The organism is Clostridium sardiniense (assembly GCF_016907995.1).
GTDB lineage: Bacteria > Bacillota > Clostridia > Clostridiales > Clostridiaceae > Clostridium > Clostridium sardiniense.
Genome location: NZ_JAFBDA010000011.1, coordinates 1 through 115,343 on the forward strand (window position 1 = coordinate 1; position 115,343 = coordinate 115,343).

Below are 115,343 nucleotides of genomic sequence, written 5' to 3' on the forward strand. Positions count from 1 at the left end.
AATAGATGTAGTAAATGTTAAAATAATATTAAAAGATATGGAGGTACTATTATGAATAGAATGCATAAAGAGAATTTTAGAATAAAAAAAGATTTTTTATTATTAGAAAATAATAAATCAAGTGTTATATTTTCAACAGCTGAAGATGAGAGAAGTTTTAATAGAAATACAGATGAGGGAATAGATGCAATAAATAGTATAAAAGAAGATTTTAATGTAGATAAGGTGATTTATCTAAATCAAATACATTCAGACATAGTATTAAACTATAACGATGAAATAGATTTTATCGAGAATGAAGGGGACGGAATAATAACAAATAAGAGAAATATTGCAATTGGAGTCTTTACTGCTGACTGCGTACCAGTAATTATTGTAAATGAAGTAGATGGAGTAATAGGCGCTGTTCATAGTGGTTGGAAAGGAACTTTTAATTCAATTACAAAAAAAGCTCTACAAAGAATGGTTGATCTATATTCTGTTAATCACAAAAATACAAAAATTTACATAGGGGCTCATATAAGAAAATGTTGTTATGAAGTATCAGAAGAGCTTAAAGAAAAATTTATAAAAGAAAAAAATATCAAAGAAGATATTTTATTTGATGGTAGAAATTTAAGTTTAAAAGAGTGTATTATAAAAGATTTAATAGATAGTGGTATATTAGAAGAAAATATATATGACTTTGATGCATGCACTTATTGTGAAGATAAAGTAAAATTACATTCATATAGAAAATCAAATGGATCATATGGAAGATTATTTTCATTTGTTCTATTGAAATAGAGGGGGATTAATGTTTTGGCACAAGAAAAAATATTAATAGTTGATGATGAAGAACACATATTAGAATTATTAAAGTTTAATATTAAAAATGCTGGATATGAAGTTATTACTGCAAACAATGGATTAGACGGAGTTAAACTTGCAAAAGAGGAAAAGCCAGATTTAGTATTATTAGATCTTATGTTACCAGGGATGGATGGTTATGATGTATGTAAAGAAATAAAGAAAAATAAAGAAACAAATAATACAGCTATAATAATGCTAACTGCAAAAGGTGAGGAGTTAGATAAGATATTAGGGCTTGAACTTGGAGCAGATGATTATATGACAAAGCCGTTTTCTATAAGAGAATTGCTTGCAAGAGTCAAAGCAGTTTTAAGAAGGAGTATACATACTAATTCAAATCAAGAAGAAGATTATTATGAAAATGGAAGACTTAAAATTGATTTTGAAAGACATGAAGTATTAATAAATAAAGAAAGAATAGACATGACTCTTAAGGAATTTGAACTTCTTGAAATACTTATCAAAAATAGAGGGAAAATTTTAAAAAGAGAGGTACTTTTAGATAAGATATGGGGATATGAATATATTGGAGAAACAAGAACTGTTGATGTTCATATACGATATTTGAGAAAGAAAGTAGAAGAAGATGATAAAAATCCTAAACTTATTGAAACAATAAGAGGGGTAGGATATAGGTTTAACGGTCAAGGGTTATGAAGAAAAAAATAGTAACATCAGTAATAATAACGGTTATATTCGCTTTAGTAATATTAACATCATCTTTTATGGCATTATCTAGTATACAAGAAATTCAAAATACTAGAGATATACTTAAAAATTACAACAATATTGCTGCTAAATGGATAGATAATGGAAGATTAGAGAAGGCTGAATTAAATAATTTTAAAATAAATGGAACCGATATAAGATTTACTATAATAAATAAAGATGGAAAAGTAACATTTGACTCAATAAGCGATATTAGTAATAATTATTTAGGTAGAGAAGAAATAGAAAAAGCAAAAATGAGCTCAAGTGGAGTAGGGTATTCAGAGAGGTATAGTGAAACATTAGGATTAAACATGATATATTGTGCGACAAAACTTAGTGATGGAACTATAATAAGAAGTAGTGTACCTGAATCTACAGTGAAAATATTTTACGCAGAAAATATGAAATATTATATTATAGTAGTATTTATAGTGCTAATTCTTTCAGTTGCATTAGCACTTAAGCTTGTAAGAATAATTGTTGATCCTGTTAAACATCTAGAAAGTGTTACTTCAAAAATTGCAAATGGAAATCTTCAAACTAGAGTTAATATGGGTTCAAATGATGAACTAGGGCATTTAGGGAAAACATTTAATAATATGGCAGATCAACTCCAAAGTAAAATGAATGAAATAGTAGATAAACAAAATAGATTAGAGTCTATTTTAAATTGTATGCAAAGTGGGGTTATAGCTGTAGATAATAATAATGATATAATTACAATTAATCCTTATGCACAAAGAATATTTGGTATAAATATAAATGCCACAGGAAAATCTTTAAATGATTGTATAGAAGATAAGAGAATTGAAGATATATTAAAAGGTGAAGATGGCACTGAAGTTCAAGTTAAAATAAAAAAACCAGCTAGAAGATTCTTAAAAATAAAGACAGCAACTGTTATTAATGGATATAAGAGAATTGGCAGAGTTATTGCAATACAAGATATAACAGAAATGAAGAGACTTGAAAATATAAGAACGCAATTTGTTGCAAATGTATCTCATGAACTTAAAACACCTCTTACATCTATTAAAGGTTTTGCAGAGACGTTAAGATATGTAGATGATGAGGAAACAAAGAATAAATTTTTAGATATAATAGATAAGGAAGCTGTAAGGCTTACAAGGCTTATTAATGATATTCTGGTACTTTCAAATTTAGAAAGTAATACAATAGAAGAGATGGAAGAATTCTTACCAGATGATATTATTGATGATGTTATTAATATTTTAAGTGAGCAAGCAAGTAGAAAAGATATTAAAGTAACATTTTATAGAGATAATATAAATTATATTTTAGGACAGAGAGATAAATTTTTACAAATGGCCCTTAATATTATTGAAAATGCAATAAAGTATTCAGAAGAAGGAGCGAAAGTTGATATAAAGAGTTTCTCTAGAAATGGATACTATAACTTTATTGTAAGAGATACAGGGATTGGTATACCAGAAGATGATCTTCCAAGGATATTTGAAAGGTTTTATAGAGTAGATAAGGCAAGAAAAAGTGGTGGAACAGGGCTTGGACTTGCGATAGTAAAACATATAGTCAAAAGTTTTGGAGGTACCATAGAAGTTAAATCAGTGCTTAATGAAGGTACAGAATTTATATTTAAAATAAAACATATTTAGTTAAAAAGGTAAAATCTATAATTATAGATTTTTACCTTTTTTCTCGTTATTAATACATTTGTTAAATTCATTTAACAAAATTCTAATGTAGTTTAACTTTTGTATAATAACAGCTTAACTTTCAAAAGATATTATAAAGACATAGTAATTAAGCATAATAAGTCAGAAAAGGAATTATCAAATATTTTGTGGAGGTTATAGATATGAGAAAGAAAAATTTGAAAATGGTAGTAACAGCATTAGCGATAACTATGGTAGGAGGAATATTTGTAGGATGTGGTTCAGGTACAAATAATGCAGTAAATGATGGGCAAACAATAACAATAAGTGGATCATCAGCACTTCTTCCACTTATGGAACAGTCAATAGAAAAATTCAATGAAATTAAACCAGGGAATACAATAAATGCACAAGCAGGAGGATCTGGAACGGGACTTACTCAAGTTTTAGAAGGATCAGTAAATATAGGTAATTCAGATGTACTTGCAGAAAGTAAATTAACAAAAGAACAAGCAAGTGAATTAGTAGATCATAAAGTAGTAGCTCAAGGATTTGGTGTAGTAGTCAATAAAGCTACTGGAATTACTAATTTAACAAAGAAGCAAATACAAGATATATTCTCAGGTAAGGTTAAAAATTGGAAAGAGGTTGGTGGAAAGGATATGGAGATATTAGTAATTCATAGACCAGCATCTTCAGGAACAAGAGCAACATTTACAGAGAAGGTTTTAGACGGCAAAAAGGAATTAGAAAATGATTCAATCGGAGCAGTTCAAGATAGTAATGGAGCTGTATTAAATGCTATGAAACAAAATGATGGTGCAATAAGCTATGTAGCTCTTTCATATATGAATAATGAAGAGGCTAAAAAATCATTAGATTTAGTCAAAATAGATGGTGCAGAACCTACAGTTGATAACATAAAATCAGGAAATTATAAATTCTGGTCATGGGGACATATGTACACTAAAGGAGAGGCTAATGGACTTTCAAAAGAATTTATTGATTTTGTGGGTAGCAAAGAAAATTCAGAAAGCATAAATAATCTTGGATTAATTCCTGGTAATGAAATTAAAGAATAGATATAAAAAGCAATAGATAGGAATGAGAAATATGAAGAAAAGAAGTTTTAAAGAAAGGTTATTAAATGAATATTTAGGAAAAGGATTTTCAAGTTTTTGTGGGATTTTAATAATTTTAATAACAATATCAATAATTATATTTATAGGATCAAAAGGAATACAAACTTTCACTAAAGGTGAATATAGCGTATTAGAGTTTTTATTCACAAATAACTGGAACCCAACAGGTAGCCCTAAAACCTTTGGAGCTTTTGCCTTCATATTAGGATCAACATTAGTATCATTAGGGGCAGTAATTTTAAGTGCCCCTATTGCTATTGCATTAGGGATATTTGTTAATGTAATTTCCAAAGGATTTGGAGAAAAAGTAATTAAACCAGCACTTGAAATTTTAGTTGGTATACCATCAGTAGTATATGGGTGGGTTGGTGTATCTGTACTAGTACCTATTATAAAGGATAACTTTGGAGGTATGGGATTCTCACTTCTAGCTGGAGTACTAGTATTATCACTTATGATTCTTCCAACTATAGCAACACTTTCAATAGATGCGATTAAAGGAATCCCAAGGGAACATATTGAAGCATCATATGGACTTGGAGCAACAAGATGGCAAACAATTAAAAATGTAATAGTACCTGGTTCAAAATCTGGAATACTTACAGGCGTTGTACTTGGAATAGCGAGAGCTTTTGGAGAAGCCCTTGCAGTACAAATGGTAATTGGAAATGCGGTTAAAATACCAGATAGTTTAACATCATCAGCAGCAACATTAACAAGTATATTAACAATGGATATGGCAAACACAGTAAGTGGATCAGCATGGAATGATGCTTTATGGACGCTTGCACTAATACTACTAATAATATCATTTATATTCATACTAATAGTTAGAAATATAGAAAAAAGAGGAGTGAGATAAGAATGGACGCAAAAAAAATAGATAAACTTGCAACGGGAGTATTCTACTTAGTAGCATTTATGGTAGTAGCTATACTTGGGGCATTCATTGCGTATATTTTATATAAAGGTATTGGCATGATAACTCCTTCATTTATATTTGGAAAACCTAGTATGACAAGTGCAGGTGGTGGAATTGGACCACAAATATTTAATTCACTTTACATGTTAGTTATTTCATTAATAATAACAGTACCTATAGGAATAGGAGCAGGGATATATTTAGCAGAGTATGCTAAAGAAGGTCTAGTTTTAAATATTATAAGATTATCACTTGAAACTATGTCATCATTACCTTCAATAGTAATAGGTATGTTTGGTCTTTTAGTATTTGTAAATTTAGCAGGATGGGGATATTCAATAATAGCAGGTGCATTATCAGTTAGTATATTAAATATTCCATCAATGACAAGAATATCAGAAAATGCTATAAGACATGCATCTAAGAAAGTTAAAGAAGCTTCATTAGGTCTTGGAGCTAGTAAATGGCAAACTATAAGAAAATTAACACTTCCAATAGCAATGAAAGATATTCTAACAGGAATAATATTAGCTTCAGGAAGAATTTTTGGAGAAGCAGCAGCATTCTTATATACAGCAGGACTAAGTTCAGGAATGCTCAACTTTAATCAAATTAGTCTTACTGGAAACACATCTGCATTTTCACTTTTTAGACCAGCAGAAACTTTAGCAGTTCATATATGGAAATTAAATTCAGAAGGTGTAGTACCAGATGCTTCAGCAATAGCAAATGGAACAGCAGCAGTGCTTATAATAATGGTTTTACTATTTAATTTATTAGCAAAGGTTATTGGAAATAGAATGTTAAAGGCATATAGTGGCAAGTAGGAGGAACGTATGAGTATAATAGAAACTAAAAATTTAAATCTTTATTATGGAACAAATAGAGCTCTTAAAGATATAAATATGAAATTTGAAAAAAATGAGGTTACAGCTCTTATAGGACCATCAGGTTGTGGTAAGTCAACCTTCTTAAGAACAATAAATAGAATGAATGATCTTATAGATTCAGTAAAAATAGAAGGAGAAGTTCTATTTGAAGGAAACAATATATTTGATGATTATGATGAGATTGCATTAAGAAAAAGGATTGGTATGGTATTCCAAAAACCAAATCCTTTTCCAATGTCTATATATGATAATGTAGCTTATGGACCAAGAATACATGGGATTAAAGATAAGAAGGTATTAGATGAGATAGTAGAAAAAAGCTTAAAAGGTGCAGCACTATGGGAAGAAACAAAAGACAGGCTTAAAAAGAGTGCTATGGGACTGTCAGGAGGTCAACAACAAAGACTATGTATAGCTAGAACTCTTGCTATATCACCTGAAATAATTCTTATGGATGAACCAACATCAGCACTTGATCCTATTTCTACTAATAAAGTAGAGGACTTAATTGAAGAACTTAAAAAAGAATATACTGTTATTATAGTTACTCATAATATGCAACAAGCTGGAAGAATAGCAGATAAAACAGCATTCTTCTTAAATGGTGAGGTTATAGAGTATGGTAAAACAGAAGATATATTCTATAGACCAGAGGATAAGAGAACAGAGGATTATATTACAGGAAGATTTGGTTAATAATAATTAAGAGGTGGTTATATGATAAGGGAGTCACAAAAATTAAGAATAAATACTATAAACAACAACTTAAGCAAAATGACTGATTTAGTAAAAGATCAATTAAATCAAAGTATGTTGGCGTTAAAAGAAAGAGATAGCAAATTAGCAGATGAAATAATAAAAGATGATGATAAAGTAGATAATCTCCAAAGAATAATTGAAGAAGAATGTATTAAGTTCATAGCAACAGAGCAACCTTTAGCAAAAGATTTAAGAAGAGTATTTACAGCGTCAAAAATAGTAACTGACTTAGAAAGAATGGCAGACCATGCAGTTGATATATGTAAAATTGCAAGAAAAGCAGATTCTAAAACTTATATAAGTGAAGCAAAAAAACTATGGGTTATGGAAGAGAAAATTCAAAGTATGATTAATCTAGCATTAAAGGCTTATCTAGATAGAGATGCTGATAAAGCTTATGATATATGTAAATTAGATGACGAGATAGATGATTTGTATAAAGAGGTCTTTAAAGAGACATTAGTTTATATAAAAGATGATGAGAGCCAAGTTGAAGTTGGGACTAATTTATTGTTTGTAAGTAAGTATTTAGAGAGAATTGGAGACCATGTAACTAATATTTGCGAATGGATCATATTTAGCAAAAAAGGTGAATATGTTGATTTAAATGAATAGTTTAAAACCACGCTAATAACTTTAGTGTGGTTTTTATTATGTATTTATTTTATATAATTTAAATTATGTATGTAAATGTAGTGTTTTTCATGACTTTTATTGACTAACTACATATATTAATGTAATATAACAAAAGATACACTAGTTTATAAAAAGGGAGTGGAAATATGAAGAACTTAATAAAAAGTGTGCTTCCAGATAGTATTGCAGAAGAAGTAGGTATAGAGCCTGGAGATTTTCTTCTTACAATTAATGATAAGGAAATAGAAGATATTATTGATTATAGATTTTTAGCTGTAGATGAAGAGATAACAATTCAGGTAGAAAAAGCTAGTGGTGAGATATGGGATATTGAAATAGAAAAAGATTACGGTGAAGAGCTTGGACTAGATTTCGAAGGTGGAATAATGGATAAAGCAAAGAGCTGTAGTAACAAATGCGTATTTTGTTTTATAGATCAGTTACCAAAGGGGATGAGAGATACTCTTTATTTTAAAGATGATGATTCAAGACTATCATTTTTACAAGGTAATTTTGTTACATTAACAAATATGAAAGAAAAAGATATAGATAGAATAATAAATTACAAAATAAGTCCTATTAATATATCAGTACATACCACAAATCCAGAACTTAGGGTTAGGATGCTTAATAATAGATTTGCAGGTGAAATCTATAAAAGAATGAAAAGACTTAAAGATGCAGGAATTCAAATGCATGCTCAAATAGTCTGTGTACCTGGAATTAATGATGGGGAAGAGCTTAAGAGAACAATAAATGATTTATACACTCTTTATCCAGAGGTTAATAATGTAGCTGTAGTACCAATTGGTATCACTAAGTTTAGAAAAGGATTAACACATGTAAATACATTTACAAAGGAAAGTTCAAAAGAAGCAATAGAAATGGTAGGGAAACTGCAAAATAAATTTATGAAAGAAGTTAATGAACCATTTGTAAGATTGTCAGATGAATTTTATGTTGTAGCAGAAGAAGATGTTCCAGGTGAAGACTTCTATAATGGCTTTGAACAATTAGAGGATGGTGTAGGAACTATTCGTTATTATAGAGAAGCTATAAAGAGAGATTTAGAATTTTTAAATCTAAATAAAAAAGGAAGTTATACTGTAGTAACTGGTACATTAGCTTATAATGAAATAAAAGATGCTATGGATAGTATAGTTTCAAAAAATCCAAAAGTTAAAATAGATGTAAAAAAGATTGTAAACAATTATTTTGGAGAAACTATTACAGTAGCAGGACTTTTAACAGGAACAGATATTATAGAGCAAATAAAAGATAGTATAGATACACCATATCTTATAATGCCAGATAATATGTTCAGAAGAGGATATGAATTAGCTCCAGAGGAACTTGTTATGCTAGATGACGTAACAATTGATATGTTAGAGGATGCACTAGGTGTCAAGGTTATCGTGTGTGATTACTCAGGAGATGGGTTTATAGATATAATAAATAATTACAATGAGGAGGAATAGTAATGGGAAAACCGATTGTTGCAATGGTAGGAAGACCAAACGTTGGTAAATCTACATTATTTAATAGATTAGCGGGAAAGAGAATTTCTATAGTTGAAGATACACCGGGGGTTACAAGGGACAGAGTGTATGCTGAAGCTGAATGGCTTAATCATAATTTTACTATGATAGATACAGGAGGTATAGAACCTGAAAGAGACGATATTATAGTAAAACAAATGAGAAGACAAGCGAATATAGCAATAGAAACAGCAGATGTAATAATCTTTATTGTTGATGGTAAAGAAGGATTAACACCAGCTGACCAAGAAGTTGCGTCAATGCTTAGAAAGAGCAAAAAACCGGTTGTTTTAGTAGTTAATAAGGTAGACACACTAAAAGAAGAAGATAATGCATGGGAGTTCTATAATTTAGGTATAGGAGATCCTATAACAATATCAGGAGCTCAAGGCTTAGGTCTTGGAGATATGCTAGATAGGGTAGTTGAACATTTTGATACTTCATATTTAGATGAAGAAGAAGATGAGTTTATAAGAATAGCTATGATTGGTAAGCCTAATGTAGGTAAATCATCACTTATTAACAAACTTTTAGGGGAAGATAGAGTTATAGTTTCAAATGTTCCAGGAACAACAAGAGATGCAATTGATTCATACTTAGAAACTGATGAAGGTAAGTTTATACTTATAGATACTGCTGGAATTAGAAGAAAAAGTAAAGTAAAAGAAGAAATAGAAAGATACAGTGTTATAAGAACTTATACAGCTATTGAAAGAGCAGATGTTTGCATATTAATGGTAGATGCACAAGAAGGTATAACAGAACAAGATGAAAAGATAATAGGCTATGCTCACGAAATGAGAAAAGCTATTATGGTAGTAGTTAATAAGTGGGATCTTATAGAAAAAGATGATAAAACACTTGATAAATATAAAAAGGAACTTCAAGGAAAACTTAAATTCTTAAGTTATGCTCCATATGTATTTATATCAGCACTTACAGGACAAAGAACACATAGAATTCTTAGTACTGCAAGAATGTGCTACGATAACTACTCAAAGAGAATTTCAACAGGTGTTTTAAATGATGTAATAAATAGAGCAGTTCTTATGAAAGAACCACCAATTGTTGGATTAAAGAGAATGAAAATTTATTATGCAACACAAGTTGCAGCAAGACCACCTAAATTTATTTTCTTTGTTAATGACTCAAATGCAACACATTTCTCATATCAAAGATACCTAGAGAACCAATTAAGACAAAGTTTTGATTTTGAAGGAACAGGTATACAAATAGAGTATAGAGAAAGGAAAATGTAATTATGAGTAAGGTAGCATTTATTGGAGGAGGAAGCTTTGGTACAGCATTAGCTGTTCAGCTTGGTCAAAAAGGAAACGAAATAAGTATATTTGACAGAGATATTAATGTATGTAATGACATTAATAATAACAGAAGAAATGATAAATATATTAAAGACCTAATCATTCCAGAAAATATTACAGCCTATAATAATTTAGATGAGGCAATAGAAGGAGTTGACTATTTAGTTTTAGCTATTCCTTCTCATGTAATAAGAGATGTTACTAGATCTTTAAAAGGGAAAATTACAAAAGATGTAGTTATAATATCTATAGCAAAAGGTATTGAACCTACAAGCAACAAAAGACTATCAGAGGTTATAGAAGAAGAACTTCCTAATCCTGTGGTTATATTATCAGGACCAAGTCATGCTGAAGAGGTGGCAATAGAGATTCCGACTACTTTAGTTGCAACATCAAACGAAATGAAGTATGCAGAACAAGTTCAAGAATTATTTATGACACCAACACTTAGAATATACACTAACGAGGATATAGTTGGGGTAGAGATAGGTGGAGCTGTTAAAAATATTATTGCACTAGCGGCAGGTATTGGTGATGGTGTTGGATATGGTGACAATTCAAAGGCAGCATTAATGACAAGAGGAATGAAAGAAATTTCAAGAGTAGGGATGGCCTTAGGTGGAAAAGCTGAAACATTCTTTGGACTTACAGGAATGGGAGATTTAATCGTTACTTGTACATCAATGCATTCAAGAAATAGAAGAGCTGGTATTCTTATAGGAAAAGGTGCTTCTTTGGATGAAGCTTTAGATGAAGTTGGAATGATAGTTGAAGGTGTTAAAGCTTGCAGGGCTTTCCATGAACTAAATAGAGAAATTGGTGTTAGCATGCCAATTACCGATGCACTATATAGTATACTTTTTGAAGGTAAAGACCCGAGAGAAGCTGTTCAAGAACTAATGCTTAGAGAAAAGAAAAATGAAACACATTAAAAAAGCAACCAAATTTGGTTGCTTTTTTTTATATTTATTTCATATCTTCTAACCTTAATGTCATATAACTATAATATAGAGGTAAATGAGGAGGTTTTTAGTTTAGAAATATAGATTTAAGTTCTATATTATATTAGATTAATGTACATTGCGTAAAAGGTTTTATAAGGAACTTTATTATATTGATTTTGTATTTTAGGGCAATAAGAAATATGCAGGATTATTATTCATAAATGAAATAGCAGTCCTTACGAAAAATTTTTAATCTTATTATAGTCTTTCTGTTTACTTATTTTAATTTATATAAATGTTTTACTATATTACTTTGGAAGCTGGAAATATATTTAAAAATTCAATTATAAATTAGTATATAATTTCAATATTTAGAATATATATATATTGTTATAAATAGTTAGGAGGTATTTTCTTGGACAACTTTAAAATCTATAAAGATATATCAGAAAGAACCCAAGGAGACATATATGTAGGAGTTGTTGGTCCTGTAAGAACTGGTAAGTCAACTTTTATAAAGAAATTTATGGATCTTATGGTAATACCAAAGATAGATAATGAATTTAAGAAAGAAAGGGCAAAGGATGAATTACCACAAAGTGGATCAGGAAAAATGATACACACAACAGAACCAAAATTTGTTCCAAATGAAGCAATTGAAATAAACATTGAAGATGAAATAAAATTTAAAGTTAGAATGGTTGATTGTGTAGGTTATATAGTAAAAGAAGCATTAGGATATATAGAGGGTGATACACCTAAAATGGTAAATACTCCGTGGTATGATTATGAAATTCCATTTGAAGATGCAGCTGAAATAGGAACTAGAAAGGTTATAACAGACCATTCAACAATTGGTTTAGTTATAACTACAGATGGAAGCATAACTGGACTTGAAAGACAAGATTATGTTGAAGCAGAAGAAAGAGTAATATCTGAACTGCAATCAATAAATAAGCCATTTGTAGTAGTACTTAATAGCTCAAGAGTAAACTCTAAGGAAACAAAAGAAATTAAAAAGGAAATGGAAGAAAAATATAACGTTGAAGTTCAACCTATGGACATAGCAAATATGAGAGAAGAAGACATTGAAAATTTATTTAAGCATGTACTTAAAGAATTCCCAGTAAAAGAAGTTAACATTGATATGCCAGAGTGGCTTGAGAGACTAGAAGCAGAGCATTGGCTTAAAAAGGATTTCTTTAACATAATAAGAGGGATGAGCAAAAACATATCAAAAATAAGAGATATAAAAATTTCTCTAGATAAATTAGATGGAGAGGAGTTTTTAGGAGAGGCTTTTATAAAAGAAATAGATCTTGGGATAGGGACAGCTAGGGTTATAATGAAACCTAAAGATGGAATATTCTATAAAGTTTTAAGTGAAATTTGTGAATTAGATGTTACTTCAGAAAATGATCTTATGTCAATAATAAAGGAATTAAATTTTGCGAAAAAAGAATATGATAAAGTTAAAGATGCTTTAAATGATGTAAATGAAACAGGGTATGGGCTAGTGGCACCACAGCTTAAAGAAATGAAATTTGAAGAACCTGAAATTGTTAAACATGGATCTCAATATGGAGTTAAGCTAAAGGCAAGTGCACCATCACTTCATTTTATAAAAGCTAATATACAAACTGAAATAAGCCCTATCATGGGGTCTGAAAAAGAATCAGAGGAGTTAGTTAAGTCATTACTTGAACAATTTGAAAATGACCCAGCAACTTTATGGCAAAGTAATATGTTAGGTAAATCACTTGAAGTTCTTGTTAAGGAAGGTCTTCAAAATAAATTATATAAAATGCCAGAAGATGTTCAGATAAAAATTCAAAAAACATTACAAAAAATAATAAATGAAGGTAATGGAGGATTAATCTGTATAATCCTATAGAAATAAAAAAGGTTAGTATCTTGTTTAACATTATACTAGCCTTTTTAAGATTATGTTATCATATCCATCAAATTGTGAATAATATATAATAGATAATATAAAATATATATTTTTAAAGTATTACGCGAAAAGGCATGGTGAGGTATTATGATTAATAAATACAAGGCTTATAAAAAAGTTGGGGCAATAGATAAGGCAATCGCAGAGAAAGTAGGGTTTGATTTTTATGGAAATGTCTATGCTTCACCAGGGGTATTAAAGCATATAAGAAAAAAGCACAGCAAGCAGCTTACTAGAAATATAAAAGATAATTTAACAATAATTATTGAAAGAATTATTGAGAATCCAGATTTTGTAGGAATGAATAAAAGGAATGCAGAATTAGGTGCATTAGAATTAGTAAAAAAAGTTGATGCATATATAATGCTAGTACTTGAAGTTGATTTAAAAGAAAAATATATTTATGTTTCAAGTATGTATCCAGTAACAAAAAGTAAGATGAGAAATAAGATATATAGTGGCACTTTGAAAGAGGCTGTATAATAAAAAAGTATTATTTGCTTGAAAAATGTTTCATTAAGTATGTATAATAAAAATATATAAAAGTTTTTGAGGTGAGAAAAGGCTCCTCACGCGCTAATATAATTTAGTAAACAGAGATGTAGGATACGCCGCCCTACCAAAAATTATTTAAAGACTTAGAGACTTTTGGTAAACACCAAGAGTTCTTTTTATTACAAAGGAAAACAGGAGGATGACTATGAAAAAAATTGCGGTTGTTTTTAATGGTGGAACAATATCAATGAAAGTTGATGATAGAATAAAGGCTGCTGTGCCAAGCTTAAGTGGAGAAGAGATAATGGCAATGGTGACAGGGATAGAAGATTATGCTGAAGTTGTAAATTATAATTTCTCATCTCTTCCATCACCACACGTTACACCTGAACTTATGCTTAAATTATCAAAATTTGTTCAAGAGCTAGCAGATAGAGAGGATATTGCAGGAATTGTTATAACACATGGTACAGATACTTTAGAAGAGACAGCATACTTTTTAGATTTAACAGTTAAGACTAAAAAACCAATAGTTGTAACTGGTGCTATGAGAAGTTCTTCAGAACTTGGATATGATGGGCCTTTTAATTTAGCTGCATCAATTTGTACAGCTATAGCTGAAGAGTCAAGAGGGAGAGGTGTGATAGTTTGTTTTAATGGAGAATTGAATGATGCAAGAGAAGTTACTAAAGCAAATTCAATGGCATTAAATGCTTTTAGAACTCCAAACTTTGGACCTGTTGGAATAGTTGACAATAATAAAGTTATATTCTATAGAAAAGGTAAAAAAGGAGAAAAGTTATCACCAAATAATATGGACAAAGATGTTGCACTTATAAAGTGTGTTGCTGGAATGGACTCATCTTACATAGAATTTGCTTTAGAAAAAGGATTTAAGGGTATTGTAATTGAAGGAATGGGAAGAGGAAATGTTCCTCCAACAATGGTTGATGGAATAAAAAAAGCAATATCAATGAATATTCCAGTAATTCTTGTATCTAGATGCTTTGAAGGAAGAGTCTTTGAAAGCTATGGATATGAAGGAGGCGGAAAACATTTAATGGACCTTGGAGTTATATTTGGTGATACAATGCCAGGTCAAAAAGCGAGAATACAGCTTTTGGCAGCTATAAATTCAGGTAAGAAATTAGATGAAATTAAAAAATTATTTGAAGAAGGATTGTATGAACATAATTAGATAAATGAATGAATTTTATTCATAAATTTAAAAATATTCGCATATAACAATATATTTTAATGAAATGTATTGACAATATTCGTAATAATTAATAGAATAGTATTGTAAAAAAACTCATATAATAGTGGAATATGGGCCGCTAGTTTCTACGAGATACCGTAATATCTTACTATGGGAAGACTATTCTTAAGAAAAAATTAAAGAAGGTCATTATGAGTTATTTTATAGAAAATAGGTCATAATGACCTTCTTGGTTTTGTGGGGGGAAAAAATGAATAAAGAAAAAAGGGTTTTCGAAATATTAGAAAACAAGAATGTTGATTTTAAGAAAGAGATTGTAGCTGGGATAACAACATTCTTAACAATGGCGTACATAATAGCTGTTAATCCAAGCATACTAAGTGCAACAGGAATGGATCAAGGTGCATTAGTTACTGCAACTTGTCTAGCAGCAGCTATAGCAACAATACTTATGGGAGTATTTGCAAATCTACCATTTGCATTAGCATCAGGTATGGGACTTAATGCTTATTTTGCTTTTTCCGTTGTAATTGGAAAAGGTATATCATGGGAGATAGCACTTACGGCAGTTTTTGTTGAAGGTATCATATTTATTCTTATGTCACTATTTAAAGTTCGTCAAGCAGTTGTAAAAGCAATACCTATGAATATGAAATATGCAGTTACAGCTGGGATTGGATTGTTTATTGCTTTTATAGGTCTTACTGGAAGTAAGATAGTTGTTGATAATCCAGATACATTTTTAGCACTAGGACATTTTACTACACCAACAGTTATAATAGCATTGATTGGAGTAGTGGTTATTGCTGTATTAGATAAAAAAGGAGTTAAAGCATCTATACTTTTTGGAATATTAGTATCAACATTACTTGCATGGGGATATGCAATGTTTAATCCAGAATATGCAGCAAGTCTTGGTATATATTTACCTAATGGAATTATTAAATTTGAAAGTATAGTTCCTATAGCAGGAAAACTTGATTTTGGTTATATGTTAAATCCAAATACTATATGGACTTTTATAACAGTAGTTTGTACATTCTTATTTGTTGATTTCTTTGATACTATTGGAACATTAGTTGGAGTTACATCAAGGGCTGGAATGCTTGATAAAGATGGTAATATTCCAAATGTAGGTAAAGCTTTAATGGTGGATGCGATAGGAACAACAGCAGGAGCGTGTCTTGGTGTTTCTACAGTAACAACTTTTGTAGAGAGTTCAACAGGAGTAGCAGCAGGAGGAAGAACAGGGTGGACATCAGTAACAACTGGGTTATTATTCTTAGTTGCGATGTTTTTCTCACCAATTTTTGTAGCAATCCCTGCATGTGCAACAGCACCAGCTTTAATATATGTTGGTTATTTAATGCTTGGAGCTGTTAAAAATATTGATTTTAATGAAATAACAGAAGGATTCCCTGCATTTATAACAATTGCAGCTATGCCACTTACTTATAGTATAGGAGATGGACTAACGCTAGGAGTTCTAGCTTATGTTTTCATTAATGTTTTATATAATACATTCTTTATAAAGAAGAGAGAAGAAAAGAAAAAAATATCTATAGTTATGATTGTACTTGCAATAGTATTCTTATTTAAATTATTTTTATTATAAAATAAATGAAGGACTAGCTTTTTGAGCTAGTCTTTTTTTATGGGAAAGATAAATAAAACTTAAATGTAAACATTTTGTTAACAAACTATTGACTTTAATGTTGTACTAAAATAATATGTATTTATGAATTTAAGTTTTATGTAGAGGAGGGGAAATAATGGTAAAAAGTATGACTAGCTTTGGAAGAGCTAGTAGTGAAGAAGGTAAAGAAAGACTTTTTTCTATTGAAATGAAAAGTGTAAATCATAGATATTTAGATATGAATATAAGAATGCCAAAGTCAATTTTTCCTTTAGAAGAAAGACTTCGTAAATTAATAAGCTCAAAATTAAATAGAGGAAAAGTTGATGTTTATATAAATCTCAAGAACTTTTCTAAAGGCGAAAGTATTGCAGAAGTTAATGAAACGTTAGCTAGAAGTTATTTTGAATGCTTAGCTAGAATTTCAGAAGAATTAAATATTCCAAATGATGCAACAGCAACTAAGATAGCAAGATTTCCAGATGTAATTTCAGTTACAGAAAAAGAAGAAAATATTGAAGAAATATTTGAAGAAATAAAAGTTTTAATGGAAGCTTCTCTTGAAAATATGGTTGAAATGAGGGAGAGAGAAGGAGAAAAACTTAAAGAAGATATATTAGAAAAGCTTAATGTAATAGAGAACCTTGTACTTGATATAGAGAAAATTGCAGATTTAATTCCAATGCAGTATAAAGCAAAGTTAGAAGATAGAATAAAAGATCTAACTACAGGGATTGAAATAGATGAAAATAGAGTTGCAGTTGAAATTGCTATTTTCGCAGATAAGGCTACTGTAGATGAAGAAATTATAAGACTTAGAAGTCATATATCTCAAATGAGAAGTACTCTTGATATATGTGAGCCGATAGGTAGAAAGCTTGATTTTATTGTTCAAGAAATGAATAGAGAAGCAAACACTATAGCTTCTAAATCAAATGACATGAAAATGACAAATATAGTCATTGACATAAAAAATCTAATTGAAAAGATTAGAGAACAAGTTCAAAACATAGAATAATAAGGAGGATACACATGGGTATTAAATTAATCAATATTGGCTTTGGAAATATTGTGTCAGCTAATAGACTAGTTGCTATTGTAAGTCCTGAGTCTGCACCAATTAAGAGAATAATCCAGGAAGCTAGAGATAGAGGAATGCTTATCGATGCAACTTATGGAAGAAGAACAAGAGCAGTTATTATAACTGATAGTGACCATGTAATTTTATCAGCAGTTCAACCAGAAACAGTAGCTCATAGATTATCAAATAAAGATGATCATGAAGATGAGGTAGATGAATAATGAGTAAAAAAGGCGTTTTATTAGTAATATCAGGTCCATCAGGAGCTGGTAAAGGAACAATTTGTAAGGCATTATTAGATAAGCATAAGGATATTTATTTATCAGTTTCAGCCACAACTAGAGAGCCAAGAGTTGGCGAAGTGCATGGAGTAAATTATTTCTTCAAAACTAAAGAAGAATTTTTACAAAAGGTTGAAGAAGGAGACTTCTTAGAACATGCAGAAGTGTATGGCAATTACTATGGAACACCAAAGTCTAGTGTACAAAAGATGTTAGACGAAGGCAGAGATGTAATATTAGAAATAGATATACAAGGAGCTTTAAAAGTTAAAGAAAATTGTGAAGAGGGAATATTTATATTTATACTTCCTCCATCAATGGAAGAATTAAAACAAAGGATCATTAAAAGAGGAAGTGAAACACCTGAATCATTAATGACAAGATTTAAATCAGCATATAAAGAAATAAATTATATATCAAAATATAATTACGCTGTTGTAAATGATGAAGTAGATACAGCTGTAGCAAAGCTTGAATCTATAATTACAGCAGAAAGATGTAGAGTAGATAGAATGAAAAATAAGATATTAGATTCTAAGGAGGGCTTTATACATGAACAACTCTATGATTAATCCATCAATAGTAGATTTATTAAAAAAGGTAGAAGACAGATATTCACTAGTTATAGTGACTTCAAAGAGAGCTAGACAAATAATTGCAGGTAGTGAACCATTAGTAAACATAAATTCACAAAAACCTTTAACAATCGCAATAAATGAAGTAAATGAAAGTAAAGTAGGATACGAAACTATAGAAGTAGTAGAGGAAAACTAGTATATTATGTATAAGGATAAATGCGTTGTATTAGGAGTTTGTGGAGGAATTGCAGTTTATAAAGCATTAGATGTTGTAAGTGCTCTTCGTAAAAAAGGAGTAGAGGTTAGGGTCATAATGACTGAATCAGCTACTCAATTTGTTACACCGTTAACTTTTCAGTCAATTAGTCAAAATATGGTTATAACTGATATGTTTTCAGAGCCAAAGGCATGGGAGATTCAACACATTAGTCTTGCTCAAAAAGCAGATATAATGCTTGTTGCACCAGCTACAGCAAATATAATAGGTAAGGTTGCAAATGGTATAGCAGATGATATGTTATCAACTACTATAATGGCTACTAAAGCTAAGGTTATATTTGCACCAGCAATGAATACAAATATGTATGAAAATCCAATTGTTCAAGCTAACATTAAAAAGCTTAAAGAATATGGATATGAGTTTATAGAACCAGACTCAGGAAGACTTGCATGTGGAGATATTGGCAAAGGAAAACTTCCAAAGCCAGAAGTTATATTTGAACATGTTTTAACAGCACTTCATCCAACTAAAGATTTAGAAGGCAAGAAAGTTCTTGTAACAGCAGGGCCTACTAGAGCAAATATAGATCCAGTTAGATTTATAACAAATAATTCAACTGGGAAAATGGGATATGCTATTGCAGAAGAAGCAAGAGATAGAGGAGCTAGAGTTGTACTTGTAACTGGAGCTAAAAATATAAAGAAACCACAGGGAATAGAGATTATTGAAGTAGATACAAATTCTGAAATGAGAAAGGCTGTCCTTGATCATTATAATTCATCTGACATTGTTATAAAGTCAGCAGCTGTTGCTGATTATAAGCCTAAGGAATATAGCGATGAGAAAATAAAAAAAGGTGATGGGAATTTAAATATAGAATTTACTAGAGATAATGATATTTTAATGGAACTTGGACAAAAGAAAAAGAACCAAGTATTAATTGGGTTTGCTGCTGAAAGTAGTAATTTGATAGAAAACGCAAAAGGCAAATTAAAGAGAAAAAATCTTGATTATATTATAGCAAATGATATTACATCAAAAGAAACTGGTTTTGGTAGTGATCAAAATAAGGTTTTTGTAATTTCAAAAGATGGTTCTATAAAAGAACTTGATATAATGAGTAAAAGAGAAGTAGCTAGTAATTTGTTTGATGTTATTGAAAGAAAGCGCTAAGTATGCGCTTTCTTCTCTTATTAAGAAGAATTTTGAAAGGGTGAACTTATAAAATGGAACTATATGCTGAAGTAATTGTAAATAGTGATGCTGTAGAGATAGATAGAACATTCACTTATAAAGTTAAAGATGATCTAGTTCCTTTAATTAGTGTAGGTCACAGAGTTAAGATTCCATTTGGAGTGAGAAATAAACCTACAGAAGGGTTTGTTATGGCTCTTTCAACTGAGTTTAATGATACATATAAGGTTAAAGAAATAATTAAATTATGTGATGAAGAACCTATTCTTACAAAAGAAGATTTGCTTATGATAGAATTTTTAATACGGAAAACTCTTTGCAAACATATAGATGCAATAAGAGTTTTAATACCAACTGGACTTATTAAAGGACTAAAAAGCAAAAAGAAAAAAGTTATTAAGTTTGTTAATGATTTTTATGAAGATATAAAAAACAAAGAAAAATATAAAAATCTTATTAGATTTATAAAAGATAATGATTGTTTATTTTCTAAATCAGAATTATCTAAAGAATATAACTTTTCTACATATGTAATAAATAAATCAATAGAAAAAGGCTATTTATCTGTTGAAGAGACAGTAATAGAGAGATTTAATCGTAGGATTTATAAAGAAGATAATTCTAAAGATTTAACAGAAGAACAAAAACAAGCAATATTAAGGATTGAAAACACAGATAAAAATGGAGTGCTTTTAAAGGGTGTAACAGGTTCGGGGAAAACTGAAATTTATATGAATTTAGTAGAAAAGGTACTAAATAGAGGAGAGGGAGCTATTGTTTTAGTTCCAGAAATAGCATTAACTCCACAGATGATTGAAAGATTTAAAGGGAGATTTGGAGAAGATGTTGCACTATTTCATAGTAGGCTTTCAGATGGTGAAAGATTCGATGAATGGTATAGAGTAAAATCAGGAAGGTGTAGACTTGTAGTTGGAGCTAGAAGTGCAATATTCCTTCCGGTAGATAAATTAGGATTAATAATTATCGATGAAGAACATGAAGGAACTTATAAATCTGAACATAACCCTAAGTATAATACTAAAGAAGTAGCAGAATTTTTAAGTGTTATAAAGGGATGTAAATATATTTTAGGATCTGCAACGCCATCTGTTGAAAGTTTTGCAGATGCTATGGTCTCAAAAGTAGAATTAATTGAACTTAATAATAGAGTTGATAATAAACCTCTTCCTACTATGCAAATAGTAGATATGAGGGAAGAGCTTAAAGTTAAGAATCTTTCAATGTTTTCAAGAAAACTTTATAAAGAAATGAAAGAAGCTTTAGAGAGAAAAGAGCAAATTATATTATTCTTAAATAGAAGAGGCTTTTCTACATTTATTTCTTGTAGAAGCTGTGGATATGTATTTAAATGTCACAAATGTGACATATCTATGACTTATCATAAAAATGGATACTTAGTTTGCCATTATTGTGGCAGAACAGAAAAGCAAGTTAAAATCTGTCCAAAATGTAAGAGTAAATATGTTAAGTTTTTTGGAGCTGGTACTGAAAAAGTAGAGAATGAAGTTAGAAAATATTTTAAAGATGCTAGAATTCTTAGGATGGATGCTGACACAACAAGAAATAAAGATTCTCATGAAAAAATATACAATTCTTTTAAAAGAGGAGAAGCTGATATATTAATTGGAACACAAATGATAACAAAAGGCTTAGATTTTAAAGGAGTTACCTTAGTTGGAGTATTGGCTGCTGATATGTCACTTAATATACCTGATTATAGATCTAGTGAGAGGACGTTTCAGGTAATAACTCAGGTTGCAGGAAGAGCAGGCAGAGGAGATAAAGAAGGGAAAGTTATAATACAATCTTATACTCCAAATCATCCAAGTTTAAAGTATGCTATAGATAATGACTATGTAGGCATGTTTAAAGAAGAAATTGCTATAAGAAAAGGAATGGGATATCCACCTTTTGGGAAAATATTGCTTATAAGAGGAATTTCAAAAAATGAAGAAAAATTAAAAAAAATTATGAAATCTATAGCTAAGGAAGTTGATAAATTACTAGATGATGAAATAACACTGCTAGGGCCAACTCAATGTATAGTTGGAAAGATTAAGGATAAGCATAGATGGCAAATCTTAATTAAGGGCAAAATTATAGATGAACTAGCTAAAAAAATAAAAGATAGACTTTATGAAATGAATAAGAGTGTATATAATGAAATAAGAGTAAATATTGATATAAACCCAAATAATTTATTATAGGAGGAATTTTTAATGGCAATTAGAAAGATAAGACTTAAAGGTGATGAAGTATTAAGAAAGAATAGTAAGGTTGTTGATAAAATAGATAATAGAACTTTAACATTAATAGGAGATATGATAGATACTATGTATGAAGAGGATGGAGTTGGTCTTGCAGCACCACAAGTTGGAATACTTAAAAGGATATTTGTTATAGATGTTTATGATGGAGAAGGTGCTAGAGTATTTATAAATCCTGAAATTCTTGAAACTTCAGGAAGTCAATATGGAGAAGAAGGATGTCTTAGTGTACCAGGTGAATTTGAAGATGTAGAAAGAGCGAACTATGTAAAGGTAAAAGCTTTAAATGAAAAAGGGGAAGAATTTATTTTAGAGGGAGAAGAGTTACTTGCAAGAGCAATTCTACACGAAAATGATCATTTAAATGGTATTTTATTTATAGATAAAGTAAAATAAATTTTACTAACCAAAAAAGGAGGGATACTTTTGAAGATAGTATTTATGGGAACACCAGATTTTGCAGTTCCATCTTTAAAAGAATTAATAGATAAATATGGAGTTGAGGCAGTATTTACTCAACCAGATAGACCAAAAGGTAGAGGTAAGAAATTAGCTTTTTCACCAGTTAAAGAAGAAGCCTTAAAACATGATATTAAGGTATATCAACCAGAAAAATTAAAAGATGAAAAAGAAATGATTGAAATGCTAAAAGAAATGAAGCCAGATTTTATTATAGTTGTAGCATTTGGTCAAATACTTACTAAAGAAGTTCTTGATATACCAAAGTATGGTTGCATAAATTTACATGGATCAATACTTCCTATGTATAGAGGTGCAGCACCTATAAATTGGGCAATTATAAATGGAGAAAAGGTATCAGGAAACACTACTATGCTTATGGATGTTGGACTTGATACTGGAGATATGCTTTTAAAGGATGAAGTTGAAATAACTGAAAATATGAATGCGGGAGAACTTTATGATATCCTTAAAGAAAGAGGCGGAAAGCTTTTAGTTGATACAATAGAAGGTGTAGTTAATGGAACTATAACTCCAGAAAAACAAAGTGATGAAACTTTTTATGCTAAAATGTTAAATAAAAAGATGGCTGAAATTGATTGGAAAAAGAGTGCTAGAGAAATTCATAATATGATTAGAGGATTAAATCCTTGGCCTGTTGCACATACTTTATATGATGGAAGCACTATGAAAATATTTGAAAGTGAAGCCTTAAATAAAGAAAGCAAAGCAGAGTGTGGAAAAATAATAGATGTTTCAAAAAAAGGAATAGAAGTCTCTACAGGAGAAGGGATTCTTTTAATTAAAAAAATGCAATTTCCAAATTCAAAGCCTTTAATGGTAGAGCAATATATAAATGGTCATGAGGTTAATAAAGAATTTATATTAGGTAGATAGGAGAGATAGTTATGTATTATCCATTTTATTTTGACAGAACAATGCTTATATTAATACCTGCTCTTTTAGTTAGCTTTTGGGCTCAAGCGAAAATTAGCTCAACTTATAATAAGTATAAAACTATAAGAACTATGAATGGTTACACAGGTGAACAAGTTGCAAGAATGATGCTAAATGAAGCAGGACTTTCTTTTGTAAATATTGAAATGGTAAATACAAGGCTTGGAGATCATTATGATCCAGGGAATAAAGTGCTTAGATTATCTCCAGAGGTGTATAGTGGAATCTCAATTGCAGCTGCTGGAATTGCAGCTCATGAGGTTGGCCATGCAATTCAACATAAAGAAGCTTATAAGCCACTTATAATTAGAAATTCAATTGTTCCAGTTGTAAATTTTGGTTCGAGTATTTCATGGATTTTATTTGTTATTGGGCTGTTTATGGGAAATAGTTTGCTTGTTAATTTAGGAATTGTATTATTTTCAGGAGTAGTAGTATTTCAATTAGTAACACTTCCAGTTGAGTTTAATGCATCAAGCAGAGCTATTAATATACTAGATAAAAGAGGTATATTATATGGTGATGAAGTGAGTGGTGCTAAAAAAGTATTAGGAGCAGCTGCTATGACATATATTGCATCTGCATTAATGGCAATTGCACAGTTATTAAGATTAATTGCAATTAGTAAAAGAGATAATTAAAAAGTATTATAGATTAATAGATTAAGAAAAACTGAAAGAAGAGGTATTTTATGAATAGTAGAAGCATAGCTTTAAAAGTACTAAATAGAGTATTTAATGAAGGGGCTTATTCAAACTTAGCATTATCAAATGAATTAAACAATTCAGACCTTAATGATAAAGATAAAGCATTAGTAACAGAAATAGTTTATGGAACTATAAGAAGAAAAAGTAGTTTAGATACTCTTATAGCTTCATTTGTTAAAGATATAAAGATAATGGATAAAAGAGTATTAAATATCCTAAGAATGGCAATGTATCAATTGAAATTTTTAGATAAGGTTCCAAGTTATGCTGCGTGCAATGAAGCTGTAGAACAAGCTAAAAAAATATCTTTAGGATCAAGCAAATTAGTTAATGGTATTTTAAGAACTTATGGTAAAAAAGGTGAGTCAGGGTTAAACTTTAAAAATAAAATATATGAACTAGCCTATACATATTCTTTTGAACCATGGCTTATAAGATTATTTATAAAACAATATGGAGAGGAAGATACTATAAAAATTCTAAATGGATTAAACTTTACTCCAAAGGTAACAGTTAGAGTAAATTCATTAAAATCTAACTTTGATGAAGTGTTTGAAGAGTTAGAAGAAAATGGTTATAATGTAGAAGAAGGATATATATGTCCTGAGGCTATTTCAATTAAAGGTGGAAAAAGCGTAGAAAATAATAAATTGTTTAATGAAGGTAAGATAACTGTTCAAGATGAAAGTGCTATGTTAGTTGCACCACTTTTAGATGTAAAGCATGGTGAAATTGTATTAGATTTATGTAGTGCACCTGGAGGTAAGACAACTCATATATCAGAGCTTCTTGAGAATACAGGAAAAGTTTTAGCTTTTGATTTACATGAAAATAAATTAGGCTTAATTAAAGAAAATTGTGATAGACTAGGAATAGATAATGTAGAATTAAAAGAAATGGATGCTACAAAGATAGACGTAGAGCTTGTAGGTCTTGCTGATAAAATACTTTTAGATGTTCCATGTTCAGGTCTAGGAATAATAAAGAGAAAACCAGAAATTAAATGGAATAAAAATCGTGAAGAACTTAAAGAAATAGTTAAAGTACAAAGAGATATTATGGAAAATTCATGGCAATATTTAAAAATTGGTGGAGCTATGGTTTACTCAACTTGTACTTTAAATAAAGAAGAAAACGAGCAAAACATTGAATGGTTCTTAAATAAACATAAAGACTGTAAGTTAGAGAAAGTATTCATAGGCAAGGGAGATAACTTAAAATATCAAAATGATATGTTAACAGTTTTTCCAAATGAGTATATGGATGGTTTCTTTATGGCTAAACTTAAGAAAATTTAGTAGGAGAAATTTTATGAAAAATTTATTAGATTATACTTTAGATGAATTTGCATCATGGTTAAAAGAAAATGGTGAAAGTGCTTTTAGATCAAAACAAGTATTTTCATGGATGTATAAAGATATATGGAATTTTGATGATATGAAAAATATACCAAAGTCATTAAAAGAAAAGTTAAATGAAAACTTTGAAATTTTAATTCCTGAGGTTGTTGAATGTTTTCAGTCATCAGATGATAATACGAGGAAATTACTTTTAGCGCTTAATGATGGAAATTTAATAGAATGTGTAATCATGCAATACAAACATGGAAATACAATATGTATTTCTACTCAAGTTGGATGTAGAATGGGATGTAAATTCTGTGCATCAACAATAGATGGTAGAGTGAGAAACTTGACTTCTGGTGAAATTCTTTCACAAATAATGATAGCTCAAAAGGTATTAGGAGAAAGAATATCAAATATTGTTTTAATGGGAAGTGGGGAACCACTTGATAATTATGACAATGTTTTAAAATTCCTAAAAGAAGTGACTTCTGAATATGGATTTAACATAGGTCAAAGGCATATTACACTATCAACATGTGGATTAGTACCTAAAATTTATGAATTAGCAGATGAAGGTATGACAATAACACTTGCGATTTCATTACATGCATTTAGTGATGAAAAGAGAAGAGAGATAATGCCAATTGCTAACAAATATTCAATAAAAGAAATTTTAGATGCATGCCATTACTATATTGATAAAACTAATAGAAGAGTAACATTTGAATATGCACTAGTAAAAGATGTTAATGATAGTAAAGAAGATGCTAAATCTTTAGGGCAATTATTAAAAGGAATGCTTTGTCATGTCAATTTAATACCTGTAAATGAAGTAAAAGAAAATTCATTTAAAAGATCTTCTAATAAAACTGTAGAAACTTTTGCAGAAATTCTTAAAGATAGAGGAATTGAAGCTACAGTTAGAAGAGAAATGGGCGGAGATATTAATGCAGCATGCGGGCAATTGAGAAGAAGTTACATTAAGTCCCAAAGTTAGGGGGAGAGTATATGGTAGGATATAAAAGTGATGTTGGAATAAAACGAAAATTTAATGAAGATAGTTTTGGTTACTTTGAAGATGATTCTTATAGTATTTATGTAGTTGCAGATGGAATGGGTGGCCATAATGCAGGGGAAGTAGCTAGTGAAATGGCAGTTAGTGAAGTTGTAAAATTTGTAAATGATAATATTAATGAATTTTGTGATAATGTTCTTGAAGAAGCAATAAAAAAAGTAAACTCTAATATATATAATTATTCAGCAAGTGATAAAAAGTTAAAGGGAATGGGAACTACAATAACAGCATGTTTGTGTTATAATAATAAAGTAATTGTTGCAAATGTAGGTGATAGTTCTTGCTTTGGAGTTAAGGATGATATTGTATATAAGCTTACAAAGGATCACTCTTTAGTTCAGCAACTTTTAGATGCTGGAAGTATATCAGAAACTGAGGCAATGAATCACCCAAATAAAAACATTATTACAAGAGCTGTTGGAACTAGTGAAAATGTTGAAGTAGATATATTTAAATTTGAGCTAGATGAATATGATAAATATCTAATATGTTCAGATGGATTAACTAATGAAGTCACAATTGATGAAATGAACAATATATTAAAAAGAGAAAAAAACAATAAACTTGCCTGTGAATACTTAGTAGATGAAGCTAATAAAAATGGAGGCAGAGATAATATTACAGTGATGTTGTTTGGAGGAGAGATAATATGAATGGGGAAATATTAGGCGATAGATATGAACTGCTTGAGCAAGTTGGCGAAGGTGGCATGGCTATTGTTTATAAGGCTAGATGTAATAAGCTAAATAGATATGTAGCGGTTAAAATTCTAAAAGCTGAGTACTCAGATAATGAAGAAATAGTTAGTAAGTTTAAAAAAGAAGCAACTGCCATAGCGAAGCTATCTGACAACAATATAGTGAATGTTCTAGATGTAGGTACTCAAGGAGATACTAATTATATTGTAATGGAACTAGTGAATGGTAAAACACTTAAAGAAGTTATAGAACAGTTTGGTAAAGTAAGTTATGAGACTGCTATAACTATTGCAATTCAAGTTGCAAAGGCTTTAGATTGTGCGCATAAGAATAATATAATTCATAGAGATATAAAACCTCAAAACATATTGGTTACTGAAGATGGATTAGTTAAAGTAACTGATTTTGGTATTGCTAAGTCTTCAGATTCTGCAACCTTAACAAATACAAGTACTATTTTAGGTTCAGCACATTACTTCTCACCAGAGCAAGCAAAAGGAAGTTTTATTGACGATAGAACAGACATTTATTCATTAGGTGTTGTAATGTATGAAATGTTAACAGGAAAGGTGCCATTTGAAGCAGATTCTCCTGTTACAATAGCTTTAAAGCATCTTCAGGAACAAGTAGTTCCACCAAAGGAGTTAAATAGTAAAATTCCTGAAAGCTTAAATAAAGTTGTATTAAAGTGTATGGAAAAGGATGCAAATAAAAGATATCAAGATGTTAAAGAGCTAATATCTGATCTTGAAAAAATAAAAGAAAATCCAGATGCTGAAATTGGAGCTGCTAGTAAAATTGGAAATGATACTCAAGCAACTACTCAGCATACTATTGTAATGGATGCTATAAAAGAGCCAATAATAACAAAAGATGATCATAATGACTTAGAAGACGAATATTATGATGATGAAGATGATGAATATTATGATGAAGATGATGGCTATTATGATGAATCAGAAGATGATAATTATGATGAAGAAAAGAAACCTAAAAAGAAAGATCAACATAAAAAAAGCAGTAAAGGAATTATAATTGGTATAGCAGCTGTAGTTATTATTGCACTTTTAGGTGTTGGGGGATACTTTATGCTTGGTGGAGGAGGTTCTCCTAAGAAAGTAAATGTTCCAAATCTTGTTGGTATGACTTTTGAAGATGCTCAGAAAGAAGCAAGTGGTCTTGGACTTAGAGTTGTTAAAATTAAAGAAGTTAAAAGTGACAAAAAAGCTGGAACAGTATTAGAAACTGACCCTAAGGCTGGAGAATCAGTTAATGAAGGAACAACCATAAACCTTACAGTTAGTGGTGAAGAAAAAACATATATGCCAAATATAGTTGAAGATACTTTAAATGATGCTAAAGCTAAGCTAAATAGTATTGGAATAACTAATATAAATGTTACGGAAGAATATAGCGATAGTATATCTGATGGAAAAGTAATTTCACAAGATCCATCAAAAGATAGTGAAGTCACTAAAGATACTACTGTTAATTTAGTTGTAAGTAAAGGTAAAAAGACAACAAATGTTACTATACCTTCATTGAAGGGATTAACTGAAAGAGAAGCTAGAGAGAAATTATCTTCTCTTGGATTAAACGTAAATGTTCAAACAAGCAAAACAACAGATCCATCATTAAAGGATAAAGTAATAGATTCATCACCAAAATCAGGTGCTACTGTAGAAAAAGGTTCAGATGTTACATTAACTATTGGAACTTACACAGAAGAAAATATAGATATAATGAGTAAAATTAGTGGAATGAGCTTTAAAAATGCTGTTAAGGAGTTAGCTAAATATAATATTACAGCAACTATTCAAGATGGATATGATAAAGATGGGAATATTGTGAGTTCTTCTCCATCTTCTGTAAAACCAGGAGGTTCAGTAACGCTAACAACTGATAAAGAAAAAACACAACAAATTGATAGTAGTAGAGTAATCGGAAAATCTTTTAGTGATGCATCATCATATTTAGAAGGATTAGGATATAAAGTACATTCAAATCCTGGTAATGCAGGTCCTAATGACATAGTAACTGGTATGGATGTAAATGGAAAAAGTGTTGCTCTTACTATAAAAAAAGATGATAGTACAGAAACTGGTACAGAAGCGGGTCATAAAGAGAACAAAAATAAAAAAAATTAATAATATTTAATTTAATAAATAAAAAAAGGGGCAATAATGCCTCTTTTTTATATATTAAAATTTATATAAATTCTTAAAGCATAATTTAAAAAGGTTGCAAAAAATAATGAAAAGTGTTTATATTAATAAGTAAGAAAGAAATTTTTGGAGGAACTATGAAGGGAAAAATAATTAAAGGAATAGGTGGGTTCTATTATATAAAAACTGACGAAGGAATAATAGAATGTAAGGCTAGAGGGAAGTTTAGACATAAATCACTTAAACCTATGGTTGGAGATAATGTAGAGATTTTAATAGAAAATGGAAAAGGAACTATTGAAAAGATAGATGATAGAACTTCAGAGCTTATAAGACCAACAGTTGCAAACGTAACACAAGCATTTGTAGTCTTTGCTATAAAAAATCCTGATTTAAACTTTGATTTATTAAATAGATTTTTAGTGCTTTGTGAAAGTAATAATATAAAGGCAATAGTAGCTTTAAATAAAATCGATTTAGTAAATGAAGAAGAAAGAAAAGAATTAAAAGAAAAGATTAATGCTATAGGATATGAAGTGTTATTTATAAATGCGAAAAAGGGAATAGGCATAGATAATTTAAAAGAAAGATTAGAGGGTAACGTAACCGTTTTATGTGGCCCATCAGGAGCAGGAAAATCAACTCTTATAAATACACTTACAGATAGATTGCATATGGAAACAGGAGAAGTTAGTGAAAAAATTGGTAGAGGAAAGCATACTACAAGACATAGTGAGCTTATAGATGTATCTAATGGATATATTGTTGATACACCAGGATTTTCAACTTTAGATGTAACATTTATTGATAAAGATGATTTAAGATATTGTTTCCCAGATTTTGAGGAATATAATAATGAATGTAAATATAGAGGATGTCTGCATCATAAAGAACCAGGATGTGCAGTTAAAGAAGCTGTAGAAGAGGGAAAAATTAATAAATATAGATATGAATTTTATATAAGAACATTAGAAGAAATATTAAAAGGGAGGAAGTATTAATGATAAAAATAGCACCGTCAATTTTATCAGCAGATTTTTCAAGATTAGGGGAGGAAATAGAACTTTTAGATAAAAGTGGAGCAGATTACATACATATAGATGTTATGGATGGAGCCTTTGTACCCAATATAACTCTTGGAGCACCAATAGTTAAGGCTATTAGAAACAGAACAGATAAAATATTTGATGTTCACCTAATGGTTGAATCACCATCAAGATACATAGATGATTTTGTAGATGCAGGAGCAGATATCATAACTATACATTATGAAGCTGAAAAACATATAGATAGAGCAATTCAATATATAAAATCAAAAGGTGTAAAAGCTGGAGTTGTATTAAATCCAGGAACTCCAACTATACTTATTAAAGATTTAATTTCTAAATTAGATATGGTTTTAATAATGAGTGTTAATCCGGGTTTTGGAGGACAAAGCTTCATTGACTATTCCATAGAAAAGATTAAAGAAGTAGATGAAATGAGAAAAAAATATAATAAAGATTTAATAATAGAGATAGATGGTGGGATTGGTATAGATAACATTAAGACAGTTAGAGAGGCTGGAGTAGATGTTGCTGTTGCAGGTTCTTCTGTATACAAGAATGGTGAAGTTATTAAAAATATAGAGAATCTTAAAAGGAATTCATAAAATGAGAGCAATAATAGTAACTGGTGGTAATCCACCTTCAGAAAAACTATTAAAATCATATATAAAAGAAAATGATATTATAATCGGAGTAGATAGTGGATGTAATATTTTATATAAGCTAAATATAATTCCAAATTTAATATTAGGAGATTTTGATTCAATTAGAAAAGAGGTCTTAGAATATTTCTTAGAAAACGGAGTAAATATTGAAAAGTATAACTCGGAAAAAGATTATACAGATACTGATTTAGGTTATAGAAAAGCTAAAGAGGTATTTAATGTTAATGATATTCTTATGTTTGGAGCTACAGGCTCAAGGCTTGATCATACTTTAGGTAATATAGGAATACTATTTAGAGCTCTTAAAGATAAAATTAAAATGGAAATTATAGATGAGCACAATAGAATGTATATAGTAGATAAAAGTTCGATTATAAAAAAAGAAGAAGGTATGGTTATATCATTTCATGCTTTAAGTGAAGTTGTAAAGAATTTTACTATAAGAGGTGGTAAGTATGATTTGACAAGCTATGATATGACACTTCTAGAGCCAAGAGCTATTTGTAATGAATTTTTAGCGAGTGATATTAATATCACTTTTGATTCAGGTATAATTTTAGTTATGTATACTAGAGACTAAAAATAGTTTATAGTAAAAATAGGAACTAATATTTCTTTTTTGCATACAATGTAAAAAGGGGATATTGGTTCTTTTTTATTAATTTGTATTTATGGGAGGAAGAAATGAAAATAGTAGCTATAAAATTACCTAAATGTATATCAAGTATAATAAAATTTTTTAGAAGAAAAAAATAAAATACATAAGAATTTAAAATATAAAAAAAATGCAGTGCGTATGCAATGCATTTTTTTTATTTGAACTATATTGCTCTTTCAACCTTACCAGATCTAAGACATCTTGTACAAACGTGAACTTTCTTTGGAGTTCCATTAACTAAAGCTTTTACTTTCTTTATGTTAGGAGCCCAAGTTCTCTTTGATTGACGATGTGAATGGCTGTATTGAACACCTGCAACAACACCTTTGTTACAAATTTCGCATCTTCTTGCCATTTGAAAACACCTCCTTGTTAAGTGAAGATATATTTCTCTTCAATAGGACAGAATTCATTGTAACATAATATTATATGATTTTGCAAGTGCTTATTTTAAAAAAATATAGATTATTTTTCTATATTCTCATATAAATCTTGAATAATAGAGTTTTCTAATATAAAATATAGATATGATATGTATGAGGAGGAATAGTAATGGTAGGATTTTCAAAAGAAAATGGAAAAGTTCATTACTCAGAAGAAGTCTTAGCTAAGATTGTTGGATTATCAACAATGGAATGCTATGGTGTAGTAGGTATGGTTTCAAAGAATGCTACAGAAGGTCTTTGGGAGTTAATTAGAATAGAACATTTTAACAAGGGAGTTAAGATAGCTATTAACGATGATGATAAATTAGATATTGAATTATTTGTTATGGTAGAGTATGGAACAAAAATATCTGTTATAGCAAACAATATAATTCAAAAAGTACGTTATAATGTAGAAAACTTTACTGGACTAAAGGTAGCATCAATTTCAGTAAATGTTCAAGCGGTAAGAGTCTAGGAGGTAAACGACTAATGGAATTTAATAAGATAAACGGCCGTGATTTTTATAACATGGTAGTAAACGCAAGCAATAGGCTAGCGGAAAAGAGTGATTATGTTAATGCATTAAATGTATTCCCAGTACCAGACGGAGATACAGGAACTAACATGTCAATGACTTTTAAAGCTGCTGTTAAGGAAATAGAAAATATAGATTCAGATTCTATAGGAGAAGTTTCTAAAAAGCTTGCGAAAGGTGCATTAATGGGTGCAAGAGGTAACTCAGGGGTTATTCTTTCTCAAATTTTAAGAGGAATTTCAAAGGGATTAACTAATCTTGAGGAAGTTTCAGCTAGCGAGTTTGCAAACGCATTACAAGAAGGATCAAATTCTGCATATAAGGCAGTTATGAGACCAACTGAAGGAACTATACTTTCAGTTATAAGAGCTGCAGCTGAAGCAGGTATGCATTCAAAAAAACACAACGTAAAAGAACTTTTAGAAGAAGTTACAGTTGCTGCAAAGGTGATGCTTGATAAAACACCAGAATTATTACCAGCACTTAAAAAGGCGAAAGTTGTAGATTCAGGTGGTATGGGACTTTATATAATACTTCAAGGTATGCTTGAAGCATTAAAAGATGGAATAGTTGCAGAAGTTAAAGATATTAAAATTGGTGAAGGTGGCGGAGAAGTTACTGGAGCTAAGACAACTGGAGATGCAGATATTAAATTTGGATATTGCACTGAGTTTATAATATTAGGCGATGCGACACATGCAACAGAATTACAAAATGAAATTGAACCTTTTGGGGATTCAATGATAGTTGTTGGATATGATGATGTAATAAAAGTTCATATTCATACAAATGATCCAGGACTTGTCTTATCAAAAGCTGTAAAGATTGGTGAACTTTCAAAGATCAAGATTGATAATATGAGGGAAGAACATAGAGAACTTTTAGCTGGAGAAATGAGAGAAGAACAAGCAAAGCAAGCAGAAGAAGCAGCAGAACAAGAAGAAATTAAGAAGTATGGTTTTGTTACAGTTGCTATGGGCGATGGAATTACAAGCATATTTAAAGACTTAGGTGTTGATTATGTAATTGAAGGTGGTCAAACTATGAACCCTTCAACACAAGATATATTAGATTGTATAGATAAAATTAATGCAGAAAATATATTCATATTACCAAATAATAAAAATATAATAATGGCTGCATCACAAGCACAGGAAATATCAGATAAAAACGTAATTGTAATACCAACAACAACTATTCCACAAGGAATAACTTGTGTATCAATGTTCAATAGAGATGCTGAACCAAAGGAAAATGAAGAAGAGCTGAAAGAATTAATGGAAGCTGTTAAAACTGGTTCAGTAACATATGCTGTTAGAGATACAGAAATGGATGGAATAAACATTAAAGAAGGAAATATGCTTGGCTTAGTAGAAGGCAAGATTAAAGAAGTTGGGGAAGACAAATTTGAAGTTGCTGAAAAAGTACTTGAAAATATGGTCGATGATGATAGTGAACTTATAACTATATTCTATGGTGAAGATGTTACGGACAATGAAGCAAATGAATTTGTATCTAAGTTAGAAGAAAAGTATGAAGATTGTGATATACAATTATATAAAGGTGACCAACCTTTATACTACTTCTTAATGTCAGTTGAATAATATATATTAAATTACACAAAATAAAAAGCACCGTAAGGTGCTTTTTATATTTATATTGGACGAGGTGAGGAAAGGGATGAATATTTACACTGAAGTTAGCAATATAAAGGGGGTAGGACCTAAGGCTACTGAGAGACTTAATAAAGCAGGTATATTTAGTGTCCTTGATCTTCTTTTATATTTTCCAAGAGATTATGAGTTTATAAATGGTAACAGTAGTATAAAAGAGATAGATGAAAATGAAAAACAGATATTAAGCTGTACTATGGTAAGAGCAAAGGGGGACTTTAGGACAAAGACTGGTAAAATAATAACTAATATAGAATTTAACTATAATGGTATAAGTATTATAGGAAAGTGGTTTAATCAACCTTATATAAAAACTAAATTTAGAAAAGGTGAAACTTATAATCTATTAGGCAAATACAAAAAGGTAGGACACACACTTGAGATTACAAATCCTCAAATTGGTTCAAATGAGTCGTTAAAAAGTGAGATAATACCTAAATACTCATTGAAAGGTGAGCTTACGAATAATTTTCTAGCAAAGGTAGTTGGGCAAGTTTTAGATACTATAACTGTAACTGAAAATTTGCCTTTGGATATATTAAAAAAATATAATTTAATTTCTTTAGATGAATCTATTAGAGAAATTCACTTTCCAAAAGGAAAAGATAAATTAGAGAGAGCTATTGAAAGATTAAAGTTTCAGGAGTTATTCACATATTCGATGAAATTACTTATGCTTAAACAAAAGATTAGAATAAAAAATGGTATAGGATATAATTGGACTGATGAACTTAACGATTTAAGAGAATCTCTTCCATATAGTTTGACAAATGCTCAAGCTAAAGTTGTAAGATCTATATTAAAAGATCAAAAGTCCTTGTATCCAATGAATAGGTTGGTTCAGGGAGATGTAGGTTCTGGTAAAACTATAGTTGCTTTAATTGCTATTTTTAATGCTTATAAAAATGGTTATAAATCTGCATTTATGGCACCGACTGAAATTCTTGCAAATCAACATTATAAAGAAGCTAAGAATATTTTTGAAGGGTTCAATATAGAAATTGAACTTTTAACTGGAAGCACATCTATGAAAGAGAAAAAAAGAATAAAGGAAAGAATAAAAGAAGAGGGACCTTTACTTGTAATAGGAACTCATGCACTTATCCAAGAGGATGTTGAATTTAATAATTTAGGTCTTGCGGTAACTGATGAACAGCATAGATTTGGGGTAGAACAAAGAAGTAGACTTATTAATAAAGGTAAGAGGGCTGATGTGTTAGTTATGACAGCAACTCCAATTCCTAGAACTTTAGCACTTTATGTTTACTCGGATTTAGATGTATCAGCTATAGATGAATTACCACCTGGTAGAAAGAAGATAGATACAAGATTTTTTAAAGATGATGAAAGAGATAGTGCTTATAAATTAGCACTTAGTGAAATCAATAAAGGAAGACAGGTATATATTGTATGCCCACTTATTGAAGAAGATGAAAAAGAACAACTAAATTCAGTTGAAAGTGTATATGAAAAATTAAATTATGGAATCTTTAAAGATATTAAGGTTGAGTATCTTCATGGAAAGATGAAAGGTGTAGAAAAAGATGAGATTATAAATAGATTTAAAAGTGGAGACACTAAAGTTTTAATATCAACTACTGTTATAGAAGTAGGAGTAAATGTTCCAAATGCATCGGTTATGATTGTTGAAAATGCTGAAAGGTTTGGATTGGCACAACTTCATCAATTGAGAGGTAGAGTTGGTAGAGGAGAATATGAATCATATTGTATATTAATTGCAAAGGCAAAAAGTGAAACCACAAAAAGAAGAATGGAAATACTTACAGAATCAACAGATGGCTTTTATATATCGGAGCAAGATTTAAAACTTAGAGGCTCAGGTGAAATGTTTGGAATGAGACAAAGTGGTGATGAAGGGCTTTTACTTGCAGATTTATATAATGATATGAAAATATTAATAAAAGCTAGAGAAGAAGCTAATAATATTTTATTAAATGAGACAGAAAAAAATAAAATATTAATAAGGGAAATAAAGAGCAATTTAGAAAAAAGTAGTAAATATATATGTTTTAACTAATTATAAATTGTATAAAAAAGTTGATTATGATAGAATAAAAGATATATGGCACTAAGGAGGATATAAATAGTGAGAATAATAGCAGGAAAAGCAAGAGGACGTAAAATATTATCACCAGCAACATACGAGACAAGACCAACTTTAGACAGAGTAAAGGAAGCTATGTTTAGTATGATTCAAGGATACATACCAGAAGCAATAGTTGTGGATGTTTTTGCAGGAACAGGAAGCTTAGGACTGGAAGCGGCAAGCAGAGGTGCTAAGGAGTGCTACTTATTTGATAAGAGTGAAGTAACCTTCCCACTATTAAAAGAAAATGTTGAAAATCTTAAGTTTACAGATTTTTGTCATCCATTAAAGATAGATGCGTATGCAGGTCTTAAGATGCTTGCAAAGAAGGGGAAAAGATTTGATTTAGTTTTCATAGATCCACCTTACTGCAAAGAAATGATTCCAGAGGCAATAAAAACAATTAAAGAAAATGATATGTTAAATGAAGATGGAATAATAGTTACCAAAATAGATTCTATAGAAGAAATATATGAAGGATATGAGGATATTAAACTTACAAGAAGTAAGAAATATGGAAATACAACAGTTTGCTTCTATAAAATCCAAGGAGAAGAATAATGAAGTCTGCAATATATCCTGGAAGCTTTGATCCAATAACTAATGGACATTTAGATGTTATAGAAAGAGGGGCAAGAATATTTGATAAGATTATAGTTGCCGTTCTTATAAATGTTGAGAAAAAAGGATTGTTTGATATAGAAGAACGTGTTGAACTTATAAAAAAGGCTACTCAAGGAATTGGAAATGTTGAAATTATAAGTTTTGAAGGATTACTTATAGATTTACTTAAGCAAAAAGAAACTAATATAATATTAAAAGGGCTTAGAACAGTAATGGACTTTGAATATGAATTGCAAATGGCTTTAATGAATAACAAATTAGATAAAGAAGTAGAAACTTTATTCATGGCAACTGCTACTGAAACTTCATTTGTAAGTTCATCAGCAGTTAAGCAAGTAGCTAAATTTGGCGGAAGTATTGAGGGCTTAGTTCCAAGTAATATTATTGATGATATTGAAAGAAAGATTAACAGGGATGATAGAGGTGTTGTAAATGGACAAACAAGAAATTAATATTGTTGAGCTTTTAGAATATCTACAAGACCTTGTAGATAATTCACCAAAGGTACCTATGAGTGGAAAAGCTATGGTAGATAAAAAAGAATTTATAAACGTTATAGACCAAATAATAAATTATCTGCCAGATCAATTTAAAAAAGCTCAATGGGTAATGAATGAAAGAGATAGAATACTTACAGAAGCTAAAAGAGAATATGATTCAGTAAAAGAAGAAACAATGCATCTTATGAGACAAAATGTTGAGAATCATGATATAGTCAAAGAAGCGAAAATCAGAGGTCAAGAAATTTTAGCATCAGCAAAAAGAGATGCTAAAAAGATAAGAGTTGGAGCTAGAGATTATGCTGATGAAATATTATCAGAGCTTGATAAAGAAATGGAAAAAAAGAAGATGGAGCTTATTAAGTCACTTCAAATAAGTTTTGAAGATACAGCAAAAGAAATTGATCAAAACCTTACAGAAGCATGCTCCATTGTAAAAGAAAATATTAAAGAATTAAGAGATATGAACTAATATTTTTCTTAAAGACTTTAAAATTAAAGGAATTGATAAAAATATTAGTATTGGTACTGCATACATAAATAAATTTTTATATGAATTAGTTGATGTTATAAGTGATGAGGTTTCTGTAGTTTTAAAAATAATATTTGATAAGCAAAAACTTACTGTAAAGCTAAATAAACCTTGTACAAGCTTTAAAAACATATATTTAATCATAGAAACATTATTTTTACTCATAAATGATGATGTTTGTGCAATAGCGGATAAACCGGAAAATGATGCAAAAAAGCTTATTATGGATAATTTAAGGTGTATTGAAAGGTTACTTGAAGCTATTATATTACAACCATTTGTCATTTCAATGCTTCCTAAAAATGTTCCGTATAAGGCGTTTTTTGGTATGTTTAAAAAAGTTTCTATATTATAGAATGTACTACTTATTAATGAATTATTTTTAAGTATAGATATAATTACAGAGAATGCTACCACATAGCCAGAGACTGCTAATGTGGTATTAATTGCGTTTTTAATTGCCTCATCAATTGCAAGTCCAAAATTTACATTAGAACTTTTTGAAATCTTCTTCTTATAATTATTATTAGAGGAAGATTTTTTTATTGTTAAAAGTGCAATAAAGAAAAGTGATAAGTAATTGCTTATAAGAAGGAAGTAACCATATTTAGGATTACCCAGTAAAGTTGCACCAACAGAACCTAGAAGAAATATTGGTCCTGTATTTGAAGCTATATTAACTAATCTAAAATATTCTTTTTTTTCTATATATCCTAATTCGTAAATATCTGAGCTATATTTTGCACCTAATGGGTATCCACATAACATACTTGCTACTATAGGAAAAGAACAGCTAGGAGAAAGTTTAAGAGGTCTACACATAAGGGGACCTAGTATATTAGAGTATAGTGATATTCCATCATAGGAAATAAGTAAATTACAAATTAGCGAAAAAGAAAATACAGTGGGAACAATAGCTTTAAAAGAAAGCTTACAACCATCTATAGCAGCTTGGATAGAAGCTTCGATATTAACTACAAACAGAACAATTAATACGGTAATAACAAAACAAAAGATATAATTTTTTTTAATATTAGTTAGCTTAAGAAGTATAAATGTAAAAATAAATATAAATATCCATAAAATAAAAATACTATTCATGAAATCACTCCCATCAATAGTATTTATATGCACAAAATTAAGTTAAATTCTTCTATAAATATAAGGAGTTTTAAAATAATCCTCCATAGGTGAAATTGAGTTATTTAATAATGAGTATGCTTTTGTACCTTGAAGGTCCAGTTGAAGCATATTATTAGAAATATGTCTAGGAATTTTGGTTAGTATATTTATTTCACTATTTTCTTTAATTGATTTTAGTATTTTTGCTCCCTTTTTATTAAAAGCTAAAGGTCTTATATACGTTATATCGGAAGTTTGAATTGCTTCTATAGGGAAGTTTTCAAAGCCTATAAAAACTTTAGAAAGTATTCTAGATATTCTAGTATAAGTATATCTTTTACTTTTTGATTTTAATATAAGTTCTTTTAATGAATTGCAATTGATTATTTCTTTTAAAATTTTATTATCAAGGCCTTCAGATACGTCGGATATAGATTTAATACTTTCTGCATTTGTTAAAAGTTTATATTTTAAAAATGGAAATAAAGATTCTTCAAAAACAAAATTATAATTTTTTTCATTAAGTTCAGTTATTACTTTTAAGCTTTCGGTTGGAATAGAGTTTTTAATAATATTTACATCAAAATTATCTTTTAAAGTCTCTCTAATTGAAGTTGCAGAAGAAAATGTCTTACTTAGGGAAATATCATTATAATTACTACCTTCTCTTTTTAATGTAAAAGGCTTAATATCACTATCTAATTTAAGTAATGCTTTTATATACTCGATAGCTAGAATATTGTTAGAACTTGATAATATTTCGCTAATATTTGAAGACAATAATAAAGAATTTAAAGCATTAAGTCTAGCTGTATGGAAGGGCAATCCTTTATCTAATTCGATCTTTAGTCTGTCTTTATAATTTTTTGGCTCATCTTTTAATATTTGTGCAATACTAATTAAATCTTCTATTTCGCCACTTTCACTTCCAAAATATATATTATCAATGCAATTTAGAGAATTTAATAGCTTAACACCTCCGTAAGCAAAATTTTCAGCTGAAGATAATGAATATACTAATGGAAGTTCTAGTACAAGATCAACACCGTTTAAAACAGCCATTTTTGCTCTATTATATTTATCTATAATTGCAGGGTTACCTCTTTGCATGAAATTTCCACTCATTACAGAAACTATTCCATCGGCATTTGTATCCTCAATTGCTTTCTCTAAGTGATATTTATGACCTAAATGGAATGGATTATACTCTGTGATAATTCCTGTTAAATTCATATGAATAATCCTCCTAAAAATAAAGAATATTCATAAGTATAGCATAAAAAAAGTGAAATGGCACGTTTAAAGGTGGAGAGGTTATTATTCAGAAAATTTGCAGTATTTCAAATCTATTGAATTCAAGCATTAGGAAAAAAAATAGAGCTTAGAGGTTGAAAATAGCCATCATTTAGGAGTATAGTAGTATATGGAGATATACACGGATCTTTGAAAGGAGAAATGAACATGGAACTTATGAACAAGATATGGGAGGCTGCTAAAGCTGACAAAAAGAAGATAGTTCTTCCTGAAGGAAATGAGGCTAGAACAGTAGTTGCTGCTCAAAAAATAGCTGAAGAAGGAATAGCTACACCAATGCTAGTTGGTAATAAAGAAGAAATATTAAAGGCTGGTAAGGAGCAAGGTGTTGAACTTAAAGGAGTAGAGATAATAGATCCAGAAGTTTCACCTAAGCTTAACGAATACATAGAAGCTTTTTACGAATTAAGAAAAAATAAAGGTATGACAATGGAAAAGGCTGAAAGAATAGTTAGAGATCCTCTTTATTTTGCTACAATGATGGTAAAATTAGATGATGCTGATGGAATGGTTTCAGGAGCTGTTCATACTACAGGAGATCTTTTAAGACCAGGTCTTCAAATAATAAAAACTGCACCAGGAGTTTCAGTAGTATCAAGTTTCTTTATAATGCTTGTACCTGGATCAAAATATGGAGAAGAAGGTATGCTTTTATTCTCAGACTGCGCAGTTAACCCGAATCCAAACTCAGAACAATTAGCTGCAATTGCAATAGCTACAGCTGAAACTGCAAAGAACCTTTGCAAAATGGATCCAAAAGTAGCAATGCTTTCATTCTCAACAATGGGAAGTGCAGATCATGAAGTTGTCGATAAAGTTAGAATTGCAACTGAAAGAGCAAAAGAATTAAGACCTGATTTACAAATAGATGGAGAAATGCAATTAGATGCTGCTATAGTACAAAAAGTAGCTGACCAAAAGGCTCCAAACAGTAATGTTGCAGGTAATGCTAATGTATTAATATTCCCAGATTTACAAGCTGGTAATATAGGATATAAATTAGTTCAAAGATTTGCAAATGCAGAAGCTATAGGACCAGTATGTCAAGGATTTGCAAAACCAATAAACGACTTATCAAGAGGTTGTAGTTCAGAAGATATAGTTAATGTTGTTGCTTTAACAGCAGTTCAAGCGCAAGCTTCAAAATAATATTAAATTAATATTAACAAAAAGTTTACAGTGAGTTTAGAAGGGAGTTTTCAAGATGAAAATTTTAGTAATAAATTGTGGAAGTTCTTCATTGAAATACCAATTAATAAACATGGCTAACGAAGGAGTTTTAGCGCAAGGTTTAGTAGAAAGAATAGGAATAGACGGATCAATTCTTACTCAAAAAGTTGAGGGAAGAGATAAATATATAATAGAGCAACCAATGCAAGATCATAAAGATGCTATAAAATTAGTTTTAGGTGCATTAGTTGATGAAAAAAATGGCGTTATTAAGTCAATGGATGAAATCTCAGCTGTGGGACATAGAGTTGTTCATGGTGGAGAAAAATACTCAAAATCAGTATTAGTTGATGATGAAGTAATGAAATATTTAGAAGAGTGTGTGAAACTTGCACCACTTCATAATCCACCAAATATAATAGGTATTGAAGCTTGTAAAGCGTTAATGCCAAATACACCAATGTCAGTTGTATTTGATACAGCTTTCCATCAAACAATGCCAGCTAAAGCATTTACTTATGCTATTCCATATGAATTATACGAAAAACATGGAATAAGAAGATACGGGTTCCACGGAACTTCTCATAAGTATGTTTCAAGAAAAGTTGCAGAAGTTATGAATAAGAACATAGAGGACTTAAAGATAATAACTTGTCATTTAGGTAATGGTGGTTCATTAACAGCTGTAGATGGCGGTAAATCAATAGATACTTCAATGGGATTCACACCACTTGAAGGAATAGTTATGGGTACAAGATCAGGAAATATAGACCCTGCAATCTTAACATACTTAATGAGTGAATTAAATTACACTGCTGATGAAGTTAATACGATGCTTAATAAAAAATCAGGATTACTTGGAATATCAGAATTAAGCTCAGATTTTAGAGATATTCGTGATGCTGCTTTTGATAGAAAAGAAGAGAGAGCAATACTTACTAAAGATGTATTCTTCTATAGTATAAAGAAACAAATAGGAGCATATGCTGCTGCTATGGGTGGAGTTGATGTTATAGTATTTACAGCAGGTATAGGAGAAAATTCTAAGGAAACTAGAGAAGGCGTTTTAGAAGGTTTAGAATTCCTTGGAGTTGAAATAGATAAAGAAAAGAATGCTATTAGAGCAGATATAAATGAAATATCAAAAGATGATTCTAAAGTTAAGGCTTATGTTATTGCAACAAATGAAGAATTAATGATAGCAAAAGAGACTTTAGACCTAATAAAATAGTAAATATTAATAAATTTTCTTGACTTTTCATTCACCCCTTTATATAATAAATTGTGTTTGTTCAGTAAATATTTTAAGCTAAGGGGTGAAAAAAGCGCTTTCGCTCGAGCTATGTTGATATAAATTGACATAATGTACCTTATGGTACGAGGAATTTTTCCAGAGCATGAAGATTATGAAATTACAATTTTCTAGCCTTTACTCAAAAAGAGAAAGAGAAAAAAGTATTAACTACGAATTTAAGATGGACAATTTTCACTTTGAAGGTGAATTAATTGAACCAGTATTAAATGTTTCTGTTGAAGGAGTAGTATCTTCAAAAGAAAGAGAGCTTGTAGTTAGCCTACATGTTAGAACAAAGCTTAAGATTGCTTGTTCAAGATGTTTAGATACCTTTATCTATCCAATAGATTTTGAAATAGAAGAAAGGTTTACAAATGTTGACGAATCAGCTAGTGATGATGTAACATTTGTAAAGAGTGATGAATTAGATCTCACAGATTTTATTGAAAGAGAAATAATTTCAACCTTACCGATTAAAAGACTTTGTAGTGAAAAATGCAAAGGCCTTTGCCACAACTGTGGTAAAAATCTTAACATCGAAAGTTGCACTTGTAATAGTGATGATATTGATGTAAGATTAGCAGGTCTTAAGGCACTGCTTGATAATAAGGAGGTGTAAGCATGGGAAATCCAGCAAGAAAAACTTATAGAGCAAAGAGAGATTCAAGAAGAGCTCAAACTTTTAAAGCGAGCTTACCAGGAATAGTTGAATGTCCACAATGCCACGAAATGAAGCTTGCTCATAGAGTATGCAAGAACTGTGGATATTATAAGAGTAAAGAAGTAATATCTTCAGCAGAATAAAAGAAAGTCTTATGACTTTCTTTTCTTTATATACAAAGAAAAAAGGGGTGAAATTAGATGAAGATAGCAATAGATGGAATGGGTGGAGATAATGCACCTATGGCTGTTGTAGAAGGCGTTGTAGAGGCTTTAAAAGAGCATAATGACATGGAAATCTATATAACAGGACCAAAAGATAAAATAGAAGCAGAATTTAATAAGCATACTTATCCAAAGGATAAGGTAACTATAGTAGATGCTAGTGAAGTTATAAGCACTAATGAACATCCAGTTATGGCACTTAGAAGAAAAAAGGATTCAAGTATAGTAAAGGCTTTAAATTTAGTTAAATCTGGAGAATGTGAAGGTATTATATCAGCAGGAAGTACCGGAGCATTTTTAGCTGGTTGTACTCTTATTGTTGGAAGAATAAAAGGAGTAGAGCGACCATCTCTTGCACCTATTATGCCAGGTAGAAGAGGAAGCTTTATGATAATAGATGCTGGAGCTAATGTTGATTGTAAACCAGGTTATCTTGTTCAATTTGCTAAAATGGGAAAGATATATTATGAAAGTGTCTTTAAGAAAAATAATCCATCAGTTGGATTAATAAATATTGGAGCTGAGGAAGAAAAGGGAAATGAACTTACAAAAGCCACATATAAACTTCTTAAAGAAGAACATATGAATTTTGTTGGAAACGTTGAACCTAGAGATATACCTAGAGGAGATGTAGATGTATTAGTATGTGATGGGTTTGTAGGTAATACTGCACTTAAACTTTATGAAGGTGCTGCTATGAATTTACTTGGAATTATTAAAGATCATATTATGGAAGCTTCAGCATTATCAAAATTAGGTGCAGCTTTACTTAAACCTGTCTTTAAAAAGCTTATGGTTAAGTTTGACTATAAAGAAGTTGGTGGAGCACCATTTTTAGGAGTAGATGGAATATGTATTAAAGCGCATGGAAGCTCAGATGGGAAGGCTTTTAAAAATGCTATAAGACAAACAAAAATATTCCATGAAGGAAAAGTAATAGATAAAATAAAAGCAGAATTAGGACAAAATAATTAAAATTTATTTTGGTAGAATATTGACTGTATATTTAATATATAATATTATCTAAGGGAAGGATTTCAGGAGGTGATAATATGTTTGAAAAGATTCAAGAAATTATAGCAGAGAAATTAAGCGTAGATGCTGATGAAATTACATTAGATTCATCATTCGTTGATGACCTTAATGCAGATTCACTAGACATTGTAGAATTAATAATGGCACTAGAAGATGAATTAGATATGGAAATTCCAGATGAAGACGTTGAGGGATTCAAAACAGTTGGAGATGTTGTAGAATACGTAAAAAACCATGTTGAAGAATAAATAAATCCCGCCTAAAATGCGGGATTTTTATATTTTAAAAGTATATTTTAAAAGAAATAGTTTATTCTTGAATTTGTTTAACTGGAGCAAACTGAAGAATAAACTTAGAGGAGTGTAGAAAAATGAATAAATTAAAATTGAAAGAGTTTCAAAGTGCACTTGGTGTTAAGTTCACTAATCTAAGTTATTTAAAGAAGGCACTTACACATAGTTCCTTTGCAAATCAATATAAAGACACAGAATATAATGAAAGATTAGAATTTTTAGGAGATTCTGTATTACAATTATGTATAACAGAGTACTTATTTAAAAATTATTTAGATAAGGCTGAAGGAGAACTTACAAAGATTAGAAGTCTTATAGTATGTGAGAATTCCTTATTTGAAATAGCTAAGAAGCTTGATCTAGGTAGTTATATTAGAATGAGTAAGGGTGAAGAACTTACTGGAGGAAGAAATAGAACATCAATACAAGCAGATGCTGTGGAGGCGGTTCTAGCTGCTATATATTTAGATAAAGGACTAGAATTTACTAGAGAATTTATATTAAATCAATTTAAAGATATAATAGATAAGGCAATAGAAAATAAAATTATATTAGATTTTAAAACTAAGCTTCAAGAACATCTTCAAAAGAATGGTGAAGTAAACATAGTATATGATCTAGTAAAGTTCGAGGGACCACCTCACAGAAGAAAATTCTTCACTAAAGTACTTATAAATAATGAGTGTATGGGAGAAGGTGAAGGATTCTCTAAAAAAGAAGCAGAACAGGCTTCAGCAAAACAAGCATTAGAGAAGATGGGGGTAATAAATGAGTAAAAACCACTATATTATACCAATATTTGTACCACACGAAGGGTGTCCTCATAACTGTGTATTCTGTAATCAAGACAGAATAACAGGGGTAAAGGATAGAGTAGATGGAGAAAAGGTTAAAAATATTATTGAAGAATATTATGAAACTATACAAAATAAGGAAGCAACTATAGAAGTTTCTTTCTTTGGAGGTACATTTACAGCAATAAGAGAAGAAAAACAAAGAGAGTTACTTGAAGTTGCTAAAAGGTATAAGGAACTTGGAATAGTAAGCAAAATTAGAATGTCTACAAGACCTGATTATATAAATGACTATATATTAAGCTATTTAAAAGATTATAATGTTGATATAATTGAACTTGGAATTCAGTCATTAGATGAAGAAGTATTAATAGCATCTGGAAGAGGACATAGCGTATTAGATGTAATTAATGCATCTAAGCTTATTAAGAAATATGGAATAACATTAGGGCATCAATTAATGCCTGGTCTTCCTAAGTCAAATCCAGAAAAAGATATAAAGAGTGCTATTGACTCAATAAAAATGGAGCCAGATATAGTAAGAATATACCCTTCACTTGTTATTAAAGATACGCCTATGGAAGTTATGTATAAAAGAGGAGAATACTCTCCATATACATTAGATATGGCAGTTGAAGTTAGTAAGAAGATATACAGTATGTTTAATGAAAAAGGTATAAATGTTATTAGGATAGGGCTTCAGCCTACAGAAACAATAAATGAAGGTGGAGATATAATAGATGGACCATTCCATCCTGCCTTTAGAGAACTTGTTGAAAGTAGCTTGATTTTGGATAAGATTAAAGATAAAGTAAGTAGTAAGTCTTTTGAAATCTTAATAAATAATAAGGATGTAAGTAAACTTTATGCCAATAAGAAATCTTATTTTAATAAGTTAAAAGAAGATGGATATAATGTAACTGTAAAAATAACTGATGAAGTTACACGAGGTATAATAATACTTAAAGATGATACAGAAAAGCAAATAAGTATTTAATAAAGCGAGAGGAAACTCTCGTTTTGTTAAATAATTTAAAGAGTTCAATATATACTAAAGTCAGAGGTGATTTATATGAGAAAAAAAACAAGAGAGAAGATGCAAATTGCACTTGCAGTATTTTTAGTTTTAGTATTTTTAATATCCTTAGTACCGATATTTATATAGTGTAGGGAGTGGAATGGTTGTTTTTAAAATCTTTAGAAGTAAGAGGGTTTAAATCCTTCGCTGATAAAACAGAGCTTAAATTTAGGAAAGGGGTTACAGCAGTTGTAGGACCTAATGGCAGTGGGAAAAGTAATATTTCAGATGCAGTAAGATGGGTTCTTGGAGAACAAAGTGTCAAGACACTTAGAGGTGGCAAGATGGAAGATGTAATCTTTGCTGGAACTCAGTACAGAAAACCAGTTGGACTTGCACAGGTTTCTCTTACTTTAGATAATTCGGATGAAGTCCTTTCAACTGATTATAATGAAGTAACTGTAACTAGAAGGATATTTAGATCAGGCGAAACTGAATATCTTATAAATAATAACAAATGTAGACTTAAGGATATAACAAGTCTTTTTATGGATACAGGGATTGGTAAAGAAGGCTATTCACTTATTGGACAAGGTAAAATTGAAGCAATCTTAAGTGGAAGGCCGGAGGATAGAAGAGCACTTCTTGAAGAGGCCGCTGGAATTGTTAAATATAAGTGGAGAAAAAATGAGGCTGAGAAGAAGCTGTCTAATACTGACGAAAATTTGGTTAGAATAAGAGATATCATATCTACTTATGAAGAAAGATTAGAACCTTTAAGAGTAGAAAGAGAAAAAGCTTTAAAATTTAATGATTTATCTGAAGAGCTTAAAGAAAAAGAAGTTTCTTTAATTGTAAGTAATATAAAATTTGTTGAAAATGAACTAAAGGCTTTTAATGAAGAACTAGAAAATAGAGAAAAAGATTTAAATGTTAAAAGAGATGAATTAAAGAATAAAAGGGAAACATTAAAAAGTATAGAAGAAAAGCTTGAAGAACTTGAAAGCAAGACTACTGATAAGAAACTTGAGTACTTTACTAAAAAAGAAGGTATAACAAAAGCTAATAGCGATATTGAATTATTTAATGAAAGAATAAATAATTTAAATAAAAGTATTGAAAAAAATAAATTTGAAGAGTATGGACTTAATAATAAAGTTAAAGATATACATAAAGAAAAAGAAATCTTAGAAAAAGAGTTGTATTTAAAAAAAGAGGAACAAGAAGCTAGGGAAATAGAGATTACTAAGCTTGAAGAAAAAAATAAAAATCTTAGTTTAAAGATAAAGGAATTTGAGTTAGAACTCAAGAAATTAAAAAATAGCGAGTTAGAATTACTTAGAGGAAATTCTTCTATAAAAAATAAGATAACAGAAATAAGTAGTGAAATAAAAAATAAAGAAGAACGAAAAAATAGAATAAAGAGTTCTCTTGAAAGTATTAATAGCAACATAAATCTTAATAAAGCTAGCATAAATGGATTAACTTTAAAAATAGAATCAGAAGAAAAAGAATTTGAAATATTAAGAGAAAAGATTTCTTCAAGTAAACAAATATTATCAAGACTTAATAATAATTTAGTTAAAAAAGAAAATGAATCTAAAGGAGCTAATATAGCTATAAGTAAGCTTGAGGCTAATAAATCTATGCTTGAGGATCTGGAAAATCAATATGAAGGATATAATAGATCTCTTAAAAATTTAATGGACAGGGTATATAAAAAGCTTACTCCTCATACTGAAAATATAAATGTTTTAGGGGAAGTTTTTGATGTTCCTAAGGGATATGAACAGGCTATAGAAACAGCTCTTGGTGGCTCAATTTCAAATGTTATAACGGAGACAGAAAATGTTGCTAAAGATTTAATTGGATATTTAAAAGACAATAAACTCGGAAGAATTACCTTCCTACCTCTTAACATAATAAATGGAAAGAGAATTAGTGTTGATAATAGAGTGAAAGATATAGATGGATATTTAGGTATAGCATCAGAAATAATTGAATTTGATAATAAGTACACTAAGGTTATTGATTATGCTCTTGGAAGAACTTTAATCTGTTCTAATATGGATAGTGCTTTTAAAATTGCAAAGATGATAGGGTACAAGCATAAAATTGTAACTTTAGAAGGTGAAGTCTTAAATGCAGGAGGGGCATTAACTGGAGGTAGTATAAAGGGTAAAACCTCAAATATATTAAGTAGAAAAAGAGAAATTGAAGAAATTGAAAATAGAATTACTTTAGGAAAAGAAAAATTAAAAGAGATATCAAAAGAAATAGAAAAAATAAATAGTGAAAGAAAAATTATAGATGAGTCAATCTTAAATAATACAGATAAAATACATGGAATAAAAATAGAGATAGCCACAAATAAAACTGAGCTATCAAACTTAGAAAATCAAATTAATAAATTAAAAGATACATTAGTATCAGCACAAAATGAAGAATCTAAGATTGAGTCAGATATATCTTCTTTAAAAGAGCGTTTAAATGAACATGAGAGAAACCTTAAAGAATTAGCAAGTGAAAATTCTTTAAATAAAGAAAGAGAAATCGAACTTGAAGATATTTTAAATAGAGAAAAAGCGCACATTGAAAAATGCAATAATGAATTAACAGAGGCTAGAATAAATAGAGCTTCTATAAATGAAGCACTTCAAGGTAAGATTAATGATATCTCAAGAAAAGATATTGAATTAAAAGAAAGTAATTTAAAACTTATAGAAATTCAAAAGGAAAATGAAGATTCTTTAAAGGGTATAGAAAAATCTAAAGAAGATATTGAATCTAGTTTAAATGTAATAAAAGAGAATACTAAGAGATTAGAAGAATTAGAAGATATATTTAAAGAAGATGAAATTAAAAAGGGGTCTCTTAAAGAAGATTTTAAAAAGATTGATAGTTTAATTACTGAAATGAGAGAGATAATAAATAAAGAAGAAGGCGAATTTAATAGAAGAGAGATTCTTAAAGCTAAAAGTGAAATGGAAATAGAAAATCACTTTAAAAAGCTTAATGAAGAGATGGATTTAACTTATGCAGAGGCTCTTGAAATTGCAAAGCCTATTGAAAATATAATGGCCTTTAAGGACAATATAAATTCAATTAAAAGAAGGATATCAGCTTTAGGAACTGTAAATCTTGCAGCTATTTCAGAATATGAAGAAGTTAGTGAAAAGTATGAGTTTATGTCTACGCAAGAGCAAGATTTAGAGAAGGCTAAAGAAGAGCTTATTTCAGTTATAGAAGAAATGACTTTAAAGATGAAAGTAATATTCAAAGATAATTTTAAAATTTTAAATAAAAACTTTGATGAAACATTTAAAGAATTATTTAAAGGTGGAACTGCAGAGCTTATATTGGGGGAAGGTGATGAACTTACAGCTAATATAGAGATAAATGTAATGCCGCCAGGAAAGAAGCTTCAAAACATTAATTTAATGTCTGGTGGAGAAAAAGTATTATCTGCAATAGCTTTACTTTTTGGTATACTTAAAATGAAACCAACTCCTTTCTGTATATTAGATGAAATTGAAGCTGCACTTGATGATGCAAATGTATATAGATATGCAGAATTTTTAAGAAAATTTTCAGAAAAAAATATTCAATTTATAGTAATTACCCATAGAAAAGGAACTATGGAAGTAAGTGATGTTATGTATGGTGTTACAATGGAAGAAAAGGGAGTTTCTAAAGTTGTATCAGTTGATTTAACTAAATAGGTGTAGAAGTGGAGGACTTAAAATGTTTGGAAAATTATTTGATAAGTTAAAAACAGGTTTAACGAAGACTAGGGATGGGTTACAAGATAAAATTAATGAGGCATTGAATTTAGCTGTAACTATTGATGATGATTTATATGAGGAATTAGAGGAAATATTAATAATTTCAGATATAGGTATGGATACAACTGTTGAAATTATAGATAGGTTAAAGGTTAAAATTAGAAAAGAAAAAATAAACGATCCTCAAATGGTAAAACCAGCCCTTAAAGAAGTTATAACTGAAATGCTTCTTGAAGGAGATAATGAAGAGGAATCAAATGGATCAGAAAAAGAAGTTTTACTTGTAATTGGAGTAAATGGAGTTGGTAAAACTACATCAATTGGAAAGCTTGCAGCCAAAAATAAGCAAGAAGGTAAAAAAGTATTACTTGCAGCGGCAGATACATTTAGAGCAGCTGCAATTGATCAGCTTGAAGTATGGAGCGATAGAGCAGAGGTTGATATAGTAAAGCAAAGTGAAGGATCAGATCCAGCTGCAGTTGTTTTTGATGCAGTTCAAGCAGCTAAAGCTAGAAATGTAGATCTTTTAATTTGTGATACAGCTGGAAGACTTCATAACAAGAAAAATTTAATGAATGAACTTTCAAAGATAAATAGAATCATAGATAGAGAATATGGGGAAGCTAAGAAGCAAACACTTCTTGTTTTAGATGGCACAACAGGACAAAATGCGGTAATTCAAGCTAAACAGTTTATGGAGGCGTGTCCTATAGATGGAATAATATTAACAAAATTAGATGGTACTGCAAAAGGTGGAGTTGTTATATCTATAAAGCAATCTCTTAACATACCAGTTAAGTATATTGGTGTTGGAGAAGGTATTGATGATCTTCAAAAATTTGATGCAGAAAGTTTTGCTGAAGCATTATTTTAAAAAAAATTAAGGTGTTAAGTAAAAATACTTGACACCTTAAAATATATCTGTTATTATCTCTTTTGTGGGTAAGGTGATTATATGATGGAAGATAGGGTTGAGATTTCATTATTGATGGATTTTTACAAACCATTACTAACTGAAAAGCAAAAAAATATTATGGAATTATATTTTGAGGATGACTTATCCTTAGCTGAAATTGCTGAATTAAACAACACAAGTCGTCAAGCAATCCATGATTTGCTTAAAAGATGTTATAAGCAACTTTTAACCTATGAAGAAAAGTTAGGCTTACTTCAAAAGAGTATAAATCGAGAAGAAAAAATTATAAAACTTCTAAAAAACTTTAAAGAAAAGTATTCTATTTATAATAAAGAATATGATATGCTAAAGAAAGAACTAGAAGATTTATAACATTAGGAGGTTTAATATGGCTTTTGAGGGATTATCAGAAAAGCTTCAAAATACCTTTAAAAAATTAAAGGGAAAAGGAAAGCTTAATGAAAAAGATATTAAAGAAGCTATGAGGGAAGTAAAACTTGCTTTACTAGAAGCAGATGTTAACTATAAAGTAGTAAAAAAGTTTGTTAAGAGTGTTAGTGAAAAATGCGTTGGTAGTAATGTATTAGAAAGCTTGACACCAGGGCAACAAGTTATTAAAATAGTTAACGATGAACTTACTGAACTTATGGGAGGAAGCGAAAGTAAAATAAATTATTCAAGTAGTGGTACTACAGTAATAATGCTTGTAGGACTTCAAGGAGCTGGTAAAACTACAATGTGTGGTAAGCTAGCATTAAACCTTAGACAGAATAATAAAAAACCGCTTCTTGTAGCATGTGATATTTACAGACCTGCGGCTATAAAACAATTAGAAGTTGTAGGAAAGCAAATAGACATACCTGTATTCTCTATGGGAGATAAAGAAAAAGCAGTTAATATTGCTAAAGCAGGTATAAAATATGCAAAAGACAATGGAAATAACGTAGTTATTATAGATACAGCCGGAAGATTACATATCGATGAAGGTTTAATGCAAGAATTAAAAGATGTAAAGGAAGTTGTAAATCCTTCAGAGATTTTACTTGTAGTAGATTCAATGACAGGTCAAGATGCAGTAAATGTTGCAGAAAGTTTTAATAATGAGCTTGATGTATCAGGGGTTATCTTAACTAAGCTTGATGGTGATACTAGAGGTGGTGCTGCACTTTCAATCAGATCAATTACTGAAAAGCCAATAAAGTTTGTTGGTATAGGTGAAAAGATGAATGATTTTGAAGTGTTCCATCCAGATAGAATGGCCTCAAGAATACTTGGAATGGGAGATGTATTATCTCTAATTGAGAAAGCTCAGTCTGCAATAGACGAAGATGAAGCAGCAGATTTTACAAAGAAGATGATGAGCCAAGGTCTTAATTTTGAAGATTATTTAACAGCAATGGAACAAATGAAAAAACTTGGACCATTGAACAAGTTAATGGAGATGATTCCAGGAGTTAATGCAAAAGAATTACAAGGCGTTGATTTTGATCAAGGTCAAAAACAGATGGAAAAGGTTAGAGCCATAATTCTTTCAATGACTTTAAAAGAAAGAAGAAATCCATCACTTGTAATTAGTAATTCTTCAAGAAAAAAAAGAATTGCAAAGGGATCAGGTTCAACAATACAAGAAGTTAATAAACTTATTAAAGGATTTGAAATGATGAAAAAGCAAATGAAGCAAATGAAATCACTTCAAAAGGGAGGCAAAAAAGGTCTTCTAGGTAAATTGCCTTTTATGAGTTAATATATAATTATACTTTAAAGGAGGTGAAATTAACATGGCAGTAAAGATTAGATTAAGAAGAATGGGAGCTAAGAAAGCACCTTTCTACAGAGTAGTTGTTGCTGATTCAAGAAGCCCAAGAGATGGTAGATTCATCGAAGAAATCGGATTCTACAATCCAGTTTCAGAACCAGCTGAAATAAAAATCAACGAAGAAAAAGCTAACAAATGGCTACAAAATGGTGCACAACCAACAGAAGTAGTTAAAAAGCTTTTCGTAAAGGCAGGCCTAAACAAGTAATTTTAGGAGGTGAATACTGCACCTAGTACATACACTATATGCAGGACACTTATGAAAGAATTAGTTGAAATAATAGCTAAGTCTCTTGTGGATAAGCCCGATGAAGTTAAAGTAAATGAAATTGCAGGTGAGCAATCAATTATACTAGAACTTAGGGTTGCGCCAGAAGATATGGGCAAAGTTATTGGAAAACAGGGAAGAATAGCAAAAGCTATTAGAACCGTAGTAAAGGCTGCAGCAATAAAAGAAGAAAAAAGAGTAGTAGTTGAAATTATCTAAAGAGTTAGGCCTGTCCTAACTCTTTTTATATAATATAAGGATAAATATTTAATTCTTTGATAATTATAAAAAAGAGGTGAAAGCTAATGGGAGAATTTTTTAGAGTAGGTAAAATAGTAAATACCCATGGATTAAAAGGTGAAGTTAAAGTTATGGCAACAACTTCTGATGTTAATAACTTTAAAAGATATGGAACTGTTTTTATAAACGGAGTTGAAAGAACTATTGAAGGTGTTAAATTCCAAAAAGATAGAGTAATCTTAAAGATAGAAGGAATAAATTCAATTGATGAAGCTGAAACATATAAAACTAAAATAATAGAAGTTCCTAGAGAAAGAGAACCAGAGCTTCCAGAGGATACTTTTTATGTTACAGATCTTATAGGTATACATGTATTTGATACTGAAGGTAAGGATCTTGGAGCTATATATGATGTTATAGAAACGAAAAATAATGATGTATATTGGATTAGAGAACCTAAAGAATTACTAATCCCTGTACTTAAGACAATTGTTTTAGATATAGATTTAGATAATGAGAAGATTGTTATAAGACCAGTAGGAGAATGGCAAGATGAAGATTAGTGTTTTAACGCTTTTCCCAGATATGTTTTCTATATTTAATCATAGCATTATAGGTAAAGCACAAGAAAAAGGATTAGTTAATATAGAGTGTCTTAATATAAGAGATTATACAAAGCATAAAAATAAAAAGGTTGATGATTATCCTTATGGTGGTGGTGCTGGTATGGTTATGGCACCACAACCTATTGTAGATGCTATAAGGGAATGTAAAAAAAATAATTCAGGAAAAGTTATCTTTTTAGGGCCAAGAGGAAAACAGTTTAATCATGAACTTTCAAAAGAGCTTGCAAAAGAAGATAACTTAATATTCATATGTGGACATTATGAGGGTATTGATGAAAGAGTATATCAGCATATAGATATGGAAATATCACTTGGAGATTTTATATTAACAGGTGGTGAAATGGCTGCTATTCCTGTAATTGATTCTATTCTTAGATTAAAACCAGGAGTACTTGGAAAAGAAGAAAGTTTTATGGATGAATCATTCTCTAATGGACTTTTAGAATATCCCCAATATACAAGACCTGAGGAATTTGAAGGAGTTAAGGTTCCGGAAGTATTACTTTCAGGGCATCACGAGAATATAAGAAAATGGAGAAGAAAAGAGTCATTAATAGCAACAAGAGAAAGAAGAAAAGATTTATTTGATAAAATAGAACTTACAAAAGAAGACAAAAAGATATTAAAAGAGCATAATAAATAAAATGTTGCAATAAATGATATTTTATGCTAGAATATGCTTTGTGCTAGTACGGGCGTTCCTCTTTTGGATTATAGCTCCGGAAAGAACGTCACAATTTACTTATTAGGAGGGAATGCACAATGAACGAAATTTTAAGAGCAATAGAACAAGAACAAATCAGAAACGATTTACCAAGCTTCAACGTTGGGGACAACATAAAAGTTCACCAATTAATCAAAGAAGGTAACAGAGAAAGAGTTCAAGTATTTGAAGGAACTGTTATCAAGAAACAAAATGGTGGTTTAAGAGAAACTTTCACTGTAAGAAGATTAGCTTATGGAACAGGTGTTGAAAAGACTTTCCCAATGAATGCTCCAATGATCCAAAAGATCGAAGTTACAAGAAGAGGTAAAGTAAGAAGAGCTAAGTTATTCTACTTAAGAGACAGAGTAGGTAAGGCTGCTAAGGTTAAAGAATTATTAAGATAGTTAACCATAAAGAAGAGGCTTAGAATTAAGTCTCTTTTTTTCTATAGATAAAAACAATTAAATATGTAAGGAGGAATTTTTATGGCAATTAACTGGTTTCCGGGGCATATGAAGAAGACTCAAAGGGAAATTAAAGAGAATTTAAAACTTGTAGATGCTGTTATAGAAATTAGAGATGCTAGAATTCCAGCAAGTTCTGCAAATCCAGATATAGATAAATTAGTAGGAGATAAGCCAAGATTAATACTTTTAAATAAAAGTGATTTAACAGAAGCTAAAGTTACTAAGGAATGGATAAAACATCTAACTAAAGATAATGTTATGGCTATGGAAGTAAACTGTTTAAAAGGAAGTGGACTTCAAAAAATAAAGCCTGCACTTAATGAGCTATTAAAAGAAAAGCATGAAAGACTTAAAGGTAAGGGATTAAAGGTGATCATGACAAGAGTTATGGTTGTAGGAATACCTAATGTAGGAAAGTCTACATTTATAAATAAGATGGCTAAAAATAATATAGCGCAAACAGGGGATAGACCAGGAGTAACTAAGAGTAAGAGATGGATAAAAACAGCGATGGATATAGAAATGCTTGATACCCCAGGAGTTTTATGGCCTAAGTTTAAAGATGATGAAACAGCATTAAATCTTGCATTTACAGGGGCGATAAGAGATGAAATAATGGATATAGAAGATTTAGCCTATAGATTAATTGAAAGGCTTCAAGAGTTCTATCCTGACAACTTAATAGAAAGATATAAGATAGATACTGTATATGATAATCCACTTGAAACTATGGATGCTATAGCTATAAAAAGAGGAGCTATAATGAAAGGTAGAGAAATAGATTATAATAGAATATCTGTTATTATATTAGATGAATTTAGAGGCGGGAAAATAGGTAATATTTCATTAGAAAGACCTTAATTTATCAAATTGGAGGGGTTTTATGAAACTTCTAGATAGTGACTTGAGCACTATGAGTTATAAAAGTATAAAAGAAGAGTTTGATAGTCTTAATCTTGATTTTAAGAGTGATTATGCTGTAGCTTTAAGTGAAATACTTTTAAATGATAAAAGAAAGAATGTTAATAGTCTTGGAAGCAAGATATTAAAAGAGAAGCAGAAGCTTAAAGATGAAGAAATTAGAGTAAAGAAGATGTATGACTTTGATAGAGGATTTGCTAAAGGAAGGCTTCTAGCTGGAGTTGACGAAGTTGGAAGAGGACCTCTTGCAGGACCTATAGTGTCAGCAGCAGTAATACTCGATTTAGATTTAATTGATGATGAGATGATTTTTTATTTAAATGATTCAAAAAAATTATCAGAGAAAAAGAGAGAAGAACTTTCTTTAATAATAAAAGAAAAAGCGATAGCTTACTGTATTAGTGAATGCTCTAATGATGAAATAGATGAAAAAGGCGTAGGAGTATGCAATAATGAAGTTTTCCTTAAAGCAATACATGGCTTAGATAAGAGAGCGGATATTGTTTTATCTGATGGTTATACTGTTAAAGGTATAGACAGAGAAAATAAGTCAGTCATAAAAGGTGATACAAAAAGTGCATCAATTGCTGCAGCTTCAATTATAGCTAAAGTATATAGAGATAATTTGATGAAGGAACTTGGAAAAGTTTATCCAGAATACGACTTTGAACATAATGTAGGGTATGGAGCTTCAAAACATGTTGAAGCAATAAAAGAATATGGTGCGACGCCTATTCATAGAATGAGTTTTTTAAGAAACATATTATAAAAAGTAGTAATAGCTAAAAAGGCTATTACTACTTTTTTTTATTTTATCTAAAGGCGTCTTTAGTATGAATTATATTATTAGTACTATCTTTATGATTTAAATACACTTCTATAATATCAAATCTTACAAAATAATCATTAAATTTATTATTAAGTAGAAAATATTTTGTTAATTTTTTTATATTTTGGATTTTACTTTGGCTGATTGCTTCAATCCCTCTCCCAAACTTAATATCATATCTACTTTTTACTTCTACAAAGCATAAGATATCATTTTTTAAACAAATTATATCTATCTCACCAAATCTATTAGAATAATTTCTATCTAGGATTATATAATCTTTACTACATAAATAATTTGAAGCAAGGTCTTCTCCATAATAACCAATATATTTATTATATTTTTTCATTTAAAACACCTCTCTAATTATGATTATTGACAATTAAAAGGATTCTTATCGCTATAAGAATATTTGATTAAAAATATTTTTTAGTGTTAATACTCCTTTATGAGGTGAGGTAGATGGCAATAAATATAAAAAGTGCAACTAATATTGGAATAAATAGCTTTATAATAAATGTTGAAGTTGATATATCAAAGGGACTTCCAGCGTTTAATATAGTTGGGCTCGCAGATACATCAGTTAGAGAGGCAAAAGAGAGGGTTAGAACTGCTATTGTTAATTCAGGATTTGAATTTCCTTTAGGGAGAATAGTGATAAATTTAGCACCGGCAGATATTAAGAAAATAGGAACGTTACTAGATTTACCTATTGCAATAGGGATACTTATAGAATCAAATCAAATTCAGAAAAAGGATTTAGATAAATATTTAATTATAGGTGAACTATCATTAAATGGAGAACTTAAAAGAACTAGAGGAATAACACCGATTATAATTAAAGGAATTGAAGAAGATATCGAAAACTTTATTATACCAAGAGAAAATATAGATGAAGCTATTGAGGTATCAAAAGGAAATGTATATGCGATGACTTCTTTAAAGGAATCTGTAGATTATGTAAATTGTGAGGATATGTTGCCGTTAGATTTTGGTGAGTATAAAGAAGAAAAAAATGTCGAATGGGAAAATAATTTTAATTCTATAATTGGACAATATTCATCAAAGAGAGCGATGGAAATTGCAGCTGCTGGTAGACATAACATTTTATTATATGGAAATCCAGGTTCAGGTAAGACTATGCTTGCAAAAGCATTTAATTCAATACTTCCGCCCCTTACTGAAGAAGAAAAAATTGAAATTGCAAAGATATATTCAATATGTGGGATGATTGACACATATAAAAATATAAGAATACCATTTAGAGAGCCACATCATACAATTTCAAAAGTTGCATTAGTTGGTGGAGGGCGAGATATTAAACCAGGAGAAATTACTTTAGCTCATAATGGAGTTCTTTATTTGGATGAAATTTTAGAATTCAAGAAGGAAGTGCTAGAGGTGCTAAGGATTCCTTTGGAAGAAGGAGTAATTAGAGTGGATAGAATAAATGAAAGAGTTGAAATGCCAAGTAAATTTCAGCTTATAGCTTCTTTTAATCCATGTCCATGTGGTAAAAAATCTATAATTCCTGGAGAATATGATAAATGCGAATGTAGTGAAAATGAAATACGAAGATATCAAAAGAGATTATCAAAGCCGTTAAAAGATAGAATTGATATATTTAATTATGTTCCTTCATTGAAATTTGAGGAGTTAAAAAAGAAAAAATTAGAGGATGAAACTAAAAATATTAAGGAAAGAGTTTTGAAGGCTAGAGAAATACAGAAAGAGAGATTAAAGGATACTTCTTATAAGTTTAATTCAGATATAAGAGGGAAAGATATATTTAATTTATGCAAGATATCTAGAGAAGGAAAAGAAATTTTAGAAAATTATTTTAAAATTAACAATCCTTCTTTAAGAGGATATGGGAAAGTTATAAAGGTGGCTCAAACTATAGCAGATTTGGAGCTTCAGGAAGTAATAAAAAGAGAACATATTATAGAAGCAATTAATTATAGAAAAGATGTAAATGGAGAAATTATATAATAAGAGGTGGACAAATGGAAAAATATATATTATGGTTAATGATGTTAGAATGTACAAACATGCAAAAAATAAAATTAATCAGTATTTTCTCTAATGAGAAGAATATATTTGATAATTTTGATGAAATAATAAAAACATATTTAAAAAGTTATAAAAATTTTGTAAATTATGATAAAGAAAAAGAATTAGAAAAAGTTACTCTTATCGAGAAAAGGTTAAGAAGTGAAAACATAAGTTTTATAACTATAAAAAGTAATAAGTATCCAGAAAATTTAAAAAACATCCAAGAACCGCCTTATGTATTATTTTATATAGGAAATATAGATTTATTAAGTAAGAGAAAGGTTGGGATTGTAGGATCTAGAAAGAATAGCGTTTATGGAGAAAGATCTACTAGAGTTATAACTAAAGAACTAGTTAAGAATGACATATGTATCGTAAGTGGTGGTGCATTAGGGATTGATGCTATAGCACATGATGAATGTCTAAAAAATCAAGGTGATACAATTGCAATATTAGGATCTGGGCTAGACATTTATTATCCATATAAGAATAAAGCTCTATTTAATAAAATTAGAGAAAAAGGTCTCATTATTTCAGAGTTTTTACCAGGCACTAAGCCTTATGCATATAATTTTCCAAGAAGGAACAGAATAATTAGTGGATTATCAGAAGCTATAGTAGTTACAGAAGCAACGAAGAAGAGTGGGTCATTAATAACTGTTACATGCGCATTAGAGCAAGGTAAAGATGTTTTAGTTGTACCACAATCAATTTTTTCAAGTGGTGGATACGGTGCAAACCTTTTAATAAGAGATGGTGCGTATATTTATACATCAATTGAAGATATTTATTTGCTTTTACATATAGATAAGAGTAAGGTAAAAGAAGAGAATAATGATATGGTTCATAGTAATATTTTGAAAATTATAGAGAGTGAACCAATGCATATTGATGATATATTTACAAAGTCACAGGTTGACAGAAATACTTTATATGGTTTATTATTTGAACTGCAAATTAAAAATGAAATATTAAGTCTACCTGGCAATTATTATGTCAGAGTAACATAAGTTTAAGGGGGTGAATAACTCCAGTAGTATTAGTGGAGTTAGTTATGGGCCAAAAATTAGTAATAGTAGAATCACCAGCAAAGGCAAAAACAATAGGAAAATATTTAGGAAAGAATTATATTGTTGAAGCGTCAATGGGGCATATAAGAGATTTACCTAAAAGTAAATTAGGTGTTGATATAGATAATGATTTTGAACCAAAGTATATAACAATAAGAGGTAAGGGAGATCTTCTTAAGACATTAAGAAAAGCTGCAAAGAAGGCGGATAAAGTTTATCTTGCAACTGACCCCGATCGTGAAGGAGAAGCAATATCATGGCATTTAGCAAATCTTCTAAATATAGAAGAAGGAGAAGAATGTAGGATTGTATTTAATGAAATAACGAAAACTGCCGTTAAAAATTCTATAAAAAATGCTAGACAGATAAATCAAAATTTAGTTGATGCACAGCAGGCTAGAAGAATTTTAGATAGATTAGTTGGTTATGAAATAAGTCCAATTCTTTGGAAAAATGTAAAATGGGGCTTAAGTGCAGGTAGAGTACAATCAGCAGCGCTTAAACTTATATGTGAAAGAGAAGAAGAAATAAAAAAATTCATTCCAGAAGAATATTGGACGGTTGACTGTGAATTAAAAAAAGGAAGAAAAAAATTTCCTATAAAGCTATCAACATATAAAAATAAAAAGATAGAATTAAAAACAGAAGATGAAACAAATAAGGTTATAAATTCAATAGACAAAGATAATTTCGTTATTAAGTCAATAAAAAAAGGAAGTAAACTAAAAAATCCTATGGCTCCTTTTACAACTAGTACACTTCAACAAGAGGCAAGTAAGAAACTTAACTTTATGACAAAGAAAACAATGTCAGTAGCTCAAGGGCTATATGAAGGTGTGGAAGTTAAAGGACATGGAACTGTAGGTCTTATCACTTACATGAGAACGGATTCTATGAGAATATCACAAGAAGCGCAAGAAAGTGCAAAAAACTTTATATTAAACAACTATGGAGAAAGTTATCTACCAAAAGAAACTAGAATATATAAAGGAAAGAAAAATATTCAAGATGCCCATGAAGCTATAAGACCAACGAATATAGAAATAACACCAGAAGTTGCAAAAGCGAACTTAACAAATGAACAGTATAAGCTTTATACACTTATATGGAAGAGATTTGTATCTTCTCAAATGGCATCATGCATTTTAAATACTAATTCAATTGATATATTAAATGGAGATTATAAATTTAAGGCTAGTGGATCTACAATTCAATTTGATGGATTCATGAAGATATATGAATATGCAATTAGTGATGAGGACGATAATTCATTACCAGAGCTTGAAGAAGGAGAAGTATTAAATTCAGCTTCCCTTGAAGGAAAGCAACATTTTACTCAACCTCCTGCAAGGTATACAGAAGCATCATTTGTTAAACTTTTAGAAGAAAAAGGTATAGGAAGACCAAGTACTTATGTTCCTACAATTTCTACATTATTAAGTAGAGATTATGTAAATAGAGAAAAGAAAAATCTAATACCAACAGAACTTGGATTTATAGTAAATAATATAATTTGTGAATACTTTAAACAAATAGCAGATGTAGATTTTACAGCTAGTATGGAAAGGAACTTAGACCATATTGAAGAAGGTGAAATACAATGGAAGTCTGTTGTAGGTGAATTCTTCGATCCACTAAAACATTCACTAGAAAAAGCAGAAAAGGAAATGGCTAAAGTTGTAATAGAAGATGAAGTAAGTGATGTTCCTTGTGATAAATGTGGTAGAATGATGGTCATAAAAAAAGGACGATATGGAAAGTTCTTAGCATGTCCTGGTTACCCTGAATGTAAAAATGCTAAGCCTATAGTTGAAGAAATAAAAGCACCTTGTCCAAAGTGTGGGAGAAAAGTATTAGCAAAGAGAAGTAAAAAAGGTAAGAGATTCTATGGATGTTCAGGTTATCCAGAATGTGATTTTGTAAGTTGGAATGAACCTGTTGAAAAGAAATGTCCAGAATGTAATTCATATATGGTTAAGAAATATTCGAAAAAATCTGGAGATTATATTCAATGTTCAAATAGCGAATGTAAGTATAAAGAAGAAATAAAGAGTGAGAAGCAAGAAGATAAAGAATAAAGTAGGTAATTATGATATAATGATGCATTAAAGAATCCTTTTGTCGAAAAAAATAATAATATTGTTGAAATAGAGTACCTAGTATGATAAACTGAACTAGTATTACGAATTTGTTAAAAAATTAAAAGGATTTTGAATAGTCTAACAAATGGCAATATAAATCTGAAATTCGTTAGATATCAAGGAGGATTTTTAATGTCATCATTACTTAATAAAGCGAGAAAATTAAACAAAATATTACAGAAATCGGGCACTGAAGCAGTAGCATTTGAGGATATCTGTGAACTTTTAAGCGATGTATTAGCCTGCAACGTTTACATTGTTAGTAAAAGAGGTAAGGTTATAGGACATAGTTTTTCAGAAAATTTTGAATGTGCAATAATGAAAGAAAAAGTAGTCTATGAAAAAAGATTTCCAAACGAATACAATGAAAAGTTATTAAGGGTAACAGAAACACTATCAAACTTACCTAATAAAGGTGAATGTGTATTTGATGGAATTGGAAAGTGTGATATGTCAGACAAGCTTTCAACAATTGTTCCTATAATAGGAAATAGAGAAAGACTTGGTACACTTCTTTTAGCTAGATTTGGAGAATCATTTACAGATGATGATTTAGTTCTTTGTGAATATAGTGCAACAATTGTTGGAATGGAAATGTTAAGAGCTAAACAAGAAGAATTAGCTGAAGAGACAAGAAAGAAAGCAGTTGTTCAATTAGCTATAGGAACTCTTTCATATTCAGAGTTAGAAGCTGTAGAACATATTTTTAATGAACTTGGAGGTACTGAAGGTTTACTTGTAGCATCAAAGATTGCAGATAAAGTTGGAATAACAAGAAGCGTAATTGTAAATGCGTTAAGAAAATTTGAAAGTGCTGGAGTAATTGAATCAAGATCATTAGGGATGAAGGGAACTCATATTAGAATACTAAACGATAAATTATTAGATGAATTAAAAAAGATAAAATAAGCAATAGTAACGAGTGATTGATAAATTTCAATCACTCGTATATTTTTAGTGAAAAATATAAAAAAAATAAATTTATGTTGATAGAAAAAAAAGCTTATGTTATACTATCATAGGTAACAAAATACGCACATTATCGGGTTTGCAAGATAGGTGCCTTTGATTATAAGGTTTCTTGTAATTACAACGATAGTGGAGGAAAAAACCAGGAGGTAACAAAATGTCAGTTATATCAATGAAACAATTATTAGAAGCTGGTGTACATTTCGGACACCAAACTAGAAGATGGAACCCTAAGATGGCTCCTTATATCTTCACAGAAAGAAACGGAATCTATATAATAGATTTACAAAAAACAGTTAAGAAGGCTGAAGAAGCTTACAACTTCTTAAGAGAAGTTTCAGAAGAAGGAAAAGAAATACTTTTCGTTGGAACTAAGAAGCAAGCTCAAGAAGCTATCAAAGAAGAAGCAATAAGATCAAACATGCACTTCGTTAACAATAGATGGTTAGGTGGAATGTTAACAAACTTCAAAACTATCAGAACAAGAATTAAGAGATTAGAAGATTTAGAAAGAATGCAAGAAGATGGAACATTCGACGTTCTTCCTAAGAAAGAAGTTATCAAATTAAAAGGCGAAATGGAAAAGCTTGAAAAGAATCTTGGCGGAATCAAGAACTTAGATTCAAGAAATATTGGAGCTATGTTCGTAGTTGATCCAAGAAAAGAAAAGAACGCTATTTCAGAAGCTAAGATATTAGGAATTCCAGTAGTAGCTATCGTAGATACTAACTGTGATCCAGAAGAAGTTGACTACGTAATCCCAGGTAATGATGATGCTATAAGAGCGGTTAAATTAATAGCTGCTAAGATGGCTGATGCTATTATCGAAGGAAGACAAGGTGAACAAATAGCTGAATAATATCAGAAGTATAAAAGGTAGGTGGAGAGATTCTTCATTTACCTTTTACCCTAAATGGTAAGGGTTACTTTTTTTAAAATAAGGAGGAATTGAATATGATTACTGCAAAATCAGTTAAAGAATTAAGAGATAAGACTGGCGCAGGTATGATGGACTGCAAAAAGGCTTTAACAGAAACTAACGGAGACGTAGAAAAGGCTGTTGAAGTATTAAGAGAAAAAGGATTAGCTGCTGCTGCTAAGAAAGCTGGAAGAGTTGCTGCTGAAGGAATAGTTAAGACTTTCGTATCAGAAGATAACAAGAAAGCTTCAATAGTAGAAGTAAACTGTGAAACAGATTTCGTTGCTGCTAATGAAGAATTCGTAGGTTTTGCTGAAAATGTAGCAGAATTAGTTGCTAACACTTCAGTTGAAACTGTAGAAGAATTATTAAATGAAAAATTAGGAGATGCTACTGTACAAGAAACTCTTACAGCTTTAGTTGCTAAGCTTGGAGAAAACATGACAGTTAGAAGATTTGAAAGATTATCATTAGATAATGGTGCTATCGAAAGCTATATCCACGGTGGCGGAAGAATCGGAGTTTTAGTTGAAGTTTCAACTGAAGGTGATGCTAACGTAGCTAAAGAAGTAGCTAAAGAAGTTTGTATGCAAGTTGCTGCTGCAAATCCATTATTCTTAAATAGAAATTCAGTAGATCAAGAAGCTTTAGAAAAAGAAAAAGAAATCTACAGAGTTCAAGCTTTAAACGAAGGAAAACCAGAAAAAATCGTTGAAAAAATGGTTATGGGAAGAATCCAAAAGTACTTCAAAGAAGTTTGTTTAGTTGACCAAGTATGGGTTAAAGACGGAGACAAGACAATAACTAAGTTATTAGAAGAAAAGTCAAAAGAAGCAGGTGCTCCAATGACTATAACAAAGTTTGTTAGATTTGAAAGAGGCGAAGGTATCGAAAAGAAAGAAGAAAACTTTGCTGAAGAAGTTGCAAGACAAATGGGTAAATAGTAACCTACAAAAGAGAACACCTTGTGTTCTCTTTTTTTAAAAATTAATATGAATATTTTGGAGGGATTATAATGGCAGATTGTAAATATAATAGAGTAATACTAAAATTATCTGGTGAAGCTCTTGCTGGAACTAATGGATTTGGAATAGATTTTACTGTTGCAACAAGAATAGCTTTAGAAATAAAGCAATTAGTAGATTCAGGTGTTGAAGTTGGATGCGTAGTAGGCGGCGGAAACATCTGGAGAGGTAGAAGCGGAGAAGGAATGGATAGAACTACTGCAGATTATATGGGTATGATGGCTACATGTATTAATGCATTAGCGCTTCAAGATTCACTAGAACAAGTAGGCGTAGATACTAGAGTTTTAACTGCTATTGAAATGAAGGAAGTTGCAGAACCATTTATAAGAAGAAGAGCTATGAGACATTTAGAAAAGGGAAGAGTTGTTATTTTTGCAGCTGGAACTGGTAATCCATACTTCTCAACTGATACAACAGCAGCACTTAGAGCGGCAGAAATAGAAGCTGATGTAATTCTTTTAGCTAAAAAAGTTGATGGTGTTTATGATAAGGACCCTCATAAGTATTCAGATGCAACAAAATATGATAAACTATCATATATAGAAGTTTTAGAACAAGGATTACAAGTAATGGATTCTACTGCAACTTCTTTATGTATGGATAATAATATTCCTATATTAGTATTTGGTTTAGACGAACCAGGTAATATTCAAAAAGCTATTTCAGGTCAAGAAATAGGTACATTAGTTTCAAAATAAAAGGAGGATATTTATGAGTAAAAACATTCTTAAAAATGCTGAAGAAAAAATGACAAAAACAATAAGTGTTTTAGAAGTTGATTTATCAACTATGAAAGCTGGTAGAGCTAATCCTACAATGCTTGATAGAGTTCAAGTTGAATATTATGGAAGCATGTGTCCAATAACACAAGTAGCCAATGTATCAGCTCCAGAACCAAGAGTTCTTCAAATAACTCCTTGGGAACAAACATTGTTAAAAGATATAGAAAAAGCTATACTTACTTCAGATTTAGGATTAAATCCTTCAAATGATGGATCAGTTATCAGATTAGTAATACCAGAGTTAACAGAGGAAACTAGAAAAAATTTAGTTAAAAATGTTAAAAAGGCTGGAGAGGACTCAAAAGTTGCTTTAAGATCAATTAGAAGAGATTCTAATGATAAGATAAAAGCCTTAAAGAAGGATGGAGAGCTTAGCGAAGACGAAGTTAAAAAAGCTGAAGATAATATTCAAAAGGTTACAGATAAATTTGTCAAAGAAGTAGATAAATTAATAGAAGCAAAAGAAAAAGAGATAATGTCAATCTAGTTAAACAAAAAACCTGCTCTTTAGCAGGTTTTTTATATAAAGAAAAAAGTGGGGAGGAGAACTCATGCTTAAGTTTTTTAAAGGGGAACAGATTACAGAAAATGAAGAAATAAGCCTTGATATGGATAATATTCCGAGACATATTGCAATAATAATGGATGGAAATGGAAGATGGGCTAAGAAAAGAAAGCTCCCAAGAACTATGGGGCATAAAGCTGGAGTTGAAACAATTCGTAGAGTATTAAAAGAAGCAGATAAGCTTGGCGTTAAATATATGACACTTTATGCTTTTTCAACGGAAAATTGGAAAAGACCGAAAGATGAAGTTAATTCTTTAATGAAGTTATTAATACAATACCTAAGACAAGAAATTAATGAGCTACATAAAAATGGCGTTAAAATAAATGTATTAGGCGATATGTCTAAATTGCCTAAAGAGTGTCAAGAAGAGATAGAGAAATCTGTTCTTAAGACAGAAAATAATACAGGTATAACAATGAATATAGCTTTAAATTATGGTGGAAGAGATGAAATATTAAGAGCTGTAAAATCAATTTCAGAAGATGTATCAAAGGGAATAATAAAATCTTCTGAAATTGATGATACTATTTTTGAAAGTTATTTATATACAAAAGGTGTGCCAGATCCAGATATAATCATTAGACCTTCCGGAGAACAAAGATTAAGTAATTTTCTACTTTGGCAATGTGCTTATTCTGAATTTTGGTATTCGGATATTTGTTGGCCAGATTTTAAGGAATCAGATCTTCATAGAGCAATTTATGATTTTCAAAAAAGAGATAGAAGGTTTGGCGGCGTAAAATAAAAAGAAATAAGGTGGTTTTTAAGTGAAATCAAATAATAGATATCTCGGTGCTTTAATTATTGCTCCTTTTATTATATTTGTATTTTTAGGTGGTGCATGGTTAGAAGGTCTTACAATTGTGTTATCAGCCTTAGGATTACATGAATTTTATAATGCATTAAAGCAAAAAGAATTTAATCCTATCTCTATTGTAGGATACTTACTTTTAATTGGGTATTATATTTTAAATAATGATTTAGGATTACTAACATACTTAGTTGTATTTGCAACATTTATACTTTTAATAATTCCAGTTATAAACCTAAAATATACATTTATAGATGTTGCTATAACATTACTTGGATTTTTGTATGTAGGAGTATTATTTAGTTTTTTACATTTAGTAAATATTAAATTTGGTGGACAGTATTTAGTTTGGCTTATATTTATAGGATCCTGGATGACAGATACTTCAGCTTATTATGCTGGAAGATTCTTTGGAAAACATAAATTATGTCCTAAAGTTAGTCCTAAGAAAACTATTGAGGGTTCAATTGGTGGTATGCTTGGAGCTACTATATTTTGCGGAATATTTGGAATAGTAGTATCTAAGTATGTATATATAATGCCTTTATATCACTACTTTATAATAGGGGCATTATGTGGAGTATTTAGTCAATTGGGAGATTTGGTAGCTTCTTCTGTAAAGAGATATGTTGGAATAAAAGATTATAGTAATTTAATACCAGGACATGGTGGAATATTAGATAGATTTGATAGTATACTTTTCTCAGGTCTTGTAGTGTTTTATTATTTAACTTTTATAGTATGTATATAGTGAAAGAGTTCTAAAAGAAAAACTTTTAGGACTCTTTTATTTTATAATTCAAGATTACTTTATGACTTTTATTCTATTTCTTAATGTAATATTTAATTTAGTTATGAGCCTTAGAAAAATTCTAAGGTTTTTTTTATTGCATATAAATATAGAATAAAGGGGGGGGAAGAAGTGAAGTTGAAGGAAGATCATAAAAAACTTATAGAAGCACTTGTATTATTATTAATTATATTTGTATTTGTAGTTTTAATTAGAAGTTATTTTAAGCCCTTTCTTTGGATTGTAATAATATTTATATTAAGTAGTCCTTTATATAATATTTTTACTAAGCTTAAGATAGGTAAAAAGATATCAGCGACATTAAGTTTGCTTGTTTTAAATATCTCTGTAATATTAATAATTTACTATTTAGGAAGGAATATATTCGATTTAGTAAATAATATATATAACAGCAATATAAACATGATTAATGAACTTTTAAATGAATTTAATACAATACTAGAGAGTATACTTGGAAACGTAGATATAAGTAGTGAGGCTATGAATTTATTTCATCCTAGAGTTTTAACGGAGGGAGCGTTAACTACAGGTGAAGGGATAATAAGTTATTTTATAGGTAATGTATGTTCATTTTTTATACTAGTAGACAAGGAGAAAATTATATATTATATGAATAGACTTGTTCCACAAAATGCTCTTAGGAGAATTAATAATGGTGGAAAGAACATAAAAAGTATTATATCAATACAAGCAATACTTATCTTAATATCCACACTTATAATAATTATAGGATTTATGATACTTGGAATAAAAAATTCCTTTATTTTAGGAGTGATTTGTGGTATTTTAGATTTACTTCCATATGTAGGAACAATAATTGTATTTATACCAATTATAATATACAATATTATAGTAAAAGATTATCTTATAGCTTTTGGATTAATATGTCTTTATCTATTAGTCCAAATTGTAAGAGAAATATTAGAAGCAAAATTGTTAAGCAATAAATTTAATGTGCATCCTTTAATAATATTTCTTTCTATATATATTGGTATAAAGGTTTTTGGTATGATTGGAATTTTTATAGGACCTTTATATAGTATGATGGTTAGAGATATTTTTTGCGAGGACTAGATAGATACGGAGGAAGAGAAAATGAAAAATATTTCAATACTAGGTGCCACAGGCTCTATAGGTACTCAAACTTTAGATGTGATTAGAAAATCTAAAGAGATAAACTTGATAGGGGTAACTGCTAACACTTCTGTAGAGAATGTTAAAGATATAATAGATGAATTTTATCCTAAATATGTAGGAATGATGGATGAAAAATCAAAAGAAGAAATAGATAGATATGTAGAAGAAAAGGGATTAAACATAAAAGTATTATTTGGTATAGAGGGCCTTAAGAAAATAGCTTCACTTGATGAAATTGACACAGTAGTGACATCAGTTGTTGGTATGATTGGTCTTGAGCCTACAATTGAAGCCATAAAGAAGAAAAAAGATATTGCTCTTGCAAATAAAGAAACATTAGTTGTTGCTGGAGAGCTTGTAATGAATGAGGCTAAAAAGTATGGAGTTAAAATACTTCCAGTAGACTCAGAACATAGTGCAATATTCCAAAGTTTAAGGGGTAATGATTTAAGCACATTAAAAAAGATAATTTTAACTGCTTCAGGTGGTCCTTTTAGAGGAAAGAAAAAAGAAGATTTGGTTAATACATCATTAGAAGAAGCTTTAAATCATCCAAATTGGAGTATGGGAAGAAAAATAACTATAGATTCATCGACTTTAATGAATAAGGGACTTGAAGTTATTGAAGCACACTGGTTATTTGATTGTGATTATGATGATATACAAGTATTAGTTCATCCTCAAAGTATAGTACACTCAATGGTTGAATATTCAGATAACAGTATAATAGCGCAACTTGGATCAGCCGATATGAGACTTCCTATTCAATATGCTCTTAATTATCCAGATAGAAAAGAAGCTATTGCAAATGGAATAGACTTTTATGAAATATCAAAGCTTACATTTGAAAAGCCTGATATGGATACATTTAAGTGTTTAAAACTTGCTTTTGAGGCAGGAAAGCAAGGGAAACTTATGCCAACTATTTTAAACGGTGCAAATGAGGAAGTTGTCCAATTATTTTTAGATAACAAGATTTCATATCTTCAAATTGGAGATATAATTGAACATTGTATGGAACATTTTAAAGAGGAAGGGAAAAAAGAAGTAACTTTAGAAAATGTAATTTCACTAGACAAAAAAGTTAAGGAATATGTGAGAGAAAATTATAGCTAGGAGGAAACTTAATGTACATTGTATATGCTGTAATAGCATTTGGACTACTTATAATAGTTCATGAATTTGGTCATTTTATACTTGCAAAGATAAATGGGGTAAAGGTAGAAGAGTTTTCGATAGGTATGGGTCCTAAGATATTTTCTATTGATGGTAAAGAAACTAAATATTCATTAGGTATATTGCCTATAGGTGGGTATGTAAAAATGCTTGGAGAAGAGGAAGATGTTCAAGATGAAAGAAGTTTTTCATCTAAATCTCCTTTTAGAAGGATTACAATTATTTTAGCAGGTGCTATAATGAATTTAATTCTTGCAATAGTAATATTTACTGCGTTTTTACATCACTTTGGATATACATTACCAAAGGTTAATTCAGTAATTGATAACAGTCCAGCTTATGAAGCGGGAATAAAACCAGGAGATGAATTTAAAAAAATTGATGGTCAAAGAATATTTGCGCCAGATGATATTTCAATTGGTATAAATCTTGCAAAGGGTAATCCGGTTAATTTAGAAGTTGATAGAAATGGAGAAATGCTTAATTTTACTGTTAAGCCTGAATATAATGAAAAAGAAAAAAGGAATATGATAGGATTTGCTTTTGAAACAGTTAAAAATCCATCAATATTAGATAGTTTTAAAGAAAGTTTCAATCAAACAGCATCACTAGTAAATCAAACATTTAAAGGACTTAAAATGATATTTACTGGAAAAGCAGACTTAAAGACAGATGTAGGTGGTCCTGTAACTATAATAAAATTATCAGGCGCAGCTGCAAAAGCTGGTATATGGAATCTTTTATATTTTACAGCGTTTATAAGTGTAAACCTTGCTGTATTTAATTTATTACCATTCCCTGCATTAGATGGAGGGTGGACAGTATTACTTTTAATTGAGCTTATTACAAAAAGAAAGGTTCCAGATAAGATAGTAGGTGCTTTAAATTTCGCAGGTTTTGCACTACTTATGGGACTTATGCTTTTAGTTACAGTTAAGGATATATTGTTCCCAATAAATTTTTAGGAGAGTAAAATGATGGAGAGAAAAATCACAAGAATTGTTAAAGTTGGAGGGATAGAAATTGGTGGTGAAGCACCTGTTATTATCCAATCAATGACCAATACAGATACAAGAGATGTAAATAAAACTTTAGAACAAATAGATAAATTAGTAAAGGCAGGATGCCAGATTATAAGATGTGCTGTTCCGGATATGGAAGCTTGTGATGCACTGAAGGAAATTACAGAAAAATCACCAGTTCCAATAGTTGCAGACATTCATTTTGATTATAGATTAGCCCTTAAAGCTATTGATAATGGAGTAGCTAAACTTAGAATAAACCCTGGGAATATAGGAAACTATGAAAGGGTAAAAGCTGTAGTTGAAAAAGCAAAAGAAAAAAATATTCCTATAAGAATTGGAGTGAATTCAGGATCTTTAGAGAAAGATATTTTAGAAAGAGATGGAAAACCAACCGCTAAAGGACTAGTTGAAAGTGCATTAAGACATGTTAAAATATTAGAAGATTTAAATTTCTATGATATAGTTATTTCAATAAAATCTTCTAATGTACCTATGATGATAGAAAGTTATAGATTAATGAGTGAAAAATGTAATTATCCACTACATTTAGGAGTAACAGAATCAGGTACAGTATTTAAAGGGACAATAAAATCAAGTATAGGAATTGGAACTCTTTTAGCAGAGGGGATTGGAAATACTATTAGAGTATCATTAACTTCAGATCCAATTGAAGAAATAAAAGTTGCTAAAGAAATACTTAAAGCATTAGACTACACAAAGGAAGGGATAGAGTTTGTATCATGTCCTACTTGTGGAAGAACAGAAATAAATTTAATAAAAATAGCAGAAGAAGTAGAAGAAAGACTTAAAGATACTAATAAAAATATTAAAGTTGCTGTAATGGGATGTGTGGTTAATGGTCCTGGAGAAGCAAGAGAAGCTGATATTGGTATTGCTGGAGGAAAAGGTGTTGGCATAATATTTAAGAAAGGCCAAATAATAAAGAAGGTAAAAGAAGAAGAATTAGTTGATGAACTTATAAAGGAAATAGAATCTTTATAAGATTTATATGTAATTTGCCCCCAAAAAATTTAATTTATTTTGGGGGCTAATATTTTTAAAATGGAGGTAATCCTTTGAGCGAAGAGTTCATTAAAAAAATTAATAAAGAAATAAATAAAAATGAAGATTTAGAAGATAAGGAAATAAAGTTAAATAGATTTCAATTTTATAGAAAAAGCAATGTATTAAAAGTAGTAATAAAGTGTAAAGATAATTTAATTCAAAGTGAAGAGGATTGGATAAAGAAATTAATATCTACAAATTTAGGACTAAATATAAAAGTAGAACTATTAGTTTATAAGGATGTAGAAGATGCAAGTATAGATGATATATTAACAAAATATTGGTCTGATGTTGTTCTAGATATAGTTAGAAAAAATCCACTATCAAAAAATGTTTTATATTCTAAACATAAAGATATCAAAGAAGATAACATAATAATTAGATATGGAAGTGAAGCTATTGTAAACCATCTAAAAAAGAAGGATATAGAGAGAAAAGTAGCTGCTCAAATACATGATATATTTGGAAGAAGAATAAGGATTGAATTAAAATATGATAATTCTTTAGAAGATACAAATTATGAAGAGAATAAAGCAAAAGAAAATAAAAAGATAGTTGATGATGTACTTCAAGGTAGAATAGTTCAAGGTAATCCATCAGGGGATAGTTCTGATAAGAAAGAGAAGAAAGAAAGAAAAGAAGCACCAAAGAAACAACAAAATGAAGGATATCAAAAATATAAAAGAGAACCTAAAGGTGAAAATACTATTTTAGGTAGAAATATAAGTCAAGAAGCTATGAATATATGTGATATTGATGAGACGTCAGGATATGTTGCTATAATTGGAGAAGTATTTAAAACTGAGATAATTGAAACTAGAACTGGTAAAAGTATTCTTACATTCTTTATAACTGATTATACAAGTTCAATTACAGTTAAATGTTTCTTGAAAGAAAAAGATAAAGAAGAAGTTTTAGAAAATGTCAAGAAGGGCTTATATTGCAAGGTAAGGGGAGAGGCTATATACGATACCTATGCCAGAGAAGTAGTAATAATGGGTAGAGATATAGTAAAAATGAAAAAAATAGAAAGAATGGATGGAGCGGAAGATAAGAGAGTTGAACTTCATTTACATACTAATATGAGTACTATGGATGGAATGGTATCTGCAAGCAAGTTAATAGAAAGAGCAGCAAAATGGGGACATAAAGCCATTGCTATAACAGACCATGGTGTAGTTCAATCCTTTCCAGATGCACAAAGTGCTTCAAAGAAATTTGGTATAAAAATTCTTTATGGAGTTGAGGGATATTTAGTTGATGATGGTATACCAGTAGCGCTTCATGAAAGAGGAGAATCTTTAGATGATTCATATGTTGTTTTTGATTTAGAGACAACAGGATTTTCAGCTAAGAATGATAAGATAATAGAAATTGGTGCAGTTAAAATACAAAATGAGAAAATAGTGGATAGATTTAGTGAGTTTGTAAATCCGGAGAGAAATATACCATATAAGATTACAGAGCTTACTGGAATATCAGATGATATGGTAACAAATAGTGAAACTATAGAAAATATACTTCCTAGATTTTTAGAATTTTGCAGTGGAAGCGTATTAGTTGCACATAATGCAGGCTTTGACACAGGATTTATTAAAAATAATTGTAGAAGAATGGGATTAGGCTTTGATTTTACAATTGTTGATACTGTTCCTTTAGCAAGATTTTTATACCCAGAACTTAAAAAAGTAAAACTAAATATAGTTGCAAAACATTTAGGGATATCCCTTGAAAATCATCACAGAGCTGTAGATGATGCAAAGGCAACAGCAGATATTTTGCTAGTTTGTTTTAAAAAATTAAGAGAAGAAAAAGAAATATATACCTTAAGTAAGTTAAATGAAGGGTTTTTATCAAATATAGATATAAAAAGACAACCAGCTTATCATATAATAATTTTAGCTAAAACTCAGGAAGGGCTTAAAAATTTATATAAGTTAGTATCAGAAGCTCATCTTGAGAATTTCTTTAAAAGTGCAAGAACTAAAAAAAGTAGACTTCAGGAAATGAGAGATGGACTTATAATAGGCTCTGCTTGTGAAGCAGGTGAAGTATATAGAGCTATATTAGATGGTAGAAGCGATGAAGAAGTTATGAAGGTTTGTGAATTTTATGATTATTTAGAGATTCAACCTATAGCTAATAATAATTTCTTAATAGAAAAGGGAAATGTTAAAGATGAAGATGAATTAAGAGAAATAAATAGAAAAATATATAATATAGGTAAAAAACTTAATAAGCCTGTGGTTGCAACTGGAGATGTACATTTCTTAGAACCTGAAGATGAATCCTTTAGAAGAATAATAATGGCTGGTAAGGGGTTTAAAGATGCCGATAATCAACCACCATTATATTTAAAAACTACAGATGAAATGCTAAAAGAATTTTCATATTTAGGTGAAAATGAAGCAAAAGAAGTTGTTATAGTAAATCCTAATAATATAGCAAATGAAATTGAATCTATAAAACCTATTCCTGACGAGACATTTCCACCTAAGATTGAAGGTGCAGAAGAAGAAATCAGAAATATGGTTATGACAAAAGTTCATTCAATTTATGGAGAAACCTTGCCAGAAGTTATTCAAAAGAGATTAGATAAAGAGTTAAACTCTATCATAAATAATGGATATGCAGTTCTTTACCTTATTGCACAAAAGCTTGTTGCGAAATCTCTTGAAGATGGATATCTTGTTGGTTCAAGAGGATCAGTTGGATCTTCTTTTGTAGCTACAATGTCAGATATAACAGAGGTTAATGGACTTCCACCTCACTATGTATGTCCAAATTGTAAAAAATCAGAATTCTTTTTAGATGGATCTATAAGTTCAGGTGCAGATTTACCACCAAAAGACTGTCCGGAATGTGGTGCTCATTATATAAGAGATGGCCATGATATTCCATTTGAAACTTTCTTAGGGTTTGAAGGTGATAAAGAACCAGATATTGACCTTAATTTCTCAGGTGAATATCAAGGTGTTGTCCATAAGTATTGTGAAGTACTTTTCGGTAAAGGATATGTATTCAAGGCTGGTACAATAGGTACAGTTGCAGAAAAGACTGCATATGGATATGTTAGAAAATATTTAGATGAAAGAGATATAAGAGTTTCTAGTGCAGAAATTGAAAGATTAACAATTGGATGTACAGGAATAAAAAGAACATCAGGACAACATCCAGGTGGTATAATGGTTGTTCCAAGTGATAATGAGATTTATAACTTTACACCAATACAGCATCCAGCTGACGATAATGATACTGATATAATTACTACTCACTTTGATTACCATTCAATAAGCGGTAGACTTTTAAAACTTGATATACTGGGTCATGATGATCCTACTGTTCTTAGAATGCTTCAAGACTTAACAGGTCTTGATCCAAAAACAATACCTCTTAATGATGAGAAAGTACTTAGTCTATTTGTAAAACCTGATGCTCTTGGTGTTACAAAAGAGGAGTTAGAGTGTGAAGTTGGAAGTTATGGATTACCTGAGTTTGGTACTAAGTTCGTTCGTCAGATGCTAGTTGACACACAACCTAAGAGTTTTGCTGATTTAGTAAGAATATCAGGGTTATCACATGGTACTGATGTATGGCTTAATAATGCTCAATATTTCATAAAAGAAGGATACACAACATTAAAAGATTGTATAGCAACGAGAGATGATATTATGGTTTATTTAATGTATCAAGGTGTACCACCAAAGAGTTCCTTTACTATAATGGAAAAAGTAAGAAAAGGAAAGGGACTTACAGAAGATGATGAAAAATTAATGAGAGAAAATAAAGTTCCTGATTGGTACATTGAATCTTGTAAGAGAATAAAATACATGTTCCCTAAAGGTCATGCTGTTGCATATGTAATGATGGCAGTAAGAATTGCATACTATAAGGTATATTATCCAGAAGCTTATTATGCTACATATTTTACAGTAAGAGCAGATGATTTTGATGCTGATCTTATATGTAAAGGTGAAGGTGCAATTCATGAGAAACTTCATGAACTTTATGATCTTGGTAATGCAGTAAGTACAAAGGAAAAAGGAACTATAACTTCCCTTGAAATGGCATTTGAAATGTATAAGAGAGGCTTTAAATTCTTAAAGGTAGACCTTTATAAGTCAGAAGCTACTAAGTTTATTATTGAAGAAGAAGGATTAAGACCTCCGATAAATGCGCTTCAAGGAGTTGGAGATAATGCAGCTAAAGCAATTGTTGAAGCTAGAAAAGATGGAGAGTTTATATCAAAGGAAGATTTAAGACTTAGATCTAAAATTACAAAAACAGCAGTTGAAACATTGAATAATCATGGATGTTTAGAGGGGATGTCTGAAACAAATCAGTTATCATTGTTCTAAATATAATAGATATATATGTAATTTATTCAAATATACTTGAAAAAAAACAGGTTGTATGTTAGAATTTAAATTGATGATTATTACTAATAGCTAGATTAAAGGAGTGGGGAAATTATTTACCCGCTCTTTCTGTTTAAAGCGCAACTTCTTAGTTGCGTTTTTACTTAAAATAGATTTTAAGTTATTTGGGAATAATAAATTTATGAAAATTGAATATTGAAAAGGAGGGTAACATATGAAAAAAGATGCCTTAATAGAAAAATTAGAAGAGTTAGTTATGCCAATAACTGATGAATTAGGTTATGAATTATATCATGTAGAGTTTGTAAAAGAAGATGGAGAAAATTATTTAAGAATATATATAGACAATAAAGAAGGCATTACACTTACTGATTGCGAAAAGGTTTCAAGAAGAGTTAGTGAAATGCTAGATGAAGAAGATCCAATTTCTACATCATACTTCCTAGAACTTTCTTCACCAGGTATAAACAGAGGTTTATTTAAAGAAGAACATTTTAAGAAGGCTGTAGGAAGCGAAGTTTTTATAAGATTTACTGGTTCATTAAATGGACGTAAGAACATAAAAGGTATATTAAAATCTTATGAAGGTGACTTTATAGAAGTCCAAGGTGAAGAATTAGTTAAAGTACCAATGGATAAAATAAAAAAAGCTAACTTAGAAGGGGAATTATAAAAGGAGGATAAGGACATGAACGAAGAGTTTATAGGTGCTCTTAAAGAGATAGTTAAAGAAAAAGGAATAAGTGAAGATTTAATATTTACAACAATTGAAGATGCAATGGTTGCAGCTTATAAAAAGAATTATGCAAACCAATACACTTCAGCTCAAAATGTTAAAGTTACAATTAACAGAGAGAGTGGAGAAATTGGAGTATATGCTCAAAAAGTTGTTGTAGACGAAGTATATGATGAAGTAACAGAAATAAGCTTAGAAGAGGCTAAGGAAATAAATCCTAAGTATGAAGTAGATGATGTTGTTGATATGGAAGTTACACCTAGAAACTTTGGAAGAGTAGCAGCACAACTTGCAAAACAAGTAGTTACACAAAGAATTAAAGAAGCTGAAAGAAATATAGTGTATAATGAATACAAGGAAAAAGAATTTGATATAATAACTGGTACAATTCTTAGAAAAGATAAAGGCTTAGTTTTTGTTAACCTTGGAAAACTTGAAGGTGTTATAGGACCTAATGAACAAATGAAGGGTGAAGAATATAATTTCAATGAAAAATTAAAATTATATATAGTTGAAGTTAAAAATGCTTCAAAGGGAGCACAAATTCATGTTTCAAGAACACATCCAGGATTAGTTAAGAGATTATTTGAACTTGAAGTTCCAGAAATATATGAAGGAATAGTTGAAATAAAGAGTATCTCAAGAGAAGCTGGTTCAAGAAGTAAAATAGCAGTTTACTCAAATGATGAATCTGTAGATGCTATGGGTGCTTGTGTAGGACCTAAGGGTGTAAGAGTTCAAAGTATAGTAAATGAACTTAAAAATGAAAAGATAGACATAATAAAGTGGAGTAAGGATTCAGCAGAATTTATAGCAAATTCTTTAAGTCCTGCAAAAGTTTTAAGTGTTACAGTTAATGAAGAAGAAAAGTCAGCTAAAGTTGTTGTTGATGATGGCCAACTTTCACTTGCAATTGGTAAGGAAGGTCAAAATGTTAGATTAGCAGCAAAACTTACTAATTGGAAGATAGATATTAAAAGCAAATCACAAGCATTACAAGAAGAGGAAGAAGTTGTAGCTGAAGAAGTAATAGAAAACATAGATTCAGAAGAAATATCAGAATAAGAGAGGTGTTTTTCATGAAAACTAAAAAGATACCTTTAAGAATGTGTACTGGATGTATGGAGATGAAGCCTAAGAATGAACTTATTAGAGTAGTTAAATCAAAAGAGGGCGATGTCTCAGTTGATTTAACAGGAAAGAAGTCAGGAAGAGGTGCATATGTCTGCAAATCAAAAGATTGCTTAGCAAAGTCTTTTAAGACGAGAAGACTAAGCAGAAATCTTGATGTGCAAATAAGCGAAGAAATATATGACAGACTAAGGGAAGAGATGGATGATGAGTAAATTTTTCAATTTTCTAGGCTTAGCTAAAAGATCAGGTAACCTAGTTGAGGGTTATAGCAAATGTAATGAATTAAGAAATAAAAAGAGAATGTATCTATTTGTTATTTCAAAAGATGCATCAGAATCAACAAAAAATAAATTTAAAAAACATTGTAATGAAAAGCAAATACCATGTATTGAAGATTTCTCTAAAGAGGATTTAGGCATTGGCATAGGAAAAGATGAAATAAAGATTCTGGCTGTGCAAGATAAGAATATGGCTAAAAAGTTAATAGCTCTTTACGAGGAGGAAAATATATGTAGAAATTAATCGGGGGTGACTGTATGTCAAAAATTAGAGTACATGAATTAGCAAAAGAATTAGGTATAAGTTCAAAGGAACTAATTGATTTATTAATGGATGAGTTCAACATAGAAGTCAAAAATCATATGAGCGTAATAGAAGACGAGGATGCAGAACTTATAAAGGAACTTTTAGGTAACATAACACCTGGAGATAATGTAGTAGAAGTCTACGAAAAAATCGCAGATGAGGAAGTTAATAAAGGACCTAAGAAAAGAAAGAAGTTTAAAAAAGGTGATGACGCTGAAGATGATTCAGAAGAAACTGAAGCAACAACAATTGAAGTTGGTGAAACTATAACAGTTAAGGAATTGGCAGAAAAGTTAAACAAACCAACAGCAGATGTTATTAAGACACTTATATTTACAGGGGTTATGGCAGGCATAAACCAAGAAATAGACTTTGAGACTGCTGAAAAAGTTTGTGAAAAATATGAAGTTTTAATAGAAAAGAAAGAAGAGTCAGCTGAACTTGATGTAGTTGAAGTTGAAGAAGATAGTGAAGAGAATCTTCAAAAGAGACCACCAATTATAACAGTAATGGGTCACGTTGACCACGGTAAGACATCTTTATTAGATGCTATAAGAAAAGCTAAGGTTACTGCGACTGAAGCAGGAGGAATAACTCAACATATAGGTGCTTATACTGTTAATGTAAATGGAGAGGAAATTACTTTCTTAGATACTCCAGGACATGAAGCTTTCACAGCGATGAGAGCAAGAGGAGCACAAATAACTGATGTAGTTATTTTAGTTGTTGCTGCAGATGATGGTATAATGCCACAAACAAAAGAAGCTATAAATCACTGTAAAGCTGCTGGAGTGCCTATGGTTGTTGCAATAAACAAAATTGACAGACCAAATGCAAACATTGATAGAGTTAAACAAGAATTAACAGAACATGGTTTAGTAGCAGAAGACTGGGGTGGAGATACAGTTTGTGTTCCAGTTTCAGCAAAGCAAGGTGAAGGAATAGATACTTTACTTGAAATGGTACTTTTAACTTCAGAAATGTTAGAATTAAAAGCTAATCCAGATAGAAAAGCAAAAGGTACTGTAATAGAAGCTAAACTTGATAAAGGCAGAGGTGCAGTTGCAAGTTTACTTGTTCAAAATGGTACACTACATGTTGGAGATTCAATATTAGTTGGAGCAACTTACGGAAGAATAAGAGCTATGTTTGATGATACAGGTAAAAAGATAAAATCAGCAGGCCCATCAATACCAGTTGAAATATTAGGACTTTCAGAAGTACCAGCTGCAGGAGATAGATTTAATCAAGTTAAAGATGAAAAAACTGCAAGAAATATGGCTGAAATCAGAAAAGAAAAAGATAAAACTGATAGCCTAAATGCTAGACATAGAGTTTCACTTGAAGATCTATACAGCCAAATAAAAGAAGGTACTGTAAAAGAACTTGATATAGTTGTAAAAGCAGACGTTCAGGGGTCAGTTGAAGCTATAAGACAATCACTTGAAAAATTATCAACAGATGATGTTAAGGTAAGAGTAATACACGGTGGTGTTGGAGCAATAACAGAAACAGATATATCATTAGCAACTGCATCAAATGCTATAGTAATAGGATTTAACGTAAGACCTGATTCAAATTCAGTCGCAGCAGCTGAAAGAGACGGCGTAGATGTTAAGACTTACAGAATAATCTATGATGCAATAGAAGATGTTAAATCAGCTATGATAGGAATGCTTGAACCTGAATACAAAGAAGTTATTTTAGGTAAAGCAGAAGTTAGAGAAACTTACAAAATATCAAGTGTAGGAACAATAGCTGGATGCTATGTATTAGATGGAAAAATTACGAGAAATTCAGACATAAGAGTAATTAGAGATGGTATTGTAGTGTTTGAATCAACTTTAGCTTCATTAAAGAGATTTAAAGATGATGCTAAGGAAGTTAGAAGCGGATATGAATGTGGTTTAAGCGTTGAGAAATTTAACGACCTTAAAGAAGGAGATATCATAGAAGCATACACTATGGAAGCCATTGTAAGAAAAGAACTTTAATTTTTAAGAGGTGATATAGATGGCTAATTATAGAGGTGGAAGAATAAACGAAGAAGTTAAAAAAGTAGTAAGTACCTTAATTCAAAATGAAATAAAAGATCCAAGATTAACTGCTATGATTTCTGTAACAGCAGTTGAAGTTACTAGGGATCTAGGTTATGCTAAAGTATTTGTAAGTATATTTGCAAATAGTGAAGAAGAAAAAGAAAATAACTTAAAGGCATTAAAGGGTGCAAGTAGCTTTATTAGAAGAGAAGTTGGGCGTAAGGTGAAATTAAGAGTTACTCCTCAAATAATTTTTGAATTAGATGAATCAATTGATTATGGAATGAAAATTGATGGACTAATAAGAAAATCTAAGGAGCAATAAAATGGCACTTAAAGATATAAAAAAAATTATCATTGAGGCTAATAAAATTGGAATTACTTTTCATACTTCACCAGATGGAGATGCAATTGGAAGTGCATTAGGACTTCTTAATGGATTAAGAGAACTTGGAAAAGATGTATATATAATTTCAAAAGATAAAATTTCTGAAAATCTTGCATTTCTTCCATATTCAGAAGAAGTAACTGGAGAAACAATAGATCCTAAAGAAGGTACTGATTTAGTTATAGTACTAGATTGTGGTAATGTTGAAAGAATTTCAGCAAATCTTTCAGGATTTTCTGGAATGGTAATTAATATAGACCACCATGTATCTAATGATAGATATGGGTTTATAAATTATATTGATACTACAGCGGCAGCTACGGCTGAAATAGTATTCTTATTATTAAAAGAAATGGGATATGAATTCTCTGTTAAGGAAGAAATATTAGAGAGAATAGGAAGATGTCTTTACACTTCATTAGTTACAGACACAGGATCATTTAGGCATTCTAACGTTACGAAAAGAACACATGAGATTGCAGGTATGCTAATTGGAGTTGGAGTTGACAATTCTAAGATATACAATAGTTTATTTGATAATAGAAATATAAATAAATTAAATCTTATGGGATATGCCTTCCAAAATGCTAAACTTTATTTTGATGGTAAAGTTGTAGTTACAGTTTTAGATAATGACTCTCTTAAAAAATTTGATGCTGAAAAAGAAGATACATCTGATATAATTGGAAATCTTTTAAGTATTAAAACAGTTGAAGTTGCAGTTCTATTAAAGGAAGTTGAAGAAGGTATTAAAGCAAGTCTTAGATCAAAATATGATTTTGATGTTAGAAAGATTGCTGAGACATTTGGTGGTGGTGGACACCCAAAAGCTTCAGGACTTATGCAAAGAGGAGTTATGCTTCAAATTGCAAAAGATAATATTTTAAAAGCTATTGAAAGAGAGATAGACCTATGCAAGGAGTAATAAATGTTTTTAAAAATTCTGGAATGACATCTTTTGATGTGGTTAGAAAAATTAAAAAAATTGCTCGTGAAAGAAAAGTTGGTCATACTGGGACATTAGATCCGGAAGCATTTGGAGTGCTTCCGGTATGTCTAGGTAAAGCTACTAAAATAATAGATTATATTATGACAGCGCCTAAAACATATAAGGTAATATTTTCTTTAGGTTTTAAGACAACAACATATGATCTAGAGGGGGAGGTTCTTGACAGAAAGGATATTTCTCATCTTAATGAAAATGAAATTTTAGAAGTTATTAACTCTTTCAAAGGTACATATAGTCAGATTCCACCGATGTATTCAGCACTCAAAAAAGATGGAGTTAGACTCTATGAACTAGCAAGAAAAGGCATTGAAATTGAGAGAGAAGGTAGAAATATAACAATTTTTGATATAAAAGATGTTAGTATGAATCTTCCGGAAATTACAATGACAGTAACTTGCTCAAAGGGAACGTATATAAGAAGTTTGTGTTATGATATCGGAGAAAAGCTTAATGTATACGGAACTATGGTTAATTTAAGAAGAACAGCTACTTCGATTTTTAAAGAAGAAGATAGTGTAAATATAGATTTGTTGACAGAAGATAATATTGAAGAATATTTAATACCTATTGAGGATGCTTTAGAGGCGTATCCTAAAACAATAATAAATAATAAATTTAGAAATCTTCTTATAAATGGTGCAAGAGTTTATGATAGGAGATTACTAAAGGATAATATTGAAAATAATATATTGTATAGGGTTTATGATGAAGACAATATTTTCATTGGTCTTGGCATTAAAGATAAAGATGGGTTTAAGTTAGAAAAGTTATTAATGTAGCTTAGGAGAAGACTAAAACGATATGAAGGTAGTGGATGGAAAAATAACTAACAAAAATGATGAGTACTATGTTGCACTTGGAAGTTTTGATGGTTTACATAAAGGACATTTATCATTAATTCATAAGTGTATAGAACTTGCAAAAGAAACTAATTCTAAAAGTATGGTATTTACATTTAGTAATCATCCAAGAACAGTTATAAATCCAAGTATAAAAATGAAGTATCTGATGGATAATATAGAAAAAGTAGATATTTTAAAAAAAGAGGGGATAGATAAAGTTGTTCTTAGAAAATTTAATAAAGAATTTATGGAACTATCACCAGAAGGTTTTATAAAAAGACTTTGCAATGATTACAATATTAAAGGTATAGTTGTTGGATTTAACTATAGATTTGGATATAAAAATTTAGGAGATACCAATCTTTTAAGAGAACTATCAATAAAGTATAACTATAAACTAGAAGTAATAGCACCTTTATTACATAATGAAGATGTTGTAAGTAGTACTAGAATTAGAAATGCTTTGAAAGATGGAGAAATTAGTGAGGCTAATAAAATGTTAACTAGAGCTTATAGTTTAAGTGGAATAGTTGAATATGGCAGACAGATTGGAAGGACTATTGGATTCCCAACTGCAAATCTAAAATTTGGAGAAGAAAAAATCATTCCAAATACTGGTGTATACTATACAAATGTTAGATGGGAAAATAATATTTATAAAGGAATAACTTCTGTTGGAAGTAATCCAACCGTAAATGGTAAGAGGTTAACAGTTGAAACATTTATATTAGATTTTCATCAGGATATTTATGATGATGAAATAGTAGTATACTTTATAGAAAAAATTAGGAATGAAAAAAGATTTGATTCTATTGATTGTTTAAAAGAGCAATTAAAAAAGGATGAAGAATATGCGAAATCAAAAGAATTAGCTGTTATTATATAAATATTATTTACAACATTACATTGTTTTGTTATAATAATAGCGGAAACCTAGTCCTATGTTCTAAGGTGCCATCTTATTACATGGAACTAAGGGGATATTTTACGGAGGTGTAATTATGGAAAAGGCAAGAAAGCAAGAAATAATTAAAGAATTTGGAAGAAGTGAACACGATACAGGATCAGCAGAAGTTCAAATCGCATTATTAAGCGAAAGAATTAATGAGTTAACTGGACATTTAAAAGTTCACAAGAAAGACCACCACTCAAGAAGAGGACTATTAATGATGGTTGGACAAAGAAGAGGTCTTTTAAATTACTTAGCAAAGCAAGATATCGAAAGATACAGAGCTATAATTAAAAAATTAGGTTTAAGAAGATAGCTTAGAGCGGTTAAAACCGCTCTATTATTTTAAAGTCGTTAGAAAAATTTGTAAATGGAAACGAAAGGAGGTCCCTTTATGAGGAACACACTTAGTACAGTAGTAGCTGGAAGAGAGATGAAAGTCGAATTTGGCGATTTTGGTATGTTATCAAATGCAGCTATATTAATGAGCTACGGTGATACTGTAATATTAACTAATGTAAATAAATCAGAAGAACCAAGAGATGGAATTGATTTCTTCCCTTTAAGCGTTGAGTATGAAGAGAGATTATACGCTGTTGGTAAGATACCTGGAGGGTTTATAAAAAGAGAAGGAAGACCATCAGAAAAAGCAATTCTTCATGGAAGAGCAGTTGACAGAACAATAAGACCGTTATTTCCTAAAGGATATAGAAATGATGTTCAAGTTGTTTGTACAGTTGTTTCAGTTGAAAAGGACAATATACCTGAAATATTAGCAATTAATGCAGCATCAATGGGATTATGTTTATCAAGTATACCATATAATATTCCGGTTGCAGGAGTTCAAGTAGGATTAATAGGTGATGAATTTATTTTAAATCCAACTTCAGAACAAAGAGAAGAGAGTATACTTGACCTTACGGTTTGTTCTACAAAAGAAAAGGTTATGATGATTGAAGCTGGTGGTAATGAAATACCAGAAGATACTATGATAGCAGCTATTGAATTTGGATTTAATTCATGTAAGCAAATAATAGCATTCCAAGAAGAAGCTATGGCTAAATTTGGTAAGGCTAAAGAAGATGCAATTTTATTTAAAGTAGATGAAGAAGTAGAAAAAGATGTAAAAGCTTTTGCTAGCGATATGGTAAAAGAAGCAATGTATATCATGGATAAAGATGAAAGAAATATTGCTATGGATGAAGTAAATAAAAAAGTATTTGCTGAATTCGAAGAAAAGCATGAAGGTAAAGAAGGAGATATAAAAGAAATTCTTTATACAATGCAAAAAGCAGTTGTAAGACAAATGCTTTTAAAAGATAAGAGAAGACCAGATGGAAGAGCTTTCGATCAAATAAGACAACTTGGATGTGAAGTTGGAATATTACCAAGAACTCATGGTACAGGATTATTTACAAGAGGATTAACTCAAGTAATGACAGTTGCTACTTTAGGTTCAGTTGGAGATATTCAAATTTTAGATGGGATAGATGAAGCAGAATCAAAGAGATATATGCATCATTATAATTTCCCAGCATATAGCGTTGGTGAAGTTAGACCACTTAGGGGACCAGGAAGAAGAGAAATTGGTCACGGAGCACTTGCAGAAAGAGCACTTGAACCATTAATACCTTCAGAAGAAGAATTTCCATATACTATTAGATTAGTATCAGAAGTATTAAGTTCAAATGGATCAACATCACAAGCTTCAGTTTGTGGATCAACATTAGCATTATTAGATGCTGGAGTTCCAATAAAGAGACCAGCTGCAGGTATTGCAATGGGACTTATAACATCAGAGGATTTAACTGAAGAAGAAGTATTAACAGATATTCAAGGAATAGAAGATTTCTTTGGAGATATGGACTTTAAGGTTGCGGGAACTGAAAAAGGTATTACTTCAATACAAGTTGATACAAAGCTTAAAGGATTAAGTTTTAATGTTGTGAATACTGCAATAAAAAATGCAAGAAAAGCTAGAATGGTTATTTTAGATAAGATAAATGAGTGTATAGCAGAACCAAGAAAAGATGTTTCAAAGTATGCACCAAAGACATCAATAATTAAAATTGATCCAGAAAAGATAAGAGATGTTATAGGAGCCGGCGGAAAGGTTATTAATAAAATAATCGAAGATACTGGAGTTAAGATAGACATAAAAGAGGATGGAACTGTATTTGTATCTTCTGTAGATCATGAAGGTGTAAATGAAGCTTTAAAGATAATCGAAGGATTAACAAAGGAAGTTAAAGCTGGAGAGGTTTATTTAGGAAAGGTAACTAAAATAGCGACATTTGGAGCCTTCGTAGAAATTCTTCCTAATAAAGAAGGCTTAGTTCATATTTCAAAACTTGATAAGAATAGAGTAAATAAAGTTGAAGATATAGTTTCAGTTGGAGATGAAATTCTCGTTAAAGTAACAGAAATTGATAATCAAGGCAGAATAAATCTTTCAAGAAAAGATGCATTACAAGATAATGAAGAAGAAAAAGAAGATAAGTAATACTAAAAGGGCAATGTTATTGCCTTTTTTTTACTAAGAGGAGGCTTTTATGCATAAGATTTTTACACTAGAAAATGGGCTTAGAATTGTAACAGAAAAACTAGATGGGGTTAATTCGGTTAGTGTAGGAGTAATGATTCAAAATGGATCAAGAAATGAGAGTGAGAAGCTAAATGGTATCTCTCATTTTATTGAGCATATGTTTTTTAAAGGTACCTATAAAAGAACAGCAAAAGAAATAGCAGAAGAAATTGAAAATGTTGGTGGCCAAATAAATGCATTTACTAGCAAAGAGGCTACTTGTTATTATATAAAAACCCTTAGTACACATTTGGATATTTCATTAGATGTACTATCAGATATGCTTTTAAATTCAAAATTTGATGAGAATGATATTGAAAAGGAAAAGGGAGTAGTAATTGAAGAAATAAATATGAGTGAAGATAATCCAGAAGATGTTTTAGATAATATTCATTCAAAAGCTTCATTTGAAGGAAATTCTCTTTCATATCCAATACTAGGAACTATCGATAAAATTAAAAGTTTAAAAAGAGAAGATATAATTAATTTTATAAATGAGAAATATACTCCTTACAATTCAGTTATATCTATCTGTGGTAAGTTTGATGAAGAAGAGATTATTAATTTGGTAGGGGAATTCTTCGGAAAGTGGAAGAGTAAAGAAAAATATACACCTATTTATGAAGGAACTGATATTAAGAAAAATTCAATTTTTCTTAAAAAAGAGATTGAACAATTACATATTGATTTAGGACTTCAAGGATTACCATTTGGTGATGATAGAGGATATGCACTAGTTCTTCTTAATAATATTTTAGGTGGAGGAGCTTCATCTATTTTATTTCAAAAGGTTCGTGAAGAGTTAGGTCTTTGTTATGTAATTTACTCTTACATACAGCCATTTCAAAATGCAGGCTTAATAAACATATATGTTGGATTAAGTAAAGAATATGCAGATAAAGCTCTAGAGGTTATAAAAAGAGAACTTGAGAAATTTGTAGAAGATGGGATAACTGAAGAACAACTTAGAATAAATAAAGAAAAAATAAAAGCAAATTATATATTAGGGTTAGAAAGTACCAGCTCAAAAATGTTTGCTAATTCAAAATCTTTATTGTTTAGAAATGAGATTAGAACAGAAGAAGAAGTTATTGAGAAAATAGATAATATAAGTAAAGCAGACATAGATTATGTTCTTAAAAATTGTTTCGGAAAAGGTATTATGAATACTTCTTATGTTGGAAGTGAAATTGATAAGGATTATTTAGATTCCTTTATTTATAAATCAAAAGAAGCCTATGATAATTCTAGAAAATCAACTAAAAGTAAGTTATAATATTAGAAGTAATATATCTCTTCCCTAACTCATATATTTATTTATGAATGTTAGGGAGGGATTATTGTATGTATGTGCAAGGCGATAAAAATATAAAATATCTTAGTGAACTTGAAAGATATGAGCTTATAAATATTAATGATGGAGAAAAGTATGATTATCTTCAAAACAATGACTTAGTAATTGATGATGAAGGAAATATAAAGTATCTTCTTATAGATGCATCTTCTTCTAAATTTAGTATTTTTGGCGGGGCTAGAGAGATATTAGAAATTGACTGGAGTGCAGTACAGAAAGTTGGGGCTAAAACAATAATACTAGATGCCGATGAAAACAGCATAAAGAGGGCAAAGGTATGAATCTAAGGGGGAAAAATTATGAAAATTGTAGTACAAAAGTTTGGTGGCACATCTGTATCTACAAAAGAGAGAAGACAAAAGGTAGTTGAAAAAGTTAAAAGTGCCATTGATGAAGGATACTCTCCTGTAGTAGTAGTTTCAGCTATGGGCAGAAGTGGAGATCCCTATGCAACAGATACACTTTTATCATTAGTTGGAGATAAGTTTAAAAACACAAATAAACTAGCATCAGACCTTTTAATGTGTTGTGGTGAACTTATAAGCTCAGTAGTTATGAGTAATGAATTATTTGATGCTGGAATTGATGCAATTCCATTAACTGGAGGACAGGCTGGTATTAAAACTGATAATGTATTTACAAATGCAAAACATTTAGATGTTGATCCAAAGCAAATACTAGACTTTGTATCAAAAGGAAGAGTGCCAGTTGTTACTGGATTCCAAGGAATGAGTGAAGATGGATTTTTCACAACTCTTGGAAGAGGCGGTAGCGATACTAGTGCGGCTATATTAGGAGTTGCATTAGAAGCTGAACAAATAGAAATTTATACCGATGTAGATGGTATAATGACAGCTGATCCAAGAATAGTAAAAGATGCATCATTAATAAATGTAATAAGTTATAATGAAGTATTCCAATTAGCAGAGCAAGGTGCAAAAGTTATTCATCCAAGAGCTGTTGACATAGCTATGAAGAGTAACGTACCATTATTTATTAAAAATACAATGAGCGATGCTAAGGGAACATTAATTAATAATAATGGAGATCTTAATAATGGTAAGATAATTACTGGTATTACTCATCAAAATGATAGAATACAAGTGAAAATTAAAGCAAAAGAAAATTTAAATAATCCAAAATACAAGGATTTATTAAGCTTACTTGCAGCTAATAAAATAAGTTTGGATTTAATAAATATATTCCCAGAACAGCAAATTTTCACAATTGGAGAAAATAAGAAGAAAGAGCTTGAAAAGATATTAGAGGCTATAAACATAAAATATTCATTAACAGAGAACTGTAGTCAATTAGCAGTGATAGGATCACGAATGGCTGGTATACCAGGGGTCATTGCTAAAATAGTTAGATCATTAAATGAAAATAATATTGAAGTTTTACAAACAGCAGATTCTCATATGACTATATGGTGTTTAATACATTCAGATAATGTGGCTGAAGCTATAAATGCGCTACATAAATCATTTGAACTATCATAATAACAAAATTTAATATTTATATAAGCATAAAGTATAAAAAAAATCCTCTTGTACAAAATAAAAGTGTATAGGAGGAATGTTTATGAATACAAATTTTTTAAAAAGTGAAAATGATAATGATAATAATGAAAAATTAGATAAAAATAGTGAATCAATCAAAGAATTTGGAAATATGGGTGTAGTAAATCCAAATGAAAGAATTAGAGTGTTACCAATTATCGGACAGGTAGAAGGACACGTAGTTTCTCCAGCTCAAACTAAAGCAACTAAGTATGAACACGTAATACCACAGCTTATTGAAATGGAGCAAAATGAAAATGTTAAGGGTGTACTAATTGTATTGAATACTGTTGGAGGAGATGTTGAAGCAGGACTTGGAATTGCAGAAATGATAAATTCTTTATCAAAGCCAACTGTTTCTATAGTTATAGGAGGAGGCCACTCTATTGGAGTGCCACTTGCAACATCAGCAAAATATTCGTTTATAACTCCATCTGCAACAATGATAGTTCATCCTATTAGAATGAATGGATTTATAATCGGAGTCTCTCAAACTTTTGAGTATCTAAAAAAGATGCAAGAGAGAATCAATGAATTTATAGTTAGAACTTCTGATATAAAGAAGGAAGAACTAGAAAAACTTTTAAGACAGCAGGGCGATTTATTAAATGATGTAGGAACTATTTTAATTGGCAATCAAGCAGTTGAGTGTGGATTAATAAATGAAGTTGGTGGACTAAAAGAAGCTATTTCAAAGTTAAATACATTTATAGATAAAAATGAGTAAGTTATTAGGATCAGCTGTAAATATTTTATAGCTGATTTTATTATGTTTATAAAAGGAATTTTATTATATATGTAGAAAGTAATAAAGTGGGGTGATTATTTTTGAGCAGAACTAAAAAATCAAGTAAGAATAAGAAAAATAATAATAAAAATACAGATATACTTGGAATAGTATATATTTCAGTAGGAATACTTTTATCAGTTGCAATATATACAGATTTTGTAGGAATATTATCAGCAATATCTCAAAAGTTATCTCATTTTCTAGTAGGTATTGGAGCATATATAATCCCTATTTATTTATTATATTTGGGATATGAATATATAAAGTCTAAAGGTAGTATTAAGCTTAATAAAAATTTCTATGGAGTAACTATATACGCTGCTATATTAATATTAATATTTTCAACAATATATCTTCAAAGTATGGATAGTGCTACTTCTTTTGGACAAGGTATAGAGGGTATTTTAAGTATGAAATCAATATTAAATGGAGGAGTTTTAGGATATCTAATATCATATCCGTTATTTAAATTTGTAGGAACAGTAGGTTCTTATATCATTTATATAGCACTTATTATAATAGCAACTATACTTACATTTGATATTACATTATATGATGTTGGTATAACTGTGAAGAATAAGAGCAGTGAAATAAAAAAATCTAGAAAGAGAAGAGAACCGCAAGTCAAAGACAGAAACAATGATATAGATGATACATTTATTAAAGTGGTTAAAAAAGATGAAGGTAAGAATGTAGATAAAAAAGAATTTTTAAATGGCGTAAATAACAAGATTAAAATTTTAGATTTTATGAAGAATTCCTCTCTTGATGATGAAGACGCTATATATGAAGATGAGGCATATAAAAATAATGAAGAAGTAGTTGAGAAAATAGAGCCTAAGGAGCATCAAGAAAAAATTGATACTTTCTTAAAAGATTCAAATAAGATAGATAATACTTATAAAAAAGAAAAGTTAGATAATTCGGTGAAAGCTGTAGTACATGATGAAATCGAAACTAGTATACAAGAAGGAAAAGAAGAAGGAATGAAGTCCGAATATGTGCATCCGGATACATCTTTACTTAATATAAATAGTGGAACTAAATTAAATAGTAATGATAAACAAGAACTTATTGAAAGTGCAAATAAATTATCAGAGACATTAGGAAGCTTTGGGGTTGATGCTAAAGTCACTCAAGTAACAAAAGGACCTTCAGTTACTAGATTTGAACTTCAACCAAGTCCAGGCGTAAAGGTAAGTAAAATTGTAAATTTATCTGATGATATAGCTTTAGGTCTTGCAGCCTCTGGAGTTAGAATAGAGGCGCCTATACCAGGTAAGGCGGCTGTTGGAATAGAAGTTCCAAATAGAGAACAGACTCCAGTATTTTTAAGGGAAGTATTAGAATCAGATGAATTTTTAAATACTAATAAGAAGTTAGCATTTTCACTAGGGAAAGATATAGGAGGTCAATGTGTTGTAGGTGATTTAAGTAAAATGCCACATACATTAATTGCAGGTGCCACAGGATCAGGAAAGAGTGTATGTATAAATACATTAATAATAAGTTTGCTTTATAAATACTCTCCAGATGAAGTTAAACTTCTAATGGTTGATCCAAAGGTTGTTGAATTGAGTGTATACAATGGAATACCGCATCTATTGATACCAGTTGTTACAGATCCAAAGAAGGCAGCTGGAGCATTAAACTGGGCTGTAAATGAAATGACAAGAAGATATAAATTATTTGCAGATTCAGGAGCAAGAAATATTGATTCCTACAATTCCCTTTACTCTAAAGGAACAATTGAAGAGAAACTTCCTTATATAGTTATCATAGTAGATGAGCTTGCTGATCTTATGATGGTATGTCCAAATGATGTTGAAGATTATATAGGGAGATTAGCACAGATGGCAAGAGCAGCAGGTATGCATCTAGTAATTGCAACTCAAAGACCTTCAGTAGACGTAATAACTGGAGTAATTAAAGCGAATATACCATCTAGAATATCTTTTGCTGTTTCATCTCAAATAGATTCAAGGACAATATTAGATAGTGGTGGAGCAGAAAAACTTTTAGGAAGAGGGGATATGCTTTATTATCCTGTTGGAGAAAGTAAACCACTTAGAGTTCAAGGATGCTTTATATCAGAAGAAGAAGTTGAAAAAGTAGTTGAATTTATAAAAGATGGAGAAAATGAGGCTATATATAAAGAAGAAATTATAGAACATATAAATAATGAAGCAGAAGCATCAAATTCTAATATGCAAGGAGATGATGTAGATGACCTTTTAGAAGAAGCTATAAATATAGTTATTGATTATGGGCAAGCGTCTACATCATTTTTACAAAGAAGACTTAGAATTGGTTTTAATAGAGCATCAAGAATAATGGATGATCTAGAAGCTAGGGGGGTAATATCTCCTAAAGATGGCAGTAGACCAAGGCAAGTATTAATATCTAAGGATGATTTAACAGCAGTAGATTGCAGTGATAATAACATTTAATGAGGACAAGGAAATTTTATCTTGTAATAGCGTAAAAACAGTTATAAAATAGTTAGGTATAAAAGTATTTTTTTAAAACATAGGAGGAAAAAAGTTTTGGCAAAATATAAAGTAGGAATGGTTAGCTTAGGTTGCGATAAAAATAGAGTAGACTCTGAAATTATGCTTGGAGTTATGAATAAAGAATATGAAATAACAAATAATCCAAAAGAGGCAGATATAATTATAGTTAATACCTGTGGTTTTATTGAAAAGGCAAAACAAGAATCAATTGATACTATCTTAGAGATGGCAAATTATAAAACTAAGCACAATTGCAAATTATTAATTGCAACTGGTTGTTTAACTCAAAGATATGGAAAAGAGCTACAAGAGTTAATGCCTGAAATAGACATAATGCTTGGAGTGAATGACTATAATAAAATAGATAAGTTAATTAGAGAATTTATAACAAAAGAAAATATGGAAGATAAATTTACAGAAGTAAACTATTCAGATGATAATATAAATGAAGGTGAAAGAGTGCTCACAACAGATAAAAGCACTGCATATTTAAGAATTGCTGAAGGTTGTAATAATTTCTGTACTTATTGTATAATACCTAAGATAAGAGGTAAATTTAGAAGTAGAGAAATGGAAAGTATATTGAAAGAGGCGGAAGGATTAGCTAAAAAAGGTGTTAAAGAACTAATATTAATAGCTCAAGATACCACTCTTTATGGAAGTGATTTATATGGGAAGAAAAGTCTTCATATACTTTTAAATAAGTTGTCAAAAATTGAGGGCATAAAATGGATTAGAGTATTATATTGTTATCCAGAAGAGATATATGATGATCTTATAACAGAAATGGCTACAAATGATAAAGTGTTAAAATACTTAGATTTACCAATACAACACATAAGTAATAACATATTAAAACTTATGGGAAGAAAAACAACAAAAGAAGATATAATAAATAAAATTGATAAATTAAGAAGAGAGATACCACAAATAGCACTTAGAACTTCTCTTATAGTAGGATTTCCAAATGAAACAGAGGATGACTTTAATGAGCTTAAAGAATTCTTAAAAGAACATAAGCTTGAAAAGGTTGGAGTATTTAAATATTCAAGAGAAGAAGGAACACCAGCTGCTATTATGGATATGCAAATAGATGAAGAAATAAAAGAAATAAGAGAAAAAGAACTTATGTTAATTCAAAGTGAAATTTCAAAAGAAATAAATAGTTTGAAAATAGGTAATATATATGATATTCTTGTTGAAGGATATAATGGTGAATATTACTATGGAAGAAATTATGAAATGGCACCTGAGATAGATGGAAATGTATTCTTTACAAAGCATTGTCCTGTAGATAAAGGAGATATTGTTGAAGTTAAAATAGAAAAGAATACAGAGTATGATTTAATAGGAGTTGGTATGTGTGAATCTTGCAAATAAATTAACATTACTAAGAATGATCTTAGTACCAATTTTTTTGATATTTATTGCAATTAAAGGAATACCATATGGTACTTTTGTAGCAACATTTATATTTGTTATTGCTTCAATAACAGATAAACTTGATGGGTATATTGCAAGAAGTAGAAATCAAATAACTAATTTTGGTAAATTTATGGATCCTTTAGCAGATAAATTATTAGTTACAGCTGCATTAGTTTCACTTGTAGAATATGGAGTTGTTCCAAGTTGGGCAGCTATAATAATTATTGCAAGAGAATTTGCAGTTTCAGGACTTAGAACTCTAGCGGCAGCAGAAGGTAAGGTTATTGCAGCAAGCTGGTGGGGGAAAATTAAAACTGTTATACAAATAGTAGCTATAATAATACTTTTAATAGAAATAAATATAACACAAAGTATAAGTTTAAATAATGCTGTTATAAATAGTGATTTTTTAACTAATTTCTTTAAGTATATTCCAAGTTTAGCATTAAATATAGCAGTTGTTATAACTATAATATCAGGATATGATTACTTTAGAAAAAATAAAAATGTAATAACAATGAATAAGTAAAATGATTAGAAAATAATAAATATGTCAATTATAATAAAAGTTCCTACTAAAAGTTGGGGCTTTTATCTGTATTTATAGTTGACTATATATAAGTAGTTCTATATAATTATAGGTATAGAACATAAGTTCGGTGAGAGGATGGTGTATTAATGAATAATATAGATTCAAATAAATTAAAAGCAATTGAGGCAGCCATGGGCCAAATAGAAAAACAATTTGGTAAGGGTTCAGTTATGAAATTAGGAGAAGAATCAGTTCTTAATGTTGATTCAATTCCAACAGGCTGCTTAGATTTAGATATAGGGCTTGGAATTGGTGGAGTACCAAAGGGAAGAATTGTAGAAATATATGGACCAGAAAGTTCAGGTAAAACTACAGTTGCACTTCATATTGTTGCAGAGGCACAAAAATTAGGTGGGGCAGTTGGATTTATAGATGCAGAACATGCATTAGACCCTTCATATGCTAGAAAAATTGGAGTAGATACAGAAAATTTAATAGTTTCTCAACCAGATACTGGAGAGCAAGGACTTGAAATAGCAGAAGCTTTAGTTCGTTCAGGTGCTATTGATGTTATAGTTGTTGACTCAGTTGCAGCACTTGTTCCAAGAGCTGAAATTGAGGGGGAAATGGGAGATGCACACGTTGGTCTTCAAGCTAGATTAATGTCTCAAGCACTAAGAAAGCTTGCAGGAACAATAAGCAAAACAAATTGTGTTGCTATATTTATAAATCAACTTAGAGAAAAAGTTGGTATAATGTTTGGTAATCCTGAAACAACTCCTGGAGGAAGAGCATTAAAATTCTATGCATCAGTTAGAATGGATGTTAGAAGAATAGATTCAATTAAGCAAGGTGAAAGTATAGTAGGTAACAGAACAAGAGTTAAGATAATAAAGAATAAGGTTGCACCACCATTTAGGCAAGCAGAATTCGATATAATGTATAACGAAGGTATTTCAAGAGAAGGAAATATAATTGATGTTGGTGTTAAGGAAGAAATAGTTCAAAAGAGTGGAGCATGGTTCTCATACGGAGATGTAAGATTAGGTCAAGGTAGAGAAAATGCAAAAGCATACTTAAAAGAAAATCCAGAAGTAGCCTTAGATATAGAAAATCAAATTAGATCAAAGCATAATCTTCCCCTTAATAAATCAATGGCGCAAGAAACTGCTACGGATAAAGAAAGTAAATAGTAACAATATTAATTTAAAGTAAAATTGAGTTTTTATGGTAAGGCAACCTAAAGAATAGGTGTCTTACCATTTTTTATTAAACAACATAAAAAAATAATAGTTAAAGGTTTACTTAAAGATGAAGTGTTAATAAGAAATTAGGCGTAAAAAAGAGAAAAAATGAGTATAATAAAGAAAATGATTTGATTAATACTTTATATTAGTCAACTTGACATAATTTTATTTTTACTATACAATAATAACAAATACTGGTTTATCATATTCCAAGGATAACAGTGAGAAACAGTATGACACCACTACGCTTTCACTTAAAAATAAGCGAGGGGGTGTTAATATGCCACAAATTGTAACAATGATTATAATTGATATAATTGTGCTGTTAATATTAGGAATAGTACTTTACAAAACAATACAAAGTACATCAAAAAACAAAATAGAATCTCTTGAAAGAGAAGCAGAAAAACTTGTAGAAGATGCAAAAAAAGATGCGGAAGCTATGAAGAAAGAAGCTATACTTGAAGCAAAAGAAGAGGTTCATAGATTAAGAAATGATTTAGAAAAAGATTCTCGTGAGAGAAGAAATGAGATCCAAAGGCTTGAAAGAAGAGTTTTACAAAGAGAAGAATCTCTTGATAAAAAGAGCGATTTTCTTGAAAAGAAGGAAGAAACCATTAATGGTAGAATGAATGACATTAAACAGTTAGAAAAAGAAGCTAACGATCTTCATGAAAAGAGAAGAGAGGAACTTGAAAGAGTTGCAAACTTATCTAGTGAAGAAGCTCGTCAATTAATTTTAGATGAAGTTAGAAAAGAAGTTTCACACGAGTCTGCTATAATGATTAAAGAAATTGAGAGCAAGGCTAAGGAAGAAGCGGATAAGAAGGCGAGAGAAATCGTTACTACAGCAATACAAAGATGTGCTGCTGATCATGTTTCAGAAACAACTGTTCATGTTGTTGCGTTACCTAATGATGAGATGAAGGGTAGAATAATAGGTAGAGAAGGAAGAAACATTAGAACCCTAGAAACATTAACAGGAGTAGATTTAATTATAGATGACACTCCAGAGGCAGTAATTTTATCAAGTTTTGATCCAATTAGGAGAGAAGTTGCTAGAATGGCACTAGAAAAGTTAATAGTAGATGGCAGAATACATCCAGCAAGAATCGAAGAGATGGTTGAAAGAGCTCAAAAAGATGTTGAAAACGACATTAAAGAAGAAGGAGAACAAGCAACATTAGAAACAGCTGTTCATGGTCTTCACCCAGAGCTTACAAGATTACTTGGTAGATTAAAGTATAGAACTAGTTATGGCCAAAATGTATTAAAACATTCCATAGAAGTTTCATATTTAGCTGGTTTGATGGCTTCAGAATTAGGTTTAGATGTTACTCTAGCTAGAAGAGCTGGTTTATTACATGATATAGGGAAAGCTGTAGATCAAGAACAAGAAGGGCCACATGCAATTATTGGGGCTGATCTTGCTAAGAAATATGGTGAATCTAAATTAGTAGTAAATGCTATAGGAGCCCATCATGGGGATGTTGAAATGCAATCTTTAGAAGCAATATTGGTTCAGGCAGCAGATGCAATATCAGCAGCAAGACCAGGAGCAAGAAGAGAAACATTGGAGGCATATATAAAGAGATTAGAGAAGTTAGAAGAAATTTCTAACTCATATGAAGGTGTAGAAAAGTCATATGCCATTCAAGCTGGTAGAGAGATTAGAATTATGGTTAAACCAGATCAAATTGATGATGCTGGATCAGTTGAACTTGCTAGAAATCTTGCAAAGAGCATAGAAGAACAATTAGAATATCCAGGTCAAATAAAAATCAATGTTATTAGAGAAACTAGAGCAATTGATTTTGCTAAATAAATCGTCAATATTAAAATACATTTTGCTTTGTCAAAATGTATTTTTTTATAAAATTTCAAAAAAATAAAGGGATTTATAAATAAGAGTAGAATATATATATTATGCCATAAGATGGTAGAGTATTTTTATTGATGTAAACGATTAGTAATAAAATGTAGGAGGAGAAATAAAAGTGGAAGTATTAAAAGTTTCAACAAAATCAAACCCAAATTCAGTAGCAGGAGCATTAGCTGCAATAATAAAAGAAAAGAATATAGTAGAAATTCAAGCGGTAGGAGCTGGCGCTATAAATCAAGCTATTAAAGCTATTGCTATAGCAAGAGGATTCGTAGCTCCAAGTGGAAAAGATATAATTTGTGTACCAGCATTTACAGATATAATTATTGATGGAGAAGAAAGAACAGCTATTAAGCTTATAGTACAGCCAAGATAATAATATGTATTATTTTTAAAAATACATAACTAAATTGGAAGTATAGGTAATTTATTTGTAAATTAGATTATTCAATAGTTGAAATTTTCACGAAAACCATTTATAATAAAATGGTTAATAAAATATTAACCTATTAAATTAAGTAAAGAGGTGTATTTACATGGTATCTAAAGAGGTTTTAGTTAAGAATGCTACTGGTTTACATGCTAGACCAGCAACTTTACTAGTTAAAAAAGCTTCTTCATTCAAATCAGATGTGAGCTTAGAGTTTAACGGTAAGAAAGCAAACGTTAAGAGCTTAATTGGAGTTCTTTCATTAGCTGTTACTGCTAACTCAGTGGTAAACGTTATTGCTTCAGGAGATGATGAAGCTTTAGCTGTAGAAGAAATTTCAAAATTAATCGAAAACTTAGAAGATTAATTAAAGATTAAAGGTTCCTAATATTTTAGGAACCTTTTTCTTTTTAATAAGAATTTATGTATATAAAATCACTTACATATGATTCTTATTTTAATGATATAAGTTTACATCTAAATAATAATGTTATTAAGTTAATTCCAGATATAGCTATTAGTATATATATAATTCTAGATACCATTGCTATTCCAAAGCTTAATAAGGTAACTAAATTAAAATTTAATAAACCAATTAAACCCCAATTAAGTGCACCTATTATAACTAGTAAAAAAGATAGTTTGTCTAATATGTTTATTTTACACATAATAAAATCTCCTTTCATTACTATCTAAAATATATATATGAATATATAATATTAATAATGACTTTAATGGAAGTTTTTTTTTACAAAAAGATGAAAATAATAAATAGTTATGTTATAATACGAACTATATTATGTAATATTTTAAATATATTCGTATGGAGGTTTAGGATGAGAAATTTATATAGTACACCGTTAAATTCAAGATATGCATCAAAAGAAATGAGTTTTATTTTTTCTGATGAAATGAAATTTACAACTTGGAGAAAATTATGGCTAGCACTTGCAGAAAGTGAAAGAGAGTTAGGATTAAATATAACTGAAGAACAAATAGAAGAATTAAAAGAACATGTAAATGATATAAACTATGAAGATGCAATAAAAAGAGAAAAAGAAGTAAGACATGATGTTATGAGTCATGTATATGCATATGGATTACAATGCCCAAATGCTAAAGGAATAATACATCTTGGAGCAACTAGTTGTTATGTGGGAGATAATACAGATGTAATAATAATGAGAGATGCATTATTATTAGTAAAGAAAAAGATAGTTACTGTGTTACATAGATTAAGTAAGTTTGCTTTAGAATATAAGGATATGCCAACACTAGGATTTACACATTTCCAACCAGCACAGCTTACAACAGTAGGTAAGAGAGCTACTCTATGGATGCAAGATTTAGTAATGGACATAGAGAACATTGATTTCCTTTTAAGTACTTTAAAATTAAGAGGTGTTAAAGGAACAACTGGAACACAAGCGAGCTTTATGACTCTTTTTGAAGATGATGAAGAAAAGGTAAAGATATTAGATAAAAAGGTTGCAGAAAAAATGGGATTTGAAAAAAGTTATGGAGTTACAGGTCAAACTTACCCAAGAAAGTTAGATTCAATAGTTTTAAATACATTATCAGAAGTAGCACAAAGTTGTTATAAATTTAGTAATGATTTAAGATTACTTCAAAGTATGAAGGAAGTAGAAGAACCTTTTGAAAAAAATCAAATAGGATCATCAGCAATGGCATATAAGAGAAATCCTATGAGAAGTGAGAGAATGGGTGCTCTAGCAAGATATGTTATTGTAGATGCATTAAATCCTGCTATAACAGCTTCTACACAATGGTTTGAAAGAACACTAGATGATTCTGCTAATAAAAGACTTTCAATTGCAGAAGGATTCCTAGCTTTAGATGGAGTACTAAATTTATATATTAATATAGCTGAAAATATGGTTGTATATGATAAGGTAATAGCTGCTCATGTAAATAATGAATTACCATTTATGGCAACTGAAAATATTATGATGGAATCAGTAAAAAGAGGCGGAGACAGACAAGAATTACATGAAAAAATAAGAACTCACTCAATGGCAGCAGCTCAAAGAGTTAAGGGTGAAGGCCTTGATAATGATTTAATAAATAGAATAATTAATGATGGTACTTTTAATCTTTCAGAAGAAGAGATTAGGGGGATTATTGATCCTAATAAATTTGTTGGTAGAGCTCCAAGTCAAGTTGTAGAATTTATTGATGAGTATGTAAATCCGATTATAGAGAACAATAAGGAAGCAATAGAAGTTAAGAGTGAAATTAACGTCTAAATTATCAAACTAGAAGTTATCCATATGTAACTTCTAGTTTTTTACTTTATAAAATTAAAAGAAGTATGCTATAATAACTTTGTTTTACAAGAGACGAAGGGAGAAAAAAATGAGCGATAAAAATAAAATAATATCAACTACTTTAATATATTTTGTAATGGTGGTTGCAGCAATAACAGAAGGTCTTATAAATATCTTTACAGTACCTATTAAAAGAGATTTTGCAATAACTGATACAAAATTATCATTAATGTTTATGTTTGGTACAATAGCATATTTAATATGTAATTATGTTGGTGGAGCTTTATGTGAAAAGATAGGTCAGAAAAAATTATTTTTAATAGGATTATTAGGAGCTGCTCTAACTAATTTAATACAAGCGTGGTCACCTAATTTTACAATATTTATAATTGCATTTGCAGCAATTCAAGCTTTCCTAGGTTTAATGTCTATTGCGGCAAATACTATAATACCAGTAATATGGATTACGGGACAAGCAATTGCCATGAATTTAACTCACTTTGCTTATGGAGTAGGTCTTTCTGCATCACAAAAACTTTCAGGTGTATTAATGACAGATGGATTTGGGTGGAGAAAGATTTATATAGGTTCAGCGATAATTACATTTATAGTATTAATAGCCTTTTTATTTATAAAGCTTCCATCAGTAAAAATGGATAAAAAAGAGGATAAAATATCTTTATTTGTAATTTTACAAGATAAATTAGTTTGGTTTTTCTTTATTGGTTTAGGTTTTTATATAATAGCTGAACAAGGAACCGGAAGATGGTTACCAACATACATAAAGTCTAATTATGCAAATGTTACAGAATCAAAAATAGCATCTTATGTATCAATATTTTTCTTATTATTAACCATTGGTAGATTAGTCGGTGGATTTATAGTTGAAAAAATTGGAACTATGAGATCTGTAAAAATATTTTCGTTAATTGGTGGATGCTTATTTATAATTGGACTTATAGGTGGAGAAATGGGATTATATATAGTATCAATTGCAGGATTCTTTTTCTCAATAATGTTTCCAACTGTGGTTGTTATTATAAGTAATACATTTAAAAAAAGTACTGCATATACTACAGGAATTATAATAGCACTTGCAAGTATTGTAAATACTGTTATGAATTTATTGGTAGGAGTTGTATCAGATAGTATAGGAATAAAGTATGCTATGTTTATAATGCCAATAGCTATATTAATTACATTTGTATTTTTATGCTTAGCAAGCAGAACTGCTAAATCAAGATAATTTATTTTAGCTGAATGCACATAATAGTGTATTCAGCTAATTTTCAATAAAGTATACTAAAAAATTAGGTGTATTAAATTATATGATTTTATTTAAGGAGTATTAGTGATATGAAGGATAGAAGATATGAAATATATAAGATAATAGATAAAATAAATTCTACAGATAAAGAAATTCAAAGGAAAGCAAGAGACAGGGTTGATTCTTTAGCAAAACCACTTGGTAGCCTTGGTAAACTTGAAGAAATTGCCGTTAAAGTAACAGGAATAACTAATAAAATGAAGAATACTTTTGAAAAGAAATGTGTAATCATTTTCTGCTCAGATAATGGGGTATTTGAAGAAGGTATAGCAAGTACTCCTCAATATGTTACGCTTGCACAAACTATTAATTTTACAAAAGGATTATCAGGTGTTGGAGTAATTGCAAAGCAAAATGGAAGCGACTTAATGGTAGTAGATATAGGAATAAATAGTAATTTAAAGGTTCCAGGAGTAATACATAAAAAAATAAGAAGAGGAACTTATAATATTGCAAAAGGACCAGCTATGAGTGAAGAAGAATGTATAACTGCTATATTAACAGGAGTAGAGTCTGTTAAGAAAGCTATAGATGAAGGGTATGAAATTCTAGGAGTAGGGGAGATGGGAATAGCAAATACAAGTACTAGTAGTGCAATTTTAATATCTTTACAGGAATGTAGTATAGAGAAAGCAGTTGGAAGAGGTTCAGGATTAACTAATAGCTCATTCGATAAAAAGAAAGCTATAATAAAACAAGCGTTAGAGATAAATAATCCAGATAAAAATGATCCTATAGATGTGCTTACTAAGGTTGGAGGGTTTGATATTGCGGCTATGACAGGTGCATTTTTAGGAGCAGCATATTATAAGGTTCCAATAGTTATAGATGGATTTATATCAGCTGTGGCAGCACTTGTAGCATCAAGGTTGAATAATAATGTAAGAGATTATTTATTTTCATCTCATTTATCTCAAGAAATTGGATATAGCCTAGCTATTGAAGAATTAGAGCTTCAACCTATGGTTAATTTAGATATGAGGCTTGGAGAAGGTAGCGGTTGTCCTATAGCATTTACTATAATAGATACAGCAAATGCTATATTAAGAGATATGTCAACTTTCGAAGAGTCAGGAATAAATTGTGAATATTTAGATGAAATACGCGACGAAGAATGTTATAAAGTATAGAGGTAACTTATATAGAACTTAACATAAGAAAACCACCTTTTTTATAATCATAATTTTTATTAGTGGAGGGTGATTTTGTTATGCTCCATAAACCATTATATAATTTCACAAGCTTAATATAATGTTTAAGTTTTTCTATATCATAATCTGTTATATTTCCTAAATATGATTTTAAGAAATATAATTTCTTAGAATCATCTATAAATAGTGAATATGTAGCCAAATCAAAGAATATATCATTTAAGGCTGAAAATTCAAAATCTATTAATAGAGGATTATTATTTGAAACTATAATATTAGATGGATTTAAATCATTATGGCATAGAGAGAAATTTTTAATTGGAAATTTATTTTTTATGTAATTCAGTAATTCTAAGTAATAATCATAAGTTTTAGGAAGCTGTATATTCTTGTCTTTGCAATATGATAACTTATTATTAATATAGGAAAATGGAGATATACAATTTAATTCTTTTGAAGGGGTGAGTGAATGAAATTCCTTTAGCTTAATAGATAATTTATATATAAATTCATTAGAGTTACAAAGGTATTCACAAGGGGTATCCCCATCAATCCAATTACATAATAAAATAGATAAGTTTTCACATCTTAAAATATATGACTTTCGATTGATAATTTTTAATATGCTATTCTCTTTTAATAGACTTTTTTCATCTAAAGAAATCTTCATTAGATATAATCTATTATTTATAGAGATGTTATAAGCATCATTAGAAAGACTTTGAAGTTTATTAATTAATTTTACATTGTGTATGCTAGTATTAAACTTTTTAGAGATACATAAAAAAACGTTTTTTAACAAATAATCACCTAAATTCTTAAAGTATATTATGCATTATAACATAAAAAATAAAGAGGAGAAAATATATGAAAATAGCAGTAATAGGAGGAACAAGAAGTGGCAAATCTTTTCTTGGAGAAGAGATTTGTAAAAGGATAAATACTTCAAATAACATAAAATATATAGCTACTATGGAACCTCATTGTGATGAAGATTTAAAAAGAATAGAAGGGCATCTGGAAAGAAGAAAAGACAATACCTTCATAACATTAGAGGCGTTTAGAGATTTAGATAAAATAATTAATAAAATAAATAAATTAGATACTATTCTTTTAGATAGTGTTACTACTTTACTTAATAATGAAATGTTTACTAAGGATGGAGTTAAAAAATATACATATAAAAAAATAGCTAAAAATATTATTGATCTAAGCAATGAATGCAAAAATATAGTAATTGTAACTGATTATATTTTTAGTGACTCTATATTGTATGATGATTTTACTAATGAATATAGAAAAGAATTAGCATATTTAAATAGACTAATAGTTGAGGATTTCGATATAGTGATTGAATGTAATTATAATAATTTTGAAATTCATAAAGGAAATCTTGAGGGGAGAAAATTAATAAATGAGATATATTAGAAGCTTTTTTATGGCATTATCAATGTTTTCAGTAATACCAGCACCTAGATATAAATGGGAGAAAGAAAATACAAAAAATATTTTAAAATTTTATCCTTTTGTTGGAGCTATAATAGGAGCTTTATGGGTATTACTTTATAGTATACTAAATTGGTTTAATATAAATGATATATTAATTAGTGCAGTACTCTTAATTTATCCCATAATGATTACAGGAATGCTACATTTGGATGGATTCATGGATATATGTGATGCAATACTTTCAAGAAGAGATAGGGAGACAAAATTAAAAATTCTTAAAGATTCATGTACTGGGGCATTTTCAGTAATTTGTCTTGTAATCTTAATGATAATTCAATTTGCATCTATTTATTCAATAATAGAAGATAATAAAAATATACTATTTCTTTTATTTATACCTATAATAAGTAGAAGTTTTATGGCGCTTATGATATTAACAAAAACAGAAATAAAAGAAAGTACTTTAGTAAAGATATTTAAAGATAGTACTAATACATGGGATAGGGTATTGCAAATAATTATATTGATTATAACTTTTATAGTTATATATCTTACATTAGGAGTGATATACAATGGTATTATGCTTATAATGTGCTTGATTATGCTTTATAAAACAGATGTTAATATAAAAGAGCTTGGAGGAATAAATGGAGATGTAGCAGGCTATGGACTTATAGTTGGAGAGTGTGTTGGAATTTTAATGTTAGCAGTATTTTAAGGAGAAAAGATATGATATTAGTTTTTGGTGGTGCTTATAACGGCAAATTAGCCTATGTAAAAGAAAAATATAATTTATGTGATAAAGATATATTTTATTGTAATTCAGGCAATATAAACTTAGAAAAAAAAGTTATATGTGGTTTTCATATATTTGTTAGGAATATGATTATAGAAAACAAGAGTCCTTTAGAATACATAAAAAATAATATGGATAAATTAAAAGATAAAATAATTATAACTGATGATATTGGACTAGGAATAGTACCAATTGAAAAAGTAGATAGAGTTTGGAGAGATGAGCATGGAAAATCAATTCAATATATATCTTCTAGGAGTAAAAAGGTTATAAGAATTTTTTTAGGTATAGAGAAGGTTTTAAAAGATGAATAAAGTAAATTTATATTTAATAAGACATGGAAAAACAGAAGGTAATGAGAAACGTTTATATTGCGGATATACTGATTTGCCACTTTCAGATAAGGGAAAGGCTGAATTAGAATTTTTAAAAGGAATATATACAGCTTGTGATAATTATTATACAACAGGACTTAAGAGAACAACTGAGACATTAAATATATTATTTAATTGTGATAGTTATTCAATTGAAGAGGGCTTTAAAGAGTATAATTTTGGTGATTTTGAGATGAAAGGATATGAAGAATTAAAAAATAAAAAAGAATACATAGATTGGATAGAAGATACCAGTGGGAAATATGTTATTCCTAATGGAGAATGCAAAAATTCCTACAGAGAAAGAATAAAAGATACATTTTATAAATTTATAAATGAATTATTTAGTAAGAATCAAAAAAAGGTTGCATTAATCTGTCATGGAGGAACTATTGGAACAATTCTAGAACAATTTTATAGTAGTGAGAAAAATTTATTTGATTGGCAACCAAGTTGCGGAAAAGGTTATCTATTAGAAATAATATTAGAAAATAATAATATTAAAATAGTTAATATGGAAAAAATATAAATAAGGTGTTATACATGATATAATATTATAAATAAGAAAATCTAAGGAGAAAAACAGGAGGACATATGAAAAAGTTTAAAGGAATAAAGTTACTTACTATTATAGCTTCAATATTTTTATTTGCAGCTATATTTGTAGGTTGCACAGGAACTGAAAAAACAATGAAAGATAGAGAGGGAAATCAATTTAATGTACCAAAGAAGATGGATAGAATAATTTCCACAGCTCCATCAAATACAGAAGTTCTAGTATCTTTAGGTCTTGGTGATAAAATAATTGCTACAGATACATATTCAAAAGATGTTTCTGGAACTAATAAAGATATTACTAGAATAGATTTTATGAATCCAGATGCAGAGACAATAATATCACTTAAACCAGATATTATCATAGCATCAGGACAGAATAAAGTAGATGGTAAAGATCCATTTGAAGCAATTAAAGCAGCTGGAATACCAGTTGTATACATTCCAAGTAGTAATAGTATTCAAGGTATATATGATGATATAGATTTTTTAGCTAAATTAACTGGTACGGAAAATAAAGGAAACGAAATAGTTTCTGATATGAAAAATGAAGTAGAGAAGATAAGGAAAATTGGAGATACAATAAAAGATAAGAAGTCAGTTTATTTTGAAATAGGACCAGAGCCATCATTATATAGTTTTGGTAAAGGAACATTTTTAAATGAAATGATAGATATAATTGGAGCAAAGAATATATTTAGTAATGAAAATGGATGGATATCACCAAGTGCTGAATCAGTTATTGAAAAAAATCCTGATGTTATCTTAACAAATGTAAATTATATAAAAGACCCTGTTAAAAAAATTGAAGATAGAAAAGGATGGGACACTATTAATGCTGTTAAAAATGGAGATGTGTACCAAATAGATACAAATTCATCATCAAGACCATCACAATACATTATAAAAGCTTTAAAACAAATGGCAAAGGATATATATCCAAATGAATATAAAGATCAATAGAAAAAGGAATTTAGCTTTTTTAACTATACCTATAGTTTTTTTAGTTATATGTATTGGAACTTCCATTGGAAGTTCCAATATTAACTTATTTGATATTTTTTCAATAATAGGTAATAAATTAGTTAATATTCCGTTAAAAGAAAATGTAACAGGGCAAGAGATAGCTATTATATGGGAACTTAGATTTCCAAGAGTTTTATTGGCATTTTTAGTTGGTGGCGCATTAGCTGTGAGTGGAGCGGTTGTTCAGTCAGTGCTTAAGAATCCGCTGGCATCACCCTATACATTAGGAATTTCATCAGGGGCTGGTCTTGGTGCAGCACTTGTAATGATTTTTGGAGTAAATATACCGTTAATTCAAGAATTTTCTTTACCAATAGTTGGCTTTATATTTGGTTTGTTTACAGTTATAATAGTAATAGCTTTTGCAAAGAGAGTAGATAAACTTTTATCTAATAACACTATAATACTTGCTGGAATGGTATTTTCATTATTTTTAAATGCAATACTTACAACTATAGGATCAATGCATGGAGATAGTTTAAAAGCTATTTCACTTTGGCAGATGGGATCTTTCTCTATGAAGGGATGGAGCTACGTTAAAGTATTTATACCATTTTTACTTATAGGAATTGTAGGAATCATCTTATATACAAGAGAAATGGATATACTTACATTTGGAGAAGATAGTGCTAAAACAGTTGGAGTAGACACAAATAAAGTTAAAACAAGACTTTTCTTATTTACAGCTATATTAACAGGTAGTGCTGTAGCTTTAAGCGGAATAATAGGTTTTGTAGATTTAATAGCACCACATGTAGTAAGAAAAATATTTGGAGCTAAACATAGTTTAGTAATACCAATGTCTTTTGTGTTTGGTGGGATTCTAATGGTTATTACAGATTTAATATCTAGAACAATAATTTCACCATCAGAACTTCCAGTAGGTGCAATAACTGCATTGATAGGAGCACCTTTCTTTGCTTATATATACTTTAAAAAGAAGTAGGTGAAAGAATGATAAAACTAGATAATGTATATACTGGATATGATAAAATAGATATTATTAAAAATGCTAATTTGGAAGTTAATAAGAATGAATTATTTTGTATAATAGGACCTAATGGTTGTGGAAAAAGTACGCTTTTAAAAGCAATAGCTAATATAAATGATTATACAGGAAGTATTAAAATTTTAGATAAAGAAATAAAGAGTATAAAGAGAAAAGAATTAGCTAAAGAAATAGCACTAATGTCTCAGATAACAGAAGTATATTTTTCATATACAGTATATGAAACTATTTCCTTAGGAAGATATGCTCATATAAAAGGGGCTTTTACTACTTTAGGAAAAGATGATAAAATTATTATTGATAGTATAATTGAGGATTTGTCTCTTAAAGATATAGAAAATAAATATATAAGCGAACTTTCGGGAGGACAACTTCAAAGAGTATTTTTAGCTAGAGCAATAGTTCAAAATCCTAAAGTTATATTATTAGACGAACCTACTAATCATTTAGATTTTAAGCATCAAATAGAACTTCTAGAGAACTTAAAGAAATGGTGTAGAAAAGGAGAGAGAACTGTTATAGGAGTATTACATGATCTTAACCTTGTTCAAATATATGCAGATAGAGTAGCACTTATAAATAATGGGGAGATAGTAAATATAGGTAGCAGTGAAGAAATATTAAAATCAAAAGAAGTAGAAGATATATATGGAATAAATATAAGAGAGTTTATGATTAGGGTATTGAAAAAATGGAGTTAAGGAGAAGTTTATAATGAAAAAATTTATTTTATCATATAGCTGTGGTAAAGATAGTACTTTGGCACTATATAGATTAATAAAAAGGGGTTTAAAACCTGTTGGATTGATAGTAACAGTAAATAAAGATGAGAATGAGTCATGGTTTCATAGAATACCAGAATCAATATTAGATGAAGTTTCAAGCTCATTAGATATTCCTTTAATAAAAGTAGTATGCTCAGGAGAGCAGTATGAGGATTACTTTGAAGAAGCTCTAAAAAAAGGAAAAGAGCTTGGAGCAGAAATGTGCGCATTTGGAGATATAGATATAGAAGCCCATAGAGGCTGGTGTACAGATAGATGTAATAATGTTTCAATAGATGCAGAGTTTCCTTTATGGCAAGAAGATAGAGAAGAATTAACACATGAATTTATAGAAGCTGGATTTAAAGGTATAATTAAGTGTTGTAATGATACTCAATTAAATGATACATATCTGGGTAAAGTTTTAACAAAAGAAGTTGTATCAGATATAAAAGAAACAGGGGCAGATCCATGTGGAGAAAATGGAGAATATCATACTTTTGTTTGTGGTGGGCCTATATTTGAAAAAGATATAAAGTTTAAATTAGGTGAAAAACTTAAGATTAATAATTATAATCATATAGTAATTGAGAAATAATGTTTATGAGGTGACAGGTTATGAAAAAAAATGTAATGATTTTAGGTACTGCATCCTCAGTTGGTAAAAGTACTATTGCAACAGCACTATGCAGGTTTTTAAAGAAGAGAGGGTATGATGTAGCACCATTTAAAGCACTTAATGTTACTTCTAAAACAAATTCAATAGGAAATGGGGAAGAAATTGGACGTGCTCAAATAGTACAAGCAGAAGCTTGCGAAATAAAACCAGAATATACAATGAATCCTATCTTAATTAAAGATATTGCTAATAAAAAAACAAAAATAATAGTTAATGGTAAATCCTATTGTCACAAAGATAATTGTTCTTATGAAGAATTAAGTAAAGATTTAAAGGAGTTTATAAAAGAAGACTTTGAAAAATTGGTTGAGAAACATAGTAATATAATTGTAGAGGGAGAAGGAAGTTGTATAGAATTAGGATGTAAAAATGAAGATTTAGCTAATTTTTATACTGCAAAACTTACAAATTCAGATGTTATACTAGTTGGAAATAGCGAAGAGGGTGGTGTATTTTCTTCAATTTATGGAACTATTATGCTACTTAATGAGGAAGATAGGAAATTAGTAAAAGGGATTATAATAAATAAGTTCAAAGGTAATAAAGATGAATTAGAAAATGGAATCAAAGAATTAGAAGAGAAATTAAAAGTTCCAGTATTAGGTGTAATACCTTATGAAGAATTGAACATAGAAGATGAGATAATTATAACTAAAAGGCTTAGAAATAATAAAAGAAGTGGTCTTAATATAGGAATAATAAAATTATCACATATATCTAATCTTACAGATTTTTATCCATTAGAGCTTGAGAAAAATGTTAATATAAGATACGTAAAAACACCGAAGGAATTAGAAGGGGCTAATTTGATAATTTTACCAGGCAGCAAGAGTATAATGTATGATTTAAATGAAATCAAATCAAATGGGTTATATGATAAAATTATAGAGCTATATAAAGAGGGAGCTACAGTTATGGGAATTTGTGCTGGTTTCCAAATGCTTGGTAGAAATATAATAAATAATTTAGATTCAAATAATAGTAGAAAATGTATAACTGGATTCGAAATGTTACCATTAGATACTAAAATATCTTTTGAAAGAAGGACAGTTATTTCTAAAGGAATTACATGCTCTATGGAAAATGAATTAAAGGATCTTTCTAATATAAGAGTATATGGGTATGAAATACAAAATGGATACACTGAGATATTAGATAAAGATGGAGAGGTCCTTATAATAGATAAGAATAATAACATAACAGGTCTTTGCAACGAAAGAGGAGATGTTTTTGGCACCTATGTGCATGGTATATTTGAGATAGAAGAATTTAGGAAGAAGCTTATAAATCATCTAAAAGAAAAGTATAATGTTGTTATTGAAAACAGTAAAGAAGAAAAAGAAAATTATAAGAAATATAAACTAAAGCAATATGATAAATTATGCAAAATACTAGAAGATAATATAGATACAGAAAAAATTCTTAATTTATTTGAAACTAAAGAGGAGGAATCTGAGGAGAGACCCTTAGAGTAATAATATGAATCATATACTAAATGTTCTAGCAATAGCAGTTTGTTTTTATGTCTTTGATTTATTATGGAGACATAGCAATTTATATAAGAAATTAACTTTAAATAAAGTTTTAAATAATAAATCTACGAAAATTATATTGTCCATAATTTCAATACTTTTAATAGGTGTATGTATAATTGTAGAAAAAATATTTAGTGGATATTTATTTGGAGAAGATAATATTAAGATATTAATTAAAGGAATAAGTTTATTAATATTATATATTACAACATCATTTATCTTTATGGATAAGTATATAGAAACAAGCAATACAAAATAATGTATTGCTTGTTTTTGTTTCAAAAAATTAGAATGTTCTATATATTCATATCTTAAATAAAATACTCGTAAATGATAAAAAATAAAATACAAAAAACACATATCAAAGTTAATAAATATATAATTAATTGTAACTAATCAATACAAAATACATATTATGTACTATAAAGCAGATAACAGTTAAGAGTGTGATAAACAAAAGAAAATATATCCTCAAAAAACAAAAGCCAACTTTAATAAAAAGAGGGAAATGATGATAGAGTTTATAAAAGCAAAATAGTAATATGTATAATTAAAAAGTAGTGCAATAATAATAAATTCTATCATCTTTTTATAATTATTATAGGCTATATATACATAATTAAACCCTAAGAGAAATTTTCGCTTAGGGTTTAATTTACTTATAATCTTTTGATGTAAAATAATCGATTAATGATAAAATGAATGATATAAAACATATTATAGCTACAATAATATAAACTTCTTTCATTCCATAAACAAAAATTTCAGGTCTTCCTGGTATTGATCCAAGAACTTTAAAACCTGCAGCTTCACTCATTTTAAAATATAAGTATGATGTTGAAGCAGAAACTCCAAAAGCCAACCCTAAATTTCTAATTAAGGCATTAGTACCACCAGCTATACCAAGCTTTTCTTTTGGAACTGATGACATAATTAAATTTGTATTTGGAGATTGGAATAGACCATTACCAAATCCTAATAATACAAGCATAGATATTAGAGATAGCTTAGAAGTATGTTCTCCAGCAGTTGAAAGTAAATACATACTTAAAGTAGTAATAAATAATCCAGCAAGTGTTAATTTTTTACTACCAATTTTATCTGATAGACTTCCGCTTAAAGGTGCAACTACAAATAAAATTAATGGATAAAATAACATTACAAATGAAATTTCTTCAGCCGTATATCCTAACACATCATTAAGATAAAAGGGTTGTATTATATTAATTGTATTGATAGCTACAAATGATACAAAAGCACAAAATAGATTTAAAGAAAATGTTCTTTTTTTAAATAATGCTAAATATAGCATTGGTGATTTTGCCTTTTTTTCAACTAATAAGAAGAAAATGAATAATATAATTCCAACAATAAATCCGCCTAATATATATATACTAGTATAACCTAAATGCTGTCCAAGCATAATACAAGTGAAGATAAACAGTGTTGATGATGAGAATAATAAAGCTCCTTTACAATCAAATCCTTCTCCGCTTGATTTATTTTCTTTAGGTAGATATTTTCTTGCAAAGAAATAAGCTACTAACCCTATTGGTATATTAATTAAGAAAATAAAATGCCAGCTTAGATAAGTAACAATAAATCCTCCTAGTGCAGGACCTAAAAGTGAACCTAATGCAACAAAAGATCCTGATATACCAAGAGCTTTTCCTCTTTCACTTGGTGGAAATATATCTGTTATAATTCCTTGATTAGTAGACATAATCATTGCAGCACCAATTGCTTGAACTACTCTTGCTAAAACTAATAAAACAATATTAGGAGATAGTGCGCATAGCAAAGATCCAAGTACAAAGCCCAAAATTCCTCTATTAAATATAAGACTTTTACTTTTTATATCTCCAAGACGGCCAAATATTAATATAGCAGCAGATATTACTATTAAATAAGCGCTAACTATCCATTCAGCGCCAGACATTTGAACATTTAAATTTTGACTTATAGTTGGAAGTGCCACATTTACAATACTACTATCTAAACAAGCCATAAAGGGCTGAGTAACAAGAACCCCAAGGGCTAGCCATTTAGTTTTGTTAATTGATTTGTTGTTCATAAAGTTTCCTCCAAAAAATTAATACTTCAATATTATAAATTAATTTTTTTAATAGAAAATGAACAAAATATTTATCACTATATTATTAAAAAAATGTACATAAATATTGTCTAGTTATTATTTAAATGAATATAAGAGGAAATAGTACTTAAGTAAATATTATGATAAATATACACTTAAACAAGATACTCGTAAATGATAAAAAATAATATAATATAAAAACTTACAAAAAATATTTAAAACATAATAATTTTTAGACCAAAAACCTGTTAGTGAAATTATAAAACAAGGACAAAGTGAAGAATTCATTGGGTTAGCTAAAGAAAAAGGATTTGAAGGAAGATATTGTGATTATAAACGTGAAATTTTTACGTGCTTAAAGTATGTATTTTAAAGATATAGAAAAACTTTG

Annotated in this window: 113 protein-coding genes and 1 riboswitch; of the genes, 106 read left to right on the top strand and 7 right to left on the bottom strand. The window is 29.7% G+C overall.

Annotated features, from left to right (window positions below; all coding sequences use genetic code 11):
• The first annotated feature begins 51 nt into the window (after window positions 1-51).
• The 31 genes from pgeF (at window position 52) to JOC62_RS10590 (ending at window position 31,994) form a co-directional block, all read left to right on the top strand.
• A complete protein-coding gene (gene pgeF / locus JOC62_RS10440; protein ID WP_204595216.1) occupies window positions 52-786 on the top strand; it encodes a peptidoglycan editing factor PgeF in 735 nt (244 codons plus the stop codon).
• 15 nt (window positions 787-801) lie between these two features.
• On the top strand, window positions 802-1,509 hold the full coding sequence (locus JOC62_RS10445) for a response regulator transcription factor (protein WP_204595217.1): 708 nt from the start codon (window positions 802-804) through the stop codon (window positions 1,507-1,509).
• The gene (locus tag JOC62_RS10450; RefSeq protein WP_204595218.1) at window positions 1,506-3,197 is read left to right on the top strand and encodes a HAMP domain-containing sensor histidine kinase; all 1,692 of its coding nucleotides are present in this window, start codon (window positions 1,506-1,508) and stop codon (window positions 3,195-3,197) included. The genes JOC62_RS10445 and JOC62_RS10450 overlap by 4 nt, the downstream gene beginning before the upstream one ends.
• A gap of 203 nt (window positions 3,198-3,400) precedes the next feature.
• Window positions 3,401-4,279, top strand: a complete 879-nt coding sequence (locus JOC62_RS10455) for a phosphate ABC transporter substrate-binding protein (RefSeq protein WP_204595219.1) — start codon at window positions 3,401-3,403, stop codon at window positions 4,277-4,279.
• 31 nt (window positions 4,280-4,310) lie between these two features.
• Window positions 4,311-5,201, top strand: coding sequence for a phosphate ABC transporter permease subunit PstC (pstC, locus tag JOC62_RS10460; RefSeq protein WP_204595220.1), 891 nt, complete (start codon window positions 4,311-4,313; stop codon window positions 5,199-5,201).
• Window positions 5,202-5,203: 2 nt separating this feature from the next.
• Window positions 5,204-6,088 carry a phosphate ABC transporter permease PstA gene (gene pstA / locus JOC62_RS10465; RefSeq protein ID WP_204595221.1) on the top strand — a complete coding sequence of 295 codons (885 nt, stop codon included), beginning with the start codon at window positions 5,204-5,206 and terminating at the stop codon, window positions 6,086-6,088.
• 9 nt (window positions 6,089-6,097) lie between these two features.
• Window positions 6,098-6,847, top strand: coding sequence for a phosphate ABC transporter ATP-binding protein PstB (pstB, locus tag JOC62_RS10470; protein ID WP_204595222.1), 750 nt, complete (start codon window positions 6,098-6,100; stop codon window positions 6,845-6,847).
• A 21-nt stretch (window positions 6,848-6,868) separates the two neighbouring features.
• Window positions 6,869-7,525 carry a phosphate signaling complex protein PhoU gene (phoU, locus tag JOC62_RS10475; protein ID WP_204595223.1) on the top strand — a complete coding sequence of 219 codons (657 nt, stop codon included), beginning with the start codon at window positions 6,869-6,871 and terminating at the stop codon, window positions 7,523-7,525.
• 167 nt (window positions 7,526-7,692) lie between these two features.
• A complete protein-coding gene (locus JOC62_RS10480) occupies window positions 7,693-9,024 on the top strand; it encodes a DUF512 domain-containing protein (RefSeq protein WP_204595224.1) in 1,332 nt (443 codons plus the stop codon).
• Between the two features lie 2 nt (window positions 9,025-9,026).
• Window positions 9,027-10,343, top strand: coding sequence for a ribosome biogenesis GTPase Der (der, locus tag JOC62_RS10485; RefSeq protein ID WP_204595225.1), 1,317 nt, complete (start codon window positions 9,027-9,029; stop codon window positions 10,341-10,343).
• 2 nt (window positions 10,344-10,345) lie between these two features.
• Window positions 10,346-11,338 (top strand): NAD(P)H-dependent glycerol-3-phosphate dehydrogenase, encoded by a 993-nt coding sequence (locus tag JOC62_RS10490; RefSeq protein WP_204595226.1) that lies wholly within the window; start codon window positions 10,346-10,348, stop codon window positions 11,336-11,338.
• Between the two features lie 427 nt (window positions 11,339-11,765).
• Window positions 11,766-13,244: a stage IV sporulation protein A gene (gene spoIVA, locus JOC62_RS10495; RefSeq protein WP_204595227.1), complete on the top strand. Its 1,479-nt coding sequence runs from the start codon at window positions 11,766-11,768 to the stop codon at window positions 13,242-13,244.
• Window positions 13,245-13,391: 147 nt separating this feature from the next.
• Window positions 13,392-13,787: a PBECR3 domain-containing polyvalent protein gene (locus JOC62_RS10500; protein ID WP_204595228.1), complete on the top strand. Its 396-nt coding sequence runs from the start codon at window positions 13,392-13,394 to the stop codon at window positions 13,785-13,787.
• A gap of 217 nt (window positions 13,788-14,004) precedes the next feature.
• Entirely contained in the window at window positions 14,005-14,997 is a 993-nt protein-coding gene (locus JOC62_RS10505) for an asparaginase (RefSeq protein WP_204595229.1), read from the top strand.
• Window positions 14,998-15,091: 94 nt separating this feature from the next.
• A riboswitch (purine riboswitch) is annotated at window positions 15,092-15,189 on the top strand.
• Between the two features lie 79 nt (window positions 15,190-15,268).
• Window positions 15,269-16,633 carry an NCS2 family permease gene (locus JOC62_RS10510; RefSeq protein ID WP_204595230.1) on the top strand — a complete coding sequence of 455 codons (1,365 nt, stop codon included), beginning with the start codon at window positions 15,269-15,271 and terminating at the stop codon, window positions 16,631-16,633.
• Between the two features lie 157 nt (window positions 16,634-16,790).
• Complete coding sequence (locus tag JOC62_RS10515) at window positions 16,791-17,672, top strand: YicC/YloC family endoribonuclease (RefSeq protein WP_204595231.1); 882 nt, start codon at window positions 16,791-16,793, stop codon at window positions 17,670-17,672.
• A 14-nt stretch (window positions 17,673-17,686) separates the two neighbouring features.
• The gene (gene remA, locus JOC62_RS10520; protein ID WP_039316141.1) at window positions 17,687-17,956 is read left to right on the top strand and encodes an extracellular matrix/biofilm regulator RemA; all 270 of its coding nucleotides are present in this window, start codon (window positions 17,687-17,689) and stop codon (window positions 17,954-17,956) included.
• The gene (gene gmk, locus JOC62_RS10525; protein WP_204595232.1) at window positions 17,956-18,588 is read left to right on the top strand and encodes a guanylate kinase; all 633 of its coding nucleotides are present in this window, start codon (window positions 17,956-17,958) and stop codon (window positions 18,586-18,588) included. The genes remA and gmk overlap by 1 nt, the downstream gene beginning before the upstream one ends.
• Window positions 18,569-18,790 carry a DNA-directed RNA polymerase subunit omega gene (gene rpoZ, locus JOC62_RS10530; protein ID WP_204595233.1) on the top strand — a complete coding sequence of 74 codons (222 nt, stop codon included), beginning with the start codon at window positions 18,569-18,571 and terminating at the stop codon, window positions 18,788-18,790. Before gmk ends, rpoZ begins: the two co-directional genes overlap by 20 nt.
• Before the next feature lie 6 nt (window positions 18,791-18,796).
• Window positions 18,797-19,987, top strand: coding sequence for a bifunctional phosphopantothenoylcysteine decarboxylase/phosphopantothenate--cysteine ligase CoaBC (gene coaBC, locus JOC62_RS10535; protein WP_204595234.1), 1,191 nt, complete (start codon window positions 18,797-18,799; stop codon window positions 19,985-19,987).
• Window positions 19,988-20,040: 53 nt separating this feature from the next.
• Window positions 20,041-22,236: a primosomal protein N' gene (priA, locus tag JOC62_RS10540; RefSeq protein WP_204595235.1), complete on the top strand. Its 2,196-nt coding sequence runs from the start codon at window positions 20,041-20,043 to the stop codon at window positions 22,234-22,236.
• 12 nt (window positions 22,237-22,248) lie between these two features.
• On the top strand, window positions 22,249-22,692 hold the full coding sequence (def, locus tag JOC62_RS10545; RefSeq protein ID WP_204595236.1) for a peptide deformylase: 444 nt from the start codon (window positions 22,249-22,251) through the stop codon (window positions 22,690-22,692).
• A 30-nt stretch (window positions 22,693-22,722) separates the two neighbouring features.
• Window positions 22,723-23,652 carry a methionyl-tRNA formyltransferase gene (gene fmt / locus JOC62_RS10550; RefSeq protein WP_204595237.1) on the top strand — a complete coding sequence of 310 codons (930 nt, stop codon included), beginning with the start codon at window positions 22,723-22,725 and terminating at the stop codon, window positions 23,650-23,652.
• An 11-nt stretch (window positions 23,653-23,663) separates the two neighbouring features.
• A complete protein-coding gene (locus JOC62_RS10555) occupies window positions 23,664-24,353 on the top strand; it encodes a zinc metallopeptidase (RefSeq protein WP_204595238.1) in 690 nt (229 codons plus the stop codon).
• A gap of 50 nt (window positions 24,354-24,403) precedes the next feature.
• Window positions 24,404-25,717 carry a 16S rRNA (cytosine(967)-C(5))-methyltransferase RsmB gene (gene rsmB, locus JOC62_RS10560; RefSeq protein WP_204595239.1) on the top strand — a complete coding sequence of 438 codons (1,314 nt, stop codon included), beginning with the start codon at window positions 24,404-24,406 and terminating at the stop codon, window positions 25,715-25,717.
• Between the two features lie 13 nt (window positions 25,718-25,730).
• Window positions 25,731-26,762: a dual-specificity RNA methyltransferase RlmN gene (gene rlmN / locus JOC62_RS10565; protein WP_204595240.1), complete on the top strand. Its 1,032-nt coding sequence runs from the start codon at window positions 25,731-25,733 to the stop codon at window positions 26,760-26,762.
• 11 nt (window positions 26,763-26,773) lie between these two features.
• The gene (locus JOC62_RS10570) at window positions 26,774-27,493 is read left to right on the top strand and encodes a Stp1/IreP family PP2C-type Ser/Thr phosphatase (protein WP_204595241.1); all 720 of its coding nucleotides are present in this window, start codon (window positions 26,774-26,776) and stop codon (window positions 27,491-27,493) included.
• On the top strand, window positions 27,490-29,685 hold the full coding sequence (gene pknB, locus JOC62_RS10575) for a Stk1 family PASTA domain-containing Ser/Thr kinase (protein ID WP_204595242.1): 2,196 nt from the start codon (window positions 27,490-27,492) through the stop codon (window positions 29,683-29,685). Before JOC62_RS10570 ends, pknB begins: the two co-directional genes overlap by 4 nt.
• A 155-nt stretch (window positions 29,686-29,840) precedes the next feature.
• Window positions 29,841-30,704 (top strand): ribosome small subunit-dependent GTPase A, encoded by an 864-nt coding sequence (gene rsgA / locus JOC62_RS10580; protein WP_204595243.1) that lies wholly within the window; start codon window positions 29,841-29,843, stop codon window positions 30,702-30,704.
• On the top strand, window positions 30,704-31,354 hold the full coding sequence (gene rpe / locus JOC62_RS10585) for a ribulose-phosphate 3-epimerase (RefSeq protein WP_204595244.1): 651 nt from the start codon (window positions 30,704-30,706) through the stop codon (window positions 31,352-31,354). Before rsgA ends, rpe begins: the two co-directional genes overlap by 1 nt.
• A gap of 1 nt (window position 31,355) precedes the next feature.
• A complete protein-coding gene (locus JOC62_RS10590) occupies window positions 31,356-31,994 on the top strand; it encodes a thiamine diphosphokinase (protein WP_204595245.1) in 639 nt (212 codons plus the stop codon).
• A gap of 241 nt (window positions 31,995-32,235) precedes the next feature.
• Here the strand turns inward: JOC62_RS10590 and rpmB are convergent, their stop codons facing one another.
• On the bottom strand, window positions 32,236-32,427 hold the full coding sequence (gene rpmB, locus JOC62_RS10595) for a 50S ribosomal protein L28 (RefSeq protein WP_039316116.1): 192 nt from the start codon (window positions 32,425-32,427) through the stop codon (window positions 32,236-32,238).
• A gap of 197 nt (window positions 32,428-32,624) precedes the next feature.
• Here rpmB and JOC62_RS10600 point away from each other — a divergent pair, with 197 nt between their 5' ends.
• The 6 genes from JOC62_RS10600 to JOC62_RS10625 all read left to right on the top strand — a co-directional run bounded on the left by JOC62_RS10600 (window position 32,625) and on the right by JOC62_RS10625 (window position 38,411).
• Complete coding sequence (locus JOC62_RS10600) at window positions 32,625-32,975, top strand: Asp23/Gls24 family envelope stress response protein (RefSeq protein ID WP_204595246.1); 351 nt, start codon at window positions 32,625-32,627, stop codon at window positions 32,973-32,975.
• Window positions 32,976-32,989: 14 nt separating this feature from the next.
• On the top strand, window positions 32,990-34,639 hold the full coding sequence (locus tag JOC62_RS10605) for a DAK2 domain-containing protein (protein WP_204595247.1): 1,650 nt from the start codon (window positions 32,990-32,992) through the stop codon (window positions 34,637-34,639).
• A 76-nt stretch (window positions 34,640-34,715) separates the two neighbouring features.
• On the top strand, window positions 34,716-36,746 hold the full coding sequence (gene recG / locus JOC62_RS10610) for an ATP-dependent DNA helicase RecG (RefSeq protein ID WP_204595248.1): 2,031 nt from the start codon (window positions 34,716-34,718) through the stop codon (window positions 36,744-36,746).
• Window positions 36,747-36,815: 69 nt separating this feature from the next.
• The gene (rsmD, locus tag JOC62_RS10615; protein WP_204595249.1) at window positions 36,816-37,376 is read left to right on the top strand and encodes a 16S rRNA (guanine(966)-N(2))-methyltransferase RsmD; all 561 of its coding nucleotides are present in this window, start codon (window positions 36,816-36,818) and stop codon (window positions 37,374-37,376) included.
• Window positions 37,376-37,891: a pantetheine-phosphate adenylyltransferase gene (gene coaD / locus JOC62_RS10620; RefSeq protein ID WP_204595250.1), complete on the top strand. Its 516-nt coding sequence runs from the start codon at window positions 37,376-37,378 to the stop codon at window positions 37,889-37,891. Before rsmD ends, coaD begins: the two co-directional genes overlap by 1 nt.
• Complete coding sequence (locus tag JOC62_RS10625; protein ID WP_204595251.1) at window positions 37,872-38,411, top strand: ATPase; 540 nt, start codon at window positions 37,872-37,874, stop codon at window positions 38,409-38,411. The genes coaD and JOC62_RS10625 overlap by 20 nt, the downstream gene beginning before the upstream one ends.
• On the opposite strand, the gene ylbJ is transcribed toward JOC62_RS10625, so the two are convergent.
• Window positions 38,394-39,572 (bottom strand): sporulation integral membrane protein YlbJ, encoded by a 1,179-nt coding sequence (gene ylbJ, locus JOC62_RS10630; protein ID WP_204595252.1) that lies wholly within the window; start codon window positions 39,570-39,572, stop codon window positions 38,394-38,396. The two genes, JOC62_RS10625 and ylbJ, sit on opposite strands and share 18 nt — an antisense overlap.
• Before the next feature lie 42 nt (window positions 39,573-39,614).
• Entirely contained in the window at window positions 39,615-40,826 is a 1,212-nt protein-coding gene (locus tag JOC62_RS10635) for a nucleotidyltransferase (protein ID WP_204595253.1), read from the bottom strand.
• Window positions 40,827-41,054: 228 nt separating this feature from the next.
• Between JOC62_RS10635 and pta the strand changes: the two genes are divergently transcribed.
• From pta to JOC62_RS10730, 19 genes are all read left to right on the top strand, one after another.
• Window positions 41,055-42,056 carry a phosphate acetyltransferase gene (pta, locus tag JOC62_RS10640; RefSeq protein WP_204595254.1) on the top strand — a complete coding sequence of 334 codons (1,002 nt, stop codon included), beginning with the start codon at window positions 41,055-41,057 and terminating at the stop codon, window positions 42,054-42,056.
• A gap of 55 nt (window positions 42,057-42,111) precedes the next feature.
• Complete coding sequence (locus JOC62_RS10645; RefSeq protein ID WP_204595255.1) at window positions 42,112-43,308, top strand: acetate/propionate family kinase; 1,197 nt, start codon at window positions 42,112-42,114, stop codon at window positions 43,306-43,308.
• Window positions 43,309-43,474: 166 nt separating this feature from the next.
• Window positions 43,475-43,990, top strand: coding sequence for a YceD family protein (locus JOC62_RS10650; protein ID WP_243425055.1), 516 nt, complete (start codon window positions 43,475-43,477; stop codon window positions 43,988-43,990).
• 2 nt (window positions 43,991-43,992) lie between these two features.
• Window positions 43,993-44,175 (top strand): 50S ribosomal protein L32, encoded by a 183-nt coding sequence (gene rpmF / locus JOC62_RS10655; protein WP_204595256.1) that lies wholly within the window; start codon window positions 43,993-43,995, stop codon window positions 44,173-44,175.
• 57 nt (window positions 44,176-44,232) lie between these two features.
• Window positions 44,233-45,231: a phosphate acyltransferase PlsX gene (gene plsX / locus JOC62_RS10660; RefSeq protein WP_204595257.1), complete on the top strand. Its 999-nt coding sequence runs from the start codon at window positions 44,233-44,235 to the stop codon at window positions 45,229-45,231.
• 77 nt (window positions 45,232-45,308) lie between these two features.
• Complete coding sequence (gene acpP, locus JOC62_RS10665; RefSeq protein WP_204595258.1) at window positions 45,309-45,539, top strand: acyl carrier protein; 231 nt, start codon at window positions 45,309-45,311, stop codon at window positions 45,537-45,539.
• 122 nt (window positions 45,540-45,661) lie between these two features.
• On the top strand, window positions 45,662-46,360 hold the full coding sequence (gene rnc / locus JOC62_RS10670; RefSeq protein ID WP_204595259.1) for a ribonuclease III: 699 nt from the start codon (window positions 45,662-45,664) through the stop codon (window positions 46,358-46,360).
• A complete protein-coding gene (locus JOC62_RS10675) occupies window positions 46,353-47,375 on the top strand; it encodes an elongator complex protein 3 (RefSeq protein ID WP_204595260.1) in 1,023 nt (340 codons plus the stop codon). The genes rnc and JOC62_RS10675 overlap by 8 nt, the downstream gene beginning before the upstream one ends.
• A gap of 185 nt (window positions 47,376-47,560) precedes the next feature.
• The gene (gene smc, locus JOC62_RS10680; RefSeq protein ID WP_204595261.1) at window positions 47,561-51,118 is read left to right on the top strand and encodes a chromosome segregation protein SMC; all 3,558 of its coding nucleotides are present in this window, start codon (window positions 47,561-47,563) and stop codon (window positions 51,116-51,118) included.
• Between the two features lie 22 nt (window positions 51,119-51,140).
• Complete coding sequence (gene ftsY / locus JOC62_RS10685) at window positions 51,141-52,055, top strand: signal recognition particle-docking protein FtsY (protein WP_204595262.1); 915 nt, start codon at window positions 51,141-51,143, stop codon at window positions 52,053-52,055.
• A gap of 84 nt (window positions 52,056-52,139) precedes the next feature.
• Window positions 52,140-52,469, top strand: coding sequence for a putative DNA-binding protein (locus JOC62_RS10690; protein ID WP_204595328.1), 330 nt, complete (start codon window positions 52,140-52,142; stop codon window positions 52,467-52,469).
• 16 nt (window positions 52,470-52,485) lie between these two features.
• Complete coding sequence (gene ffh, locus JOC62_RS10695) at window positions 52,486-53,841, top strand: signal recognition particle protein (protein WP_204595263.1); 1,356 nt, start codon at window positions 52,486-52,488, stop codon at window positions 53,839-53,841.
• A gap of 34 nt (window positions 53,842-53,875) precedes the next feature.
• On the top strand, window positions 53,876-54,121 hold the full coding sequence (rpsP, locus tag JOC62_RS10700) for a 30S ribosomal protein S16 (protein ID WP_204595264.1): 246 nt from the start codon (window positions 53,876-53,878) through the stop codon (window positions 54,119-54,121).
• Window positions 54,122-54,172: 51 nt separating this feature from the next.
• Window positions 54,173-54,400 carry a KH domain-containing protein gene (locus tag JOC62_RS10705; RefSeq protein WP_204595329.1) on the top strand — a complete coding sequence of 76 codons (228 nt, stop codon included), beginning with the start codon at window positions 54,173-54,175 and terminating at the stop codon, window positions 54,398-54,400.
• 86 nt (window positions 54,401-54,486) lie between these two features.
• Entirely contained in the window at window positions 54,487-54,984 is a 498-nt protein-coding gene (rimM, locus tag JOC62_RS10710; protein WP_204595265.1) for a ribosome maturation factor RimM, read from the top strand.
• Window positions 54,974-55,690, top strand: coding sequence for a tRNA (guanosine(37)-N1)-methyltransferase TrmD (gene trmD / locus JOC62_RS10715; RefSeq protein WP_204595266.1), 717 nt, complete (start codon window positions 54,974-54,976; stop codon window positions 55,688-55,690). Before rimM ends, trmD begins: the two co-directional genes overlap by 11 nt.
• 119 nt (window positions 55,691-55,809) lie before the next feature.
• Window positions 55,810-56,157 carry a 50S ribosomal protein L19 gene (gene rplS, locus JOC62_RS10720; RefSeq protein WP_204595267.1) on the top strand — a complete coding sequence of 116 codons (348 nt, stop codon included), beginning with the start codon at window positions 55,810-55,812 and terminating at the stop codon, window positions 56,155-56,157.
• A gap of 81 nt (window positions 56,158-56,238) precedes the next feature.
• The gene (ylqF, locus tag JOC62_RS10725) at window positions 56,239-57,081 is read left to right on the top strand and encodes a ribosome biogenesis GTPase YlqF (RefSeq protein ID WP_204595268.1); all 843 of its coding nucleotides are present in this window, start codon (window positions 56,239-56,241) and stop codon (window positions 57,079-57,081) included.
• A gap of 22 nt (window positions 57,082-57,103) precedes the next feature.
• Window positions 57,104-57,910: a ribonuclease HII gene (locus JOC62_RS10730; RefSeq protein ID WP_204595269.1), complete on the top strand. Its 807-nt coding sequence runs from the start codon at window positions 57,104-57,106 to the stop codon at window positions 57,908-57,910.
• 43 nt (window positions 57,911-57,953) lie between these two features.
• On the opposite strand, the gene JOC62_RS10735 is transcribed toward JOC62_RS10730, so the two are convergent.
• A complete protein-coding gene (locus JOC62_RS10735) occupies window positions 57,954-58,319 on the bottom strand; it encodes a YraN family protein (protein WP_204595270.1) in 366 nt (121 codons plus the stop codon).
• Window positions 58,320-58,432: 113 nt separating this feature from the next.
• On the opposite strand from JOC62_RS10735, the gene JOC62_RS10740 reads away from it, so the two are divergent.
• The 37 genes from JOC62_RS10740 to JOC62_RS10920 all read left to right on the top strand — a co-directional run bounded on the left by JOC62_RS10740 (window position 58,433) and on the right by JOC62_RS10920 (window position 100,271).
• Window positions 58,433-59,962 carry a YifB family Mg chelatase-like AAA ATPase gene (locus JOC62_RS10740; protein ID WP_204595271.1) on the top strand — a complete coding sequence of 510 codons (1,530 nt, stop codon included), beginning with the start codon at window positions 58,433-58,435 and terminating at the stop codon, window positions 59,960-59,962.
• A 14-nt stretch (window positions 59,963-59,976) separates the two neighbouring features.
• Entirely contained in the window at window positions 59,977-61,035 is a 1,059-nt protein-coding gene (dprA, locus tag JOC62_RS10745) for a DNA-processing protein DprA (RefSeq protein WP_204595272.1), read from the top strand.
• Window positions 61,036-61,079: 44 nt separating this feature from the next.
• Window positions 61,080-63,173, top strand: coding sequence for a type I DNA topoisomerase (gene topA, locus JOC62_RS10750; RefSeq protein ID WP_204595273.1), 2,094 nt, complete (start codon window positions 61,080-61,082; stop codon window positions 63,171-63,173).
• Between the two features lie 195 nt (window positions 63,174-63,368).
• A complete protein-coding gene (gene codY / locus JOC62_RS10755) occupies window positions 63,369-64,145 on the top strand; it encodes a GTP-sensing pleiotropic transcriptional regulator CodY (protein WP_204595274.1) in 777 nt (258 codons plus the stop codon).
• Between the two features lie 217 nt (window positions 64,146-64,362).
• On the top strand, window positions 64,363-65,064 hold the full coding sequence (gene rpsB / locus JOC62_RS10760; protein ID WP_204595275.1) for a 30S ribosomal protein S2: 702 nt from the start codon (window positions 64,363-64,365) through the stop codon (window positions 65,062-65,064).
• Between the two features lie 95 nt (window positions 65,065-65,159).
• Window positions 65,160-66,068, top strand: coding sequence for a translation elongation factor Ts (gene tsf / locus JOC62_RS10765; protein ID WP_204595276.1), 909 nt, complete (start codon window positions 65,160-65,162; stop codon window positions 66,066-66,068).
• 71 nt (window positions 66,069-66,139) lie between these two features.
• Complete coding sequence (gene pyrH / locus JOC62_RS10770; protein ID WP_204595277.1) at window positions 66,140-66,850, top strand: UMP kinase; 711 nt, start codon at window positions 66,140-66,142, stop codon at window positions 66,848-66,850.
• 13 nt (window positions 66,851-66,863) lie between these two features.
• On the top strand, window positions 66,864-67,421 hold the full coding sequence (gene frr, locus JOC62_RS10775; RefSeq protein ID WP_204595278.1) for a ribosome recycling factor: 558 nt from the start codon (window positions 66,864-66,866) through the stop codon (window positions 67,419-67,421).
• A gap of 64 nt (window positions 67,422-67,485) precedes the next feature.
• Window positions 67,486-68,247, top strand: a complete 762-nt coding sequence (locus JOC62_RS10780) for an isoprenyl transferase (RefSeq protein ID WP_204595279.1) — start codon at window positions 67,486-67,488, stop codon at window positions 68,245-68,247.
• 22 nt (window positions 68,248-68,269) lie between these two features.
• Window positions 68,270-69,064: a phosphatidate cytidylyltransferase gene (locus JOC62_RS10785; protein ID WP_204595280.1), complete on the top strand. Its 795-nt coding sequence runs from the start codon at window positions 68,270-68,272 to the stop codon at window positions 69,062-69,064.
• Window positions 69,065-69,235: 171 nt separating this feature from the next.
• Window positions 69,236-70,198: an AI-2E family transporter gene (locus tag JOC62_RS10790; RefSeq protein WP_204595281.1), complete on the top strand. Its 963-nt coding sequence runs from the start codon at window positions 69,236-69,238 to the stop codon at window positions 70,196-70,198.
• A gap of 21 nt (window positions 70,199-70,219) precedes the next feature.
• Window positions 70,220-71,377 (top strand): 1-deoxy-D-xylulose-5-phosphate reductoisomerase, encoded by a 1,158-nt coding sequence (gene dxr, locus JOC62_RS10795; protein ID WP_204595282.1) that lies wholly within the window; start codon window positions 70,220-70,222, stop codon window positions 71,375-71,377.
• Between the two features lie 11 nt (window positions 71,378-71,388).
• Window positions 71,389-72,402: an RIP metalloprotease RseP gene (gene rseP / locus JOC62_RS10800; protein WP_204595283.1), complete on the top strand. Its 1,014-nt coding sequence runs from the start codon at window positions 71,389-71,391 to the stop codon at window positions 72,400-72,402.
• A 12-nt stretch (window positions 72,403-72,414) separates the two neighbouring features.
• Window positions 72,415-73,464, top strand: a complete 1,050-nt coding sequence (ispG, locus tag JOC62_RS10805; protein WP_204595330.1) for a flavodoxin-dependent (E)-4-hydroxy-3-methylbut-2-enyl-diphosphate synthase — start codon at window positions 72,415-72,417, stop codon at window positions 73,462-73,464.
• Between the two features lie 74 nt (window positions 73,465-73,538).
• The gene (locus JOC62_RS10810) at window positions 73,539-77,885 is read left to right on the top strand and encodes a PolC-type DNA polymerase III (protein ID WP_204595284.1); all 4,347 of its coding nucleotides are present in this window, start codon (window positions 73,539-73,541) and stop codon (window positions 77,883-77,885) included.
• 235 nt (window positions 77,886-78,120) lie between these two features.
• Complete coding sequence (gene rimP / locus JOC62_RS10815) at window positions 78,121-78,579, top strand: ribosome maturation factor RimP (RefSeq protein WP_204595285.1); 459 nt, start codon at window positions 78,121-78,123, stop codon at window positions 78,577-78,579.
• Between the two features lie 15 nt (window positions 78,580-78,594).
• On the top strand, window positions 78,595-79,707 hold the full coding sequence (gene nusA / locus JOC62_RS10820) for a transcription termination factor NusA (RefSeq protein WP_204595286.1): 1,113 nt from the start codon (window positions 78,595-78,597) through the stop codon (window positions 79,705-79,707).
• A 14-nt stretch (window positions 79,708-79,721) separates the two neighbouring features.
• Window positions 79,722-79,988, top strand: coding sequence for an RNase P modulator RnpM (gene rnpM / locus JOC62_RS10825; RefSeq protein ID WP_204595287.1), 267 nt, complete (start codon window positions 79,722-79,724; stop codon window positions 79,986-79,988).
• A complete protein-coding gene (locus tag JOC62_RS10830; protein WP_204595331.1) occupies window positions 79,981-80,298 on the top strand; it encodes a ribosomal L7Ae/L30e/S12e/Gadd45 family protein in 318 nt (105 codons plus the stop codon). The genes rnpM and JOC62_RS10830 overlap by 8 nt, the downstream gene beginning before the upstream one ends.
• Window positions 80,299-80,312: 14 nt before the next feature.
• The gene (gene infB / locus JOC62_RS10835; RefSeq protein ID WP_204595288.1) at window positions 80,313-82,355 is read left to right on the top strand and encodes a translation initiation factor IF-2; all 2,043 of its coding nucleotides are present in this window, start codon (window positions 80,313-80,315) and stop codon (window positions 82,353-82,355) included.
• Between the two features lie 19 nt (window positions 82,356-82,374).
• Window positions 82,375-82,725, top strand: a complete 351-nt coding sequence (gene rbfA, locus JOC62_RS10840; protein ID WP_204595289.1) for a 30S ribosome-binding factor RbfA — start codon at window positions 82,375-82,377, stop codon at window positions 82,723-82,725.
• Between the two features lies 1 nt (window position 82,726).
• Window positions 82,727-83,713 (top strand): DHH family phosphoesterase, encoded by a 987-nt coding sequence (locus JOC62_RS10845; protein WP_204595290.1) that lies wholly within the window; start codon window positions 82,727-82,729, stop codon window positions 83,711-83,713.
• A complete protein-coding gene (gene truB / locus JOC62_RS10850; protein ID WP_204595291.1) occupies window positions 83,701-84,576 on the top strand; it encodes a tRNA pseudouridine(55) synthase TruB in 876 nt (291 codons plus the stop codon). Before JOC62_RS10845 ends, truB begins: the two co-directional genes overlap by 13 nt.
• Window positions 84,577-84,598: 22 nt before the next feature.
• The gene (locus tag JOC62_RS10855) at window positions 84,599-85,525 is read left to right on the top strand and encodes a bifunctional riboflavin kinase/FAD synthetase (protein ID WP_204595292.1); all 927 of its coding nucleotides are present in this window, start codon (window positions 84,599-84,601) and stop codon (window positions 85,523-85,525) included.
• A 115-nt stretch (window positions 85,526-85,640) separates the two neighbouring features.
• Window positions 85,641-85,904, top strand: a complete 264-nt coding sequence (gene rpsO / locus JOC62_RS10860) for a 30S ribosomal protein S15 (protein ID WP_045725674.1) — start codon at window positions 85,641-85,643, stop codon at window positions 85,902-85,904.
• A gap of 78 nt (window positions 85,905-85,982) precedes the next feature.
• Entirely contained in the window at window positions 85,983-88,091 is a 2,109-nt protein-coding gene (locus tag JOC62_RS10865; RefSeq protein ID WP_204595293.1) for a polyribonucleotide nucleotidyltransferase, read from the top strand.
• Window positions 88,092-88,140: 49 nt separating this feature from the next.
• Window positions 88,141-89,448: a M16 family metallopeptidase gene (locus tag JOC62_RS10870; RefSeq protein WP_204595294.1), complete on the top strand. Its 1,308-nt coding sequence runs from the start codon at window positions 88,141-88,143 to the stop codon at window positions 89,446-89,448.
• 68 nt (window positions 89,449-89,516) lie between these two features.
• Entirely contained in the window at window positions 89,517-89,807 is a 291-nt protein-coding gene (locus tag JOC62_RS10875; protein ID WP_204595295.1) for a YlmC/YmxH family sporulation protein, read from the top strand.
• Between the two features lie 18 nt (window positions 89,808-89,825).
• Window positions 89,826-91,025: an aspartate kinase gene (gene dapG, locus JOC62_RS10880; protein ID WP_204595296.1), complete on the top strand. Its 1,200-nt coding sequence runs from the start codon at window positions 89,826-89,828 to the stop codon at window positions 91,023-91,025.
• Window positions 91,026-91,107: 82 nt separating this feature from the next.
• Window positions 91,108-91,812, top strand: a complete 705-nt coding sequence (locus JOC62_RS10885) for a ClpP family protease (RefSeq protein WP_204595297.1) — start codon at window positions 91,108-91,110, stop codon at window positions 91,810-91,812.
• A gap of 101 nt (window positions 91,813-91,913) precedes the next feature.
• Window positions 91,914-94,325 (top strand): FtsK/SpoIIIE family DNA translocase, encoded by a 2,412-nt coding sequence (locus JOC62_RS10890; protein ID WP_204595298.1) that lies wholly within the window; start codon window positions 91,914-91,916, stop codon window positions 94,323-94,325.
• Window positions 94,326-94,421: 96 nt separating this feature from the next.
• Window positions 94,422-95,768 carry a 30S ribosomal protein S12 methylthiotransferase RimO gene (gene rimO / locus JOC62_RS10895; RefSeq protein WP_204595299.1) on the top strand — a complete coding sequence of 449 codons (1,347 nt, stop codon included), beginning with the start codon at window positions 94,422-94,424 and terminating at the stop codon, window positions 95,766-95,768.
• Window positions 95,752-96,342 (top strand): CDP-diacylglycerol--glycerol-3-phosphate 3-phosphatidyltransferase, encoded by a 591-nt coding sequence (pgsA, locus tag JOC62_RS10900; protein ID WP_204595300.1) that lies wholly within the window; start codon window positions 95,752-95,754, stop codon window positions 96,340-96,342. Before rimO ends, pgsA begins: the two co-directional genes overlap by 17 nt.
• Window positions 96,343-96,491: 149 nt before the next feature.
• On the top strand, window positions 96,492-97,538 hold the full coding sequence (recA, locus tag JOC62_RS10905; RefSeq protein ID WP_204595301.1) for a recombinase RecA: 1,047 nt from the start codon (window positions 96,492-96,494) through the stop codon (window positions 97,536-97,538).
• Window positions 97,539-97,881: 343 nt separating this feature from the next.
• Window positions 97,882-99,417, top strand: a complete 1,536-nt coding sequence (gene rny / locus JOC62_RS10910; RefSeq protein ID WP_204595332.1) for a ribonuclease Y — start codon at window positions 97,882-97,884, stop codon at window positions 99,415-99,417.
• Between the two features lie 172 nt (window positions 99,418-99,589).
• Entirely contained in the window at window positions 99,590-99,850 is a 261-nt protein-coding gene (locus JOC62_RS10915) for a stage V sporulation protein S (RefSeq protein ID WP_204595302.1), read from the top strand.
• Between the two features lie 160 nt (window positions 99,851-100,010).
• Window positions 100,011-100,271, top strand: coding sequence for an HPr family phosphocarrier protein (locus tag JOC62_RS10920; RefSeq protein WP_204595303.1), 261 nt, complete (start codon window positions 100,011-100,013; stop codon window positions 100,269-100,271).
• Window positions 100,272-100,356: 85 nt separating this feature from the next.
• On the opposite strand, the gene JOC62_RS10925 is transcribed toward JOC62_RS10920, so the two are convergent.
• A complete protein-coding gene (locus JOC62_RS10925; RefSeq protein ID WP_204595304.1) occupies window positions 100,357-100,572 on the bottom strand; it encodes a DUF378 domain-containing protein in 216 nt (71 codons plus the stop codon).
• Window positions 100,573-100,740: 168 nt separating this feature from the next.
• Here JOC62_RS10925 and purB point away from each other — a divergent pair, with 168 nt between their 5' ends.
• The 3 genes from purB (at window position 100,741) to cobT (ending at window position 104,649) form a co-directional block, all read left to right on the top strand.
• Window positions 100,741-102,171 (top strand): adenylosuccinate lyase, encoded by a 1,431-nt coding sequence (purB, locus tag JOC62_RS10930; RefSeq protein WP_204595305.1) that lies wholly within the window; start codon window positions 100,741-100,743, stop codon window positions 102,169-102,171.
• Between the two features lie 109 nt (window positions 102,172-102,280).
• On the top strand, window positions 102,281-103,438 hold the full coding sequence (locus tag JOC62_RS10935) for an MFS transporter (RefSeq protein WP_204595306.1): 1,158 nt from the start codon (window positions 102,281-102,283) through the stop codon (window positions 103,436-103,438).
• 110 nt (window positions 103,439-103,548) lie between these two features.
• On the top strand, window positions 103,549-104,649 hold the full coding sequence (cobT, locus tag JOC62_RS10940; protein WP_204595307.1) for a nicotinate-nucleotide--dimethylbenzimidazole phosphoribosyltransferase: 1,101 nt from the start codon (window positions 103,549-103,551) through the stop codon (window positions 104,647-104,649).
• A 7-nt stretch (window positions 104,650-104,656) separates the two neighbouring features.
• On the opposite strand, the gene JOC62_RS10945 is transcribed toward cobT, so the two are convergent.
• Window positions 104,657-105,472, bottom strand: a complete 816-nt coding sequence (locus JOC62_RS10945; protein WP_204595308.1) for a phosphotransferase — start codon at window positions 105,470-105,472, stop codon at window positions 104,657-104,659.
• 65 nt (window positions 105,473-105,537) lie between these two features.
• Between JOC62_RS10945 and JOC62_RS10950 the strand changes: the two genes are divergently transcribed.
• The 10 genes from JOC62_RS10950 to JOC62_RS10995 all read left to right on the top strand — a co-directional run bounded on the left by JOC62_RS10950 (window position 105,538) and on the right by JOC62_RS10995 (window position 113,116).
• Window positions 105,538-106,098: a bifunctional adenosylcobinamide kinase/adenosylcobinamide-phosphate guanylyltransferase gene (locus JOC62_RS10950; protein ID WP_204595309.1), complete on the top strand. Its 561-nt coding sequence runs from the start codon at window positions 105,538-105,540 to the stop codon at window positions 106,096-106,098.
• Complete coding sequence (locus tag JOC62_RS10955) at window positions 106,085-106,837, top strand: adenosylcobinamide-GDP ribazoletransferase (protein ID WP_204595310.1); 753 nt, start codon at window positions 106,085-106,087, stop codon at window positions 106,835-106,837. Before JOC62_RS10950 ends, JOC62_RS10955 begins: the two co-directional genes overlap by 14 nt.
• Window positions 106,838-106,848: 11 nt before the next feature.
• Complete coding sequence (locus tag JOC62_RS10960) at window positions 106,849-107,229, top strand: bifunctional adenosylcobinamide kinase/adenosylcobinamide-phosphate guanylyltransferase (protein ID WP_204595311.1); 381 nt, start codon at window positions 106,849-106,851, stop codon at window positions 107,227-107,229.
• Entirely contained in the window at window positions 107,222-107,818 is a 597-nt protein-coding gene (locus JOC62_RS10965; RefSeq protein WP_204595312.1) for a histidine phosphatase family protein, read from the top strand. Before JOC62_RS10960 ends, JOC62_RS10965 begins: the two co-directional genes overlap by 8 nt.
• 65 nt (window positions 107,819-107,883) lie before the next feature.
• On the top strand, window positions 107,884-108,807 hold the full coding sequence (locus tag JOC62_RS10970; protein WP_204595313.1) for an ABC transporter substrate-binding protein: 924 nt from the start codon (window positions 107,884-107,886) through the stop codon (window positions 108,805-108,807).
• Window positions 108,788-109,816 (top strand): FecCD family ABC transporter permease, encoded by a 1,029-nt coding sequence (locus JOC62_RS10975; RefSeq protein WP_204595314.1) that lies wholly within the window; start codon window positions 108,788-108,790, stop codon window positions 109,814-109,816. The genes JOC62_RS10970 and JOC62_RS10975 overlap by 20 nt, the downstream gene beginning before the upstream one ends.
• A gap of 8 nt (window positions 109,817-109,824) precedes the next feature.
• Entirely contained in the window at window positions 109,825-110,580 is a 756-nt protein-coding gene (locus JOC62_RS10980; RefSeq protein ID WP_204595315.1) for an ABC transporter ATP-binding protein, read from the top strand.
• 10 nt (window positions 110,581-110,590) lie between these two features.
• The gene (locus JOC62_RS10985; protein WP_204595333.1) at window positions 110,591-111,241 is read left to right on the top strand and encodes a Dph6-related ATP pyrophosphatase; all 651 of its coding nucleotides are present in this window, start codon (window positions 110,591-110,593) and stop codon (window positions 111,239-111,241) included.
• Between the two features lie 20 nt (window positions 111,242-111,261).
• Window positions 111,262-112,797, top strand: coding sequence for a cobyric acid synthase (locus JOC62_RS10990; protein WP_204595316.1), 1,536 nt, complete (start codon window positions 111,262-111,264; stop codon window positions 112,795-112,797).
• Between the two features lie 4 nt (window positions 112,798-112,801).
• Window positions 112,802-113,116 (top strand): hypothetical protein, encoded by a 315-nt coding sequence (locus JOC62_RS10995; protein ID WP_204595317.1) that lies wholly within the window; start codon window positions 112,802-112,804, stop codon window positions 113,114-113,116.
• A 396-nt stretch (window positions 113,117-113,512) separates the two neighbouring features.
• Here the strand turns inward: JOC62_RS10995 and JOC62_RS11000 are convergent, their stop codons facing one another.
• On the bottom strand, window positions 113,513-114,931 hold the full coding sequence (locus JOC62_RS11000) for an MFS transporter (protein ID WP_204595318.1): 1,419 nt from the start codon (window positions 114,929-114,931) through the stop codon (window positions 113,513-113,515).
• Window positions 114,932-115,343 lie beyond the last annotated feature (412 nt).

Excerpts from the sequence above, each read along its gene's own strand:
- pgeF (WP_204595216.1), top strand. The coding sequence starts at position 52 with ATGAATAGAATGCATAAAGAGAATTTTAGAATAAAAAAAGATTTTTTA.
- JOC62_RS10450 (WP_204595218.1), top strand. The coding sequence starts at position 1,506 with ATGAAGAAAAAAATAGTAACATCAGTAATAATAACGGTTATATTCGCT.
- JOC62_RS10455 (WP_204595219.1), top strand. The coding sequence starts at position 3,401 with ATGAGAAAGAAAAATTTGAAAATGGTAGTAACAGCATTAGCGATAACT.
- pstC (WP_204595220.1), top strand. The coding sequence starts at position 4,311 with ATGAAGAAAAGAAGTTTTAAAGAAAGGTTATTAAATGAATATTTAGGA.
- pstA (WP_204595221.1), top strand. The coding sequence starts at position 5,204 with ATGGACGCAAAAAAAATAGATAAACTTGCAACGGGAGTATTCTACTTA.
- pstB (WP_204595222.1), top strand. The coding sequence starts at position 6,098 with ATGAGTATAATAGAAACTAAAAATTTAAATCTTTATTATGGAACAAAT.
- phoU (WP_204595223.1), top strand. The coding sequence starts at position 6,869 with ATGATAAGGGAGTCACAAAAATTAAGAATAAATACTATAAACAACAAC.
- JOC62_RS10480 (WP_204595224.1), top strand. The coding sequence starts at position 7,693 with ATGAAGAACTTAATAAAAAGTGTGCTTCCAGATAGTATTGCAGAAGAA.
- der (WP_204595225.1), top strand. The coding sequence starts at position 9,027 with ATGGGAAAACCGATTGTTGCAATGGTAGGAAGACCAAACGTTGGTAAA.
- JOC62_RS10490 (WP_204595226.1), top strand. The coding sequence starts at position 10,346 with ATGAGTAAGGTAGCATTTATTGGAGGAGGAAGCTTTGGTACAGCATTA.
- JOC62_RS10500 (WP_204595228.1), top strand. The coding sequence starts at position 13,392 with ATGATTAATAAATACAAGGCTTATAAAAAAGTTGGGGCAATAGATAAG.
- JOC62_RS10505 (WP_204595229.1), top strand. The coding sequence starts at position 14,005 with ATGAAAAAAATTGCGGTTGTTTTTAATGGTGGAACAATATCAATGAAA.
- JOC62_RS10510 (WP_204595230.1), top strand. The coding sequence starts at position 15,269 with ATGAATAAAGAAAAAAGGGTTTTCGAAATATTAGAAAACAAGAATGTT.
- JOC62_RS10515 (WP_204595231.1), top strand. The coding sequence starts at position 16,791 with ATGGTAAAAAGTATGACTAGCTTTGGAAGAGCTAGTAGTGAAGAAGGT.
- remA (WP_039316141.1), top strand. The coding sequence starts at position 17,687 with ATGGGTATTAAATTAATCAATATTGGCTTTGGAAATATTGTGTCAGCT.
- gmk (WP_204595232.1), top strand. The coding sequence starts at position 17,956 with ATGAGTAAAAAAGGCGTTTTATTAGTAATATCAGGTCCATCAGGAGCT.
- rpoZ (WP_204595233.1), top strand. The coding sequence starts at position 18,569 with ATGAACAACTCTATGATTAATCCATCAATAGTAGATTTATTAAAAAAG.
- coaBC (WP_204595234.1), top strand. The coding sequence starts at position 18,797 with ATGTATAAGGATAAATGCGTTGTATTAGGAGTTTGTGGAGGAATTGCA.
- priA (WP_204595235.1), top strand. The coding sequence starts at position 20,041 with ATGGAACTATATGCTGAAGTAATTGTAAATAGTGATGCTGTAGAGATA.
- def (WP_204595236.1), top strand. The coding sequence starts at position 22,249 with ATGGCAATTAGAAAGATAAGACTTAAAGGTGATGAAGTATTAAGAAAG.
- JOC62_RS10555 (WP_204595238.1), top strand. The coding sequence starts at position 23,664 with ATGTATTATCCATTTTATTTTGACAGAACAATGCTTATATTAATACCT.
- rsmB (WP_204595239.1), top strand. The coding sequence starts at position 24,404 with ATGAATAGTAGAAGCATAGCTTTAAAAGTACTAAATAGAGTATTTAAT.
- rlmN (WP_204595240.1), top strand. The coding sequence starts at position 25,731 with ATGAAAAATTTATTAGATTATACTTTAGATGAATTTGCATCATGGTTA.
- JOC62_RS10570 (WP_204595241.1), top strand. The coding sequence starts at position 26,774 with ATGGTAGGATATAAAAGTGATGTTGGAATAAAACGAAAATTTAATGAA.
- pknB (WP_204595242.1), top strand. The coding sequence starts at position 27,490 with ATGAATGGGGAAATATTAGGCGATAGATATGAACTGCTTGAGCAAGTT.
- rsgA (WP_204595243.1), top strand. The coding sequence starts at position 29,841 with ATGAAGGGAAAAATAATTAAAGGAATAGGTGGGTTCTATTATATAAAA.
- rpe (WP_204595244.1), top strand. The coding sequence starts at position 30,704 with ATGATAAAAATAGCACCGTCAATTTTATCAGCAGATTTTTCAAGATTA.
- JOC62_RS10590 (WP_204595245.1), top strand. The coding sequence starts at position 31,356 with ATGAGAGCAATAATAGTAACTGGTGGTAATCCACCTTCAGAAAAACTA.
- rpmB (WP_039316116.1), bottom strand. The coding sequence starts at position 32,427 with ATGGCAAGAAGATGCGAAATTTGTAACAAAGGTGTTGTTGCAGGTGTT.
- JOC62_RS10600 (WP_204595246.1), top strand. The coding sequence starts at position 32,625 with ATGGTAGGATTTTCAAAAGAAAATGGAAAAGTTCATTACTCAGAAGAA.
- JOC62_RS10605 (WP_204595247.1), top strand. The coding sequence starts at position 32,990 with ATGGAATTTAATAAGATAAACGGCCGTGATTTTTATAACATGGTAGTA.
- recG (WP_204595248.1), top strand. The coding sequence starts at position 34,716 with ATGAATATTTACACTGAAGTTAGCAATATAAAGGGGGTAGGACCTAAG.
- coaD (WP_204595250.1), top strand. The coding sequence starts at position 37,376 with ATGAAGTCTGCAATATATCCTGGAAGCTTTGATCCAATAACTAATGGA.
- JOC62_RS10625 (WP_204595251.1), top strand. The coding sequence starts at position 37,872 with ATGGACAAACAAGAAATTAATATTGTTGAGCTTTTAGAATATCTACAA.
- ylbJ (WP_204595252.1), bottom strand. The coding sequence starts at position 39,572 with ATGAATAGTATTTTTATTTTATGGATATTTATATTTATTTTTACATTT.
- JOC62_RS10635 (WP_204595253.1), bottom strand. The coding sequence starts at position 40,826 with ATGAATTTAACAGGAATTATCACAGAGTATAATCCATTCCATTTAGGT.
- pta (WP_204595254.1), top strand. The coding sequence starts at position 41,055 with ATGGAACTTATGAACAAGATATGGGAGGCTGCTAAAGCTGACAAAAAG.
- JOC62_RS10645 (WP_204595255.1), top strand. The coding sequence starts at position 42,112 with ATGAAAATTTTAGTAATAAATTGTGGAAGTTCTTCATTGAAATACCAA.
- JOC62_RS10650 (WP_243425055.1), top strand. The coding sequence starts at position 43,475 with ATGAAGATTATGAAATTACAATTTTCTAGCCTTTACTCAAAAAGAGAA.
- rpmF (WP_204595256.1), top strand. The coding sequence starts at position 43,993 with ATGGGAAATCCAGCAAGAAAAACTTATAGAGCAAAGAGAGATTCAAGA.
- plsX (WP_204595257.1), top strand. The coding sequence starts at position 44,233 with ATGAAGATAGCAATAGATGGAATGGGTGGAGATAATGCACCTATGGCT.
- acpP (WP_204595258.1), top strand. The coding sequence starts at position 45,309 with ATGTTTGAAAAGATTCAAGAAATTATAGCAGAGAAATTAAGCGTAGAT.
- rnc (WP_204595259.1), top strand. The coding sequence starts at position 45,662 with ATGAATAAATTAAAATTGAAAGAGTTTCAAAGTGCACTTGGTGTTAAG.
- JOC62_RS10675 (WP_204595260.1), top strand. The coding sequence starts at position 46,353 with ATGAGTAAAAACCACTATATTATACCAATATTTGTACCACACGAAGGG.
- ftsY (WP_204595262.1), top strand. The coding sequence starts at position 51,141 with ATGTTTGGAAAATTATTTGATAAGTTAAAAACAGGTTTAACGAAGACT.
- JOC62_RS10690 (WP_204595328.1), top strand. The coding sequence starts at position 52,140 with ATGGAAGATAGGGTTGAGATTTCATTATTGATGGATTTTTACAAACCA.
- ffh (WP_204595263.1), top strand. The coding sequence starts at position 52,486 with ATGGCTTTTGAGGGATTATCAGAAAAGCTTCAAAATACCTTTAAAAAA.
- rpsP (WP_204595264.1), top strand. The coding sequence starts at position 53,876 with ATGGCAGTAAAGATTAGATTAAGAAGAATGGGAGCTAAGAAAGCACCT.
- JOC62_RS10705 (WP_204595329.1), top strand. The coding sequence starts at position 54,173 with ATGAAAGAATTAGTTGAAATAATAGCTAAGTCTCTTGTGGATAAGCCC.
- rimM (WP_204595265.1), top strand. The coding sequence starts at position 54,487 with ATGGGAGAATTTTTTAGAGTAGGTAAAATAGTAAATACCCATGGATTA.
- trmD (WP_204595266.1), top strand. The coding sequence starts at position 54,974 with ATGAAGATTAGTGTTTTAACGCTTTTCCCAGATATGTTTTCTATATTT.
- rplS (WP_204595267.1), top strand. The coding sequence starts at position 55,810 with ATGAACGAAATTTTAAGAGCAATAGAACAAGAACAAATCAGAAACGAT.
- ylqF (WP_204595268.1), top strand. The coding sequence starts at position 56,239 with ATGGCAATTAACTGGTTTCCGGGGCATATGAAGAAGACTCAAAGGGAA.
- JOC62_RS10730 (WP_204595269.1), top strand. The coding sequence starts at position 57,104 with ATGAAACTTCTAGATAGTGACTTGAGCACTATGAGTTATAAAAGTATA.
- JOC62_RS10735 (WP_204595270.1), bottom strand. The coding sequence starts at position 58,319 with ATGAAAAAATATAATAAATATATTGGTTATTATGGAGAAGACCTTGCT.
- JOC62_RS10740 (WP_204595271.1), top strand. The coding sequence starts at position 58,433 with ATGGCAATAAATATAAAAAGTGCAACTAATATTGGAATAAATAGCTTT.
- dprA (WP_204595272.1), top strand. The coding sequence starts at position 59,977 with ATGGAAAAATATATATTATGGTTAATGATGTTAGAATGTACAAACATG.
- topA (WP_204595273.1), top strand. The coding sequence starts at position 61,080 with ATGGGCCAAAAATTAGTAATAGTAGAATCACCAGCAAAGGCAAAAACA.
- codY (WP_204595274.1), top strand. The coding sequence starts at position 63,369 with ATGTCATCATTACTTAATAAAGCGAGAAAATTAAACAAAATATTACAG.
- rpsB (WP_204595275.1), top strand. The coding sequence starts at position 64,363 with ATGTCAGTTATATCAATGAAACAATTATTAGAAGCTGGTGTACATTTC.
- tsf (WP_204595276.1), top strand. The coding sequence starts at position 65,160 with ATGATTACTGCAAAATCAGTTAAAGAATTAAGAGATAAGACTGGCGCA.
- pyrH (WP_204595277.1), top strand. The coding sequence starts at position 66,140 with ATGGCAGATTGTAAATATAATAGAGTAATACTAAAATTATCTGGTGAA.
- frr (WP_204595278.1), top strand. The coding sequence starts at position 66,864 with ATGAGTAAAAACATTCTTAAAAATGCTGAAGAAAAAATGACAAAAACA.
- JOC62_RS10780 (WP_204595279.1), top strand. The coding sequence starts at position 67,486 with ATGCTTAAGTTTTTTAAAGGGGAACAGATTACAGAAAATGAAGAAATA.
- dxr (WP_204595282.1), top strand. The coding sequence starts at position 70,220 with ATGAAAAATATTTCAATACTAGGTGCCACAGGCTCTATAGGTACTCAA.
- rseP (WP_204595283.1), top strand. The coding sequence starts at position 71,389 with ATGTACATTGTATATGCTGTAATAGCATTTGGACTACTTATAATAGTT.
- ispG (WP_204595330.1), top strand. The coding sequence starts at position 72,415 with ATGGAGAGAAAAATCACAAGAATTGTTAAAGTTGGAGGGATAGAAATT.
- rimP (WP_204595285.1), top strand. The coding sequence starts at position 78,121 with ATGAAAAAAGATGCCTTAATAGAAAAATTAGAAGAGTTAGTTATGCCA.
- nusA (WP_204595286.1), top strand. The coding sequence starts at position 78,595 with ATGAACGAAGAGTTTATAGGTGCTCTTAAAGAGATAGTTAAAGAAAAA.
- rnpM (WP_204595287.1), top strand. The coding sequence starts at position 79,722 with ATGAAAACTAAAAAGATACCTTTAAGAATGTGTACTGGATGTATGGAG.
- JOC62_RS10830 (WP_204595331.1), top strand. The coding sequence starts at position 79,981 with ATGAGTAAATTTTTCAATTTTCTAGGCTTAGCTAAAAGATCAGGTAAC.
- infB (WP_204595288.1), top strand. The coding sequence starts at position 80,313 with ATGTCAAAAATTAGAGTACATGAATTAGCAAAAGAATTAGGTATAAGT.
- rbfA (WP_204595289.1), top strand. The coding sequence starts at position 82,375 with ATGGCTAATTATAGAGGTGGAAGAATAAACGAAGAAGTTAAAAAAGTA.
- JOC62_RS10845 (WP_204595290.1), top strand. The coding sequence starts at position 82,727 with ATGGCACTTAAAGATATAAAAAAAATTATCATTGAGGCTAATAAAATT.
- truB (WP_204595291.1), top strand. The coding sequence starts at position 83,701 with ATGCAAGGAGTAATAAATGTTTTTAAAAATTCTGGAATGACATCTTTT.
- JOC62_RS10855 (WP_204595292.1), top strand. The coding sequence starts at position 84,599 with ATGAAGGTAGTGGATGGAAAAATAACTAACAAAAATGATGAGTACTAT.
- rpsO (WP_045725674.1), top strand. The coding sequence starts at position 85,641 with ATGGAAAAGGCAAGAAAGCAAGAAATAATTAAAGAATTTGGAAGAAGT.
- JOC62_RS10865 (WP_204595293.1), top strand. The coding sequence starts at position 85,983 with ATGAGGAACACACTTAGTACAGTAGTAGCTGGAAGAGAGATGAAAGTC.
- JOC62_RS10870 (WP_204595294.1), top strand. The coding sequence starts at position 88,141 with ATGCATAAGATTTTTACACTAGAAAATGGGCTTAGAATTGTAACAGAA.
- JOC62_RS10875 (WP_204595295.1), top strand. The coding sequence starts at position 89,517 with ATGTATGTGCAAGGCGATAAAAATATAAAATATCTTAGTGAACTTGAA.
- dapG (WP_204595296.1), top strand. The coding sequence starts at position 89,826 with ATGAAAATTGTAGTACAAAAGTTTGGTGGCACATCTGTATCTACAAAA.
- JOC62_RS10885 (WP_204595297.1), top strand. The coding sequence starts at position 91,108 with ATGAATACAAATTTTTTAAAAAGTGAAAATGATAATGATAATAATGAA.
- recA (WP_204595301.1), top strand. The coding sequence starts at position 96,492 with ATGAATAATATAGATTCAAATAAATTAAAAGCAATTGAGGCAGCCATG.
- JOC62_RS10920 (WP_204595303.1), top strand. The coding sequence starts at position 100,011 with ATGGTATCTAAAGAGGTTTTAGTTAAGAATGCTACTGGTTTACATGCT.
- JOC62_RS10925 (WP_204595304.1), bottom strand. The coding sequence starts at position 100,572 with ATGTGTAAAATAAACATATTAGACAAACTATCTTTTTTACTAGTTATA.
- purB (WP_204595305.1), top strand. The coding sequence starts at position 100,741 with ATGAGAAATTTATATAGTACACCGTTAAATTCAAGATATGCATCAAAA.
- JOC62_RS10935 (WP_204595306.1), top strand. The coding sequence starts at position 102,281 with ATGAGCGATAAAAATAAAATAATATCAACTACTTTAATATATTTTGTA.
- cobT (WP_204595307.1), top strand. The coding sequence starts at position 103,549 with ATGAAGGATAGAAGATATGAAATATATAAGATAATAGATAAAATAAAT.
- JOC62_RS10950 (WP_204595309.1), top strand. The coding sequence starts at position 105,538 with ATGAAAATAGCAGTAATAGGAGGAACAAGAAGTGGCAAATCTTTTCTT.
- JOC62_RS10955 (WP_204595310.1), top strand. The coding sequence starts at position 106,085 with ATGAGATATATTAGAAGCTTTTTTATGGCATTATCAATGTTTTCAGTA.
- JOC62_RS10960 (WP_204595311.1), top strand. The coding sequence starts at position 106,849 with ATGATATTAGTTTTTGGTGGTGCTTATAACGGCAAATTAGCCTATGTA.
- JOC62_RS10965 (WP_204595312.1), top strand. The coding sequence starts at position 107,222 with ATGAATAAAGTAAATTTATATTTAATAAGACATGGAAAAACAGAAGGT.
- JOC62_RS10970 (WP_204595313.1), top strand. The coding sequence starts at position 107,884 with ATGAAAAAGTTTAAAGGAATAAAGTTACTTACTATTATAGCTTCAATA.
- JOC62_RS10975 (WP_204595314.1), top strand. The coding sequence starts at position 108,788 with ATGAATATAAAGATCAATAGAAAAAGGAATTTAGCTTTTTTAACTATA.
- JOC62_RS10980 (WP_204595315.1), top strand. The coding sequence starts at position 109,825 with ATGATAAAACTAGATAATGTATATACTGGATATGATAAAATAGATATT.
- JOC62_RS10990 (WP_204595316.1), top strand. The coding sequence starts at position 111,262 with ATGAAAAAAAATGTAATGATTTTAGGTACTGCATCCTCAGTTGGTAAA.
- JOC62_RS10995 (WP_204595317.1), top strand. The coding sequence starts at position 112,802 with ATGAATCATATACTAAATGTTCTAGCAATAGCAGTTTGTTTTTATGTC.
- JOC62_RS11000 (WP_204595318.1), bottom strand. The coding sequence starts at position 114,931 with ATGAACAACAAATCAATTAACAAAACTAAATGGCTAGCCCTTGGGGTT.